Origin of the sequence: Thermus albus, assembly GCF_022760855.1 — a bacterium.
In the GTDB taxonomy this organism is placed as follows: Bacteria; Deinococcota; Deinococci; order Deinococcales; family Thermaceae; genus Thermus; species Thermus albus.
The window spans coordinates 108,463-217,925 of the sequence record NZ_JAKTNR010000004.1 but is presented as its reverse complement, the minus strand read 5'-3'; the positions used below and the strand labels follow the sequence as shown (position 1 = coordinate 217,925).

108 protein-coding genes, 4 tRNA genes, 1 other RNA gene and 1 pseudogene (2 of these 114 only partly in view) are annotated in these 109,463 nt (G+C 65.0%); 53 read left to right on the top strand and 61 right to left on the bottom strand.

Features of this window, described 5'->3' with window-relative positions; translation table 11 throughout:
* Nucleotides 1-420: the final stretch of a phosphonate ABC transporter, permease protein PhnE gene (gene phnE / locus L0D18_RS06425; protein WP_243028046.1), read on the top strand. The gene continues 1,206 nt to the left of window position 1, outside the view; only the last 420 of its 1,626 coding nucleotides appear in the window; its start codon lies beyond the left edge, outside the window; its stop codon occupies nt 418-420.
* Between the two features lie 43 nt (nt 421-463).
* Here phnE and L0D18_RS11900 read toward each other — a convergent pair whose 3' ends face one another.
* Together L0D18_RS11900 and L0D18_RS06420 are read right to left on the bottom strand one after the other, a co-directional pair.
* Nucleotides 464-589, bottom strand: coding sequence for a hypothetical protein (locus L0D18_RS11900; RefSeq protein ID WP_279232236.1), 126 nt, complete (start codon nt 587-589; stop codon nt 464-466).
* Nucleotides 590-648: 59 nt separating this feature from the next.
* Nucleotides 649-1,332, bottom strand: coding sequence for a nucleotidyl cyclase domain-containing protein (locus L0D18_RS06420; RefSeq protein WP_243028045.1), 684 nt, complete (start codon nt 1,330-1,332; stop codon nt 649-651).
* 44 nt (nt 1,333-1,376) lie between these two features.
* Here L0D18_RS06420 and L0D18_RS06415 point away from each other — a divergent pair, with 44 nt between their 5' ends.
* A complete protein-coding gene (locus L0D18_RS06415; RefSeq protein ID WP_243028044.1) occupies nt 1,377-2,627 on the top strand; it encodes a replication-associated recombination protein A in 1,251 nt (416 codons plus the stop codon).
* Between the two features lie 40 nt (nt 2,628-2,667).
* Here L0D18_RS06415 and L0D18_RS06410 read toward each other — a convergent pair whose 3' ends face one another.
* Nucleotides 2,668-3,384, bottom strand: a complete 717-nt coding sequence (locus L0D18_RS06410) for a carbohydrate ABC transporter permease (protein WP_243028094.1) — start codon at nt 3,382-3,384, stop codon at nt 2,668-2,670.
* 161 nt (nt 3,385-3,545) lie between these two features.
* Between L0D18_RS06410 and L0D18_RS06405 the strand changes: the two genes are divergently transcribed.
* Entirely contained in the window at nt 3,546-4,748 is a 1,203-nt protein-coding gene (locus L0D18_RS06405) for a CaiB/BaiF CoA transferase family protein (protein WP_243028043.1), read from the top strand.
* Between the two features lie 85 nt (nt 4,749-4,833).
* Here the strand turns inward: L0D18_RS06405 and ffs are convergent.
* Nucleotides 4,834-4,934: signal recognition particle sRNA small type (ffs, locus tag L0D18_RS06400), an RNA gene on the bottom strand.
* A 19-nt stretch (nt 4,935-4,953) separates the two neighbouring features.
* Between ffs and L0D18_RS06395 the strand changes: the two genes are divergently transcribed.
* Together L0D18_RS06395 and L0D18_RS06390 are read left to right on the top strand one after the other, a co-directional pair.
* Nucleotides 4,954-5,832 carry an ABC transporter ATP-binding protein gene (locus tag L0D18_RS06395; protein ID WP_243028042.1) on the top strand — a complete coding sequence of 293 codons (879 nt, stop codon included), beginning with the start codon at nt 4,954-4,956 and terminating at the stop codon, nt 5,830-5,832.
* Nucleotides 5,825-6,595, top strand: a complete 771-nt coding sequence (locus tag L0D18_RS06390; protein WP_243028041.1) for an ABC transporter permease — start codon at nt 5,825-5,827, stop codon at nt 6,593-6,595. Before L0D18_RS06395 ends, L0D18_RS06390 begins: the two co-directional genes overlap by 8 nt.
* Here L0D18_RS06390 and L0D18_RS06385 read toward each other — a convergent pair.
* Nucleotides 6,592-7,686 carry an aminopeptidase gene (locus L0D18_RS06385; RefSeq protein ID WP_243028040.1) on the bottom strand — a complete coding sequence of 365 codons (1,095 nt, stop codon included), beginning with the start codon at nt 7,684-7,686 and terminating at the stop codon, nt 6,592-6,594. The genes L0D18_RS06390 and L0D18_RS06385 overlap by 4 nt on opposite strands.
* A gap of 20 nt (nt 7,687-7,706) precedes the next feature.
* Between L0D18_RS06385 and L0D18_RS06380 the strand changes: the two genes are divergently transcribed.
* Nucleotides 7,707-8,855, top strand: coding sequence for an E3 binding domain-containing protein (locus L0D18_RS06380; RefSeq protein ID WP_243028039.1), 1,149 nt, complete (start codon nt 7,707-7,709; stop codon nt 8,853-8,855).
* Here L0D18_RS06380 and uvrB read toward each other — a convergent pair.
* Complete coding sequence (gene uvrB / locus L0D18_RS06375) at nt 8,852-10,849, bottom strand: excinuclease ABC subunit UvrB (RefSeq protein WP_243028038.1); 1,998 nt, start codon at nt 10,847-10,849, stop codon at nt 8,852-8,854. The two genes, L0D18_RS06380 and uvrB, sit on opposite strands and share 4 nt — an antisense overlap.
* 58 nt (nt 10,850-10,907) lie before the next feature.
* The gene (locus L0D18_RS06370) at nt 10,908-13,607 is read right to left on the bottom strand and encodes an S-layer homology domain-containing protein (RefSeq protein ID WP_243028037.1); all 2,700 of its coding nucleotides are present in this window, start codon (nt 13,605-13,607) and stop codon (nt 10,908-10,910) included.
* Between the two features lie 464 nt (nt 13,608-14,071).
* On the opposite strand from L0D18_RS06370, the gene glmS reads away from it, so the two are divergent.
* Entirely contained in the window at nt 14,072-15,886 is a 1,815-nt protein-coding gene (glmS, locus tag L0D18_RS06365) for a glutamine--fructose-6-phosphate transaminase (isomerizing) (protein ID WP_243028036.1), read from the top strand.
* A 2-nt stretch (nt 15,887-15,888) separates the two neighbouring features.
* On the opposite strand, the gene L0D18_RS06360 is transcribed toward glmS, so the two are convergent.
* From L0D18_RS06360 to L0D18_RS06335, 6 genes are all read right to left on the bottom strand, one after another.
* Nucleotides 15,889-17,490, bottom strand: coding sequence for an HD domain-containing phosphohydrolase (locus L0D18_RS06360; RefSeq protein ID WP_243028035.1), 1,602 nt, complete (start codon nt 17,488-17,490; stop codon nt 15,889-15,891).
* Nucleotides 17,491-17,498: 8 nt separating this feature from the next.
* Nucleotides 17,499-18,728, bottom strand: coding sequence for a DUF4127 family protein (locus L0D18_RS06355; RefSeq protein WP_243028034.1), 1,230 nt, complete (start codon nt 18,726-18,728; stop codon nt 17,499-17,501).
* Between the two features lie 8 nt (nt 18,729-18,736).
* Nucleotides 18,737-19,714, bottom strand: a complete 978-nt coding sequence (gene trxB, locus L0D18_RS06350) for a thioredoxin-disulfide reductase (protein ID WP_243028093.1) — start codon at nt 19,712-19,714, stop codon at nt 18,737-18,739.
* Nucleotides 19,715-19,845: 131 nt separating this feature from the next.
* Nucleotides 19,846-19,921: transfer RNA gene (locus tag L0D18_RS06345), tRNA-Glu, on the bottom strand.
* A gap of 21 nt (nt 19,922-19,942) precedes the next feature.
* Nucleotides 19,943-20,017: transfer RNA gene (locus L0D18_RS06340), tRNA-Glu, on the bottom strand.
* 6 nt (nt 20,018-20,023) lie between these two features.
* Nucleotides 20,024-20,097, bottom strand: a tRNA-Gln gene (locus L0D18_RS06335).
* Between the two features lie 77 nt (nt 20,098-20,174).
* On the opposite strand from L0D18_RS06335, the gene L0D18_RS06330 reads away from it, so the two are divergent.
* Both L0D18_RS06330 and L0D18_RS06325 read left to right on the top strand, forming a co-directional pair.
* The gene (locus tag L0D18_RS06330) at nt 20,175-20,771 is read left to right on the top strand and encodes a hypothetical protein (RefSeq protein WP_243028092.1); all 597 of its coding nucleotides are present in this window, start codon (nt 20,175-20,177) and stop codon (nt 20,769-20,771) included.
* Nucleotides 20,768-22,480 carry a hypothetical protein gene (locus L0D18_RS06325; protein ID WP_243028033.1) on the top strand — a complete coding sequence of 571 codons (1,713 nt, stop codon included), beginning with the start codon at nt 20,768-20,770 and terminating at the stop codon, nt 22,478-22,480. The genes L0D18_RS06330 and L0D18_RS06325 overlap by 4 nt, the downstream gene beginning before the upstream one ends.
* A gap of 96 nt (nt 22,481-22,576) precedes the next feature.
* On the opposite strand, the gene fmt is transcribed toward L0D18_RS06325, so the two are convergent.
* The 7 genes from fmt to zapE are packed head-to-tail and all read right to left on the bottom strand — an operon-like array spanning nt 22,577 to nt 27,974.
* Nucleotides 22,577-23,491, bottom strand: a complete 915-nt coding sequence (gene fmt / locus L0D18_RS06320) for a methionyl-tRNA formyltransferase (RefSeq protein WP_243028032.1) — start codon at nt 23,489-23,491, stop codon at nt 22,577-22,579.
* On the bottom strand, nt 23,488-24,063 hold the full coding sequence (gene def, locus L0D18_RS06315) for a peptide deformylase (RefSeq protein WP_243028031.1): 576 nt from the start codon (nt 24,061-24,063) through the stop codon (nt 23,488-23,490). The genes fmt and def overlap by 4 nt, the downstream gene beginning before the upstream one ends.
* A 5-nt stretch (nt 24,064-24,068) precedes the next feature.
* Nucleotides 24,069-24,887, bottom strand: coding sequence for a CdaR family protein (locus L0D18_RS06310; RefSeq protein WP_243028030.1), 819 nt, complete (start codon nt 24,885-24,887; stop codon nt 24,069-24,071).
* Nucleotides 24,880-25,593 (bottom strand): diadenylate cyclase CdaA, encoded by a 714-nt coding sequence (cdaA, locus tag L0D18_RS06305; protein ID WP_243028029.1) that lies wholly within the window; start codon nt 25,591-25,593, stop codon nt 24,880-24,882. Before cdaA ends, L0D18_RS06310 begins: the two co-directional genes overlap by 8 nt.
* A gap of 3 nt (nt 25,594-25,596) precedes the next feature.
* Nucleotides 25,597-26,739: a phosphopentomutase gene (locus tag L0D18_RS06300; protein ID WP_243028028.1), complete on the bottom strand. Its 1,143-nt coding sequence runs from the start codon at nt 26,737-26,739 to the stop codon at nt 25,597-25,599.
* Nucleotides 26,739-26,993 (bottom strand): hypothetical protein, encoded by a 255-nt coding sequence (locus L0D18_RS06295; protein ID WP_243028027.1) that lies wholly within the window; start codon nt 26,991-26,993, stop codon nt 26,739-26,741. Before L0D18_RS06295 ends, L0D18_RS06300 begins: the two co-directional genes overlap by 1 nt.
* 9 nt (nt 26,994-27,002) lie before the next feature.
* A complete protein-coding gene (gene zapE, locus L0D18_RS06290; RefSeq protein ID WP_243028026.1) occupies nt 27,003-27,974 on the bottom strand; it encodes a cell division protein ZapE in 972 nt (323 codons plus the stop codon).
* Nucleotides 27,975-28,099: 125 nt separating this feature from the next.
* Between zapE and L0D18_RS06285 the strand changes: the two genes are divergently transcribed.
* From L0D18_RS06285 to L0D18_RS06275, 3 genes are all read left to right on the top strand, one after another.
* Nucleotides 28,100-28,366 (top strand): glutaredoxin family protein, encoded by a 267-nt coding sequence (locus tag L0D18_RS06285; RefSeq protein WP_243028025.1) that lies wholly within the window; start codon nt 28,100-28,102, stop codon nt 28,364-28,366.
* A gap of 196 nt (nt 28,367-28,562) precedes the next feature.
* Nucleotides 28,563-29,342, top strand: coding sequence for an enoyl-ACP reductase FabI (locus L0D18_RS06280; protein WP_243028024.1), 780 nt, complete (start codon nt 28,563-28,565; stop codon nt 29,340-29,342).
* A gap of 27 nt (nt 29,343-29,369) precedes the next feature.
* A complete protein-coding gene (locus L0D18_RS06275; RefSeq protein WP_243028023.1) occupies nt 29,370-30,695 on the top strand; it encodes an S-layer homology domain-containing protein in 1,326 nt (441 codons plus the stop codon).
* Here the strand turns inward: L0D18_RS06275 and L0D18_RS06270 are convergent.
* The 6 genes from L0D18_RS06270 to L0D18_RS06245 form a co-directional block, all read right to left on the bottom strand.
* Nucleotides 30,692-31,567, bottom strand: a complete 876-nt coding sequence (locus L0D18_RS06270; RefSeq protein WP_243028022.1) for a hypothetical protein — start codon at nt 31,565-31,567, stop codon at nt 30,692-30,694. The genes L0D18_RS06275 and L0D18_RS06270 overlap by 4 nt on opposite strands.
* A complete protein-coding gene (locus L0D18_RS06265; RefSeq protein ID WP_243028021.1) occupies nt 31,533-32,171 on the bottom strand; it encodes a hypothetical protein in 639 nt (212 codons plus the stop codon). Before L0D18_RS06265 ends, L0D18_RS06270 begins: the two co-directional genes overlap by 35 nt.
* Nucleotides 32,172-32,190: 19 nt before the next feature.
* Nucleotides 32,191-32,637, bottom strand: coding sequence for a hypothetical protein (locus tag L0D18_RS06260; RefSeq protein WP_243028020.1), 447 nt, complete (start codon nt 32,635-32,637; stop codon nt 32,191-32,193).
* A gap of 871 nt (nt 32,638-33,508) precedes the next feature.
* Nucleotides 33,509-33,892, bottom strand: a complete 384-nt coding sequence (locus L0D18_RS06255) for an ExbD/TolR family protein (protein WP_243028019.1) — start codon at nt 33,890-33,892, stop codon at nt 33,509-33,511.
* Complete coding sequence (locus L0D18_RS06250) at nt 33,889-34,239, bottom strand: MotA/TolQ/ExbB proton channel family protein (protein ID WP_243028018.1); 351 nt, start codon at nt 34,237-34,239, stop codon at nt 33,889-33,891. Before L0D18_RS06250 ends, L0D18_RS06255 begins: the two co-directional genes overlap by 4 nt.
* 60 nt (nt 34,240-34,299) lie before the next feature.
* Nucleotides 34,300-37,281: a carboxypeptidase regulatory-like domain-containing protein gene (locus tag L0D18_RS06245; protein WP_243028017.1), complete on the bottom strand. Its 2,982-nt coding sequence runs from the start codon at nt 37,279-37,281 to the stop codon at nt 34,300-34,302.
* 326 nt (nt 37,282-37,607) lie between these two features.
* Between L0D18_RS06245 and ispG the strand changes: the two genes are divergently transcribed.
* Together ispG and tgt are read left to right on the top strand one after the other, a co-directional pair.
* Nucleotides 37,608-38,816 carry a flavodoxin-dependent (E)-4-hydroxy-3-methylbut-2-enyl-diphosphate synthase gene (gene ispG / locus L0D18_RS06240; protein WP_243028016.1) on the top strand — a complete coding sequence of 403 codons (1,209 nt, stop codon included), beginning with the start codon at nt 37,608-37,610 and terminating at the stop codon, nt 38,814-38,816.
* A complete protein-coding gene (gene tgt, locus L0D18_RS06235) occupies nt 38,816-39,973 on the top strand; it encodes a tRNA guanosine(34) transglycosylase Tgt (RefSeq protein ID WP_243028015.1) in 1,158 nt (385 codons plus the stop codon). The genes ispG and tgt overlap by 1 nt, the downstream gene beginning before the upstream one ends.
* A gap of 58 nt (nt 39,974-40,031) precedes the next feature.
* Here the strand turns inward: tgt and L0D18_RS06230 are convergent, their stop codons facing one another.
* From L0D18_RS06230 to rpmB, 3 genes are read right to left on the bottom strand one after another with little or no spacing between them, the layout of a single operon-like run.
* Entirely contained in the window at nt 40,032-41,129 is a 1,098-nt protein-coding gene (locus L0D18_RS06230) for an AI-2E family transporter (protein WP_243028014.1), read from the bottom strand.
* Between the two features lie 4 nt (nt 41,130-41,133).
* Nucleotides 41,134-41,829, bottom strand: coding sequence for a M23 family metallopeptidase (locus L0D18_RS06225; protein WP_243028013.1), 696 nt, complete (start codon nt 41,827-41,829; stop codon nt 41,134-41,136).
* A gap of 56 nt (nt 41,830-41,885) precedes the next feature.
* Nucleotides 41,886-42,182 carry a 50S ribosomal protein L28 gene (gene rpmB, locus L0D18_RS06220; protein WP_243028012.1) on the bottom strand — a complete coding sequence of 99 codons (297 nt, stop codon included), beginning with the start codon at nt 42,180-42,182 and terminating at the stop codon, nt 41,886-41,888.
* 73 nt (nt 42,183-42,255) lie between these two features.
* On the opposite strand from rpmB, the gene lspA reads away from it, so the two are divergent.
* Complete coding sequence (gene lspA / locus L0D18_RS06215) at nt 42,256-42,705, top strand: signal peptidase II (protein ID WP_243028011.1); 450 nt, start codon at nt 42,256-42,258, stop codon at nt 42,703-42,705.
* Here lspA and aspC read toward each other — a convergent pair.
* The 3 genes from aspC to L0D18_RS06200 are packed head-to-tail and all read right to left on the bottom strand — an operon-like array spanning nt 42,702 to nt 45,087.
* On the bottom strand, nt 42,702-43,859 hold the full coding sequence (gene aspC / locus L0D18_RS06210; protein ID WP_243028010.1) for an aspartate/prephenate aminotransferase: 1,158 nt from the start codon (nt 43,857-43,859) through the stop codon (nt 42,702-42,704). The two genes, lspA and aspC, sit on opposite strands and share 4 nt — an antisense overlap.
* Nucleotides 43,826-44,122, bottom strand: coding sequence for a hypothetical protein (locus L0D18_RS06205; RefSeq protein ID WP_243028009.1), 297 nt, complete (start codon nt 44,120-44,122; stop codon nt 43,826-43,828). Before L0D18_RS06205 ends, aspC begins: the two co-directional genes overlap by 34 nt.
* A gap of 44 nt (nt 44,123-44,166) precedes the next feature.
* Complete coding sequence (locus L0D18_RS06200) at nt 44,167-45,087, bottom strand: diacylglycerol/lipid kinase family protein (protein ID WP_243028008.1); 921 nt, start codon at nt 45,085-45,087, stop codon at nt 44,167-44,169.
* Between the two features lie 17 nt (nt 45,088-45,104).
* Between L0D18_RS06200 and L0D18_RS06195 the strand changes: the two genes are divergently transcribed.
* Together L0D18_RS06195 and L0D18_RS06190 are read left to right on the top strand one after the other, a co-directional pair.
* Entirely contained in the window at nt 45,105-45,743 is a 639-nt protein-coding gene (locus tag L0D18_RS06195; protein WP_243028007.1) for a histidine phosphatase family protein, read from the top strand.
* Between the two features lie 34 nt (nt 45,744-45,777).
* A complete protein-coding gene (locus L0D18_RS06190) occupies nt 45,778-46,632 on the top strand; it encodes a GNAT family N-acetyltransferase (protein ID WP_243028006.1) in 855 nt (284 codons plus the stop codon).
* Here L0D18_RS06190 and L0D18_RS06185 read toward each other — a convergent pair.
* The 3 genes and pseudogenes from L0D18_RS06185 to L0D18_RS06175 form a co-directional block, all read right to left on the bottom strand.
* Nucleotides 46,602-47,483 carry a histone deacetylase family protein gene (locus L0D18_RS06185; protein ID WP_243028005.1) on the bottom strand — a complete coding sequence of 294 codons (882 nt, stop codon included), beginning with the start codon at nt 47,481-47,483 and terminating at the stop codon, nt 46,602-46,604. The two genes, L0D18_RS06190 and L0D18_RS06185, sit on opposite strands and share 31 nt — an antisense overlap.
* A 7-nt stretch (nt 47,484-47,490) precedes the next feature.
* Nucleotides 47,491-47,937 (bottom strand): tRNA (cytidine(34)-2'-O)-methyltransferase, encoded by a 447-nt coding sequence (locus L0D18_RS06180; RefSeq protein WP_243028004.1) that lies wholly within the window; start codon nt 47,935-47,937, stop codon nt 47,491-47,493.
* A 2-nt stretch (nt 47,938-47,939) separates the two neighbouring features.
* Nucleotides 47,940-49,476: pseudogene (locus tag L0D18_RS06175) on the bottom strand (ATP-binding protein).
* Between the two features lie 207 nt (nt 49,477-49,683).
* Between L0D18_RS06175 and L0D18_RS06170 the strand changes: the two are divergent.
* From L0D18_RS06170 to rlmN, 7 genes are read left to right on the top strand one after another with little or no spacing between them, the layout of a single operon-like run.
* Nucleotides 49,684-51,012 (top strand): ammonium transporter, encoded by a 1,329-nt coding sequence (locus tag L0D18_RS06170; RefSeq protein WP_243028003.1) that lies wholly within the window; start codon nt 49,684-49,686, stop codon nt 51,010-51,012.
* Nucleotides 51,009-51,359, top strand: coding sequence for a P-II family nitrogen regulator (locus L0D18_RS06165; protein WP_243028002.1), 351 nt, complete (start codon nt 51,009-51,011; stop codon nt 51,357-51,359). Before L0D18_RS06170 ends, L0D18_RS06165 begins: the two co-directional genes overlap by 4 nt.
* A gap of 4 nt (nt 51,360-51,363) precedes the next feature.
* Entirely contained in the window at nt 51,364-52,269 is a 906-nt protein-coding gene (locus L0D18_RS06160; RefSeq protein WP_243028001.1) for an HrcA family transcriptional regulator, read from the top strand.
* A complete protein-coding gene (moaD, locus tag L0D18_RS06155) occupies nt 52,259-52,930 on the top strand; it encodes a molybdopterin converting factor subunit 1 (RefSeq protein ID WP_243028000.1) in 672 nt (223 codons plus the stop codon). Before L0D18_RS06160 ends, moaD begins: the two co-directional genes overlap by 11 nt.
* 50 nt (nt 52,931-52,980) lie before the next feature.
* Nucleotides 52,981-53,205, top strand: a complete 225-nt coding sequence (locus L0D18_RS06150) for a hypothetical protein (RefSeq protein WP_243027999.1) — start codon at nt 52,981-52,983, stop codon at nt 53,203-53,205.
* A 42-nt stretch (nt 53,206-53,247) separates the two neighbouring features.
* Nucleotides 53,248-53,391, top strand: coding sequence for a hypothetical protein (locus tag L0D18_RS06145; RefSeq protein WP_243027998.1), 144 nt, complete (start codon nt 53,248-53,250; stop codon nt 53,389-53,391).
* Nucleotides 53,388-54,437, top strand: coding sequence for a dual-specificity RNA methyltransferase RlmN (gene rlmN / locus L0D18_RS06140; protein ID WP_243027997.1), 1,050 nt, complete (start codon nt 53,388-53,390; stop codon nt 54,435-54,437). Before L0D18_RS06145 ends, rlmN begins: the two co-directional genes overlap by 4 nt.
* Here the strand turns inward: rlmN and L0D18_RS06135 are convergent.
* Nucleotides 54,406-55,569 carry an acyl-CoA dehydrogenase family protein gene (locus L0D18_RS06135; protein ID WP_243027996.1) on the bottom strand — a complete coding sequence of 388 codons (1,164 nt, stop codon included), beginning with the start codon at nt 55,567-55,569 and terminating at the stop codon, nt 54,406-54,408. The genes rlmN and L0D18_RS06135 overlap by 32 nt on opposite strands.
* A 99-nt stretch (nt 55,570-55,668) precedes the next feature.
* On the opposite strand from L0D18_RS06135, the gene L0D18_RS06130 reads away from it, so the two are divergent.
* Nucleotides 55,669-56,373, top strand: coding sequence for a Clp1/GlmU family protein (locus tag L0D18_RS06130; RefSeq protein WP_243027995.1), 705 nt, complete (start codon nt 55,669-55,671; stop codon nt 56,371-56,373).
* Here L0D18_RS06130 and leuS read toward each other — a convergent pair.
* The 4 genes from leuS to proB form a co-directional block, all read right to left on the bottom strand.
* Nucleotides 56,351-58,984 (bottom strand): leucine--tRNA ligase, encoded by a 2,634-nt coding sequence (gene leuS / locus L0D18_RS06125; protein WP_243027994.1) that lies wholly within the window; start codon nt 58,982-58,984, stop codon nt 56,351-56,353. The genes L0D18_RS06130 and leuS overlap by 23 nt on opposite strands.
* Nucleotides 58,985-59,115: 131 nt before the next feature.
* On the bottom strand, nt 59,116-59,898 hold the full coding sequence (locus L0D18_RS06120) for a YhjD/YihY/BrkB family envelope integrity protein (RefSeq protein WP_243027993.1): 783 nt from the start codon (nt 59,896-59,898) through the stop codon (nt 59,116-59,118).
* A 206-nt stretch (nt 59,899-60,104) separates the two neighbouring features.
* Nucleotides 60,105-61,355 carry a glutamate-5-semialdehyde dehydrogenase gene (locus L0D18_RS06115; RefSeq protein WP_243027992.1) on the bottom strand — a complete coding sequence of 417 codons (1,251 nt, stop codon included), beginning with the start codon at nt 61,353-61,355 and terminating at the stop codon, nt 60,105-60,107.
* Complete coding sequence (gene proB, locus L0D18_RS06110; protein ID WP_243027991.1) at nt 61,352-62,464, bottom strand: glutamate 5-kinase; 1,113 nt, start codon at nt 62,462-62,464, stop codon at nt 61,352-61,354. Before proB ends, L0D18_RS06115 begins: the two co-directional genes overlap by 4 nt.
* A 53-nt stretch (nt 62,465-62,517) precedes the next feature.
* On the opposite strand from proB, the gene L0D18_RS06105 reads away from it, so the two are divergent.
* Nucleotides 62,518-65,994 carry a hypothetical protein gene (locus L0D18_RS06105; protein WP_243027990.1) on the top strand — a complete coding sequence of 1,159 codons (3,477 nt, stop codon included), beginning with the start codon at nt 62,518-62,520 and terminating at the stop codon, nt 65,992-65,994.
* A gap of 9 nt (nt 65,995-66,003) precedes the next feature.
* Here L0D18_RS06105 and L0D18_RS06100 read toward each other — a convergent pair whose 3' ends face one another.
* Nucleotides 66,004-66,195, bottom strand: coding sequence for a hypothetical protein (locus tag L0D18_RS06100; RefSeq protein ID WP_423247898.1), 192 nt, complete (start codon nt 66,193-66,195; stop codon nt 66,004-66,006).
* Between the two features lie 52 nt (nt 66,196-66,247).
* On the opposite strand from L0D18_RS06100, the gene L0D18_RS06095 reads away from it, so the two are divergent.
* Nucleotides 66,248-66,324: transfer RNA gene (locus L0D18_RS06095), tRNA-Arg, on the top strand.
* A gap of 50 nt (nt 66,325-66,374) precedes the next feature.
* The gene (locus tag L0D18_RS06090) at nt 66,375-66,938 is read left to right on the top strand and encodes a cob(I)yrinic acid a,c-diamide adenosyltransferase (protein WP_243027988.1); all 564 of its coding nucleotides are present in this window, start codon (nt 66,375-66,377) and stop codon (nt 66,936-66,938) included.
* On the opposite strand, the gene L0D18_RS06085 is transcribed toward L0D18_RS06090, so the two are convergent.
* Nucleotides 66,935-67,219 (bottom strand): hypothetical protein, encoded by a 285-nt coding sequence (locus tag L0D18_RS06085; protein WP_243027987.1) that lies wholly within the window; start codon nt 67,217-67,219, stop codon nt 66,935-66,937. The genes L0D18_RS06090 and L0D18_RS06085 overlap by 4 nt on opposite strands.
* Nucleotides 67,220-67,315: 96 nt before the next feature.
* Here L0D18_RS06085 and L0D18_RS06080 point away from each other — a divergent pair, with 96 nt between their 5' ends.
* The 4 genes from L0D18_RS06080 to L0D18_RS06065 are packed head-to-tail and all read left to right on the top strand — an operon-like array spanning nt 67,316 to nt 70,878.
* Nucleotides 67,316-68,110, top strand: coding sequence for a CPBP family intramembrane glutamic endopeptidase (locus L0D18_RS06080; protein ID WP_243028091.1), 795 nt, complete (start codon nt 67,316-67,318; stop codon nt 68,108-68,110).
* Between the two features lie 8 nt (nt 68,111-68,118).
* Nucleotides 68,119-68,940 (top strand): RNase adapter RapZ, encoded by an 822-nt coding sequence (rapZ, locus tag L0D18_RS06075; protein ID WP_243027986.1) that lies wholly within the window; start codon nt 68,119-68,121, stop codon nt 68,938-68,940.
* Nucleotides 68,921-70,174 (top strand): gluconeogenesis factor YvcK family protein, encoded by a 1,254-nt coding sequence (locus L0D18_RS06070; protein ID WP_423247897.1) that lies wholly within the window; start codon nt 68,921-68,923, stop codon nt 70,172-70,174. Before rapZ ends, L0D18_RS06070 begins: the two co-directional genes overlap by 20 nt.
* A gap of 8 nt (nt 70,175-70,182) precedes the next feature.
* On the top strand, nt 70,183-70,878 hold the full coding sequence (locus L0D18_RS06065; RefSeq protein ID WP_243027985.1) for a glucodextranase DOMON-like domain-containing protein: 696 nt from the start codon (nt 70,183-70,185) through the stop codon (nt 70,876-70,878).
* Here L0D18_RS06065 and L0D18_RS06060 read toward each other — a convergent pair.
* Genes L0D18_RS06060 through L0D18_RS06050 form a run of 3 tightly spaced genes read right to left on the bottom strand, consistent with a single transcriptional unit; the run spans nt 70,875 to nt 74,399 of the window.
* Entirely contained in the window at nt 70,875-71,195 is a 321-nt protein-coding gene (locus L0D18_RS06060) for a DUF3208 domain-containing protein (protein ID WP_243027984.1), read from the bottom strand. The genes L0D18_RS06065 and L0D18_RS06060 overlap by 4 nt on opposite strands.
* A 4-nt stretch (nt 71,196-71,199) precedes the next feature.
* A complete protein-coding gene (gene alr / locus L0D18_RS06055) occupies nt 71,200-72,279 on the bottom strand; it encodes an alanine racemase (protein WP_243027983.1) in 1,080 nt (359 codons plus the stop codon).
* A gap of 2 nt (nt 72,280-72,281) precedes the next feature.
* A complete protein-coding gene (locus L0D18_RS06050; protein ID WP_243027982.1) occupies nt 72,282-74,399 on the bottom strand; it encodes a primosomal protein N' family DNA-binding protein in 2,118 nt (705 codons plus the stop codon).
* A 21-nt stretch (nt 74,400-74,420) separates the two neighbouring features.
* On the opposite strand from L0D18_RS06050, the gene L0D18_RS06045 reads away from it, so the two are divergent.
* From L0D18_RS06045 to L0D18_RS06025, 5 genes are all read left to right on the top strand, one after another.
* Nucleotides 74,421-75,470, top strand: coding sequence for an MFS transporter (locus L0D18_RS06045; protein ID WP_243027981.1), 1,050 nt, complete (start codon nt 74,421-74,423; stop codon nt 75,468-75,470).
* Nucleotides 75,471-75,489: 19 nt separating this feature from the next.
* A complete protein-coding gene (locus tag L0D18_RS06040; protein ID WP_243027980.1) occupies nt 75,490-76,149 on the top strand; it encodes a DUF5639 domain-containing protein in 660 nt (219 codons plus the stop codon).
* Nucleotides 76,150-76,231: 82 nt separating this feature from the next.
* The gene (pheS, locus tag L0D18_RS06035) at nt 76,232-77,293 is read left to right on the top strand and encodes a phenylalanine--tRNA ligase subunit alpha (RefSeq protein ID WP_243027979.1); all 1,062 of its coding nucleotides are present in this window, start codon (nt 76,232-76,234) and stop codon (nt 77,291-77,293) included.
* Nucleotides 77,290-79,638 (top strand): phenylalanine--tRNA ligase subunit beta, encoded by a 2,349-nt coding sequence (pheT, locus tag L0D18_RS06030; RefSeq protein ID WP_243027978.1) that lies wholly within the window; start codon nt 77,290-77,292, stop codon nt 79,636-79,638. Before pheS ends, pheT begins: the two co-directional genes overlap by 4 nt.
* 16 nt (nt 79,639-79,654) lie before the next feature.
* Nucleotides 79,655-80,119 (top strand): hypothetical protein, encoded by a 465-nt coding sequence (locus L0D18_RS06025; protein ID WP_243027977.1) that lies wholly within the window; start codon nt 79,655-79,657, stop codon nt 80,117-80,119.
* 120 nt (nt 80,120-80,239) lie between these two features.
* On the opposite strand, the gene pfkA is transcribed toward L0D18_RS06025, so the two are convergent.
* The 5 genes from pfkA to L0D18_RS06000 form a co-directional block, all read right to left on the bottom strand.
* Nucleotides 80,240-81,208 carry a 6-phosphofructokinase gene (pfkA, locus tag L0D18_RS06020; RefSeq protein ID WP_243027976.1) on the bottom strand — a complete coding sequence of 323 codons (969 nt, stop codon included), beginning with the start codon at nt 81,206-81,208 and terminating at the stop codon, nt 80,240-80,242.
* Entirely contained in the window at nt 81,205-82,017 is an 813-nt protein-coding gene (gene rsmI / locus L0D18_RS06015; RefSeq protein WP_243027975.1) for a 16S rRNA (cytidine(1402)-2'-O)-methyltransferase, read from the bottom strand. The genes pfkA and rsmI overlap by 4 nt, the downstream gene beginning before the upstream one ends.
* Before the next feature lies 1 nt (nt 82,018).
* Nucleotides 82,019-82,516, bottom strand: coding sequence for a TFIIB-type zinc ribbon-containing protein (locus L0D18_RS06010; protein ID WP_243027974.1), 498 nt, complete (start codon nt 82,514-82,516; stop codon nt 82,019-82,021).
* Between the two features lie 86 nt (nt 82,517-82,602).
* Nucleotides 82,603-83,133, bottom strand: coding sequence for an inorganic diphosphatase (locus L0D18_RS06005; protein WP_243027973.1), 531 nt, complete (start codon nt 83,131-83,133; stop codon nt 82,603-82,605).
* A 10-nt stretch (nt 83,134-83,143) separates the two neighbouring features.
* Nucleotides 83,144-83,773, bottom strand: coding sequence for a glycerophosphodiester phosphodiesterase (locus L0D18_RS06000; RefSeq protein ID WP_243027972.1), 630 nt, complete (start codon nt 83,771-83,773; stop codon nt 83,144-83,146).
* Nucleotides 83,774-83,796: 23 nt separating this feature from the next.
* On the opposite strand from L0D18_RS06000, the gene L0D18_RS05995 reads away from it, so the two are divergent.
* The 3 genes from L0D18_RS05995 to L0D18_RS05985 are packed head-to-tail and all read left to right on the top strand — an operon-like array spanning nt 83,797 to nt 86,781.
* Nucleotides 83,797-84,447, top strand: coding sequence for a YcxB family protein (locus L0D18_RS05995; RefSeq protein ID WP_243027971.1), 651 nt, complete (start codon nt 83,797-83,799; stop codon nt 84,445-84,447).
* Complete coding sequence (locus L0D18_RS05990; protein ID WP_243027970.1) at nt 84,420-84,728, top strand: ComEA family DNA-binding protein; 309 nt, start codon at nt 84,420-84,422, stop codon at nt 84,726-84,728. The genes L0D18_RS05995 and L0D18_RS05990 overlap by 28 nt, the downstream gene beginning before the upstream one ends.
* Nucleotides 84,729-84,744: 16 nt before the next feature.
* Nucleotides 84,745-86,781, top strand: a complete 2,037-nt coding sequence (locus tag L0D18_RS05985) for a DNA internalization-related competence protein ComEC/Rec2 (protein WP_243027969.1) — start codon at nt 84,745-84,747, stop codon at nt 86,779-86,781.
* Here the strand turns inward: L0D18_RS05985 and L0D18_RS05980 are convergent.
* The 4 genes from L0D18_RS05980 to mnmG are packed head-to-tail and all read right to left on the bottom strand — an operon-like array spanning nt 86,769 to nt 90,890.
* Nucleotides 86,769-87,581, bottom strand: coding sequence for a ParB/RepB/Spo0J family partition protein (locus L0D18_RS05980; protein WP_243027968.1), 813 nt, complete (start codon nt 87,579-87,581; stop codon nt 86,769-86,771). The two genes, L0D18_RS05985 and L0D18_RS05980, sit on opposite strands and share 13 nt — an antisense overlap.
* Nucleotides 87,565-88,317 carry a chromosome-partitioning ATPase Soj gene (soj, locus tag L0D18_RS05975; RefSeq protein ID WP_279232234.1) on the bottom strand — a complete coding sequence of 251 codons (753 nt, stop codon included), beginning with the start codon at nt 88,315-88,317 and terminating at the stop codon, nt 87,565-87,567. The genes L0D18_RS05980 and soj overlap by 17 nt, the downstream gene beginning before the upstream one ends.
* Complete coding sequence (rsmG, locus tag L0D18_RS05970; protein ID WP_243027966.1) at nt 88,311-89,039, bottom strand: 16S rRNA (guanine(527)-N(7))-methyltransferase RsmG; 729 nt, start codon at nt 89,037-89,039, stop codon at nt 88,311-88,313. Before rsmG ends, soj begins: the two co-directional genes overlap by 7 nt.
* A gap of 36 nt (nt 89,040-89,075) precedes the next feature.
* Nucleotides 89,076-90,890 carry a tRNA uridine-5-carboxymethylaminomethyl(34) synthesis enzyme MnmG gene (gene mnmG / locus L0D18_RS05965; RefSeq protein ID WP_279232233.1) on the bottom strand — a complete coding sequence of 605 codons (1,815 nt, stop codon included), beginning with the start codon at nt 90,888-90,890 and terminating at the stop codon, nt 89,076-89,078.
* A gap of 44 nt (nt 90,891-90,934) precedes the next feature.
* Here mnmG and dnaA point away from each other — a divergent pair, with 44 nt between their 5' ends.
* From dnaA to pyk, 5 genes are read left to right on the top strand one after another with little or no spacing between them, the layout of a single operon-like run.
* Nucleotides 90,935-92,248 carry a chromosomal replication initiator protein DnaA gene (gene dnaA / locus L0D18_RS05960; protein ID WP_243028089.1) on the top strand — a complete coding sequence of 438 codons (1,314 nt, stop codon included), beginning with the start codon at nt 90,935-90,937 and terminating at the stop codon, nt 92,246-92,248.
* Entirely contained in the window at nt 92,245-92,550 is a 306-nt protein-coding gene (locus L0D18_RS05955) for a hypothetical protein (RefSeq protein WP_243027964.1), read from the top strand. Before dnaA ends, L0D18_RS05955 begins: the two co-directional genes overlap by 4 nt.
* Nucleotides 92,547-93,695 (top strand): DNA polymerase III subunit beta, encoded by a 1,149-nt coding sequence (dnaN, locus tag L0D18_RS05950; protein WP_243027963.1) that lies wholly within the window; start codon nt 92,547-92,549, stop codon nt 93,693-93,695. The genes L0D18_RS05955 and dnaN overlap by 4 nt, the downstream gene beginning before the upstream one ends.
* A gap of 52 nt (nt 93,696-93,747) precedes the next feature.
* A complete protein-coding gene (gene eno / locus L0D18_RS05945; protein ID WP_243027962.1) occupies nt 93,748-95,016 on the top strand; it encodes a phosphopyruvate hydratase in 1,269 nt (422 codons plus the stop codon).
* The gene (pyk, locus tag L0D18_RS05940; protein WP_243028088.1) at nt 95,003-96,427 is read left to right on the top strand and encodes a pyruvate kinase; all 1,425 of its coding nucleotides are present in this window, start codon (nt 95,003-95,005) and stop codon (nt 96,425-96,427) included. The genes eno and pyk overlap by 14 nt, the downstream gene beginning before the upstream one ends.
* 96 nt (nt 96,428-96,523) lie before the next feature.
* Here the strand turns inward: pyk and L0D18_RS05935 are convergent, their stop codons facing one another.
* From L0D18_RS05935 to L0D18_RS05925, 3 genes are all read right to left on the bottom strand, one after another.
* Entirely contained in the window at nt 96,524-98,011 is a 1,488-nt protein-coding gene (locus L0D18_RS05935) for a phosphodiester glycosidase family protein (protein ID WP_243027961.1), read from the bottom strand.
* 386 nt (nt 98,012-98,397) lie between these two features.
* On the bottom strand, nt 98,398-99,828 hold the full coding sequence (gene rtcB / locus L0D18_RS05930; protein WP_243027960.1) for an RNA ligase RtcB: 1,431 nt from the start codon (nt 99,826-99,828) through the stop codon (nt 98,398-98,400).
* 119 nt (nt 99,829-99,947) lie between these two features.
* Entirely contained in the window at nt 99,948-100,739 is a 792-nt protein-coding gene (locus L0D18_RS05925) for a hypothetical protein (protein WP_243027959.1), read from the bottom strand.
* 81 nt (nt 100,740-100,820) lie between these two features.
* Between L0D18_RS05925 and L0D18_RS05920 the strand changes: the two genes are divergently transcribed.
* The gene (locus tag L0D18_RS05920) at nt 100,821-101,753 is read left to right on the top strand and encodes a PP2C family protein-serine/threonine phosphatase (protein ID WP_243027958.1); all 933 of its coding nucleotides are present in this window, start codon (nt 100,821-100,823) and stop codon (nt 101,751-101,753) included.
* Nucleotides 101,754-101,774: 21 nt separating this feature from the next.
* Nucleotides 101,775-102,188 (top strand): nucleoside-diphosphate kinase, encoded by a 414-nt coding sequence (gene ndk, locus L0D18_RS05915; protein WP_243027957.1) that lies wholly within the window; start codon nt 101,775-101,777, stop codon nt 102,186-102,188.
* Between the two features lie 107 nt (nt 102,189-102,295).
* Here the strand turns inward: ndk and L0D18_RS05910 are convergent, their stop codons facing one another.
* The 3 genes from L0D18_RS05910 to folP form a co-directional block, all read right to left on the bottom strand.
* Nucleotides 102,296-102,841 (bottom strand): LabA-like NYN domain-containing protein, encoded by a 546-nt coding sequence (locus L0D18_RS05910; protein ID WP_243027956.1) that lies wholly within the window; start codon nt 102,839-102,841, stop codon nt 102,296-102,298.
* A gap of 176 nt (nt 102,842-103,017) precedes the next feature.
* Nucleotides 103,018-103,374 carry a dihydroneopterin aldolase gene (folB, locus tag L0D18_RS05905; protein ID WP_243027955.1) on the bottom strand — a complete coding sequence of 119 codons (357 nt, stop codon included), beginning with the start codon at nt 103,372-103,374 and terminating at the stop codon, nt 103,018-103,020.
* A gap of 2 nt (nt 103,375-103,376) precedes the next feature.
* A complete protein-coding gene (folP, locus tag L0D18_RS05900; protein WP_243027954.1) occupies nt 103,377-104,195 on the bottom strand; it encodes a dihydropteroate synthase in 819 nt (272 codons plus the stop codon).
* Between the two features lie 32 nt (nt 104,196-104,227).
* Between folP and L0D18_RS05895 the strand changes: the two genes are divergently transcribed.
* From L0D18_RS05895 to L0D18_RS05870, 6 genes are all read left to right on the top strand, one after another.
* Nucleotides 104,228-105,061, top strand: a complete 834-nt coding sequence (locus L0D18_RS05895) for a universal stress protein (protein ID WP_243027953.1) — start codon at nt 104,228-104,230, stop codon at nt 105,059-105,061.
* A 10-nt stretch (nt 105,062-105,071) separates the two neighbouring features.
* Nucleotides 105,072-106,280, top strand: coding sequence for an MFS transporter (locus L0D18_RS05890; protein ID WP_243028087.1), 1,209 nt, complete (start codon nt 105,072-105,074; stop codon nt 106,278-106,280).
* Nucleotides 106,281-106,347: 67 nt separating this feature from the next.
* Nucleotides 106,348-106,887 carry a TRAP transporter small permease subunit gene (locus L0D18_RS05885; protein WP_243027952.1) on the top strand — a complete coding sequence of 180 codons (540 nt, stop codon included), beginning with the start codon at nt 106,348-106,350 and terminating at the stop codon, nt 106,885-106,887.
* Nucleotides 106,884-108,383, top strand: a complete 1,500-nt coding sequence (locus tag L0D18_RS05880) for a TRAP transporter large permease (RefSeq protein ID WP_243027951.1) — start codon at nt 106,884-106,886, stop codon at nt 108,381-108,383. Before L0D18_RS05885 ends, L0D18_RS05880 begins: the two co-directional genes overlap by 4 nt.
* A gap of 16 nt (nt 108,384-108,399) precedes the next feature.
* Nucleotides 108,400-108,879 (top strand): cyclic pyranopterin monophosphate synthase MoaC, encoded by a 480-nt coding sequence (gene moaC, locus L0D18_RS05875; RefSeq protein ID WP_243027950.1) that lies wholly within the window; start codon nt 108,400-108,402, stop codon nt 108,877-108,879.
* Between the two features lie 25 nt (nt 108,880-108,904).
* Nucleotides 108,905-109,225 carry a NifB/NifX family molybdenum-iron cluster-binding protein gene (locus L0D18_RS05870; protein WP_243027949.1) on the top strand — a complete coding sequence of 107 codons (321 nt, stop codon included), beginning with the start codon at nt 108,905-108,907 and terminating at the stop codon, nt 109,223-109,225.
* Here the strand turns inward: L0D18_RS05870 and L0D18_RS05865 are convergent.
* Nucleotides 109,212-109,463 carry the 3' end of a hypothetical protein gene (locus L0D18_RS05865; RefSeq protein ID WP_243027948.1) on the bottom strand. The gene runs 705 nt beyond the window's last position, so only the last 252 of its 957 coding nucleotides appear in the window; its start codon lies off the right edge, out of view — the gene reads right to left on this strand; the stop codon is at nt 109,212-109,214. The genes L0D18_RS05870 and L0D18_RS05865 overlap by 14 nt on opposite strands.

Here is a 109,463-nt window from a genome sequence, read left to right as displayed (position 1 = left end):
ATCTTGGCCCTGATCCTGGTAGCGGCGGTGGGCCTGGGTCCTTTTGCCGGAGTGCTGGCCATGGCCATTCACTCCATCGCCGACCTGGGCAAGCTCTACTCCGAGGCCATAGAAAACGTGGACAAAGGGCCTATCGAAGCCTTAGAGAGTGTAGGAGCAAGCGGGAGCAATGTACTGCGCTGGGCCATCCTACCCCAGGTGCTCCCCCTTCTTGTGTCCTATACTTTGTACCGCTTTGAGATCAACTTCCGGGTATCCATCGTCTTGGGATTGGTGGGGGCTGGGGGCATCGGCTTTTTCATCAAAGGCGCCATGGACGCCGGCCACTACGACCAAATGGTGATCGGCATCATCGCCATCGTGTTGGTGGTTAACCTGATAGATTTCGCCTCCAGTTGGCTACGAAGCCGCCTGGTGTAACAAAAAGGCCGGGCTAGACGCCCGGCTCTTGGCTCTTTACGCTTTACTCCTCTTCCCGTTCCCCGTAGGTTTCCAGGGCTTCCTGCCACGCCTGGCTGATCTCCTTGGCCTGTTCCATCTTGACCTCCCTGAGCCTAAGGGTAAGGGGCGGGAGGCCAAAGCGGGCCAAGGTAAAGGGAAAACCGGTACACCTTGCGAGCGGTGTAGCCTGCGCTTCTTACACCGAGGTCAGGACTGGAGGAGGGCTTCCGCCTCGAGGCGGGCCAGCACGCTTCCCAAGCTTCCCCCTTGCCAGCGCTCCACCGCATAGGCGGAGAGGGGAAACCGCTCCTTAAGCCTCCGCATAAGCCCGGCAGCATCCTCGGGCCGGCTTCCTTGCAGCACCAAGAGGTACCCCCCCTCCAGGCGGAAGGCCAGATCCCCCCGGCGAAGCTCCGCCTGCAGCCTTTCAGGGGAAGCGGAGGTGGAGAGGTAAACCAGCACCAAGGGGCGCCTTAGGGCTAGGCCTTCCAGGGCCCCGGCCAGGCGGCGCAGGTCTTCCTGGGAACCGATGCCCTCCAGGGCGGGCAAAAGGGGTGCCTCCCGCCCCGTGCCCAGGAAGAAGGCCATGGCTAGGGCCAAGGCCCCCAGGGCACCGCCCAAAGCGGTGTACCCTTGGGCCTCGAGGGCCGTGACCGCCAAGGCGCTTTCCAAGGCTAGTTGAAAGGAAAGAAGCCCCAGACCCAAGACCAGGAAGAACTGCACGAAAAAGGCCACGGGGAAGCGGGAAAACAAGCTTCCGGCAGCTGCCAGGAGAAGACCGGAAAGCAGAAGCCCAAGCCCCCGCTCCACCTGGCCCAGGGGCTCGGCCAGGGCCAGGGGAAGAAGCCCCAAAAGGAAAAGGCCCCACGGCAGGAGGAAAAGCCAGCGCATGCTCCTTCCAAGACTACCATGCCTCCCCTTACGCCCGCCTTAGCATGAAGGGGATGGAACCCCTGGCCGAGCGCCTTAGACCCCGCTCCTTGGACGAGGTCCTGGGCCAGCCCCACCTCACCGGGCCAAAGGGTCTTTTAAGGCGCATGCTGGAGGGAAGGAAGCTTTCCTCCATGGTTCTCTTCGGTCCCCCGGGCACGGGCAAGACCACCCTGGCCCGGATCCTGGCCGAGGGGGTGGGAAAGCCTTTTTTGGCCCTTTCCGCAGTGGAGGCCGGGCTTAAGGAGGTAAGGGGAGCGGTGGAAAGGGCCAGGAAGGAGGGGGGTCTGGTCCTTTTCCTGGACGAGGTTCACCGCTTCAATCGGGCCCAGCAGGATGCCCTTCTCCCCCACCTGGAGTCGGGGCTCCTCATCCTAATCGGGGCTACCGCGGAAAACCCCGCCTTTGAGCTCACCCCAGCCCTCCGCTCCCGCCTGCGCTTCTTCCCCTTAAGGCCCCTCTCCCCGGAGGATCTCCTAGCCCTCCTCAAAAAGGCCCTCAACGACCCTAGGGGCCTCCCGGGAACCCCCTTTGAGGAGGAAGCCCTCCACCTCCTGGCCCAGGCGGCCGCAGGCGACGCCCGCTTCGCCCTCAACACCCTGGAGCTGGCCGCCTCCTTGGGAGAGGTAAGCGTAAGGACCGTACGGGAAGCCCTGGGCGCCGAGCGTTTCGCCATGGACAAGGGCGGGGACTGGTTTTACGACCTGGTCTCCGCCCTGCACAAAAGCCTCCGGGGAAGCCACGTGGATGCCGCCCTTTACTACCTGGCCAGGCTCCTTAAGGCCGGGGCCGACCCCCTTTACCTGGCCCGCCGCCTCATCCGGGTGGCGGTGGAGGATGTGGGTCTTGCCGACCCCTTGGCCCTGCGCCTGGCGGTGGCGGCCAAGGAGGCCTACGAGGCCATGGGAAGCCCGGAAGGGGAGCTGGCCTTGGTGGAGGCCGCCGTCTACCTGGCCCTGGCCCCCAAGTCCAATAGCCTCTATGTGGCTTGGGAAAGGGCTCAGGAAGCCGCCCAGGCCCACCCCGAAGCCCCGGTCCCCCTCCACCTGCGAAACGCCCCCACCTCCCTGGCCCGCTCCTTGGGCCATGGCCAAGGATATGCCTATTACCACGAGGACAAGGAGGGAAGCTTCGCCCAAAGCTACCTGCCCGAGGGCCTCGAGGACCTCCTCCTCTTTGAAGCCCAGGGGGAAGGCTGGGAAGAACGCATCCACCAGCGGCTTAGGGTCCTCAGGGAAAGATTCCGCAAAGCCTAACCAAAGCCTCCACCTTTGCGCATGCCCGAGTGGAATGCCACTAACCCTTCAACCCCTCCTCAAAGGTGGCCACCACCCGCCGCTCAAAAAGTAGATAGAGAAGGGCGATGGGCAACACCGAGAAGAGGGCGGCCGCGGAGAGAAGGCCCCAGTCCGTGGGGTATTTGCGCTGCAGGTCCGTAAGCCAGGTCTGGAGGGTCCAAAGCCGGGGGTCGGAGACCATCACCCTAGGGTAAAGGACCAGGTTCCAGTGGGCGGCAAAAGCCAAGACCCCGGCCGCCACCAGGGTGGGCCGCACCAAGGGGAAAAGGATCTGGAAAAGAAGCACCCGGTGCCCCGCCCCATCCAGCCTGGCCGCCTCCAAAAGCTCCTCCGGCACCCCCCGCATGGCCTGGTAGACCAGGTAGATGACGAAGGGGCTAGCGGCAAAGGGTAGGGCCAGGGCAAGGGCGGTATCCAAAAGGGAAAGCCCTCTGAGAATGCCATAGAGGGGTACCAAAAGGAGCTCGGCGGGTACGGCCATAAGCACCAGGTAAAAGGGCAAAAGCCCAAGCCCAGCCCTCAAAGCGTAAGCGGCCAAAAGGCCCGTGAGGAGCTGAAGGAGGACCACCCCTCCAGAAAGCATCATGGAAAAGAAAAGCCGGCTCCAAAACCCTTCTTTCGCCAAGCCCCGCACGTTCTCCAGGCTAAAACCCACCTTTGAGAACAGTTCCCCCGAGTACACGGCTTCCTTGGGCATGAAAGCAGCGTAGGCCATCCAGAGGAAGGGAAGGAGGACGAAAAACAAAACCGAAAAGACCCAAAGGTGCCCCAAAGCCCGGACCACGCGCCCACTATATCGCAAGGGATTTGCCCCTGAATGACCCTAACCCTGGCGGAAAGCCAGGCGAGAGCCCGGGCAAACGGTAAGATGCCCTCATGCCACCCCTTTCCGGCATCAAGGTGTTGGACCTTTCCCGGGTGCTGGCAGGCCCCCTTTGCACCATGATCCTGGCCGACTTAGGGGCCGAGGTCATCAAGGTGGAACCCCCCTGGGGGGACGAAACCCGGGGCTGGGGACCTCCTTTTGTCCAGGGGGAAAGTGCCTACTTCCTCTCCGTGAACCGAGGAAAGCGGAGTTTGGCCTTGGACTTGAAAACCCCAGAGGGCCAGGAGGTGGTGCGGAGGCTAGCCCAAGGCGCCGATGTCTTGGTGGAGAACTTCAAAACCGGGGACCTGAAGCGCTACCGTCTGGATTACGAAAGCCTTAAAGAGCTAAACCCCCGCCTGGTCTACCTTTCCATCACCGGTTTCGGCCACACGGGACCCCGGGCCCAAGAACCCGGGTACGACGCCGCCTTGCAGGGCTATACCGGCATCATGTCCGTCACCGGGGAGCCAGCGGGCCCCCCCATGAAGGTGGGGGTGGCCTGGATTGACGTGATGACGGGCATGATGGGAGCGGTGGCCGTGCTTGCCGCCCTTTTGGAGCGGGAAAGAAGCGGCCTCGGCCAGCACATAGACCTTTCCCTCTTTGACGTGGGCCTCTTCGCCCTGGCCAACCTGGGGGAAAGCTACCTGCTTACGGGGAAACCCCCAAGGCGCCTGGGCAACGCCCACGCCCAGATCGTGCCCTATGGGGCCTTTCCCGCCGCAGACGGCTGGCTGGTTTTAGCGGTGGGGAACGACGAGCAGTTTGCCAAACTGTGCCAGGTCCTGGGGCTACCCGACCTCTTAAGGCGCTTCCCCACAAACCGGGAGCGGGTGGAGGCCCGGGAGGAGGTGGTGGAGGCCATCTCCGCCGTCCTTAAGGCCCAACCCCGAGCCCACTGGCTGGAAAAGCTTAGGGCCGCCGGGGTTCCTGCCGCTCCGGTGAACGACCTGGCGGAAGCCTTCCAAGACCCCCAGGCCCAGGCCCGGGAAGCCATCTGGACCCTATCCCATCCCCTCCTGGGACCCCTGCCCACCCTGGCCAACCCCTTGCGCTTTCTCTCCCGCACCCCCGCAAAACCTTCCCTACCCCCGCCCCTTTTGGGAGGGCACACGGAAGAGGTGTTGAGGAAAGCCGGGTACGCCCCCGAAGAAGTGGCCCGGCTTGTGGAAAAGGGGGTGGTCCGTACGGCGCCTCAGAGAAAGGGGTGAGTAAAACACCCGTTCCCAAGGGGCTTGACGCGTTTAAACCCGGCGCCCAGCAACTCCGAGACCTTGTGGATAACCCTGTGGATAACTGCCCCCGGCTACCCAGCGGCACCCGACCCGTGGCGCTTAGGGCTGCTTCCTTCCGGACCTGACCCGGTTCACGCCCGGACCGTCGCGCTGGACCGGGGGCCTGGGTAGTATAGCACCCATGGAGGCCTTAAGGCTAGAGGGGCTGAGCAAGCGCTACGGGAGAAAGCCCATCCTAGAAGGGGTAAACCTCTCCATCCGCCCCGGGGAGGTGTACGCCTTGGCGGGGCCTAACGGCTCGGGAAAGACCACCCTGATCCGCCTGGTCACGGGCCTGGCTTTTCCCACGGCAGGCCGGGCCCTCCTTTTGGGGGAGGATGTGCACCAGAATCCCCAAGCCCGGCGCCACCTAGGGGCGGTGGTGGAGGCCCCCGCCGCCTTCTACCCCTACCTCACGGGCCGGGAGAACCTGAGGATGCAGGCGTACTTGGCAGGGATTAAGGACGAAGGCCGCATCAGCGAGGTGCTGGCCCGGCTTAGGCTGCTTGCCGTGGCCGACCAGAAGGTGGGTAGCTACTCCCTAGGCCAAAGGCAGCGCTTGGGCCTGGCGGCGGCCATCCTGCACCGGCCCAAGATCCTGGTCCTAGACGAGCCCACCAGCGGCCTGGACCCCGAAGGGGTGGAGCTGGTCCATGGCCTGCTGCAGGAGATGGCCCGAGAAGGGGTGGCGGTCCTCCTTTCCACCCACCACCTGGAGGAGGTAAGCCGCTACGCCCACAAGGTGGGCATCCTGGGCGGGGGCAGGCTTTTGGACGAGGTGCGCCTCGAGGGGCGCGAGGTCTTTCGCCTCGAGGCTGAGCCCCTGGAAGGAGCCCTCGCCCTCCTTAAGGCCTTGCCCCAGGTGGCCTCGGCGCGAATCCAGGGGCAAGCCATCCTCTTTGAGGGGAGCAGTGAGGCCGCCCTCCAGGCCCTCCTCCGGGAGGGGTACCGGGTGAGGGCCCTCCACCCCCAAGGCTTTGACCTGAGGGTGTACTACCAGGAGAGGGTGAAGCATGCTTAGGCTTTTTCTCTTTGAACTCTACAAGCTTTTTCGCCTGCGCTCGGTGGGGCTGGGGCTTATGGCCGCCTTCCTCCTCCCCTTCCTCTGGGCCTTGGCCCCAGGGCTTAAGGAGGTGTACGGCCTGGTCCTGGCCTCGGGCTGGCAGGTGGCCTCCTTGAGCCTCATGGCGGGGATGGAGTTCCTCTTCCCCTTCCTGGTGGTCATGGCCGCCAGCGAGTCCTTGGGCAGCGAGGTAAGCCAGGGCACCCTAAAAAGCCTCCTCCTCCACCCCTTGCCCCGGGCCCGCTTTGTTTTGGCCAAGCTCTTCGCCGCCCTCCTTTACCCTTTCGTCCTCCTTTCGGCAAGCTTCCTGGGAAGCCTCTTGGCGGGCCTGCCCCATGGGCTTGGAGGATTTTACGGGGGCACGGGGCTTGGAGCCGGGGGGTTTGCTGGGGTGGGGTATGTAAGCGGCTGGGAAGCCCTTGGGGAGGTCATCCGCGCCCACCTGCTAGCGGGATGCGTGCTTTTGCCCCTGGCTGCCCTGGCCCTCCTTTACGCCACCCTCTTCCTCTCTACCACGGCAAGCGCCTTGGCGGCGGTAGCCACCCTTCTTCTCATGCGCCTTCTGGTGGCCTTCCCCGCCCTCACCCCTTTCCTCCTCACCACCTATTTGGACCTGCACCTTAGGCCAAGCGCAGCTGGGCTTGGTCTTCCCCTGCTTTTCGTCTACGCCTTGGGCTTTGCCCTCCTGGCGGCTTTGGTCTTTGACCGCAAGGACCTCTAGGGGGTGAAGGGATGAGGTTCGGAGATGCCTATAAAGCGGCCCTTCTCCACCAGGGGCTCCCCGTCTAAAAGAAGGCTCCCTTCTCCCAAGGAAAGCACCAGGTCCCAGTGGAAGGCACTTTGGTTCTTCCCACCCGTTTCCGGATAGCTCCGTCCCAGGGCCAGGTGCACCGTACCCCCCATCTTCTCGTCCAAGAGGATGAGCCCGGTGGGGCGGGTGAGGCCAAAGTTGGTGCCGATGCCCACCTCGCCAAGCCGCCTGGCCCCTTCGTCGGTGGCAAGGGCCGCAAGAAGGTACTCTTCTCCCCTTTCTGCCCGGGCTTCCACCACCTCACCCCCCTTAAAGCGCAAGTACACCCCCTCCACCCGCCTTCCCCCCACAAAGGCGGGCAGGTTAAAGCGCACCTCGCCCTCGGCGGAGTCCTCGAGGGGACCCGTAAACACCTCCCCCGAGGGCATGTTGCGGCGGCCATCGGAGTTGATCCACCTCCTTCCCACCACGGATAGCCTTAGGTCCGTACCCGGGGCCAAGATGCGAAGCTCCTTCCCCTGGGAAAGTTTTTGGATCAAGGCCTCTTGGAAACGGGAAAGGGCCTGCCAGGCCCCCACGGGGTCTTCCCGGTCCAGGAATAAGGCTCCCTTAAGGTACTCCCGAAACTCTTCCGTGCCCATCCCCGCCCCCACAGCGTAGCCCACCGTGGGGTAGAGGGTGAGGGCCCAGGGCTTTCCAAGGCGAAGCTCCGCTAAAGCCCGCCAGGCCCGTTGGTGCCTGAGGGAAAGCCCTGGGTCCAGGGAGGCTACCTCCAGGGGGTTTTCCGCGGAAAGAATGCGCAGGAACTTGTCCGCCTTCTCATAAAGAGCGCGCTCCACCTCCGGTATCCTCTCCAGCCAAGCCCCCCCGTGGAGGAGGAAATCCCGCCCTTCCCCCGGGTAGCCGATGCGGAAAAGAGGATAGGCCCCCCGCTTGAGGAAGGCCCGCTTGAGATAGGGCAAAAGGGGCAGGGCTGGGGTCTCGGCTTCCACCAACACCGTCTCCCCTTCTTGGGCCTCGAGGCAGTAGGCCGCCAAGAGTTCCGCGAACCTGGCTTCCACCCTGTTATCATAGGGCCAAGATGGCCGAACCCAAGATCACGCCCTTAGCCCGGCGCCTGGCCGAGGAAAACGGCATTGACTGGCGCAGGCTCCAGGGCACCGGTCCCGAGGGCACCATCGTGGAGCGGGACATCCTAGCCTTTTTGGCCAGGGTGATGGCGGGGGAGGTGGATCTTCCCCCCGCGCCCGAAGAACCCCCACCCCCCCTCCCGGAGGAAGAGTTGAAACGCGTACAGGAAGTTCTGAATCGGGAAGGGGTGGACCTGGAAGACGTCCTCCCGGAAACGCCCAGGACCCCCACCCTGGCGGTGGAGGAGGTAGCCGAGGAGGAATTGGACCTGGAGCCTGCCCTGGAGGACCTGGAGCTGGATCTGGAAGAGGATCTCCTTCTGGCCGAGGAATCCAGCCCTACCCCCGTGGAGGAGGAGGCCCTTTTTCTCCCCGAAGACCAAGGGGAGGAAGCCCTCCTGGAGCTCCTCGAGGAGGCGGAAGAGGAGCTGGAAGACCTGCTTCTCGGCGGCAAGGAGGAAGCCCCTCCCCTAGAGCCCCTGGAGGCCCTGGAAGAGCTGGAGGAAGCGTTCTCCGAGGAGCCCACCCTCGCCCAGGCCCCAGAGGAGGACCTTCTTCCCCCCCAGCCTCCCCCAGCCCCAGGGAAGGAGGCCAAGCCCCCAGAACCCACCTTGGCCGCGGCCATCCCCCCACCTATCCCAGCTCCAGGCCTCCCCACCCCCCCCACGCCTTCCCTTTTAAAGGTGTACCGGCTGCGCTTTAATCCCGATGGGCTTAGGAATGCCCTTCAGGCCTTCCGTAGGGTCCACGGGGTTCCCGAAAACCCCCTGCCCTTCCTCCTCAAGGCGGCGGAAAGGGCTCTGGCGGAACTGGAGCTCCCCTTTAGGCCCCTTATCGGCCTGGTGGTGGGGGATGGGGTGCGGGGCGTGAGGCCTGCCCATGGCTTTCTCGCCCTCTTCCGCCAGGAGCCCGTGGCGGGGGAGGAAGCCGAAGGGCTTCTTTGCTTTGCCACGGAGGAGGAGGTCCACACGGGCCAGCCGAGCCTTTTCCTCTCCCAAGAGGGCGTCCTGGCCGCCTCGGGCCTCGAGGCGCCCCTGGCCCGGAAGCTCCTGGAACGGGTGGCCCTTTACCTGGAAAACCCCGTGCTCCTACTGGCCTAGCGGCGCCTCCGCCGCCTGCGCCCCCCCGTAGGCTCAGGGGTCGGGAGGCCTTGCAGGCGGGCCTCGAGGGCCCGAATCTCATCCCGGATCCGGGCCGCCCGCTCAAAGTCCAAGGCCTCTGCCGCCTGCCACATGAGAAGCTCCAGCTCGGCGATGCGCTCCCTTAGGTCCTCCCCCTCAAAGGCCCCCAGGGGTACCCCTTCCCCGTACTCCTCGGGCCGGATGATGGCCCTGACCTCCTTCCGCACCGTCATGGGGGTGATGCCGTGCTCCCGGTTGTAGGCCTCCTGCAGGGCCCTCCTCCGGTTGGTCTCCCGGATGGCCTTCTCCATGGCCTCGGAAACCGTGTCCGCATAGAGCCAGACCTCCCCCCGGGCGTTCCGGGCGGCCCGGCCTATGGTCTGGATGAGGCTCCGCTCACTCCTCAAGAAACCCGTCTTGTCGGCGTCCAGGATGGCCACGAGGGAGACCTCGGGGATGTCCAGGCCCTCCCTTAAGAGGTTGATCCCCACCAGGGCGTCAAAATGCCCAAGCCTAAGGTCCCGGATCAGGGCCTGGCGCTCAAAGGCGTCCAGCTCGTGGTGCAGGTACCGGGCCCTTATGCCGTGCTCCTGCAAGAAGGCGGTGAGCTCCTCCGCCATGCGCATCGTGAGGACGGTGACCAAGGTCCTTTCCCCCCTCTCGGCCCTCTCCCGGATCCCCTCCATGAGGTCCAGGATCTGGTCCGCCGTGGGCTTCACCACCACCAGGGGGTCCAAAAGGCCCGTGGGGCGGATGATCTGCTCCACCACCCGGCTGGAATGCTCCAGCTCAAAGGGCCCCGGGGTGGCGGAGACGAAGACCACCTGGGGCACCCGCTCCAAGAACTCCTCAAAGCGCAAGGGTCTGTTGTCCAGGGCGCTGGGGAGGCGAAAGCCGTAGTCCACCAGGGTCTTCTTGCGAGCATAGTCCCCCCGGTACATGCCCATGAGCTGGGGCACGGTCACGTGGGACTCGTCCAGGAAGACCAGGAAGTCCTCAGGGAAATAGTCCAAAAGGGTGTAGGGGGGCTCCCCCGGGGCCTTGCCGGTGAAGTAGCGGGCGTAGTTCTCCACCCCCGGGCAGGTGCCCATGACCCTCAGCATCTCCAGGTCGTAAAGGGTGCGCTCCTTGAGGCGCTGGGCGTAGAGGACCTCCCCCCTTTCCTCAAAGTAGCGGACCCGTTCCCATAGCTCCTTCTCTATCTCCTTTAGGATCCCCTCCAGCCCCTCGGGGGAAAGGTAGTGGGTGGCGGGAAAGAGGACAAAGCCGGGAAGCTCCCTTAGCCTCTCCCCCGTGATGGGGTGCACCTGGAGGATGCGCTCCACCTCATCCCCAAAGAGCTCCACCCGGAGGGGCTCCGTCTCGTAGGCGGGAAAGATCTCCAGGACCTCCCCCCTGGCCCGGAACCGGCCCGGGGCGAGGTCTATATCGTTCCGGGTATACCCCAGCTCCAGAAGCCTCTCCAAAAGGGCCTCCCGGGGGTAGAGGGCCCCCCGTTCCACCACCAGGTTCCTTTGCCGGTACTCCCGGGGGTCCCCCAGGCCGTAGATGGCCGACACCGAGGCCACCACCACCACATCCCTGCGGGTGAGGAGGCTACGGGTGGTGGAGTGGCGGAGGCGCTCAATCTCGGGGTTGATGCTGGCGTCCTTCTCAATGTAGAGGTCCTTCCCCGGCACGTAGGCCTCGGGCTGGTAGTAGTCGTAGTAGCTGATGAAGTACTCCACGGCGTTTTCCGGGAAAAGCTCCCTAAACTCCGCCGCCAGCTGGGCCGCCAGGATCTTGTTGGGGGCCAGGACCAGGGCCGGCCGCCCCAGGGCCTCCACCACCTTGGCCATGGTCACCGTCTTCCCTGTCCCCGTGGCCCCCAGGAGGGTGACGAAGCGCTCCCCGTCCCTCAGGGCTTCCACCAGTTCCCCGATGGCCTTGGGCTGGTCCCCCTTGGGGCTTGGGCCATGGTAGCGGAAGGGCATACCTCCACCATAGCAAAGCCCCCCGCCCAGGGGGCGGGGGGCCTTAGGAGCCACAGCCCTAGAACTTGACGGTGTAGCTGATCTTGAAACCGCGGCCGTGCTCAGGGTTCCCGTTATTGTCCACCACGAAGTCCGCGTAGGAGAGGACCAGATCCCAGTAGCTCCAGCTCAGGTAGAAGCCAGTAACGCTGCCATTAACACCAGCAACGTTCACATTGGAGTCATAGAGGTGGTCCACGCTGGGATCCCAGGCCTTTTCCGCGTTACCCACGAGGATGGCGTTCACGTTCGTGGCGGCATAGGAACCGTACTTGGCCTCAAAGCTGGAGTTGGGGAAGAGGAACTCGTTGAGCCTGAGGCCCACGGCGTACTTGGTCTCGGCATTGTTGGCGCTGCCGCCATTCGTAGTGCGGGCCACGTACTCCCCTAAGAGGCTGGGCTTCAGGGGAAGGGCCAGGGCCTCGGTTTCGGCTTTCACCCCGTACTTGAAGGTGGTGTAGCTCTGCGCTGCGGAGCCGCTCACAACCTGGCTGTGGTAACGCCCAAGAAGGCTGGCCTTCAGGATGCCCAAGGGAAGGGAGAGATCCCCGTAGACAGCGATGTCCGTTTTAGCCCCCGAAACAAAAAGGGGCCGTACGTCGTAAGTAGCCGTCAGGTTGAGGCCCCGGATCAGGGCATCCTGGGCTTTGCCATCGTGGCTCAGCATGGCACCGTAGTGGGTATAGTTGCTGCCAGAAGACGTGTAACCGCTGGAGGCAGCGGTTTCCTTGTCGGCGCTATCGTCCGGGGTACCATTGTTCCCCGCATCGGCCACCCGGTAGTAGCCGCTCAGGCTAAAGCCGGCAAACTTCAATCCTGCCTCGGCTCCGTAAGCGGTCCGGGCCCCCGTGCCGGTGTAAGTATCGTAGAAGCCACCCAGGCTAATGGCGCCAAAGGACAGGGTAGCCTTGGCCCCGTAGCCCTGCTGGTCCGCATGGAAAGGAGCCGCGTTGGCCGTGTTGGGCGGATCCGCATCGTAGGAGAGCATGTTGGCCGGGGTGACGCCGGCCCCGATGTTCCGGTAGTTCCCCTCCACCGAAACCGGTCCTAGCTCAGCCTTGGCCTTCACGTAGTAGCCGTTGGCGGTGGGCGCAGCATCCGAGGAGAAGTACTCGCCGGACAAGGCCACAGGACCCAAAGCCAGATCGCCCCCTGCCCCGTACACGGTGGTGGAACCCGTGCCTCCCCCCAGGATATCGGAGCCTTGCTGTACCACGGCCCCCTTAAGGGAGAAGCCCTGGATGGGGGAAAGGGTCAGGCCTACACCCCTCGCATAAAGGTTGTCGCCGTCGGCACCACCCTTAGAGGCGTACACACCTGTAAGGGTTGCACCGAGGACCCCCGGCTTGTAGGTGGCCACCAGGCCGTGGCCATAGCTCACGCCGTCGTTGTCAAACACGTACTCGCTGAACTTGGTCTTGACCGAACGGCCAAAGGTGAAGGACAAGGACTGGTCTTTGGCGACAGCAAGGGTGGTGGAAACCTCATCTACGGTAACGTCAAGAGGGAAATAGGTAGTCCCCTTTACTGGGTTAGTAATGGAGCCCGTCAAGCTGAAGCCCACCAGCCCAGGATAGACGTTGTACCCACCGGGGCTGGACTTGGCGTCTAGGGCGTTGGTCTTGAGGGTTAGGCTAAGTCTAGCCGTGGTTTCACCCTCGGCGTTCTGTCCAAGGTCCCCTTCATCCACCACGAGCCCATTCCCATTACCATCGCCCGTGGAGAAGTTGGAAGAGAAGACCCGGTCAATATCAAACTGGGTTCCAGAGCCAGCAAAGGCCCCATAGCTCAGGCTCAGGCTACCGCTGATGGTGAAGGCGTTCCGCTCCAGCTTGGACACCTTGCCGGAGAGGTCGCCCACGGTGCCCTCCAGCTTGGAGACCTTCTCGGAGAGGCCCACCAGGTCGGAGCGCAGGGCAGCGGCGAACTCCTGCACCGCGGCCACGTCCTCCTTGGTGGCAAACTGCTCCAGGTCAGGAAGCTCTGGCCCTTCGCCAACCAGCTTCTCCAAGGCGGTTACCCGGTCCTGCAGAGCCAGGACATCTTGGTTGAGGAGGACGGCCAGCTCATTCAGGGCCTGGATGGCCTGGGCGTTGGCCTCCACCTGGGTGCCGAGGGCAGCCAGGTCGCCCTTCACCCCTTCCACGTCCTGGGCCAGGGCGTCCAGCTGCTCGGCCAGCTGCTGGGCCTGGGCCAAGGCGGTGTCGGCGGCGATGGAGGCGGCCTCCACCCGGTCGGCCAGGTCTTGGAGGGCAGCCTGGTCCATCCCGGGCTCGGGCATGGGCATGGCCTTAAGCTCCTCAATCATGGCCTCGAGGCGGGCGATGTCCTCCTTGGTGGCGGCGCTATCCTCCAGGGCCGAGACCCGCACCCCAAGGGCAGCCAGCTCCGCGGCTAGCTCCTGCACCGCGTTCTTCAGGGCCTCGAGGTCCTCAGGGGCCATGGCCTCCATGGTAGGGGACTCGCCCTTGGCCTTCAGCTCCTCCTCAATCTGCTGCAGGAGGCGGTAGATGAGGAGGGCCGCCTGATAGCGGGTGAGGGTCTCGTTGCCCCGGTAGGTGCCATCGGGGAAGCCCACGATGATCCCCTTGGCCGCCAGGGCCTCCACCGCCTCCTTGGCCCAGTGGCCGGCGGGCACGTCGGAGAACTGGGCCAGACCGAACCCCATGGAGAGTACGGTCAAAAGCCCTGCCAGTAGCATCACTAGCCTTTTCTTCATACTTCCTTACACCCCCTTTAGGGTTTCGGGAAGCCCCGTTTGGGCGAGTTGCCGCGTTTCCTCCCCAAAGGGCGCTTTCCGGGACGCAAGACCAACGGCGAAACTTTTTCTGCCTTGCGTCCGCCGCTATCATAAAAGCCTCACCCGGGCCTTGTCAAGCACCTAGGCCTTAAGGTTTGCTATACTCCCCCGGAGGGGAGGTGGGAAGGCAGGAAAAATCCTAGCCAGATGTAGGAAGGCGGGAAGCGCAGGGGGCCAAGATAGGCCTGACGAGGTGGCGGACCCCTAAAGGGGATAACCGGGAAACCGGGAAAGGTCGAGGAATCCGCGGATGCCGCCCGGGGTGTGCCCGCCCCGCCCGCCTGAGAAAAGCCCCAAGGGAAAGCCCCACTGGGGACAACCGAGGGGCAGGGCGCAAAAGGGAAGTCAGCGGGTAGGCCTTGCGCCACCCGAATGGGAGCTTTATGTGCGGCATTGTAGGGTATATCGGCTTTCGCAACGCCACGGACGTGCTGATAGAGGGGCTTAGGCGGCTTGAGTACCGGGGGTACGACTCGGCTGGGGTGGCGGTCAGGACCCCCGAAGGCCTTAGGGTGGTGAAGCGCTCGGGGAAGCTTTCCACCCTGGAGAGCGCCCTCAAAGGGGAGCGTCTGGAGGGCCCTTTGGGCATCGGCCACACCCGCTGGGCCACCCACGGGGCCCCCACCGACCCCAACGCCCACCCCCACACCACGGAAGACGGCAGGATCGCCGTGATCCATAACGGGATCATTGAGAACTACCTAGAGCTCAAGGAGGCCCTTAGGGCCCGGGGCCACCGCTTCCGTTCGGAAACCGATAGTGAGGTCCTGGCCCATCTCCTAGAGGAAAAGTACCAAGGGGACCTCTTCCAAGCCCTGCGGGAAGCCCTAAAGGAGGTGCGGGGGGCCTATGCGGTGGTGGCGGTCCACCAGGACCACGAGGAGCTGGTGGCCGCCCGCACGGTGAGCCCCCTGGTGATCGGCCTAGGGGAGGGGGAGAACTTTTTGGCCTCGGACGTGCCCGCCCTCCTTCCCTACACCCGCCGGGTCATCTTCCTCCACGATGGGGACCTGGCCCGCATCACCCGCGAAGGGGTGGAGATCAGGGATCTAGGGGGGAAGCCCCTGGCCCGGGAGGTGGTGGAGGTGGACTGGACCCTCGAGGCCGCCGAAAAAGGAGGCTTCCCCCACTACATGCTGAAGGAGATCTACGAACAACCTTGGGTCTTGGAAAACACCCTGGGGGGGCGCCTGAGGGAGGAGGAAGGGGATGTGGACCTAGGCCTGAACCTGGACCCCAAGGCCATAGACCGCATCCACATGATCGCCTGCGGCACCGCGGGCTACGCCGGCTGGTACGGAAAATACCTCCTGGAGGCCTTGGCCCGGATCCCCACGGAGTGGGATGTGGCCAGCGAATACCGCTACCGCGACCCCATAGTGGACGAAAGAACGTTGGCCGTGGCCATCAGCCAGTCGGGAGAAACCATAGACACCCTGGAGGGCCTAAGAGAGGCCAAGGCCAAGGGGGCAAGGACCCTGGGGGTCATCAACGCCAAGGGTTCCAGCCTCACCCGGGAAGTGGAGGACGTCCTCTACATCCACGCCGGGCCTGAGATCGGGGTGGCCTCCACCAAGGCCTACACCGCCATGCTGGCCGCCATGGCCATGCTGGCGGTCCACCTGGGCCGAAGCCGGGGCGTCCTTTCCCGGGAAAGGGCCAGGGAGCTCATCCAGGAGATGCGCAAACTCCCCCGGTTGGTGGAGGAAGTTTTGGAAAAGCGGCCCCTCATCGCTCATTTGGCGGAGAAGTACCACCAGGCCCAGGACTTCCTCTTCCTGGGCCGGCATGTCCAGGCCCCCACCGCCTACGAGGGGGCCTTGAAGCTTAAGGAAATCAGCTACATCCACGCGGAGGCCTACCCCGCCGGGGAGATGAAGCATGGGCCCATCGCCCTCATAGACGAGCACCTGCCCGTGGTGGTCCTGGCCACCCAAGGGCCCCTCTACGAGAAGACGCTATCCAACATCCAGGAGGTGCGGGCCCGGGGAGGGAAGGTGATCGCCGTCGCCACCGAGGGGGATACCGAGATAACCAAGCTGGCCCAGGATGTGTTCTACGTGCCCGGGATCCACCCCCTTTTGGCCCCCATCGTGAGCGTGGTGCCCCTCCAGCTTCTGGCCTACGAGATCGCCGTCCTCCTGGGGCGGGATGTGGACCAACCCCGGAACCTGGCCAAGAGCGTGACGGTGGAGTAGATCTAGATAATATCCAGAAAGGCCGCCACCAACCTGGGGTCCAGGCCCTTACCCGCCTGGGCCCCAAGCTCTTTCTTGGCCTCTTTCACCATCCAGGCCCGCTTGTAAGGGCGCTGGGAAAGCAAGGCATCGTACACGTCCGCCACGGCAAAGATCCGTGCCTCCAAAGGGATCTCTTCCCTCTTCAGCCCCCGGGGGTAACCCGAACCATCCCAGCGCTCGTGGTGGTAGAGGACCACGTTCAAGGCAGTCTGGGGAAGAAAGGGTAAGTTTTTGAGGATTTCCAGGCCCACCTGGGGATGGGTCTTCACCACCCGCCACTCGTCGGGATGCAGAACCGTGGGTTTGCGAAGGATCTCGTCGGGCAGAGCCAGCTTCCCCAGGTCGTGGAAGTAAGCCCCCAGGCGGAGGCCCTCCAGGTCGGGAAACCCCACCGCCCGACCCAAGCGCAAAGAGAGCTCCACCACCCGCTCCGTATGCCCCTTGGTCTCCAGGTCCCGGTATTCCAGGACCCGAGCCAAGGCCATAAGGGCCGCCTCCCGGGTATGGCTTAAGGCCTTAATGTGGGATAGGCGCTCCAAGGCCTCCTCGAGCCTCTTGGCCACAAGCCGCAAAACCTTCTCATCCTTCGGGTTATAGGGCACCCTTTCCTCAAAGGAACCCAGGGCCAAAACCCCGTACCGCCTTCCCTCAGGCCTTAAGGGTACCAGGAGGGCAGAGCGAAGACCGTTTTCTACATAGGGCCTTAAAGCTCTAGGGAACTGGGCGTAATCTTCCACATACACCGGCCCTTCCCAGAGCCTGGGGTGGCCCAAAAGACCTTCTCCAAAATGGATGGGATATTCCTCGTAAAGCTGGGTAAAGCCCAGAGGGTAACGGCCTGCTGTGACGGCAGGGCGTACCGTCCCTTCCTGAAAAAGGTAAAGGGCCCCGGCATGGTAAGGAGTGAGGCGGAGGAGGGTTTCCAAGGCCTCTTTGGCCATGACAAGAGGGTCGCGGGCAGCTTCCAGGGCCAGGGATAGCTCAAGAAGGGCCTGGGCCCGGGCAGCCTCGGCCTTGGCCAGCTCCAGAGCTTCAATGCGAGCTAACACCAAACCCGCCGCCTCCGCCAGGGCCTGGATCCAAAACTCCTCTTCGGGGAGGATCTCCCCCACACCCCCGGCGGTGTCCATGGAAAGCACGCCAAAAGTCTTTCCCTCCGCATTCCGCAAGGGTACGCCCAAATAGACCCCAGGCTGGGGCTTGCCGGAAAGAAAGATAACCCTAGGCTCCTGGGTCACATCCGCCAGATACAAAGGCTCCCCCTTCTCCAACACCACCCAGGAAATGCCCTCGCTGCGGGAAAGCTTAAGGCCCACCTTTTCCTGGCTTAACCCCTGGGCCGCCACCAGCTCCAGCACATCCTCCTGGGGACGGTGGAGAAAGAGGAGAACTGAGACGGCCCGCGTGGCCCTTTTGGCGGTTTCCACCACGGCCCGGTACACCTCCTCCGGCCGCTCCAAGGGGGCCAGGAGGCGCCAGGCCTCGGCTAGGGCCTGGAGGCGCCATAGCTCCCGCTCCTTAAGACCCACGCCCTGGGGCTCTTCCGGCTGACCGGGGGTCATAACGCCCCTCACTCTACCAGCTGGCGGGACCTAAACGCCGAAGCGGGGACGAGGTCTAAGATGGCCTCCGCCTCAAAAGCCCTAGCCCAAGGAAAGCGCAAGCCCCTTAGCTCCACCCGATACCCATCCAGCTCCGGATAAGCCCAAAGGGCCCCCACCCCTTGGGCCTCCTGGGGCAAGGGCTCAGGGAAACGGGCCCGCACCCAAAGACGGCCCACCTCACCCCACCAGTAGGCGAAGTAGGCCTCGGCCAAGCGCCTAAGCCGGCCTTCTTGGTCCCCCAGGAAAAGCCCCCCTTGGGCCAAGGCGCTCCCCAGGTTGTTGGCCGGGGTACCCCATGAGGCGTAGGCGGCCAGGCGGGCATAAAGCCCCAGGCCCTGTAGGTAGGCCATAAGGCCAGGATCCCCCCGGTTCACCCGGGAGAGGTCCGCCAGGGCCACGGGGAAGCGGGGCATGAGGCGAAGAAGGTCCTGGATGGCCTTCCTGGGGTTTTGCCCTCCATAGATGTACAGGACCAGGTCCGGGCCATCCGTGAGGGAAACCCTTTGGGCAAGGGCGCTTTGCAACACCCCCGCCACCGTATCCCGCAAGGGGATGCCCTCGTAGGGGGTGATGCGCCCCGCCAAGGCCCCATCCTCGTAGGCCACGGCCACCCTTAGGCCGGGCCTTAAGGCCCTTAAGAGGAGGACTTGTCCCGCCTCGTCCGCTCCCGGGCGGCTAGGGTAAGGGAGGGTTTGTGCCTCCCTTGGGGCTGGGGAGTTCCTTAGGGCATCGTCCCAAACGGCCTCCAGGTAGACCCCGGGAAGCCTGGGCCAGGAGGCCAAGGCCCGCAAAACCGCCAGGTTTCTTTCCCTCTCTCTAGCGTCCCAGCGGGGCACTACCCCAAAGAGGAAAAGGTCTCCTCCGTAGCGAACTTTCCAGGAGAGCAAAGGGCCAAGCCGGGCTAGGGCGTCCTCAGCAGACAAGACCAGATGGCGGCTTTGCAGGAGGCCTCCATAGGCTAGGACATCCAAGCTGGCCACCAGCCCTTTTCCCGGGGTAGCGAGAAGCCAAGCCCGCAGGGCTTCCAAGTTGGCCCCCATGGACCCCCGGTAGGCCCCCTTGGGAGGACAGACCACCAAGCCCCAGGTGCAAGGGGCCCAGTTGGGGGGACGGTCGTCCAGGGGAAGATACAAGGTGGGCGCTTGGGCTAGGCCCAAGCCCCAAAGGAAAAGCCCCACCAGGCCAAGGCCCCGCACCCTAAGCCCTAGGGTTTCACCTTCTCGTGGGCCTCCGCCAGGTAACGCTCCGCCATCATAGCCGCCCGGGTGCCCGCCCCCACACTGGTGGTGAGCTGGCGGTAGATGGGGTCGGCCACGTCCCCGGCGGCGAAGATGCCCGGCACCGAGGTGAAGACCTCGTCCCGCACCGCCACGTAGCCGTCGGGCCTTAGCTCCACCACCCCCTTGAGGAAGGAGGTGTTGGGCTCGTGGCCGATGAAGACAAAGACCCCGTCCGTGGGGTAGACGTACTCTTCCCCGGTCTTCAGGTTCTTGAGCCTAACCCCCGTGACCTGCTCCTCCCCCAGCACCTCGGTGACGATGTGGGAGAAGAGGAAGTGCATCTTGGGGTTCTGGAAGGCCCGGGCCTGGGCCACCTTGTTGGCCCTTAGCTCGTCCCGGCGGTGGACCAGGGTCACCTTGCGGGCGAACTTGGTGAGGAAAAGCCCCTCCTCCACCGCGGCATCCCCGCCGCCCACCACCACCACCTCCTTTTCGCGGTAGAAGAAGCCGTCGCAGGTGGCGCAGGTGGAAACCCCCCGGCCATAGAACTTCTCCTCTCCGGGCACCCCGAGCTTCCTGGGATTGGCGCCGGTGGCGATGATGACCACGCGCCCGAAGTAGGCGCGCTCAAAGCCCCGCACCAGAAAGCCCCCGTCCTGGGCCTCGAGGCCCAGGACCTCATCCATGACGATCCGGGCCCCAAACTTCTCCGCCTGCTGCACCATGCGGCTGGCCAACTCCGGCCCGGAGATGCCCTCGGGAAAACCCGGGTAGTTCTCCACCTCGTCAGTCTGGGCAATCTGCCCTCCAGGGAGGCCTTTTTCCAGGATGACGGTCTTGAGCTGGGCCCGCCCGGCGTAAATCCCCGCGGTAAGGCCCGCAGGCCCCCCCCCAATGATGACCACGTCGTACCGCTCCTCCTTTTCACCGCTTCCCGCAAGCCCAGTGAGGGTGAACTCCATGGATTCCTCCTTCTTCACCTAGGGTACACCCCCACATACCCAGTGGGGGTATAGCCCACCCAGTTTCCCCCAACCCCGGGGCGCAAGTCAAGGGAAATCCGGCCCGGGGAAAAAGCAATCCGAGCCGCATCTGGTGACCCCAGGGGGATTCGAACCCCCGTCTCGGCCTTGAGAGGGCCGTGTCCTAGGCCTCTAGACGATGGGGCCATGCGCGGCTCGGACTGCATCTGGTGACCCCAGGGGGACTCGAACCCCCGCCGCCGCCTTGAAAGGGCGGTGACCTAACCACTAGTCGATGGGGCCAAGTTTTGGCTGGGGTGCGTGGACTCGAACCACGACCGGCGGATCCAGAGTCCGCTGTCCTGCCGTTAGACGACACCCCAGCGGCGCTTGCCCGATCCCTCGGGCAGAGGTTATGGTACACTCTGAAGGGCAGATTGGCAAGCCCCAAGGTACCCTTATGGAGGAACGCCTTTTGCAAATCCTGAGCCAGTATATCTCCCTCAGGGCTGCAGAGAACCTCTTGCAACGGGTCTTGGCCCAAGGAAGGCCCGCCTCCCCGGTAGCCTGGGCCCAATGGATAGAAGCCACCCTGGGGCCTGAGCTCCTGCGCCTCCTCCCCTTCCGGGAGTTGCCCCCGGAGCTCAAGGCCCTGGTGCGTGAGCTGGGAGACCTGGCTCCGCCCCACGCCGTAGAGGAAGAAGGGGAAGAGGAAGAGGAGGCTTTAGAGGAGGTGGTGGACCTCGAGGATCCCCAGGCTCGCCAGGATCTGGCCCGAAGGCTGGCCCGCCTGGAGGGAGTGGTGGGGGTGATGGTGGCCGGAAAAAGCGGTAAGGAGGAGCTCTTTTCCGGGGAACCCGTGCCCTTGGACCTGGCCTACCCCCTCCTCCGGCGCCAGGGCTATGGGGTCTTCTACGCTATCCTGGAGGGGGAAATCGTGGCCCTTAGACCCCTAGCCCAGGGATACATCGGTCTTCTGGCCAGGAAAGAAGCCAACATCGGCCGCTTGCTCCACGCCTTGCGGCGGCTCATATCCCTAGCGGAGGTCAGCGGATGAAAAAATGGTTGGCCCTAGCCCTGTTCCTCGGCCTTGTGGCCTTGGCCGCCCCCCTGCCCCAGGTCTATGACCGCCTGGAGGAAACCCTCGGGCAGGTGCGCCTGGATAACCCCACCCAGGCCCTTTCCGCCCTGGACCGGGCACAAAGCCTCCTGCGCCAGGAGGAAGGAGGCCTCCCCCCTGTCTTGCGGGATGCCGTCCTCTTGCATCTACAGGATGCCCGACAAGCGGTGCTTAAGAAAAGCGCCGTGGACCTCGAGGCCCGCCTCCTCCTGGTGCGCCACCTCCTGGGCAAGGCCCTTTATGACGGGTTCTTCCAGGCTCCGGCCGCCGAAAAGCCCCAGTACCTGAGCCGGCTCATCCAGGCCACTGGCTTACCCCAGACCCAGGCCCAAGGAGTGGAAAACCTTTCACCCAAGGAGGCCCGCCTCCGCCTGGAAACCGCTTACCTGCAGCTCATAACGGAAAGCCTCAATCAGGCCCTTTCCGCCACCTCCCGCCCTCAGGCCTACTTGGCTTTGGCCCAGGCCTACGCCCGCTTTTTGGTGGTTCAGGATAGCCCTCAAAGCACTCTCAGAGCCCAGGGCTTCATCCAGGTCCTAAGCAAGGTTTCCGAAGGGCAAGGCTTCCGCCCACTGACCGAGGATCTGCTGCAGAAAGTTGGAGTCTGGCGGAAGCAGCTCCAAACTCTAAATCCCGTTTCTCCAACTCCCCCCCCAGCTTCTCCTCCTTCGGCCCAGTCCCCCCTTAGCTCCCCCGTGGGGAAACCATCAACTACACCTCCGGCCAGTTCCCCACCTTCCCCTCCTCCCCCTTCACCGGGCCCAGTCCCTCTAGCAGCGAACCTTCCCCAGGAACTCCGGGAGGAAACCAGTCTTCTACGCCTGGACCCTCAAGCCGCTGTCCGCGTAGGCGAGACTTTGCAACGCCTTGCCATCCCCAGCCTGATCAACTGGCTGGACCTCTTAGATGAGGTGCGAAGTAGCCTAGCACAAGCCCAGCTCTATACGGAAGCTGGACAGTACAACCAAGCCAGAGCGCAGCTGAACTACGCCCACAGTCGTTTCCGCTTGAAGATCTATCCCGTGGTGGGAGCCTACGCTCCCGAGTTAGCCGAACGCACCGACCGCCTCTTCCTGGCCATGCAAAATGCCGTAGGTTTACGTACCGTGGACTTTGCCATCCTCCTGGGTGAGATCCAAGAGATTGAGGAGCGTCTCCTGGGAAGCTCCTTGGGCCCGTGGCATGCTTTGCAGGTACAGCTCCAGCTCTTCCTCCTGGGGATTCCCCGGGCCATTCTCTTCCTCCTGGCATCGGTCCTGGCTTTCTTCCCGCTCTATTTGGGTTGGATCACCTTTAGCGGAAGGAACGTGTACTGGACACTTCTAGGGCTTTCCTTCCTTTTCCTGGTCCTCCCTATCGTGGGGGAGGGGCTTTCCTACATGGGATCCATCTTAGCCGAGTACGGGGGGTTACCGGCCTTGGGTCTTCTAGCTAACCTGTCCATTGCCCAGGGGTTGGTCCCCTACCTGGCCTGGGGAATATCCGCCTTCCTCGTTGTAGCCTTTGCCGGAGCGGGCCTAAGGGGAATTGCTTCCCAGTTTGGCCTCCTTAAGGAGCGGGGCAAGGAGGCCACCGCCGCGATGGAACCCCAACAGCCCACCGCGCTCACCAGCGAAACCATCGTGGAGTGGGATGAGGAGTTCTAACCCCAACCCAGCTTCCCCGTAAGCCCTTGGCCACCTTGGGGTTGAGGGCCCTGGGAACCCTTTCTTGGGCGCGGCAAGGGCGATGCTGAAGGCCCCTCATTCCAACCGGGTACCCGGAACCACCCCATACCCCCGGGCCCAGTCCGCAGCGGGCATGGGGCGCTTCCCCTCCGGCTGGACCTCCAAAAGCCGGATCAACCCCTCCCCCGTGCCCACCAAAACCCCTCCCCGGTCCACCCCCTTAACCACCCCCGGTTCCCCTTGACCGGCTTCGGGGCGCATACGGAGAACCTTAACCCGCCTGCCTTGGTGGAAGAAATAGCTCCCGGGCCAAGGCTGCACCCCTCGATGGCGGTCATAGATGGCCTTGGCACCTTGGGAAAAGCGAATCCGCCCTTCCTCCTTGGTGAGCAAAGGGGCATAGGAGGGCTCCCCCTCCTGGGGGGTGGGGGTGAGGTGGGGGAGGTTTTCCAAAACCCAAAGGAGAAGCTCAATCCCCTTATCCCTAAGCCGCTCGGAAAGGGCCACCGCATCCTCATCGGGGCCTATCTCCGTGCGCCAAAGGGCGTAGAGGGGGCCGGTGTCCAGGCCCTCTTCGGTCTTCATAATGGCCACCCCGGTTTCCTTCTCTCCCTGGATCAAGGCCCAGGGCACCGGGGCCGGGCCTCGGTATTTGGGCAGAAGGGAAGGGTGCAGGTTCAAAAAGCCATAGGGGGGCACCTCGAGGACCTCCTTGGGCAGGATCTTCCCATAGGCCGCCGTCACCGCCACCTCCGGCGCCGCTTGGCGGAAGGCCTGCAAGAACTCCAGATTCCCCTTGAGGCGATGGGGCTTGAGAAGGGGGAGGCCATGGGCCGCGGCATACTCCGCCACCGGGCTTTGTGTGGGCTTAAGCCCCCGGCCTTTGGGCTTATCCGGCTGGGTGACCACCAGCACCACCCGGTGGTGGCGGTTTAAGGCGTCCAGCACCGGCACCGCCCAGGCGGGCGTCCCAAAAAAGGCCACCCTCATCCCTGGGAAAGCTCCTTTAGGAGGGCTCTGGCTTCCTTCTGCAGCCGGGCCAGCTCCATGCGGTTCTCTTCCAAAAAGGCTTCCCGTTTAGGCTTGGGAAGCCTTTCAAAAAAAAGCACCCCATCCAGGTGGTCTATCTCGTGCTGGAAGACCCGGGCCATGTATCCTTCCAGCTCCAGGGTGCGCCCTTGTCCCTCCTCGTCCTGGTAGGCCACCCGGATCCGCTCCGCCCGGGGCACCTCCTCAGAGTAGAGGCCAGGGAGGGAGAGGCACCCTTCCAAGCCCTCCACCTCTCCTTCCCGGTGGAGGATCACCGGGTTCGCCACCACGAAAACCCGGCGCACCAGATCCCGCAAGGGCCTTTCCTCCCCTTCCGGCTCGTCGGCGTATTCCACCGCTACAAAAAACCTCTGCGAAAGCCCGATCTGGGGCGCCGCCAGGCCCACGCCCCGGGCCTCAAACATGGTTTCCAACATGTCCTGAGCAAGCCTCTTGAGGCCGCCAAACTCTTGGACGGGCTGCGCCCGCTTGCGGAGCACCGGGTCCCCGTATAGGCGGATGGGGTAGATCATCCTACCTATTCTAGCGCAAGCCGCACCCTGCCCAAAACCTCCCCAAGGACCTGGACCCCCGGCGGCAAGGCGAGGAGCAAGGGCCCGGAAACCTCCCCGGGCCGGAAGCCCCCTTGGGGACGGGCTTCCACCTCCTTCAGGTCCTCGAGGGCCTCCTTGGGCCCTACTACCTCCACGGCTTTCGGGGAAAAGTCCACCACCCGTAGGCCTGCGGGAGGCTTCAGAACCAAGGGCACTTCCTTGCGAAACAGAGGAACAGAGCGGGCCACCACCTGCACCTGGGACGGGGAAAGCCCCACTCCAAGGAGGGGCCCTTGAGGACCAAAGGCGGTAAGGGCCACCGTATCCCCACCAAGATCCAGGCCCAGGGCCACCACCGCCTCCTCCACCCGGCTTTTGGGCCCCTTGGCCTCCACGAAGGCGGGCTTGGTTTCCACCCAGGCCCCTTGGGAGAGCACCTCCACGGGCAAGGTACGGGTAAGGATAGCCTCCACCCGGCCCTCCACCCGGGCAGGGCGAATCTCCAACACCTCTACCCCCTGGGGCACGGCCACCCGCACCTCCCGGGTAAAGGCCCCCTCGGCCCCGGAAAGGTCCAGGTAGGCGGAGACGGGAACCCTGGCCCCCTCCACCAAGGGGGCAGGCCCCCTAAGGCGTAAGAGCACCTCCTTGGGTACCCCTTCCGCGGTGCGCTCCCCTCCCAGGCCCACCACCTGCAGGGGCACGCTTACCGCCCGCTCCACCACCGGAGCCCTCTCCCTTAGGGAGTACCAGACGGCGAAGGCCGCCAAAAGGGCGAGGAGGAAGCTTCCCCAGTCACGCACGGAGCACCTCCTTGAGCTTTTCCCTCAGAGCCTCGAGGCTCATGGGCGGGGAAAGGCTTCCCCCCTCGGCAAGCCTTATAGCCCCCGTTTCCTCGCTCACCACGATCACCAGGGCATCCGAGACCTCGGAAAGCCCCAAAGCCGCCCGGTGCCGGGTGCCGAGGCCCATCCTTACCTCGGAAAGGGGGAAAACGCACCCCGCGGCAAAAAGCCGATCCCCCCTCAGGATGGCCCCCCCGTCGTGCAGGGGGGTGCCGGGGTAAAACACCGTTTGCAACAACCGGGCGGAAAGCCGGGCCTCCAGCACCTCCCCGGTGGCCGCATACTCCCCCAGGGGGGTGCGCCTTTCCAGGGCCAGGATGGCCCCGTAGCGCCTTTCCGAAAGCCGGGCCAGGCCCAGAAGGAGCTCCTCCAAGGCCAAGGAAGGGGCCCTGGGCCCCTGGGCCCGACCGATGCGCTCCAAAAGCCCCCTGAGTTCCGGCTGAAAGACCACGATGAGGGCGAAGGCCCCCAGGGTGGCGGCGTTCCCCAAAAGCCACGAAAGGGTGGAAAGCCCAAGAAGGCTGGCCAGAAACCAAACCGCCAGGTAAACCAAGACCCCCCGCACCAGGTTCAGGGCCCGGGTTCCCGCCATAAGGCGCCAAAGGTAATAGAAGAGGATGGCTACCAGGAGGATATCCAGGGCATCGCGCCAGGTGAGGGGCATGGCCTATACCAAACTCTTTCCCGGGCCCTCCCAGGTAAGGCCAAAAAGCGCAGCCCAGGTGGCCCCCAGATCCGCGAAGCTCTCCCGGGTACCCAGCTCTCCCTTCACCCCGGGACCCACCCAGAGGAGCATCCCATACTCCCGGGTGTGGTCGGTGCCGAAGAAGGTAGGGTCGTTGCCGTGGTCGGAAACCAAAAAGAGGTGGTCCTCGGGGCCTAGGGCTTCCAGGAGGCGGGGAAGGAAATCGTCCACCTCCTTTAGGGCCCGGGCGTACCCTTCCGGGTTCCTCCGGTGCCCGTACTTGGCATCAAAGTCCACCAGGTTGGTGAAGACCAGGCCGGAAAAGGGCTCCTCCATCAGGCTTAGGGTCTTCTCCAGACCGTCGGCGTTATCCCGGGTTTTCACCTCCCGGGTGAAGCCCCGATGGGCGTAGATATCGGGGATCTTCCCCACCCCCACCACCTCGAGGCCCCCCTCCTTAAGAAGGTCCAGGACATTCCGGGGTGGCTCCAGGGCAAAGTCCTTCCGCAAATCCTCCCGCCGATAGAAGTTCCCCGGCTCCCCGGCAAAAGGCCGGGCGATGACCCGGGCCACCTGGTGCTCCCCCTTTAGCATCTCCCGGGCCACCTGGCACCAGCGGTAAAGCTCCTCCAGGGGCACCACCTCCAGGTGGGCCGCCACCTGGAAGACGCTATCCGCCGAGGTGTAGACGATGGGAAAGCCGGTCCTTAGGTGGGCCTCGCCGTAGTCCCGGATGGCCTCGGTGCCGGAGTACGGGCGGTTCAGAAGCCACCCCCCCACCCCGATCCCCTTGGCCCAGGCCCTAAGGAGCTCCTCGGGAAAACCCTCGGGATAGGTGCGGAAAGGCTTTTCCAGGTACACCCCCACGAACTCCCAGTGCCCGGTGGTGGTGTCCTTGCCGGGGTTCACCTCCCGCATGCGGCCAAAGGCCCCTTGGGGCTCAGGCCGGGGCAGGGTGTGGACCCCCGGTACCCATCCCAGGCCCAAGGCGGCCAGGTGGGGAAGCTCCACCCCGGTTTTCAGCACCGTGTGGTCCAGGGTATCCGCCCCCTCGTCCCCAAAAAGGGGGGCGTCCGGCAGATAGCCCAGGCCCACCGAGTCCAGGACGATGGCCGTCACCTTCATTAAGACCTCAAGCCCCCTTCTTCCTCCTCTTCCTCCGCCAGGGCCATGAGCTCCTCCGGGGTCATCTCGGAAAGGGCCCGGACCGCCTGGAACTCCTCCACCAGGCCCTGGATCTCCTCCATGGCCTCCTCCAGGGAAAGCTCCCCATCCTGGTAATCGTCCAACACCTCCTCTATGGCCTCGAGGATCCCCACCGCGGCGCTGGCCTGGGATAGGGCCTGGGCCATCTCAGAAAGCCTTTCTGCCAGGTCCATGCCCCCATGCTACCCCAAAAGCTCCGCCAACCGGGAAAGGGCCCGGCCGTACTTTTTGGCGAAGGCCCCGTAGCGGTAAACTTCGGGGAAAAGCTCCTGTAGAGGAGCACCGGAGGCCCGCAAGGCCACCTTAAGGTTGTACACCTGGTCCACGAAGTGCACGAAGCGTAGGGCGTCGTTCTGGTCGGGGATGGCCTCGAGGCCCCTGAGGTAGATGACCTCCACCCCCTCCAGGAGATAGCGGTAGCGGATGGGATGGAGGGTAGAGAGGTGGGCGAGAAGGCTGGGAAAGTCGTCCAGGGTCTTGCGGCGAGGGTCTTCCCGGTAGAGGGCCAGGAGCTCGGCTTCGGAAAGGAGGGCGGGCAACCGCTCCGGATGGCGGTGGCGGAAGTCCTCCCCCCCTATGCGTTCCACGGCGAAGCGCCGGGCCAGGCCTTGGATCTGGTGCCGGAACTGGTGGGCGTTGAAGCGCCCCTCCCCTAAGGCGCCGGGCGGGGTATTGGAGGTGGTGGCCACCCTTAGGCCCTTGTCCATGGTAAGGGCCAGGAAGTGGGTGATCATCTGGGCGTTGCCGGGGTCATCCAACTCAAACTCGTCCAGGAAAAGGTAGCGCATGGCGGCAAACCGCTTGGCCCCTTCCCGTAGCCCCAATAGCCCCAGGGTGTAGGTGAGCTCCTCAAAGGTGAGGAAGGCCTTAGGAGGAGGGGCCTCCCAGTAGGCAGCCACCAGGAGGTGGGTCTTCCCCACGCCGAAGCCCCCGTCCAGGTATAGCCCTTGCGGCCCGGGAAGCTTGGGCCGAAAGAAACCCTGGGGCCGGTCCTTAACCCATCGTCGCAGGCGCTCCTTGGCCAAGGTCTGGGAAGGGTAGCGGGGATCGGGACAGTATGAAAGAAAGGTGGCGGAGCGAAAACGAGGCGGGGGCAGAAAGCTTTCCAGAAGCCTCTCCAACTCCACCTGGGGATAACGGTCCACCAAGCGCATGAGGCCCATTGTAGGAGATCGGAGCACCCCTCTAGCTGCTGGGGAGGTGTCTTCCAAAACCTTTTCCACCCGCCGCGGCCCACCTAGGACACCCTCCGGGGAGAACCTTGGTACCATGGAAGGGTATGGTGCGCCTTTACGGGATTTCCGGTTGCGGTCCTTGCGAGATTGTGAAGATGTTCTTGGCCCAAAAAGGCGTCCCCTTTGAGTTTGTCAACGCCCGCCAGGACCCGGAGGCCGCGCGGAAGATCGCCCAACTGGTGGGAAGCCCTACCGCGGGGGTGGTCCTGGAGTGGAATGGAAGGGTGGAGGCCATCCGCGGGGTATCCCCGGCCTCCCTGAACGCCTGGTGGGCCAGGTACCAGGCCGAGCCTGCCTCGCCCTCCAACTGATGGGGTTATCCCTTTAAGAGAGGGAAGGAAAGGGAAGCCTCTTTCCCCTATACCCGCTTATGGGGCGTAAAGTCCGGGGGGTGGGGGTGTCCTCCCTGAAAGAGGCTTGGTTTGCGCTCTTAGAAAAGGCGGAAGGGCAAGGGCTCCCTTCGTGGGCCTAGTCCCCTGGCCTTGTCCCCTTGGGTATAATCCCCCCATGCTCACTGTGGACCTTTCCGGCAAAAAGGCCCTGGTCATGGGGGTCACCAATGCCCGCAGCCTGGGCTACGCCATCGCGGAAAAACTCCATCAGGCGGGAGCCCATCTGGCCTTCAGCTACCAAGGGGAAAGGCTTAAGGAAGAGGTGGAGCGGCTTGCCGCCCCCTTGGGGGCCCTCACCTTCCAGGCGGACGTCACCCAGGACGAGGAGCTGGACCGGCTTTTCGCTGGGCTCAAGGAGGCCTGGGGCGGGCTGGACTACCTGGTCCACGCCATCGCCTTCGCCCCCAGGGAGGCCATGGAGGGGCGGTACATAGATACCACGCGCCAGGACTGGCTCTTGGCCCTCGAGGTCTCCGCCTACTCCCTGGTGGCCGTGGCCCAGCGGGCCGAACCCCTCCTCCGGGAAGGTGGTGGCCTGGTCACCCTCACCTACTACGCCAGCGAGAAGGTGGTGCCCAGGTACAACGTGATGGCCATCGCCAAGGCGGCCCTGGAGGCCAGCGTCCGCTACCTGGCCTACGAGCTCGGCCCCAAGGGGGTGCGGGTGAACGCCATCTCCGCCGGGCCCGTGCGCACCGTGGCCGCAAGGAGCATTCCGGGCTTCATGAGGATGTACGACCGGGTGGCCCAGGTGGCCCCCCTAGGGCGCAACATCACCCAGGAGGAGGTGGGAAACCTGGGGCTATTCCTCCTCTCCCCCCTCGCCAGCGGCATCACCGGGGAGGTGGTCTACGTGGATGCGGGGTACCACATCATGGGGATGGAGCTGGAATAGCAACCTGGATGGGGTTATACTACAAACATGTACCGCTTTCTCGTATTCCTTGTTGTATCCGCAGGCGTAGCCCTATCCCAAGGAGTCCAGGACCCTCCGGCCTCACCTTGGGCGCGGGAGGCGGTGGAGCTTCTGGTAGCCAAGGGGGTTTTCATCGGCTACCCCGACGGCACCTTCCGTTGGCGCGAGCCCCTCACCCGGCAGGAGGCCGCCTTGGCCCTTTACCGCCTCTTGGCCGCTTACGGCTTGGACCGCCTGTCCCCCGAGGAGGTGGAGAAACTCCTTTCAGCAGTGAAGGACCTTCAGAAGGAACTGAAGGACCAGGAGGGGTTGGTCTCTGCCCTGAAGGAAGAACAGCAGGCCCTTAAGGAGCGGCTTAAGGATCTAGAGGGCCGGCCCCAGGCGGACACCCGCCCCCTGGTGGAGGCCTTGAAGGGGGTGGAAGAGCGCCTCAAGGCCCTTGAGGAGGCCCAAAAGGGCTTGGAGGTCGCCCAGAAGGCTCTGGAAGCCCGGGCCTTGGAGGAGGAGCTCAGGAAAGCCCAGGAAGGCCTTAAGGAGCTGGAGAACCGCCTTAAGGCCCTGGAAGAAAAGCCCCGGGCCGAGCCTAAGGACCTGGAATCCCTCAGACAGGAGCAAGAGGCGCTGAGGTCAGCCCAGAAGGCTTTGGAAGACCGACTGTCCAAACTAGAGGGTGCCCGCGCCGCTCAAGAGGAGGCCCTTAAAGGCCTGGCAGAGGGCCTAAAGGATCTCCCACAGGCCCGGAAGCTGGCGGAGGAGGCCCAGGCCCGCCTGCAAAGCCTAGAACCGCGCCTAAAGGCCGTGGAGGAAGGGCTTAAGGAGCAAGGGAACCGCCAAAGAGCCTTGGAGGAACGGCTAAAGAGTCTGGAGGAGCGCCAATCCCAAGCCGAGGACCGGCTAAAGGCCTTGGAGGAGGAGGTAGCCTCCCTTAAGCGCACCCTTACCCCCTTCCGCCTTCCCCTCTTCCTTGGCCTGGCCGCCTACCGGGGCGACGTCACCGGGGAGTGGTACGGCCGCCTCCTCCTGGGCCACGATGCCCTCCTGGGTCCCCTGGGCCTTCGCCTGGCCTACGAGGCCCCTTTCGCCAACCCCAGCCAAGGCCTCGCCAGCCTGGACCTCACCTTCCGCACCTCCTTTGGGGACCTGGACGGCTACTTCGGGGTGGGCGGGGGTCTTTACCTGGATGGGGTGCCCTTTGGCCAGCTCCTCATTGGGGCCGGGGTGCGGCTGGTGCCCAACCTGGGTGTTTTCCTGGAGGGCCACCAACGCTACCTCTTTGACGGCCAGATGAGCCAGCGCTCCACTCTTGGCGTAGGTATGGCCCTCCGATACTAGGGAAAATGGGGGCAGCCCCCACCATGCCTCCAGGACAACACCACATCGGGCATACCCCGCGTGCCGTCCTCGGCAAAGGCCCAGTTGCCGTAGGATACCCTCAGGGCCACCCCCAGGGAATAAGGGCCCGCGTCCCGCAAGGGCCCCAGAAAACCCAGCACCTCTAGGCCCAGGGGACCCTCCCAAGGCCGAAGGCGAACCAAACCCATCCAGGCGGGGCCGTAGGGAAAAGGCTCCAGGCCCGGCTGCGGTCCCAGTGGCCACACTGCTCCCAACCGAGCCTCACCGCCTGACCACCCCCAAGCCACCCCTGTGAGAACCCGATAGCCTCCAGACCCCATGAACTGGGCCACCCCCCCTAGGGGGAGAGCTAAGGCCGCATAAAGGCCCCCTCCCCCCAAGCTTAGGTCCATGCGGATGTGAGCGTCCCGGGGACCAAAGACAGGGCCCTCCCACCGCCTCTCTGTATCTCCCCTTCGGGCAAACAGAAGAACCTGCCCTTGGACCTCGTTCTTGGGTAGGCCCAAGGCCTGGTGCAAGGGGTCCAGAAGATAGTCCAACACGCCCCCGTAGTAGAGGCTAAAGGGCCAGTAAAAGCCCAGCGACCAGGGGCCTTGGTTCCAGCTGAGCCCAGGGGTGACCCGGATCTCCTCCAGGTCAAACCCCATCTCCCCCCAAGGCCCGTGGGCGTAGCTGAGCTGGTTGGCCAGGGAAACCCCCAGGTGCCAGGCACAGCCCTTTAGACCCGGGGAAGCAGGCCTCCCCAGGGGGAGGAGATAGGTGTCCGCTATGGGGCTGGTAACGTCCTGGCCCACCCCCATCCCCCCCAGGAGGAGGCTAACGAAAACGGCCCAAAGGTACCGTGAAGGCATACAGGCAGTCCTCCGGGGCTTCGGTCATAAAGATGACGGTGAGCTCTCCTTGAGGGTCCACCCCCTTTCCCGAGAGGTCCAGGTAGAAGACCAGGGTCCCCGTGTACCCCCCCTTCTCCTCCCTCCAGTCGTCCAGGTAGGTGACCCGGTAGGCCCTCACGGGCTTACCCCCCACCAAGGCCCCCAGGGTGTAGGCCTCCCGGAGCTCGGGCCGGGGGAGGCCCTCCACCTCCAGGTATACCCGGAGGTGCCCGTCGGGGAGGAAGCCCTTGGCCTGGGCCAAGACCTCAGCCCCCCGAACCCTCCGGAATTCGTTCCTGGCCCTCTCCGCCAGGATCTCCACCACCTCCAGCTGTCCCCCTACCCTAGCCGCCACGGGCCTGCTGCCCTTTGGGGGCAAGCAGCTTTCCCCCCGCTCCACCCTGAATTCCAGGGGCTTCCCTTCCCAGGCGGTGGGCGTACGGGGTAGGCGGGAGTAGACCCCCTCCACCACCGCCTCCGCTTCCTCGAGGGTGGGGGAGGGGGACCAGGCGAGGCCCGGGGGGTAAAGGGCCATCAGGAGCAAAAGCCCATAGATTCTCTTAGCTGCCACTGACCTGACCATACCTCACCTCCATTTCCCACTAGCGCAGGAAGACCAGTTGGCACTCCGGCGGAGCCCCCTTTAGTCTCCTGGCCGCCTCCTCCGAGACCACCACCAGTTCGGGGAAGGGGTTCTGGGGTCCCCTGGGCCTGGTGGCCAGGGCCCGGACCCGCCACAGGGTCTTGTAGGCCTCCTCCCGGAACTCCCCCGGGCGGAAGAAGAGGGCGATGCCGCTTCGGTCCACCACCTCCGTGGGCACCCCCTGCACCCGGTGCGGGTCCGGCCACACCTGCCGCCCCTCCGGATCCAAGATGGCGGGGGAGGGCCCTTGGGCGTAGGGAAGGCCGTGGAGCTCCACCACCACCGCGCACCGTCCCGCCTCCTTCCCCCCTTCGCCTCCCCTCCCGGGAAAGAGGCCCTCCTGCCCCAAGCCCCTTCCAGGGGCTCCTTGGGCCGAGGTCTGTCCGGAAGGGATGGGCTTTGCCATTCCCTCCGGTTCCTGGCCGATGCGGGAACTCCCCTCTCCACCTGGACCCCCTCTCCTCCCCAGAAGGGGCTCACCCCCATTCCCAGAAGGGACCTGTCCCGTGGAACCTCGCGCCACGGGCTCCCTTGCCGTCTCACCCTCCTGGGAGGGAGGGAGGACCCCCGCCCTCTTTGGGGAAAGGGTTTCGCCCACGGGCCTTTGGGGAGGTAAGGGGGAGGACTCCCTTTGCACCTCTTCCCCCCTTCCCAGTGAAAGGCGCTCCTCCCCACCCAAGGGCTCCCGCGCAGGAGGGGGAAGGTCGCTCTCCTTCTGGAAAGCGGGTTCGGCCACCGGCCCGGAGGGGGCGGGCCCCGTCTTCATCTCCCTTTCCCCCAAAGTTTCCTGAGCGAAGGAGGGAGCCCTGTCGTTCCGCTGAAATGCGGATCCGTCCGCCCTCTCCTCCCTCCCCTTCTGGGAGAGCCTAACCGCTTCAAGGGGTCCTTGGGCTAGGGGGGATTCCCGCCCCAAAGAGCCTGCCCCTCTCCCCTGGGCCTCCTTCCTCGGGGAAGGGGACACCCCCTCCCGGCCGAGGCCTCCCTCTATCGTTGGGGTAGGCGTACCCACCGGGTCTTCCCGCCCTCCCCTGGCTTCCCCATGGGCCCTGGAAGAGGGCAATATGGGTCTCCTTTCGGTCTGCCTCAGAGGGGGGCGTGCCTCCTTTTGCGCCGTAGGAGCCTCCTCCCGCTTTTGGAGTTCAGGAGGCGGGGTTTCCCCCGGAAGCTCCACCGTGTAGCGCACCGTGGGACCGGAGGCTTGAGGGATAGGGGGCAGGGCCAAGAGGCCCCACAACCCCCCCAGGTGGAGGAGCAGGGAAAGGAGGAGGGCCCGCCTCCTATCTCTTGACCGCCACCTCCAGCCTTGTCCCTCCAGCACGGCGCACCGCCTCCATCACCGCCACCACCCGCCCGTGGGCCACCTGGGCGTCCGCCTCCAGGCGCACGGGGGTGCGGTCCAAGGGGAGCGACTTTAGGGCCCCCTCCAGCTCCGCCAGGGAGGCCATCCTCCTGCCCCCCAGGGCCAGCCTTCCCTCCTTGTCCAGCTGGACCACCACGGGGGCCACCCCCCGCTCCCCTTCCCCTTTGGGAAGCTCCACCCTAAGGGCCCGCTCCTCCTTAAGGCCCCCCGGGAGGGCCTCGGGGAAGCGGGCCAGCATGAGGCCGAAAAGGCTAAGGAGAAGGAAAAGGTCTATGAGGGGGATGAGGTTTAAGGGCCTCACCTCCTACCCCCCAGGAATACCCGCCCCCCGTAGGCCACCACGGCCACCAGAAGCCCCATGCCCGTATTCACCAGGGCCTCGGCGATGCCCTTGGCCAACCCCTGGGGGTCGCCCTGGCCGGAGAGGGCCAGGAAGGCCCGGATCATGCCCAGGGTCGTGCCCAAAAGACCCACCAGGGGGGCCAGCTGGGCCAGGCCTTCCAGCCGCTCCAAAAGGGCCGCCTCCACCTGCCCCTCCCGCCGGAGCAGGAAGGAGGCGTAGAGGAGCAGGTATACCGTGTATAGGGAGAGGAGGAGCAGAAGCCAAAGGATTGGACCCCCTGAGACCAAGAGTTCCCCAAACCCCATAGCCCTAGCATAAGGGAAACCACCCCCCGAAGGGGGTGGCTTCCCCAGGAACCCTAAACCTCAAGGATTTTGCACGTTGGTGGTGTCCTGGACGAACCGGGTCACCAGGTTGAGGGGATCCGTGGTCTCGGCGTAGGCCTCAAAGGTGCTGATGCCCTGGGCGATGGCCTTGGCCCGGACCACGATGACCAGGCTATCGCCAGGGGCAAGCGGCAGGAAGGTGGCGGTGCTCTGGATGCGGGCTGCCGTGGGCGAGGTGGCCGTCAAGGTAAAGTTCGTATCCAGGTTGTAGGCACCCGCCCCAGTGCCCCGGTACACCGCAAACCCGCCACCGGCCGCATCCAGCTCCACGCTGGTCCCCGCCGTGCGGTAGATGCGGAAGTCCACGTCATTCAGGTTGACGCTACCCTGGTTGGTCAGGGTGTAGATGTAGTAGAAGGTGTCCCCCACCCGCACGGGGGTCCCAATGGTATCCACCTGCGTGAAGGGCCCAACACCTCCGTCACCGTAAACCGTTACAGAAGACGGCAGCGGGCCCTGCAGGGCGAACTCACCCAGGTTGGTGATGGTCAGGTCGGCATCCCGGATGAAGTCGCAGGCCTGCAGGTAGTTGCCCACGCTGTCGGGGTTGCCCGTTTCGCGGGTGTAGGGAGGTACGGGACGCGGGTCACGCCCTACGGGAGGCTCAGATTGCCCGTTCTTGACGGGACCCCATTCGTACTGGTACTGGTTGAGGTTCCAGGCGTAGAGCCGGGCGCAGTTGGTGAGCCAGTCGAGATTGTCCTCGTCCTGGTTCAGGCCGCCGGAGACCCGGAAGTCCAGGATGGCCCGCCAGGTGGCGCCCAAGGCCAGGTTGCCCACGTCAAAGGTCAGGGTCTTGGCATTGGCATCCAAGGTGCCAGGACCGGTGTCGGAGGAGGAGTTCACGTGGTCCAGGAAGCGGCCAAAGAGGTCCCGCACCTTGACGTTGTAGGCGGTGAGGGCGGCCTGGTAGTCAGCGGGGAACTGGGCCTTGAGGGTGGCGTAAGCGGGGTCAGAGGTAGCCCGGTCCACGTTTTGTGCGGTGACCACGAAACGGGCCGTGTCACCGACGGCGTAGACGGGATTCACCGCCCGCTTGTCCAGGGTCAAGAAGGGACGGACCACCCAGATGTCCAAGCTGGCCTCCTGGCGGGCGAAGTTCCCAGGCCCTTCAGGCGCCTCGCTGACCACCTCCACGATGTTGACCACCCGGTAGGGGTCGCTGTAGAGGGTGTTGGGCGGGTTGATGGGCGGACGGTTACCAAAACCACCCGTGGGATGGTTGGGGTCGTAGGCACCATCCACAAGACCATCGGAAATGCCGTCAGGGTTACCGCCTGGACGAACAGTCCCCTCACCGTTATCGTTCCAAGCATACCCGGGCTTGTGGCGGGCATACAGGCGGACCTTCACGGAAACGCTGCCGCCCGGCGGGATGCTCCCCAAGGCCGGGGTGGTGGTCCACCGCCAGGTCACCTGGTGGAGGATGGGGTCGTAGGTGGCGTTATCGGTGGCCGAAGCAAACCCCAGCTCCGCGGGCAACCTGTCCGTGATGACCGCATTCTGGGCGGGAACGTTGCCGGTGTTGGTAACGGTGATGGTGTACTCGTAAACCGCCCCCGCGGGCACACTGGCCCCTTGCCTAGGCAAGGTAACGTCGGTGGGCCCGAGGTTGAGCCCAGACCAGCCGATCACCCGAGGACCGGACTTGGTGATCCGGACACCCGTACCGCCCCAAGTCTTCGTAAACCTGTAGGACTTGAGGGGGAACTGGTATTGAACATCACCGTAGCTGGCCGTAGCTACCCACGTGGCGGTAACATCTACGCTGAAGGGGAGATCGTCGGGGGTAATACCCTCTTGCGGGGACCTGGGCCTGAGGGTAACCCCGGAGCCATCTAGGTCTACACAGGTCTTGCCATCGGCAGAGATCTGTTCGCAGCTGTTAACCCCAATAGAGGGATCGCTGGGCACCCAGCTTACCTTGCTGGTGTCGTTGATCGTGTAGACCATGTACCCAATGCCCTGAGAAGAGGGCGTGAAGGTGCCGAGATCGTCGGGCTGCTTGCGCCGCAGGAGGCTGTTGAAAGTGTGATCGTTCAGCCTTGGGCGATCAAAGCTGTAGTTGTTGACAATATTGCCCAGGTTACTCCCGGAACGGCTGCCCGTCCGGCGCACATCATTACCTGCCTGGTAGATGAGGTGGCTAACGTTGTAGAAGAAGAACTTGGCCTCCGCCAGTTGCCCGTTGGAGGAAACCACCAACTTGACGGGATTCTCCACATTGTACAGCGCACCCCACTCGCGGCCCAAGAGCTCAGCGAAAACCGAGGTGGCGACGATGGTGAAGCATGCTTCCCCATTGGCCCCGGTGACCCCAACAGGGCGGGAGCTCTGCGTGGTTACGCCACAGCCTGAGAAAACGTTCACCCCGTTCAGCAAACCCAGATCCAGGCCCGCCTCCACCACCGCTCCCGGCACCGGGTTACCCTGGCTATCCAGGGCGCGGACCGTGACCCGCACCGCCTCCTCCGTCTGGGCGGCGTAGAGGTCCACCACCTTGTTGGTGTTCCGCTCCCGCGCGGAGGGCAGCGCACCGGAGGCATCCTGCACGGATACGATCTGGATACGGGCTACCCTGGAGGTACTGTCGCCCGTTCCGCCACCGCCGCCGGACGGGTTAAGCCTGAGCGTCACCCTGGCGGTCTGGCCCGCCTGGACCGTAGCCGGGCTGGTGGCGGGTTGGTAGCCGCTGCTGCTGGCAGCTACGGTATAGTTACCCGCCGGCAGATTGGGGAACGTCGCCTTGCCCTGGTTATCCGTCACGCCCGAAGCGGTTTGGGGTCCGCTTACGCCCACCACCGCCCCGGGAATGGGGTTGTTGTTGGAGGCGTCCAGGACGGTAACCTCCAGGCTACCCTGCTGGGGAGAAGGCGGCGGCTGCTGGCCGCAGCTGGCCAGAAAAAGGGCCAGCGCCCCCAAGAGGGACACACCAAAAGCCTTGATCCTGTTTCCCTTCATATCCTCACACCTCCTGTGGCCTTTAGCTCTTTCCCGAGGGTTTCCGCTGTTTCCCCTCCGGGTCCGGCGCCAAGCGGGGTCCCTCTCTTTGGAAAACCCACTGCCTGGCATCCGAGGCTAATCTTACGCATAACCTCCTCTCATGTCAAGCCGGCTTTGCCTTACCTTAAGCCCCTGTCAGAACCCGGTTAACCCCACTCAAGAGGTTTTTCCACCCTCCCACCCCCTGGGGGCTAGGCTAGGCCCAGGGGGCTTAACGCGGGGTGAAGAGGGACTTAACGCCTTAGCCCCCTTTTACCCGCAGGGGCTTCCCGTAGCATAAGGGTATGCGACGCCCTACCCCCACGGTCTGGGTGGGCCGCCTGCCCCTGGGGGGCGCCCACCCCGTGGCCGTGCAGTCCATGACCAACACCCCCACCCGGGAGGTGGAGGCCACCACGGAGCAGGTCCTGGCCCTATACCGGGCGGGAAGCGAGCTGGTGCGCCTCACGGTGAACGACGAGGAGGCCGCCCAGGCGGTACCCGAGATCAAAAGGCGGCTTTTGGAAGAGGGGGCAGAGGTGCCCCTAGTGGGGGATTTCCACTTCAACGGCCACCTCCTCCTGCGGAGATACCCCAAGATGGCCGAGGCCTTGGACAAGTTCCGCATCAACCCGGGCACCCTGGGCCGCGGCCGGCACAAGGACGAAAACTTCCAGGAGATGATCCGGATCGCCTTGGACCTGGGGAAGCCGGTACGCATCGGGGCCAACTGGGGAAGCCTAGACCCCGCCCTCCTCACCGAGCTCATGGAGGCCAACGCCCGCCGCCCCCATCCCAAAAGCGCCCACGAGGTCCTCCTGGAAGCCCTGGTGGAAAGCGCGGTGCGCGCCTATGAGGCCGCCCGGGAGCTGGGCCTAGGGGAGGACAGGATCGTCCTCTCGGCCAAGGTGTCCAAAGCCCCCGACCTGGTCTGGGTCTACCGGGAGCTGGCCCGCCGCACCCCGGCTCCCCTCCACCTGGGCCTTACCGAGGCGGGGATGGGCACCAAGGGGATTGTGGCCAGCACCGCCGCCCTAGCCCCCCTCCTCTTGGAGGGCATCGGGGATACCATCCGCATCTCCCTCACCCCCGCCCCCGGGGAACCCCGCACCAAGGAGGTGGAGGTGGCCCAGGAGATCCTCCAGGCCCTGGGCCTCCGTAGCTTTGCCCCCGAGGTCACCAGCTGCCCGGGGTGTGGCCGCACCAAGAGCACCTTCTTCCAGGAGTTGGCCGGGACCGTGGGGGCCTACCTTAAGGCCAAGCTGCCCGAGTGGCGGGAAAGGTACCCGGGGGTGGAGGAGCTAAGGGTGGCGGTGATGGGGTGCGTGGTGAACGGCCCTGGGGAAAGCCGCCACGCCCACATCGGCATCTCCTTGCCGGGAAGCGGGGAGGAGCCCAAGGCCCCGGTCTACGCGGACGGGAAGCTCCTCACCATCCTCAAGGGGGAGAACCTAGCCCAAGAGTTTCTGGACATCCTGGAAGACTACGTGAAAGGGCGGTTTTCCAAGGCCTGATGGAACCCTTTCGCTTCTCCATCCAAGCCCGCTCGGGCCGGGCCCGGGTGGGGCTTCTCGCCACGCCCCACGGGACCGTGGAAACCCCCCTCTTCGTGCCCGTGGGCACCCAGGGCTCGGTGAAGGGGCTTTTGCCCAAGGACCTAAAGGCCATGGGCAGCCAGGTGCTCCTGGCCAACACCTACCACCTCCTCCTTAGGCCAGGCCCCGAGCGGGTCAGGGCCTTAGGGGGGCTCCACCGCTTTGCCGGCTGGCCGGGGCCCTGGCTCACGGACTCCGGGGGCTTCCAGGTGATGAGCCTGGGCCACTTAAGGCGCATAGACGAGGAAGGGGTCATCTTCCAAAGCCACCTGGATGGGAGCCTCATCCGGCTTACCCCGGAAAGGAGCATTGCGGTGCAGGAGGCCTTGGGAGCTGACCTCATCATGGCCTTTGACGAGTGCCCCCCCTACCCCTCGCCCCGGGAGTACCTTAAGGCCTCCATGGAGCGTACCCTGCGCTGGCTGGAGCGGAGCCTAAAGGCCAAAACCCGGCCCGACCAGGCCCTTTTCGGCATCGCCCAAGGGGGCACGGACCCCGAGCTTAGGGCCCTTTCCACCCGGGAGACGGTGGGCTTTGACCTGCCCGGTTACGCCATCGGGGGTTTGGCCGTGGGGGAGAGCAAGGAGGAGATGTTCTCCATGGTGGCCCTTTCCACAGAAATCCTCCCCGAGGGCAAACCCCGCTACCTCATGGGGGTAGGCCACCCGGAGGACCTGGTGGCGGCCATGGGCCTGGGGGTAGACCTCTTCGACAGCGTCTACCCCACCCGCACGGGCCGCTTCGGTTCCGCCCTGACCCCAACGGGGCGAATCCATTTGAAAAACGCCCAGTACTTAGAGGACCCTAAGCCCTTGGAAGAGGGATGCGACTGCTACGCCTGCCAAAACTTCAGCCGAGCCTACATCGCCCACCTGGTGCGATCCAAAGAGATGCTTGGGGGCATCCTCCTCTCCCTGCACAACCTGAGGTTTCTTCATCGCCTCACGGAAAGAGCCCGGGAGGCCATCCGGCAAGGAAGCTACGGGGCCTTTGCCCGGGAGTTTGCGGAAAGACGCTTTGGCAGGGAAGTGCCCCCGTGGTTCCGGGAGGCCATGGCGGCGGGGGGACACTGGTGAGGCCACCCCGCCCGGGCCACGGTGGGGGCCCCAAAAGCGTCCCCCTAGCCCAAAACGCCTAACCCTCCCGGTAGAACCGGCTTTTCTTGTAGTACTCCTCCAAAAGCACCTTCAGGAAAGCGGCGGTGGGCACCCCCAAAAGGGCCCCCCAAAGGCCAAAAAGGGTGGCGCCCACCAGGATGGCGGCGATGGCGGTCACGGGATGGAGCCGGGTGGCCCGGCCCACGATGAGGGGCCCGAGAAGGTTCCCCTCCACCTGGTTGGCCAGCCAAAGGACCAAAAGGGTAAGAAGCACCTTGCCCCACCCTCCCGTGGCCGCCAGGAGGAGGGCGGGAACCCCGGAGACGATCACCCCCACGAAGGGGATGAGGTTGAAGACCCCCGCCAGGAATCCCAGGCTGGCGGCCAGGGGCACCCCCACCAGGCTTAGCCCTACCCCCACCATGAGGCCCACCAAAAGGGCCACCAGAAGCTGCCCCCGCACATACCCCCCCACGCTCCGGTCCAGCTTGTGGGCAAGCTCCGCCACCAAGGGCTGGTAGGGGTCGGGGAAGACCCTTAGGGCCGCCTGGGCCAGGCGGGGAAGGTCATAGAGGAAGTAGACGGAAAGGGTAAGGGCGGTAAGGAACTGGAAGATGCCGCCCAGCAGGGAGATAAAGAAGCCTAGAAGGTTTCCCCCCTGACCCATGAGCCCCTGAAGCCAGCGCACCAGGGTGTCCAAGAACCCCTGGATGAGGCCTTGCAGGCTCTGGCCCGCCTCGGCCAAAACCGGCTTCAAGGTTTCGGGAAGGGGAATGGCCCGGATGCGGCCTGGCAGGTCTAAAAGCCAGGCAAGAAACGGTTCTAAAAGCCGGGGAAGCTCCTGGGCCAGGCGGGAAAGCTCCAAAACCGTCTGGGCGGTGAGGAAGGAGGCGAGGGCCAAAAAGAGACCTAGGCCCAGATACACCAAAACCACCCCCAAAAGCCGGGGAAGCCTTTTGCCCTCAAAGAAGCGGACCACGGGATGGGTCAGATAGGCGATGGAAAAGGCGGTGAGCAGGACAGAAAGGGCGGGCCAGGCCCGGAGGAGGAAGCGGTAGGCCAGATACAAAAGGAGCAGGTAGACCAGGACCCGGACATAGGGATTCTCCCACACCCGGGCAAAGGCCTCGCGCATGGGGCTATTCTAAATGGAAAAAGGCCTTGGCCTGCTTCAGGAGAGCTTCCCCCTCCAGCCCTTGAAAGAGGAACTTCCCCCGGTCGGGCTCCCCCTCCCAGACCTCAAAGAGGAGCCTAGGCGCCCCACCCAAAAGCCCCGTGTTCCCCACGTAGCCGATGGGGTCGCCCCGATGGACCCTCTGCCCCACCTTTAGCTTCCGGTAGGGCGCCTCGAGGTGGGCGTAGACGCTGATGCGGCCATCGGGGTGGCGGATCCAAACCTCGAGGCCCCTCAGGAGGTCCATCTGCTCTGGGGAGGCCCCGTTTCGCACCTCCTCCAAAAGCTTTTGGTACGCCTCCGGGGAGGGTTCCCTATAGTCCCCTTCCACCTTCACCACCTCCCCGCTGGCGGCGGCCACCACCCCCATCCCCCGCACCACGGGCACGCAGGCATCCCCCTGGATGAAGACGAAGCCCGGGCTCACCCCCTTGCGGTAGGGGCGGGGAGCCCCCGGCAGGTTCTCGGGACGGGTGGGCAGGCAGGCCCCGGGCAGGGGAAGCAGGTACCCCCCAGAACCCCAGGCGGCCTGCTGACGTAAAACCCCCACCTCCTGGCGCAAGGCGGCAAGCTGGCGTCCCCTAAGGGAAAACCCCAGGCTGACCACCAAGGCATACAGCGCCAGGGCCAAAAGGAGGTAGTGCCCCGGCTTCCACACCATGGGCCTATGCTACAAAAAAGACCCCCTCAGGGGTCACGCCCAAGGGGCAACCAGGGTTAAAGGAGCTTGAGAAGCCGTTCCTTGATCTCCTTGGCGGAAAGGCCCTCCAGCTTAAGCCCCTTGGCCCTGTCCAGAAGCTCGTAAACCTTGGGAATATGGCTCGTGGCCACCCGGAAGGTGATCTCCTGGCCCGCTACCCGCACCCGGATCTTTTGCAGGTTGGGGTACTGGCGGCGCTTGGAGATCCCGGTGGTCTTCCGGCCCACGCCCCCCTCCCGCTTGGCCTTACCCCGCCTCTCTATGCTGTTGGCCACGATAGGCCTCTTTCCGCTGATCTCGCACACCTTGGACATATGGCCCTCCCGTGCCCGAAGGCAAACCCTATGGAGTATAGCACAAAGGGGAGCATTGGGTAGACTCAAGGGGATGCCCACGGTTCTTGTGCCCCTCCTCCTAGCCTTGGACCAGATCCTTAAGCTATGGGCCCTGGAAAACCTCTCCCCGGTGCCCAGGCCCCTTCTGGGGGACCTCCTCTACCTCACCCTGGTGAGGAACACGGGGGCCGGTTTTGGATTGCTGGAAGGCCGGGCCTTCCTTCTGGGCTGGCTTAGCCTGGGGGTGGGGACCCTACTCCTCTATTTGCTAGCCCAAAAACGCTACCCCTTTTGGCCAACCCTGGCCCTTTCCCTCATCGCCGTGGGGGCCTTGGGCAACGGCATTGACCGCCTGGGCCGGGGCTGGGTGGTGGACTATCTGGACCTGGGAACCCCTATCCCCCTCATCGCCCACTTCCCCGTTTTCAACCTGGCAGATGTGTGCGTGACCCTGGGAGCGGCCCTCCTCCTCCTAGCCCCCAGGCGCAAGCGTCGCTTTTAGACCCTTTCCAACATCTGCGCGAACCGCTCCAGAGCTTTCCTGAGGTTCTCCTCGCTGGTGGCATAGGAGAGGCGCACGTGCCCATAGGCGGCAAAGTCGGTGCCCGGCACCACCGCCACCCCCGCCTGCAAAAGCCTTTCCGCCGCCTGCACCTCGTCCTCGGCGAAGGGGGAGGTGTCCAGGAGGACATAGAAGGCCCCGCTGGGACGCACCGCCTTTAGGCCCAGCGCCGAAAGGCCCTCCAAGAGAAGGTCCCGCCGCCTCCTATAGGCCTCCCGGGCCATTTCTATGAAGGCCCTGGAGGCCTCCTGGTTCGTGAGGGCCTCGAGGGTGGCCCACTGGGCGATGGTATCGGGGCTGGTGGTGGACTGGCTGGAGATGTCGGCCATGGCCTTGATGACCTCCTTGGGGCCACACGCGTAGCCGATGCGCCAGCCGGTCATGGCAAAGGCCTTGGCCGCCCCGTTCACGGTGATGGTGTGCTCGGGAGCCACCTGAGCCGGGGAGAAGTGGGCCCCCTCGTAGATGAGGTGCTCGTAGATCTCATCGGAAACCAGGTAGAAGTCGTGTTCCACCGCCAGCTCCGCCAGGGCCTTTAGGACCTCCTCAGGGTAGACCGCCCCCGTGGGGTTGTTGGGGGAGTTCACCACCAAGGCCTTGGTGCGAGGGGTTACGGCCCTCCTTACCCGTTCGGGGTCGGGCACGAAACCCTCCTGGGGAAGGGTCTCCACCTCCACGGGCACCCCTCCCGCCAGGCGCACCATCTCCGGGTAGCTCACCCAGTAAGGGGCCAGGACGATGACCTCGTCCCCGGGGTCCAGGATGGCCTGGAAGAGGTTGTAAAGGGCCTGCTTACCCCCCACGGTGACGATGGTCTCTTCCGGGGTAACCTGAAGGCCGTTCTCCTTGCGGAACTTCTCCGCCAAGGCCTCGCGCAGCTCAGGGATGCCCACCGGGGGAGCGTACTTGGTCTTCCCCTGGGCTAAGGCCCGCCGGGCCGCCTCCTTCACGTGCTCCGGGGTGTCAAAGTCCGGCTCCCCCGCCGTCAGGGCCACCAGATCCACCCCCTGGCGCCTAAGTTCCAAGGCCTTGGCGTTCACCGCCACCGTGGCCGAAGGCTTCATGCCCTTAACCCGCTGGGAAAGGCCGCGCATGGCCTAAGTATACGGGCCAGAAGGGGAAGACGGCAGGGGGCCGAGGAGGGGATGAGGCCTGGACGCCACGCCTGCCCCGCGGGTTCCAGGGGGTCTTGGTAAGGCATCAGGGTCCCTGCAAGGCTATCCAGGTCATCCTCCTCCCGGTAAGCCTGGACCGCCCAGAGGAGCCGCCCCCAGTCCGTAAGGCCCAAAGCCTCCCCCGTGGCCCCCACCTGGCGGAGGAGCTCCAGGGCCTTAACCTGGCCCTTGGACACCTCCATGACCGGGCCACCAACCCCCCTGCAAGCCCCAGCACCAACCGGTTTTATCCCGCACCCACCGGGCTTAAGAGGGGCGCCTCCCCTCTAGCCATAGCCCTTCCCCCCACCACCCTAAGGCCAAGGGCCTCCACCCGGGCCCGGTAAAGGCTGGTCTCAGGTAGAAGCTCCCCATCGGCATGGGCCGGCACGGGATGGGAAAACTCCACCGTCACCTCCCGGCCCGCAAAGGCCACCACCTGGGGATGGGAAAGGTGCCGACCAAACAGGAGCCGGGGCAGGATGAGGACCACCCCGGGCCGGGTGAAGGAGCGGGCCAGGATCACCGAGAGCTGGCCATCCCGGGGATCGGCCATGGGGGCTATGGGAATCCCACCCCCGTAGGCGGGCCCGTTCATGGCCGCCACCAGGAGCAGGGGTCCCCGGTGCACCTCCTCCCCCTCCACCATCACCCGCCCTTCGGGAAGGCGGAGCTCCTTAAGCACCCCAAAGAGGGCGTAGAGGTAGCGGGGCATGCCCCGGAGGAAGGGCGGGGCGGAAAGGGCCCTCTTGGCCACCAAGGCGTCAAAGCCGATGCCCAGGGAGGCCCCAAAGGGTTCGCCGTTTACCCAACAGAGGTCTATGGCCTCCTCTTGGGCGAAGAGGGCCAGGTCCAAGGCCTCTTTCCAGGGAAGTCCCTTCAGGCCCAGCATGCGGGCGAAGTCGTTGCCGCTACCGATGGGCACCACCCCTAAAACCTTTTCCGCACCCGCAAGGCCCCGTAAAACCTCATGCACCGTGCCGTCCCCCCCCACGGCCACCACCCGCGCCCCCGGGGGAGCCGCCCGGGCCAGTTCCGTGGCGTGGCCCGGCCCCTCGGTGAGGAAGGCCTTGGCCCCCTTGGCCCGCGCGGAACTCAGGATGGCCCCGGAAAGCCTCCCCACCTTGCCCCGCCCCGCCGCCGGGTTCACGATGACCCACCTTTCCACCCCCGTATTCTAGACCCATGGGGCTCCTGGCCCATTTCCTCCAAGGTCCCCACCCCAAGACCACCCTGCTCCTCACCCGGGCCGGGCCGGTGGAGAACCCAGAACACGTCCTCCACAGCCATCCGGGCCTTCCCCTTGCGGAACCGGGCAGGCAGGCCCTCCGCGCCCTGGCCAGGCTGGCCCAGGGCTACCCCGTGGCCTGGGTCTACGCCCCCGACAGCTTGGCGGAGGCCGAGGCAGCCGGGCTTCTGGCGGAAGCCCTAGGGGTGCCCTTCACCCTCCTTCCGGAACTCAGGGAGCGAAGCTGGGGAGAATGGGAAGAGCTTAGCTTCGCCGAGGTAAGGGAGCGGTATCCCCAGGAGGTGGCCGCCTGGCTGGAGGACGAGGCCGGCTTTGCCCCTCCGGGCGGGGAAAGCCTGAGGCAGGCCTGGGAAAGAGGGCAAAGAGCGGTAAGGGCCCTTCTTGGGCACCACCCAGGCCAAGCCCTCCTGGTGGTGGGGAACTGCACCTTAAACCGCGCCGCCCTAAGCCTGGCCTTGCCCCTTCCCCCGGAAGAGGGCCTCCGGGTGGAACAGGACTACGCCCGGCTTTCCGTGGTGGAGTTCTACGGGGAAGAGGGCGTGGTGAAGGCCTTGAACCTGGACGCTTGTCCCTAGCCCTAACCAGGGGCCAGGGGAGTAGACTAAGGGCATGATCCGGCCCGTGGCCCGCCAGGACCTTCCTGGGCTCCTTAAACTCCTCCGCTGGATGGACGAAAGCCCCAAGCGGGGGGTTCTGGCCCCGGAGGCCCGGGACCTCGAGGGCCTGGCGGAGGAGCTGGAGGACGGCCTGGTCCTCCTTAGGGAAGGGGAGGTGGCCGGGTACGTGGGCCTTTACCCTTTCTGGGATGGGGGGGCCCTCGAGGGGCCCCTGGCTTACCGGGAGGAGGACCTCTTACCCCTATTGCAGGCGGCGGAGAGGCGGGCGGAGGAGCTTGGGCTAGAGCGCCTCTACGCCTTCCCCCGGGAGGAGAACCGCACGGTGCGGGAAGCCCTGGAGCAGGCGGACTTCGGCCTTTTGCACCTCACCTACTTTTTCGTCAAGAACCCTGAGGGCCTGGACTACCCACCCCCCGAAGGGGTGGTCATCCGCCCAGGTTTTCCCGGCCCTGCCGTCTATCGGGAGCTCTACCGGGAAAGCGAGGAGGGCTGGGCCCTGCGCCTGAAGTGGACGGACGAGGAGCTTTGGGAACACTTCCAGGACCCCCATGTCCACCTCCTGGTGGCCTACCAAGGGGAGAACCCCGTGGGCCTGGCCGAGGTGGAGCTGGAGGACCATGAGGCCAGCGTGGCCTATATCGGCGTGGTGCCCAAGGCCCGGGGCCAGGGCATCGGGCGGGCCCTCCTGGCCGAGGCGGCCCGACTGGCCAAGAGGAAGGGGGCCAACCTCCTACGGGTCCGGGCCCACGACCACGAGACCGGGGCCTTGGAGCTCTACCGCAACCTGGGGTTCAGCCTGGAAGAGGCCGTGGCCACCTACGCCAGGGAGCTTAGGGCCAGGCGGTAGGTCTCCGCATGGGCCTCCACGGTAAGCCGGGGGTCGCGGTTATACCCCCCGCCCATCACCACCACCAAGGGCACCCCCAAGGCCCTCACCATGCGGAAAACCCGCTCGTCCCGCTTCCTTACCCCTTCCGGACTCAAGGCCAAGCGGCCAAACCGGTCCCCTATCAACACGTCTACTCCAGCGTTATAGAAGACCAGCTCGGGGCGAAAGGCCTGGGCCCTTTCCAGGGCCTCCTCGAGGGCCCGAAGGTAGGCCCCATCCCCCACCCCATCGGGAAGCCCCACGTCCAGGTCGCTTTTCTCCTTCCTCAAGGGGTAGTTCCGCTCCCCGTGCAGGGAAAGGGTGAAGACGGTGGGGTCCTCCTGGAAAAACACCGCGGTGCCGTTCCCCTGATGGGCGTCCAGGTCCACCACCAAAACCCGGCCCCCAAAACCCGCCCGCCTCAGCCAGGCCACGGCCACCGCCACGTCGTTGAAGAGGCTATACCCCTCGGCCCGGTCGGGGTAGGCGTGGTGGGTGCCCCCGGAGAGGTTGAGGCCCAAGCCCCCTTCCAGGGCATCCAAGGCCGCAGCCAGGGTTCCCCCCGCCGCATGCAGGGCCCGCTTTAGGAGGCTTGGGCTAAAGGGAAGGCCCAGGCGCAAGGACTCCTCCCGGGAAAGCCCCACGGTGAAAAGCCTTTCCAGGTATCCCGGATGGTGGGCCAAAAGGAGGGCCTCCCGGGGCACCTCCGGGGCCGGCAGGATGGGAAGAAGGCCCCTCAGGACCTCCGCCACCCCCCGGTACTTGTAGAGGGGAAAGGGGTGGCCTTGGGGAAGGTCCACCCTTAGGTGAGCCGTGCTATAGGCCCGCACCCTTCCATCATGCCCCAAGCTGGCGATAGGCTTCGTAGGCCGCCACCCCCACGGCCACCGCCAGGTTCAAGGAGCGCACCGGCCCCGGCATGGGGATGTGGACGCCGGGAAACCTCCCCAGCACCTCGGGGGGAAGCCCCCGGGTCTCAGGGCCAAAGAGGAGGTAGTCCTCCGGTTGGAAACGCACCTGGTAAAGGCTGGTCTTTCCCCTGACACTGAAGGCCCAAACCCGCACCCCTTGGGGCAGGCTTTCCAAAAAGGCCTCCCAGGAATCGTGGAGGCGGAGGTCCACATGGGGCCAGTAGTCCAGGCCCGCCCGCTTGAGCCGGGGGTCGCTTAGGCGAAATCCCAGGGGCCGGATCAGGTGCAAGGGCCAGCCCAAGGCGGCGGCGGTGCGGGCGATGTTCCCCGCATTCTGGGGGATTTCCGGCTGGTAGAGGACCAGGTGGGGCATGGCTAGAGGCGCCGGTAGCGGGTGGCCGCCCCCCGGCCCACCCGCTCCACCTTACCTTCCCGGATGAGGCGGTTCAAAAGGGCCAAGGCCGCCTTAGGGGAAAGCCCCAGCTCTCCCTCCAACTCCCGCCTTGAACAGGACCTTTCCAAAAGACGAAGCACCCGTTCCCCCAAGGGGTCCCGCCTTAGGAGGTGGTACCGCCCCCCTTCCTTGCGCAAAAGGCCCATGCGCTCCATGCGGGAAAGGACCTTCCGGGCCGCTTCGGGAGGAAGCTGCAAGGCCCGGGAAAGCTCCTCCAAGGTGGCCTCCCCCACCCGGCGCAGGTGGCCCACGGCGATGAGGTGGTCCAGGCTGAAGCCGCCCAGGCGCTCCTGGGCCTCGGCCAGCTCCCGCACGAAGGCCTCGTCCAGCTCCGGGTTGTAGAGGACCAGGGTGAGGGCCTCGGGGAAAAGGCGGTACTCCGGGGGCTCCTTCCCGTACTTGAGGAGGAGGCGGTACATCTTGTCCACCCCGCTTCCCGCCCGCTCCACGTAGCCCAGGCGGTAAAGGGCCTCGGCCAGGCGGGGGTTCCGCCTTTTTGGGGGGGTGGCGGAGGATGTTCTCTGGGGTTATCCCTGGGGGAAAACCCCCGGGGTTGGAAACCTCCAGGCGGTCCGGGTAGTGGTGCACCTGGATGGCATCCGGGCTCTGCCAGTCCCGGTGCACCAGGGCGTTGAGGAGGGCCTCCCGGTAGACCTCCTGGTCAAAGTCCCAGACCTCGAGGCGGAATAACCCCACCATCAGGTAACGCACCCGGTTCCGGGCCTGGATCAGGTCCCTAAGCCGCTCCAAAAGGGCGGGGATGGGGCGAAGCATATCCTCCCGGAAGGTGTACCCCTCCTCGCCCTCGTGGAAGTAGTAGCTCACCTCCGCCTGGGGAAGAAGCCGCCTTAAGGCCAAGGGGGTGCCCGCAAGAAGAAGCCCGGCCACCGTGGGCCTTTCCTCCCCCTCCACCCGCTCCAAAAGCCCCAGGGCATAAAGGAGTTCCAAATCCGGCAAGGCCGCCAGGTTGCTCCCCCGCTCCTCCAGGATGCGCCTTAGGCGCAAGACCTCCACCGGGTCCAGGTCGGAAAGGCTGGCCGCCGGCAGGACCTGGGCGGTGAAGTCGGGCTCCGGCAAGGCTTGGCCCATCCTCAGCTCCGTGAGCCTCCTGCCGTCCCAAAAGGGCACCCTCCCCGCCCCCACGGCGATGGCCGCCGGGCTTTGGGGCACGTGCAGGGCCAAAACCCGGCCCAAGGGCCCCTCCACCACCTCCACGTAGGGCAGCAGAAGCCCCTGGGTGAGCTGGAACAGGGCGTGGGTGATCTGCAAGGGGTGGATCTCCGAGGCCCCCACCACCCGTCCTTCCCGATCCACCCCCAGGAAAAGGGTTCCCCCCCGGTGGTTGGCCAGGCCTGCCGCGTAACGGGCCAGCTCCTCCGGGGAAAGGTCAGGGGGCAGGAAGACCGTGCGCTCATCCTGGCCCAGGGAAAGCCGCTTAAGGAGCTCCTCCCATGTCACGGGCATCAGTCTACGGCTTGAAAAGGGGAGATCATGGTGCATGACTGTTTAGCTAACTGTTGACATTTGTCCATTTATTGCATAACGATATGCACTAAGTATGCCCTTTTAGCTATGCATGTACCGATAGTATTCGCATATTGTCACACTTAAGCTTGACATGATGCACTGCCCGTGCTACCCTCACCCCTAAGGGGGTGATGGGCGATGCGCAAAACCCTAGCGGCAGCGTTAAGCGGGTTCTCGGGACTGGCCTTGGCGGCGGGGGTAGACGGGGCTGCCACGGCCTGGATGCTGGTCTCCACAGCCCTGGTACTCCTCATGACCCCAGCTTTGGCCTTCTTCTACGGGGGCTTGGTGCGGAGCAAAAACGCCTTGAACACCATGATGATGAGCTTCGCCGCCTTGGGGTTCGTGGGCGTGGGCTGGGCCTTGCTGGGATACAGCCTAGCCTTTGCCGAGGGGGGGGCCTGGATTGGAAGCCTGAGGCACCTCTTCCTGCAGGGGGTGGGCCTCGAGGCCAAGGGGGAGATCCCCCACCTCCTCTTCATGGCCTTCCAGGGCACCTTCGCCATCATCACCGCCGCCCTCCTCACCGGCGGCCTGGTGGAACGGCTGCGCTTCCCCGCTTTGCTCCTCTTTTTAAGCCTTTGGGGGCTTCTGGTCTACGCTCCTTTGGCCCACTGGGTCTGGGGCGGGGGGTTTTTGGGAGCCTTAGGGGCCTTGGACTTCGCCGGGGGTACGGTGGTGCACATCAACGCCGGCGTGGCCGCTTTGGTGGGGGCCTTGGTCCTGGGAGCCCGGAAGGACTATGGCCGCCAGGCCATCCTGCCCCACAACGTTCCCTTCGTGCTCCTGGGGGCCGCCTTGCTCTGGTTCGGTTGGTTCGGGTTTAACGGGGGGAGTGCCCTGGGTTCCGGGGCCTTGGCCGCTTTGGCCTTCGTGAACACCCTTCTGGCCCCCGCTGCCACCCTGGCGGTCTGGGTCCTTTTGGACCTCTTGCGCACGGGTAAGGCCACGGCGGTGGGCGTGGCCACGGCCATCGTGGTGGGGCTGGTGGCCATCACCCCGGCGGCGGGGTTCGTCTCCCCCTTGTCGGCCCTGGTGCTGGGAGCGGTGAGCGCCCTACCCAGCTATTTCTTCTTGCTCTGGCGGCCCCGGACGCGGCTGGATGACTCCTTGGACGTCTTCGGAGCCCACGGGATCGCCGGCACCACCGGCGCCCTCCTAACCGGTCTTCTGGCGGAGAAGGCCTGGAACGGGGTGGCCGATGGCCTTCTTTTCGGCAATCCCCACCAGTTCTTCCTGCAGGCCCTGGCGGTGGGGGTGGCGGTGGCCTACTCCGCGGTGGGTACCTTCCTTCTCCTTAAACTCACCGGCCTGCTCACCCCCTTGCGGGCCAGCTTCCAGGAAGAGGGGACGGGCCTGGACGTGACCCAGCACGGCGAGGAGGCTTATGCGGAGGGCGAGGGGGCCATTTTGGTGCTTTCCGAATCCGGCCCCAAAGCCCTCAAACCCCTAGGGGGTAGGGCATGAAGCTCATCGTGGCCATCATCCGTCCGGAAAAGCTCCGGGACGTCCTGGAAGCCCTATTCCAGGCCGAGGTGCGGGGGCTTTCCCTAAGCCGCATCCAGGGGCACGGAGGGGAGACGGAAAAGGTGGAAACCTACCGGGGGACCACGGTGAAGATGGCCCTGCACGAGAAGGTGCGCCTGGAGATCGGGGTGTCCGAGCCCTTTGTAAGGCCCACGGTGGAGGCCATCCTCAAAGCCGCCCGCACCGGGGAGGTTGGGGACGGGAAGATCTTCGTCCTGCCGGTGGAGAAGGTCTACCGCATCCGCACCGGGGAGGAGGACCAGGCCGCCGTGACCCCGGTACAATAAAGGTGTGACGGCCAGGCAGCGGGCCCTTCTCCACCTCCTGGTGGAGGAATACATCAAGACCAAAGCCCCGGTGCCCTCGGCAAGGCTGGCCGAGGGCCTGGGGCTCTCCCCCACCCTGGCCCGCTACGAGCTCATCGCCCTCGAGGAGATGGGCTACCTTTCCAAGCCCCACCCCTCTGCCGGGAGGGTACCCACCCGGCTGGCCTTCCGCCAGTACTCCCTTTCCCTCCTCCCCCCCAAGCCCCTTCCCGAAGCCATCCAGGAGAGGATCCGACGGGCTCTGGAAGGGGCCAGGGAACCCGAGGCCTTCCTGGTGAAGCTGGCCGTGGGGCTATCCGGCTACCCCGCCCTTTTGCGCCTGAGGCTTCGGAAGGCCCCTCATGTGCTCCAGGTCCACCTCTCCCCCCTGCCGGAGGGCACCTTGGCGGTGTTCATCCTGGAGGGAGGGAGGGTAAAGGAAACCCGGCTTCCCCTCTCCCTCCCCCCAGACCGCCTCAAGCAGGCGGAAGAGGCCCTCTCCAGGCCCTTTCTTGCCCTGTCCCAGGCCCCCAAGGGCCTGGAGGAGCTCTTCGCCCACCTCTCCCGGGCCCTCTCCGTAGGCCTCTCCCTGGTCTACCGGGAGGGCCTGGCCGAGGCCTTAAAGGAACCGGAGGCCAAGGACCCGGGATTTCTGGAGCGGCTGGTGGCCCTTTACGAGGCAGGGGGGGATGAGGCGGTCCTGACCCCTCCCGGCCGGGTGGACGTGCGGGTGGGGGAGGTGGAGGGCCTGGCCCAGGTGCAGGCGGGCTTCGCCCGGGGGGAGTGGTTGGGGGAGATCGTGCTTTTAGGGCCCATGCGCATGCGCTACCTCGAGGCCCTTTCTGTGGCCTCGAGCCTCAGCCAGGTCTATACTGGACAGCATGCGGGTTGAAGTGCGGCTTTTTGCCCTTTACCGGGAACAGGCGGGCACCGACCGCCTATTCCTGGACTTGCCCGAAGGCGCCCAGGTGCGGCACGCCAAGGAAGCTTTGGAGGAGCGCTTCCCCAGCCTAAGGTTGGATGGCGGCATGGCGGCAGTGAACCAGACCCTGGCCCAAGGGGAGACCCCCCTAAAGGAAGGGGACGAGGTGGCCTTTTTGCCCCCGGTTTCCGGAGGGCAGGACTCCTTTGGCCTCACCCACGACCCCTTGGACCTAAAGGCCCTGGTGGACTGGGCCACGGCTCCCGAGTACGGGGCGGTGGTGAGCTTCCTCGGCACCACCCGGAGCCCCAACCGGGGGGAGGAGGTGGCCTTTTTGGAGTACGAGGCCTACCCCGGGATGGCGGAGAAGGTCATGGCGGAGATCATCGGGGAGATGCGGGCCCGCTTTCCCTTGGGCCGGGTGGCCCTTTGGCACCGCCTAGGCCGGGTGGACCCCGGGGAGGCCTCCATCGCCATCGTGGTCTCGGCCCGGCACCGCAAGGAGGCCTTCGCCGCCTGCCAGTACGCCATAGACCGGGTGAAGCAGGTCCTTCCCGTCTGGAAAAAGGAACACCGCCCCGACGGGAGCTTCTGGGTGGAGGGCTTCTCCATAGAGGAACACCGGCTATAGCACCCCCTGGCCTTGCCGTCAGGGGTTCCCCTGGTAAAATCCCCCCACCCATGGCTTCCTTTTCCTTCATCCTGGGCCTCCTCCTTCTGGCGCTTTGGGCCCTGCCCCTCCTTTTGGGGTTCCTTTCGGGCCGGGCCTACCGGCAAGGGCGCAAGAAGGTGGGGCTTGGGCTTCTCCTTTTCGGTGCCTTTCTTGGCATCCTCGCCCGACCTCGGCCCTTGGGGGTGCTCCTTCTCCTCCTGGGCTTGGGGCTAGGGTATGGACGGTTACGGTGAGACCCCTGGGCACAACCCTTTCCCAGCCCCTACAATGGAAAGGTGACCGAGCGGCCCTGGCCCTACGAAACCGCCCCTTACCCGGTGGGGGAGGCACCCGCACCCGGCACCGGGGCCCTGAACCGGCGAGACCACCTCAGCCTGGCCCACCCCAGGCTTTGGGAGAACCACGAGGGGGTAGCATGAGGCCCATTTTGGAGCTCTTTCCCGAGGAGCTCCCCGGTGAGGGTTACCGCAAGGCCCAGATCGCCCACTGGCTCTATGCCCGGGGGGCTTTGGACTTCTCCGAGATGACCGACCTGCCCAAGGCCCTCCGGGAGGCCTTGGCCCAGGAGTGGCGCATCTCCGAGTTCGCCTTGGTGGAGGCCTACCCAAGCCAGGACAGAAGCGTAAAGTACCTCTTCACCCTGCTGGACGGGAAGAAAACCGAGGCGGTCTACATGCCCTACGAGAACCGCAAGACCGTCTGCCTCTCCAGCATGGTGGGCTGCCCGGCCGGGTGCACCTTCTGCGCCACCGGGGCCTTGGGCTTTGGCCGCAACCTCACGGCAGGGGAAATCCTCTCCCAGCTCCTGGCCATCGCCCACCACCAGGGCATCCCTCCCCGGGATATCCGCAACGTGGTCCTCATGGGCATGGGGGAGCCCCTTTTGAACCTGGAGAACGTGCTAAAGGCGGTGCGTACCATGCTCCACCCCAAGGGCCTGGCCATGAGCCCAAGGCGCATCACCCTTTCCACCGTGGGCATCCCCAAGGGCATTTACCGCCTGGCGGAGGAGGACTTAGGGGTGCGGCTTGCCCTTTCCCTCCACGCCCCCGACGACGAAACCAGAAGAAGGATCATCCCCACCGCCCATCGCTACTCCGTGGCGGAGATCCTTAAGGCGGTGCGCCACTACTACGCCAAGACCAAAAGGCGCGTTACCTTTGAATACACCCTCCTCAAGGGCCTAAATGACCACCCTTGGCAGGCCCGGCTTCTCGCCAAGCTCCTTAAGGGCATCAGCGCCCACGTGAACCTGATCCCCTTTAACCCATGGGAAGGGGCCCCGGTGGAGGGCACCCCCAGGCCCGGCATCCTGGCCTTCGCCGAGGAGCTGAGGCGCCAGGGGATTCCCACCTCCATCCGCTTTAGCCGGGGGCAGGACGTGGGGGCGGCCTGCGGCCAGCTGGCCCTGAAGGCCCCCAAGACCCTAACCTTCACACCGACGCTAGAAGGCGCCGGGCAATGATGAGCTTCAGGATCTCGCTGGTCCCCTCCCCGATGCGGGTTAGGCGGGCATCCCGCCAGTAGCGCTCCACGGGGTAGTCCTTGATGTAGCCGTACCCCCCAAGGACCTGGATGGCCTCGTCGCAGGCCCTTACCGCCACCTCGCTGGCGAAGAACTTGGCCTGGGCGGCCTCGAGGGTAAAGGGCCTCCCCGCATCCTTAAGCTCCGCCGCCTTTAGGTAAAGAAGCCTTGCCGCCTCCAGCTCCGTGGCCGCCTCCGCCAGCTTGAAGGAAACCCCCTGGTACTCGGCGATGGGCCTGCCGAAGGCCTCCCGCTCCTTGGCGTAGCGCAGGGCATAGTCCAAGGCCGCCCTCCCCAGGCCCACCGCCATGGCGGCGATCCCAATCCTTCCCCCATCCAACACCTGAAGCACGTGGTAAAACCCCTTGCCCCGCTCCCCCAAAAGGCCTTCCTCCTGGACAAAGAGGTCCTCCAGGAGGAGCTGGGCGGTGTCGGAGGCCGCAAGGCCCAGCTTCTCCTCCTTGCGGCCGATGCGCAGGCCCCTCTCGGGGCGGAAGAAGGCGAAGGCGGAGATGCCCAGGTGCTTCTTCTCCGGGCTTGGCGGGGGGTCGGTGCGGGCCACGATCACGTAGACCCCGGCCACGCTCCCCTGGGTGATGAACTGCTTGGTTCCGTTCAGAACATACCCTCCGGCCACCGCCTCCGCCCGGGTCCTTAGGGCGGCGGCATCCGACCCCGCCCCCGGCTCCGTGAGCCCCCAGGCCCCCAGGGCCTCCCCCGAGGCCAGCTTGGGTAGGAAGGTCCTCTTCTGCTCCTCGTTCCCCGCCAGGAGGATGTGCCCCGTGGCCAAGGAGTTGTGGCTGGCCACGGTGAGGGCCAAGGCCCCATCGTAGTAGGCGATCTCCTCCACCATGCGGGCGAAAAGCCGGCTCGTTAGCCCTGCCCCCCCATAGGCCTCGGGCACCGTGGCCCCGAAGACGCCAAACTGGGCCAGCTTCCCCACCAGCTCAAAGGGAAAGGCCCCCGTCCGGTCCCTCTCCGCGGCCCCCGGGGCCACCTCCGCCCGCAAGAACTCGCGAAAGGGGCCCAAGACCGCCCGCTCCTCCCGGCTTTCCTCAAACCATAGCTCCATGGTAGGGCCAGTATATCACTTTCTTGCGAAAAGGCAAAAATACGTTACATCACAGAAGGCCCCTGGCGCCCTAAGCCCTCCCGGGATACCTTCAAGGGGATGCTCCTCCTCACGGGCCCCACGGACGCAGGGAAGACCACCCTGGCCTTCAGGCTTTTGGCGAAGCTGGGGGAGGCCTACCTCCTGGACCTGGACCCGGGGCAAGGGGCCTTACCTGGGGCTTTTACCCTCTTTCACCACCGGGAAGGAGCCCTCACCCCCTTGCGCCGCTACCTCCTGGGGGCCCTCTCCCCTAGGGGCGTGGAGGCCCGGGCGGTGGTGGGGGCCTTGCGCCTGGCCCGGCTCATCCCCCCAGGAAGCCCCACGGTGGCCGACACCGATGGCTATCTGGACCCTGAGTTTCGCCTCTTGCAGGTGGAAGCCCTCCGGCCGGCGGAGGTTCTGGTGCTGGGGTGGGAGGCCTTTTACGAGGCCCTTTCTTGGCGCAAGGACCTAAGGGTGCGCCTGGTCCCGCCCTTGCCTGAGGCCCGCAGAAAGACCGCGGCCCAGAGGCGAAAGAACAGGCAGGAACGGCTCCTTGCCCACTTCCAGGGGGCCCAAGCCCGCCTCCTGCCCCTGGAGGTGGACCCCGAGGAGCGGGACCGGCTCTATGGTTTTCTGGACGGGGAAGGGTTCTTCCTGGGCTATGGCCGGCTTTTGGCCTGGACCCGGGGAGAGGGGTTCTTCCTCACCCCCGTCCAGGGGGAGGTGGCCCAGGTGGTCCCCACCCGGCTCCTCCTCCCTATCCCCGCACTACCAGGTTGAGAATCCTGCCAGGGACATAGATTTCCTTCAGGATCTCCTTCCCCTCCAGGTGGGCTTGGATGTTCCTCACCTTGAGGGCCTCGGCCTTGGCCACCTCCAGGGGAGCGTCCTTGGGAATCAGGATGGTTCCCCGCACCCTGCCGTTCACCTGCACCGCCACCTCCACCACATCCTTTTCCAGGGCCTTCTCGTCCAGCTCGGGCCAGCCCGCCTCAAAGAGGCTATCCGGCCAGAACCAGTGCCATAGCTCCTCGGCGATGTGGGGGGCGAAGGGGAAGAGCATCTGCAGGTAGTAGCGGATGGCGGTGCGGTAGAGGGGGGTTACGGGCCGCAGTTTGCGGTAGTCGTAAAGGGCGTTCAGAAGCTCCATGAGGGCGGCGATGGCGGTGTTGAAGCGCAAGGCCTCGAGGTCCTCCGTGACCTTCTTGAGGGTCTGGTGAAGCTTCCCGTAAAGCTCCTTGTCGGGGCCCTCGAGGGCCTCGGCGGCAAACCGGCCCGAGGTGGCCAAAAGGGCCTCCCGGTCCTCCGCCACCCGGCGCCAGACGCGGTTTAGGAAGCGCCAGGCCCCCTGGACCCCTTCTTCCGTCCAGACCATCTCGTTCTCCGGAGGGGCGGCAAAAAGGATGGTGATGCGGGCGATATCCGCCCCCTCCTCCTTCACGAAGGGCCCCACCATGACCCCGTTGCCCTTGGATTTGCTCATGACCGCAGGCTTCCAGAAGTGCAAAGTGCCGTCCTCGTGGGGCCTGAGCTCGGCCCCCATCTTCCGCACCTCCTCCAGGGAAAGCTCCTTTTCGGGGATCTCCAGGCGGATGCGGGTGGCCTCGGGCAGGCGCACCTTTTCCCCTTCCACCTCCACGGGGCCGAAATCCGTCCAGGCCAGGACCATGCCCTGGGTGAAAAGCCCCTGGAAGGGCTCCTCCACCTTCACCATCCCCAGGTCGTGGAGGAACTTGGTGAAGAAGCGGCTATAGAGGAGGTGGAGCACCGCGTGCTCCACCCCGCCGATGTACTGGTCCACGGGCATCCAGAAGTTGGCCTTTTCGGGGTCAAAGGGAAGCCGGTCGTTTTTGGGGTCGGTGTAGCGCAGGTAGTACCAGCTGGAGTCAAAGAAGGTGTCCATGGTGTCCGTGTCCCGCTTGGCGGGGCCACCGCACTTGGGGCAGGTGGTCTCGTAGAACTCGGGGTGGGCCTCGAGGGGGCTTTTCCCCTTGGGGCGGATGTCCTCTATGTCCTTGAGGTCGGGGAGGAGGACGGGAAGCTCCTCCTCGGGGACCGGTACCACCCCGCAGGCCCCGCAGTGGACCATGGGGATGGGGGTGCCCCAGTAGCGCTGGCGGCTTATCAGCCAGTCCCGAAGGCGGTAGGTGATCCTGGCCTTCCCCAGGCCCTTCTCCTCCAGCCAGGCGATGACCTTCTTCTTGCCTTCCTCGCTCATCAGCCCATCAAAGGGCCCGGAGTTCACCATGATGCCGGGCTCCTCGTAGGCGGCCTCCAAGGGCTCGGGCAAGGGCTTTTCCGGGCGCTCGATCACCTTGCGGATGGGAAGGCCGAACTTCTTGGCGAACTCAAAGTCCCTCTGGTCGTGCCCCGGCACGGCCATGATGGCCCCGGTGCCGTAGCCATAGAGGACATAGTCCGCGGTGTAGATGGGAATCCGCTCCCCGGTGGCCGGGTTCAGGGCGTAGGCCCCCAGAAAGACCCCGGTCTTCTCCCGGCCCTCCGCCTGGCGCTCGATCTCCGTCTTGCGCTTGGCGGCCTCCACATAGGCCTCCACCTCGGCCCTCCTTTCCGGAGAGGCCAACTGAAGGGTAAGGGGGTGCTCCGGGGCCAGGACCATGAAGGTGGCCCCGAAGAGGGTATCGGGCCGGGTGGTGAAGACGGTGATGGCCTCCCCACCCTCCACGGGGAACCGTATCTCCGCCCCCTCGGAGCGGCCGATCCAGGCCCGCTGCATGGCCTTCACCTTCTCCGGCCAGTCCAGGCCCTCCAGGTCCTGAAGGAGCCTTTCCGCATAGGCGGTGATGCGCAGATACCACTGCTCCAGCTCCCGCTTCTCCACCGGGGTGTCCTCGTGCCGCCAGCATCGGCCCTCCACCACCTGCTCGTTGGCCAAGACCGTCTGGCACTTGGGGCACCAGTTGACGAGGCCCTTAGCCCGGTAGGCCAGGCCCTTTTCCCACATCTTGAGGAAGATCCACTGGTTGAAGCGGTAGTAGTCGGGCTCGCAGGTGGTCACCTCCCGGTCCCAGTCGTAGAGGATGCCCATGAGCTCGAGGCTCTCCTTGGCCTGGCGGATGTTCTCGTAGGTCCAGTCCCGGGGGTGGAGGCCGAACTTAAGGGCGGCGTTCTCCGCCGGCAGGCCAAAGGCGTCCCAGCCCATGGGGTGCAGGACCTCGTAGCCCTGCACCTTGCGGAAGCGGGCCAGGACATCCCCCATGGTGTAGTTCTTCAGGTGGCCCATGTGGAGGTCGCCGGAGGGGTAGGGGAACATGACCAAAACGTACTGCTTTCCCCTTTTCCCCGGGGCCTCCCTAGCCTTCATGAAGCCCTTTTCCTTCCAGAAGCGTTGCCATTTGGGCTCTATGGCGTGCGGGTTGTACCTCTCCATGCTGGGTCTCCTCCCAAAAAAACCCTTCCCCAAGGGGAAGGGGACGGCCAGGCCCCTTCCCTTTAGGGGGCTAGCCTAGCCGGAGCCATGGCAACATGATACCGCAACCCAGCAAAAAAACGTGGGGTGCTCTAGTCCTCCACCACCCTCGCCACCACCGCCCCCAGGAGGAAGACCCAAAGCACCAGGTAGAGGCCTAAGAGCGCCAGGACAAACCCCGCCAAAGGTCCATAGAAGAGCTCGTATTGGGAGCGAGGAAGAAGCCTGGGTAAACCAAGCCGCACCCCCTCAAAGAGGAGGGCCGCCACCCCCGCCCCCACGCTGAGGGGAAGAAGGCCACGAAACCCCTTTAGGCCGCGGAAAAAGGCGTAGGCAAAAAGGAAGAGCAAAAAGGCCAGGAAAAGGGGCAGGAAGACCTCAAAAGGCCCCAGGAAACCCCGCCACTCAGGGGGCAGGAAGCGGAGGACAAACCCCAAGGCCAAGCCCAAAAGGGAAAGGAGGATGAGGCCAAGGCCCAAAAGAACCGGCATGAGGAGGCCCAAAAGGCGGTGGCGAAGGCCAGGGGGCCGGCCGAAGATGAGCCCCAGGGCATAGCCCAAGGCGGCAAAGAAGTTGCTCCCCGACCAAAGGAGAAAAAGGGCGCTCAAAAGGGTTAAGGGAAAGGCCCCCCGGGTGAGGAAGCGCAAGAGATCCTGGGCCAGCTCGGGCCGGGCCGGGAAAAGGCCTTCCGCCAAGGCCTCCACACCTCCCAAAAATCCTTCCCTTAGGGCCTCGCTCCCTGAGAGAAAAAGACCGAAGACCCCCACCAGAAGAAAAAGAAGGGGCATGAGGGAGAGGAGGGCGTAGTAGGCCAAGGCGGCGGCGAAAAAGGGCACGTGGGCTTGAGCGTAAAGTTGGAAAGCCTTCCTCAGCATAGCCCGCCCTTCAGGAACCACCCCTTTCCCCGGTGCCAAAGCTCCACCAGGATGCCGCCCATTAGGCCTTTCCCAGGACCCCCCTTTGCCAGGAGGGTGGGCTCATACCACCCACCCAGGCCCCTGCCAGGGTGGGAACCCCGGAAAGGGCCGCCGATAGGTGTCATCTCGGCGGAGCTTGGAGAACGAAACGGGAGGAAAGGGCATCATTCCCGCTCTTGTCCCTCCCCCAAGGCCACCCACTTGGTGGTGGTGAGCTCCATGGGCCCCATGGGGCCGTAGGCGTGGAGCTTGGAGGTGCTGATGCCGATCTCCGCCCCCAGGCCCAGCTGGAAGCCGTCGTTGAAACGGGTGGAGGCGTTCCAAAGGACCAGGCTGGCGTCCACCTCCTCCAGGAAGCGCCAGGCCGCATGAGGGTCCTGGGTGCAGATGGCCTCCGTGTGGCGGGAGCCGTACCGGGCGATGTGGGCCAGGGCTTCATCCAAGCCCGAGACCACCTTCACCCTAAGGATGAGGTCCAGATACTCTTGGTCCCATTCCTCCTCCCGAGCGGGCACCGCCCCCCGGAGGAGGGAAAGGGCCCTGGGGCAGGCCCGAAGCTCCACCCCCTTTTCCCCCATGGCCTTTTCCAGCATGGGCAGGAAGGCTTCCGCCACGGCCTCGTGGACCAGGACGGCCTCGAGGGCGTTGCACACCGCCGGGCGCTGCGTCTTGCCGTTCAGGGCCAGGCGCAGGGCCATGGAAAGGTCCGCCTTTTGGTCCACGTAAAGGTGGTTTACCCCCTTGGCGTGGGCCAAGACCGGCACCCGGGCCTCCCTTTGCACCAGGCGGATGAGCTCCTCCCCACCCCGGGGGATGAGGAGGTCCAATAGCTCCAGGCGGCACATGGCCAAGATGGCCTCCCGGTCCGTGGTGGGCACCAGGCTCACCGCCTCCCGGGGCAACCCCACCTCAAACAAGGCCCGGTGCCAGAGGGAAACCAGGGCCTGGTTGGAGCGGAAGGCCTCCTTCCCCCCCCTAAGGAGCATGGCATTTCCCGCCTTCAAGGCCACGGAAACCGCCTCCACCGTGGCCCCCGGGCGGGCCTCGTAGATGAAGCCGATGAGGCCCAAGGGAACCCGCATCCTCCCCACCCTTAGGCCGTTGGGCCGTTTGCTAAGCCCCTCAATCCGCCCCAGCGGGTCGGGAAGGGCAGCGATTTGGCGAAGGCCCTCGGTAAGGGTCCGTAGGTCCTTATCCTTAAGGGCCAGCCGGTCCAGCTTGGCCCGGGATAGCCCTGACCTTTCGGCCTCCTCGAGGTCCTCCCGGTTAGCCCTTAGCACCTCCGGCCAGGCCTCTTCCAGAAGCCGAGCCATGGCCAGAAGGGCCCCATCCCGGTTTCCCTTGGCGATTTCCGGAAGCCGGGCCCGGGCCCCCTCCGCCAGGTCCTTAAGGGACGCCCATACCTCCTCCCTCATACCTCCTCCTTAGCCTCCTTTAGGACCAGGTGGTCCCGGTGGACCACCTCCTCGGTGTAGCGGTAGCCCAAGAGGCCCTCTATCTCTCCGCTCCTATGCCCCTTGATGCGCTCCACCTCCTCGGCGGCATAGTTGGCCAGGCCCACCCCCACCTCCTCCCCCTCCTCAGTGAGGAGGCGCACCGCCTCCCCCCGGCCAAACCGCCCCCGCACCGCCTTGATGCCGGCAGGTAAAAGGCTTGCCCCCCTTTCCCTAAGGGCCCGCACCGCCCCAGCATCCAAGACCAGCTCCCCCTTGGGCTTTAAGAGGCCATAGAGCCAGGCCCTCTGCCCCCGGTAGCGCCTTTTGGCGTGGAAGTAGGTGCCCAAAGGAATCCCCTGAAGGGCTTCCAGCACCACCCCAGGCCTCCTTCCGGGCAGGAGCAGGGTGGGAATGCCCACCCGGCCCGCGATGCGGGCGGCGAGGAGCTTGGAGCGCATCCCCCCACTCCCCAGGGGGTTTCCCTCCCCGGCGTGGTCCAGGACCAGCTCCACCCGTTCCACCTCCGGGATGGGCCGGGCCTTGGGGTTTTTCTTGGGATCGTCCTCATAAAGGGCGTCCACATCGGAAAGGAGCACCAATAGCCCCGCCTCCACCAAGGCCGCCACCCGGGCGGAAAGCTGGTCGTTATCCCCGAAGCGGATCTCCTGGAAGGCCACGGTGTCGTTCTCGTTGATGATGGGCACCACCCTAAGGCGCAAAAGGGCCTGGAGCGTGGCCTTGGCGTTCAGGTAGCGCTCGCGGCTCGCCAGATCCTCGGCGGTGAGGAGGACCTGGGCCACCGGGGTAGGGGCGAAAGCCTCCCGCCAATGGGCCATGAGAAGGGGCTGGCCGGTGGCGGCCAAGGCCTGCTTGGTGGGCATGTCCTGGGGGCGGGGTAGGCCCAAAGCGGCCATCCCCGCCGCCACCGCCCCCGAGGAGACCAGGACCACCTCCCGCCCCTCCTGGCGGAGGGCCAGGACTTGGCGGGCGATCTCCGCCATCACCCCCCTATCCAGACCCCCGGGCCCCGCTAGGACCGCGCTCCCCACCTTGATGACCAGCCGCTTGGCCTCGAGTCCCGGCCGCATTAAGGGTCAGGATAGCACTTCTCATCCCCAGGGCCCGTGTATCGGCTAGGGTTATGAGAATGGGCAAAGGGCTTTCCCTCCCCGTGGTCCTGGTACTCCTCCTGGCGGCTTGCACCGGCCTATTTCCCAACCGCTCTACTGGCGATCTTCAGCTTGAACTAAAGCCCCCCTCCTTTTCCGTTGCCCAAGGGCAAAGCCAAACCATCACCCTCACCCTCACTCCCCAGAACGGGTTTACGGGAACAGTAACCCTCACCCTGGAGAGGCAGGACGGCTCCCCGGCCCCCCAGGGCCTCACCCTGAGCCCCACCAGCCTGAACGTAGCGGACCCTAACCCCGTGGCCCAGGACCTAACGGTGGCGGTGGCCCAGAACGTCCAGCCTGGCACCTACGCCCTGCGGGTAAAGGCCACCTCGGGTAACCTCACCCGGACGGCGAACCTGAGCCTCACCGTACAGGCACCACCCCCTGCTCCGGACTTCACCATTTCCCTGGACCCCCCCAGCCTCACGGTGCAGCAAGGGGCTAGCGGAAGCGCCACCCTAACCCTAACACCCCAAAACGGGTTTTCCGGAAACGTAAGCCTGACCTTGGTGAACGCTCCTTCGGGCTTGACCCTCTCTCCTGGAAGCGTAAACGTGCCCGGCCTAGGGACTGTAACCCAAACCCTTACCCTAGCAGCCAGCACCTTCTCTCCCATTGGCAACCACACGGTGAAAATCCGGGCCACAGGAAACGGTATTAGTCACGAAGCCAACCTTAGCCTGACTGTCACCCAGGCTCCGGCGGGGGATTTCACCCTGACCTTGGAAAGCCCCTCTCTTACCGTGACCCAAGGCGGCCGGGCTTACGTGCGCCTGGCCGTGAATGGCTCCTATGCTGGCTCCATCAGCCTGAGCCTGGTAGATGGGAACAAAAACCCCTTCCCTGGCGTGGCCTTAAGTCCCACCAGTACCCCGGTGCCCTCTGCTCCCATGTTGGAGCTGGCGGCCTCCCCTTCTCTGGCCCCCGGCACCTATAACCTTTTCGTCCAGGGAACGGGGGGCAACTTGACGCGGGAAGCACCCTTAACCCTCACGGTAGCTTCCGCCACACCCCCGCCGGACTTCACCCTGTCCGTGAATCCCAGCGACCTCACCCTCCAGCAAGGGAAAAGTGGGACGGCGATCCTCACCCTTTACTCGCAAAACTTTGTGGGGAACGTTAACTTGAGCCACAACGCTCCCAGCGGCATCGCCCTCGCCTTCCAAAGCCCCTGGAGCATCCCCGGTTCTGGAACCCACAGCCAACAGGTGACGGTGAGCATAGCGGGCTCCGTTACCCCTGGCACCTACCCCATCACCGTCACCGCCACCTCGGGAAGCCTTAGCAAGACCGTCAACCTGACCCTAACGGTAACGGCTTCCCCTCCGCCTGGGGACTTCAGCATCTCCTTGAACCCCACAAGCCTATCAATCCCCCAAGGAGGTAGCAGCACCGCCACCCTGACCCTGACCCCCCAAGGGGGCTTCACGGGACAGGTGGACCTCGCCCTGGAGCAGCAGAACGGCTCCCCAGCCCCGAACGGCATCACGTTGAGTCCTAGCAGTTTTAACGTTACGGGCACCAACCCCATGACCCAAACCCTCACGATAGGGGTGGCCCAGGGAATGGCCACGGGGAGCTACAGCCTGAGGGTTAAGGCCACTAGCGGGGGCCTAACCAAGACGACCAACCTAACCCTGACAGTGACGGTACCACCGGATTTCAGCCTTTCCCTGAACCCTGCAAGCCTAACGGTCCAACAGGGGGGTATCGCCACCACGCAACTCACCCTCACACCCCAAAACGGGTTTACGGGGACGGTAAACCTGAGCGTGAGTGGGGCCCCATCAGGGGTTCAGGTCAGCTTCCAGCAGAATCCCTGGAACATCAACGGTACCCAGACCCAGACGGTTACGGTGAGCACCAGTTCCGCCACCCCCCCAGGGAACTATGTCCTAACCATGACTGCCACGGGGGGTAATCTCAGCAAAACGGCCAGCCTGAACTTGGCCGTTTCTTCGTCCTCCTCGCCCAACCTGCGCATCGCCAAGGCGGAATGGGGCCAGACGGTCTTGAAGGAAGGGCTACGCCTGGTGGCGGGCAAGCCCGCCTTGCTCCGGGTGCACCTCCTGGCCAGCCCTTCCCCCATCTCCTTGAGCAATGCCCTGGTGGGGGCTGTGTACCAGGGAAGCACCTTCCAGGGCAACCTAACCTTTACCTGTCCCAACCCCATCCCCACCGCCACCGACCCCGGAAACCTGGCCACCACCTGCACCGCCACCCTGCCCCCAGGGTGGGTGGCCCCGGGGCTTCGGGTGGAGCTCAAGGCCGACCCCCAGGACCAGGTGGCGGAAAGCGACGAGGCCGACAACCTCCTCAGCCTCGCCCCCAGCGTGGGTACAGGCACGGTGCTCCACTTGACCGTGGTCCCGGTAATCCATCAAGGGCAACAAGCCCAAATACCTGGTTTCAGCCAAACTCTTTGGCGCATCTGGCCCCTTAAGGAGATCTCCCCCTCCACCCGCGCCCCCTACACCTTTAACAGCAACCTGAGCCCCGGCGACGGGAACGCCTGGGCCCAGCTTCTGGATGAGCTCCGCATCCTTCGCCAAACCGACGGAAGCGGGCGCTACTACTATGGCTTTGTCAAGGTTTCCTACACCTCAGGTATCGCCGGAATCGGGTATGTAGGCTACCCAGTGGCGGTAGGCTGGGACTATGCCCAAAGTGGTCCTGCGGTCATGGCCCACGAGCTGGGGCATAACTTCAACCGGGAACATGCTCCCTGCGGCACCTCGGGGGATGCCAACTATCCCTACCCTGGCGGCAAGATCGGCACCTGGGGTTACGATCTGGCCAACGGATCCCTAAAGGACCCCAGCCAGCACTATGACCTCATGAGCTACTGCGGCCCCCAGTGGATCTCCGACTACACCTACGAAGGAGCGCAAAGCTTCCTGGAAACCTCTCCCCCAAAACCCCTGTCCTTACCTGAGGAAGGTCTTCTTTTTTCCGGACGCATAGGGAACGGGGGCGTGGTGCTCAACCCACCCCTTCGGGTCGCCGCCTGGCCGGAAGGGGAGGCCTCCCCCCACCGCCTTCAGGCCAAAACGGCCTCTGGGGAAGTTCGGGAAGCCCCGGTATTAGTCCTTAAGGACTCCGAGGGCATTCTGCACTTCCAGGCTCGTCTACCCCTAGAGGCGTACTCCTGGGTGGGGCTCTACTTGGGGAACCAGCTCCTAAAGGAAACCTCGCCCCCCTTGCTTCCCCAGGCCGAGCCCCAGGTGGAGTTAAGGGAAGAAGGAGGCTTCCTCTGGGCTAGGGTCCAGGGTTATCCCTATTTCTCCCTTTTCCACCTGACTCCTGATGGCACCCGTACCGCCTTGGGCCTTTGGCACCAGGCGGGGGAGGTACGGTTCGCCTTGGCAAGCCTTCCCCCTGGGGGGGAGTTTGAGGTCCAGCTCTCCGATGGGCTAAACGTCCGCATCCTCCGCTTCCCTCGCTGAGGTCAGCCCCTAAGGGGCTATCTTGAAGCGCCCCTGGTGAAAGACCACCCTCCCTTCCCGCCCAAGCCGGACCAGAAGGGCGAAGAGGGTGGCCTTCCTAAGCCCAGGGTGAAGGGGTTGGAGCTGAAGGTGGAGGTCCTCGAGGGTCCTAGCCTCCCTCAGAAGGGCAAGAAGATGGGCTTCCAAACGCCTATCTCGCATCAAGGCCATTATTGACAAAAAGGCTTCCCCATGCTACCTTAGAGGTCGGCTTGGGCCCGTAGCTCAGTTGGATAGAGCGGCTGACTACGGATCAGCAGGTCAGGGGTTCGAATCCTCTCGGGCCCGCCAAAACCCCCCGGGAAAGCCCGGGGGCAGTTTTTTGGCCCTACAATGGGGCCATGAAGATCTACACCAAAACCGGGGACGCAGGGGAGACCGGCCTTTATGGGGCGGAGCGGGTGGTGAAGGCCCATCCCCGGGTGGAGGCCTACGGCACCGTGGACGAGGCCAACTCCGCCTTGGGCCTAGCCCGAAGCCTCCTTCCCCGGGAGCATCTGGATCTCCACGACCTCCTGGAGCGCATCCAAAACGCCCTCTTTGACCTAGGGGCCGATCTGGCCACCCGAATGGGAAGCCCATACGAGAAAAACATCGCCCGCATGGATACCCAGGATGTGGAGGGGTTGGAGCAGGCCATTGACCGCTACATGGAGGAAAGCCCCCCCTTCCGGGGCTTCGTCCTTCCGGGAGGGCACCCGGCTGCGGCCGCCTTGCACCTGGCCCGCACCGTGGTCCGCCGAGCGGAGCGCAAGGTGGTGGCCCTAAGCCGGGAGGAGCCGGTGAACCCGGAGGTTATCCGCTACCTAAACCGCCTTTCCGACCTCCTCTTCGTCCTAGCCCGGGTGGTGAACGCCCGGGAGGGGGTGCGGGAGGAGGAGTGGCTCGTTAAGAAGAGGCGTTAGGGCCAGGGCTTGCCGTAGACCCTCACCTCGGCTCCGGGGAAGGCGGTTTGCAACAAGTCCTTTAGGAAAAGGGCCGCTGAGGGCAGTAGCCCCCCACAAGGCCCCTCCATGTAGAGGAAGAGGTAGCGGGGCCTCCTCGGGGACTGGGAAAAACCCAGGCACCCTTCATACTCGGGGAAGTACTCGTAAAAGAGCTCCAAGAGGTCCTGCACCAGGTCTTTGGCCTCGGGCAGGGCCTCAATGGAGCTTTGCGGCTTGACCCAGAAGGTCATGGCCTTCATGCAACACCATTATGGCCCAATGGAGTGGGCCCCTTTGGCCCGGAGCCTGGGCCAAGGGCCCTCGAGGGCTCCTCGAGGGATAAAATGGAAAAGCTTATGCAAGCCCTCTTCTGGACCCTGGGCCTTTCCTGGGGGGCCTTCTTAGCCTTTTACCTGGGGGGCGGAAGGGTGGATACCCCTGCCTACCTGGCCTTCAGCCTCCTTTACATGTGGATTCCCGGCCTGGTGGCCCTCTACCTGGCCCGTAAGGAGGGGCTGCGCCTGCCCCTGGCCTTAAGGCCCAACCCCTACTGGCTTTTCGCCTGGCTCTTTCCCGTGGCCCTCACCCTCCTTTCCATCCCCTTGAGCCTCCCCTTTGGCGCCTGGCAGGGCTTGGATGCCCTCCGGTCCACCATCCCCCCGGAAGCCGCCCCAGGGATCCCCGAAGCCTTCTGGAGGCTCCTGCCCCTGGCCTTGATCCTCTCCGCCCTGGTGGCGGGGGCCACGGTGAACCTCCTGGCCGCCTTGGGGGAGGAGCTCATGTGGCGGGGGTACCTTTGGGAAAGGCTCCGGGAAAGGGGTTTCTGGCCCGCCAGCCTGGAGATCGGCTTCTGGTGGGGCCTGTGGCACGCTCCCCTCATCCTGGCCGGCCACAACTACCCCAGGGAGCCCCTTCTAGGGGTTCCCATGATGATCCTCTTCACCCTGGCCTTAACCCCCGTCCTCCTTTGGGTGCGGGAAAAGGGAGGCTCGGTATTGGCCGCAGCCCTCCTCCACGGCACCTTAAACGCCATCGCGGGCCTATCCCTCCTTTTGGTGGAGCGCACCCACGACCTCCTCATCGGGGTGGTGGGGCTTCCCGGGCTTTTCCTCCTTTCCCTCCTCAACCTCTGGCTGAGAAGGCGGGTATAGTCAAGGGGATGCGGTTTCTGGTGCTTACGGGGCTATCCGGGGCGGGCAAGACCACGGCCAAAGGCTTTTTGGAGGACCTGGGCTACTTCATGGTGGATAACCTCCCCCCAGGCCTATGGCCGGCCCTTTTGGCGGAGCTTGGGGGAAGGGGGGTAGAGCGGGCCGGGGTGGTGCTGGACGCCCGGGCCCTGGCCTTTTTCGGGGATTTGGAAACGGCCTTGGACGGGCTCAAGCCCACGGTGGTCTACCTCGAGGCCCGCCCGGAGATCCTCCTTCGCCGCTATAACCTGACCCGGAGGGTCCACCCCTTGGGGGCGGGCAACCTCATGCGGGAGATCGGGGAGGAGCGCCGCATCCTGGGCCCTTTACGGGCCCGGGCCCATTTGGTCCTGGATACCTCGGAGCTTTCCCCAAGGGGCCTTAAGGAAGCCTTGGTGCGCTTTCTGGGGGAGGAGGCGGGCTTCCTTTTGCGCCTCATCTCCTTCGGCTTCAAGTGGGGTTCGCCCCAGGAGGCGGATCTGGTCCTGGACGTGCGCCCCCTGCCCAACCCTCATTACGACCCCGCCCTGAAGCCCAAAACGGGGCTGGCCCCCGAGGTCCAGGCCTACGTGTTCCAGGAGGAGCACGAACCCTACTACCGGGCCCTTCTGGCGGTGGTGGGGTTGGCGGCGGAAGGTGCCAAGGCGGAGGGAAGGGCCTTTTACACCGTGGCCGTGGGGTGCACCGGGGGAAGGCACCGGAGCGTGGCGGTGGCGGAACGGCTCGCCGAAGAGCTCTCAAGCCGCTTCCGGGTGGAGGTGAACCACCGGGATGTGGACAAGGAGGAGTAAGCCCCTGGGATTTTACCGGGGGGCCAAAGGGCTCGCCCGGCGCTTTCCCCCCTTTCGCTGGCTTTACCCGGGGATGCGGGTGAAGCGCTACGCAGCCTTGGCGGGCCTTGGGGTCCTTCTTACGGCCTACGGCCTCGCCCGCCTCCTCCCTCCCCCACCCCCGGAGCCTTGGGCCTGGGTCTTGATCCTCCTGGGCCTCCTCCTCCTGGTGGGGGGGATAAGGAGCATGAACCGCAGCATGCTTTCCGCCTTCACCGAACCCGAGGAGGTGCCGGAACGGGTCTATGTGCGAAGAAGGCTGGAGCAAGGGCCCAAGGTGGTGGCCTTTGGCGGCGGCACCGGGCTTTCCCGGGTGCTTAAGGGCCTAAAGGGGCACACGGCCAACACCACCGCCATCGTGGCGGTGACCGATGACGGGGGCTCCACGGGCCGGCTCCGCCAAGCCTTTGGCCTGCCGGCGGTGGGGGACCTGGCGGACTGCCTGGCGGCCCTTTCCGACCATCCCGCTTTGCCTAAGCTCCTCCACCACCGTTTCCAGGAGGGGGAGCTCAAGGGCCACACCTTCGGCAACCTGTTCCTCTTGACCCTGAACCAGGAAGCCAAGGACTTCGCCCAGGCCATCCTCGAGGCCAACGCCATCCTGCAGCTGAGGGGCCAGGTCCTCCCCGCCGCCCCCGAGGCGGTGCGGCTTAAGGCCCGCTTTCGGGACGGAACGGAGGTGGTGGGGGAGGTGGCCATCCGGGAGAAAAGGGGGCAAATCCGGGAGGTCTTCCTGGAACCCGAACCTCTAAGGGTTATGGAGGAGGCCCTCCAGGCCATCCACCAGGCGGACCTCCTGGTCCTGGGACCGGGAAGCCTGTACACCAGCGTGATTCCCGCCTTCCTGCCAAGGCCCCTTAGGGAGGCCCTCGCCAAGGCCAAGGCACCTTTGGTATATGTGGTGAACCTCATGACCGAGCCTGGGGAAACGGACGGCTACACCGCCTACGACCACTACAAGGCCATCGCCTACCATCTGGGCCGAAGACCCCAGGCGGTCCTGGTGCACACCGCCCCCATTCCCGAGGAGGTCCTTGGCCGCTACGCCCAGGAAGGGCGCTTCCCCGTGGCCTTTGATCCCAGGCCCTTCGCCGTGGACGGGGTGCGGGTGATCACCGGGGACTTCCGAGAGGATGGCCCCTTGGCCCAGCACGACCCGGAAAAGGTGGTAAGGGCCCTTTTGGCTTTGGTATAAAGCTAAGCGTGCTTTTCCTCTTCCAAGACCCCTTGGGCGACGATCAAGGCCTGGCCTACCTCTACCCCCGGGCCGCCCTCTTCCAGGAGGCGGGGGAGGGTTTTGCCGACCTTCTGGCCCTGGCGGGGGAGGAACGGGAAGGGAGGCTCATCCTTAAGGTGCGCCTGAGCCGCTACCCGAATCCCCTCCAGGGGCCCTTGGGCTTCAGCCTGGCCACGGTGGTCCTGTGGCTGGACACGGAGGAAGGGGGCGAAGAACACCTGCTTCCTGGGCTTTCCACGCCTCCTGGCCAAGGCTTTGAGGTGGCCTATGTGCTCACGGGCTTCGGGGGGGAGAAGCGAAGCCCCCCTGGGGAGCGAGAACCGGTCAGGGTGTGGCGGGAAGGGGAGTGGGTGGTGGTGGACACGGGGCTTCCCCCAAAGCCTTATGGCTACTACGGGGCCGTGGGCCTCTTTGACCCCTTCGCCCCCTGGTACCTGCGGCCCACGAGTCCTGAAGGCGGCCTCTGGACCCTGGGGGCCAAGGCGGGAAGCCCCCCGGTGGTGGATCTGCTAGCGGAAGACTCCAGGGAGCAGGTGCGGGCCTACGAGACCGGTATCCTGAAGCCCCTAAGGCCCAAGGGGTTCGCCCTTAACAGGGAAAGCCTTCTCGCCTTCGCCCTGGGTGGGGTCTCCCTCCTCCTGGCCTTCCTCCTCCGGCGCTAAAGGGGGCGGAGATCCTCTAAGAGGAGCCAGCCCACCCCTTCCGGAAGGCCCTCCAGCCTCTCTTGGAGAAGGGGTGCCAGGCGTTGTGCCACGGGTGTTAAGGCCTCCGGGGGTTCCTCGGTCAGGACCAGAAGGGTGAGCTGGTAGAAGCGCTGGGTATGGGTGGGGGTACCGTCCTGGAAAAAGGGCGTGGGAGGAGGAACCTCGTCCAGCAAGAGCCTAACCCCCTCCAGCTCCTGGGGAAGGAGAGCCTTTAGGTCCAAAGCCTCCCCCCTGGGGTGCCAAAGGTAGCCTTGGAAAAGGCGCACCGCCTGCATAGGCCTAGCCTAAAACTTCCAGGATCTCTTGGCCGTAGCGGTAAACCCTAGGAAGCCTACGGGAAAGGTGCACCGCCACCTCATAGGGGATGGTGCCCCGGGCCTCGGCCCAGGCGCAAAGCCCCGTGGGGCCAAAGTCCGGGGAAACCACCTCCAAAACCGCATCCAAGGCCAAGGGCCCAGGGGCTAAGACCGTGGTCTGGTCCATGGAGATGCGGCCCGCCACCGGATAAAGACCCCCCTCAGGCCCCCTCACAAAGCGCACCGCCCCCCGGGGAAGGCCATCGGCATAACCCACGGGGAGGGTAAGAAGCCACTCCCCTCCTCGGGCCACATACTCCCCCCCATACCCCACCCGGTCGCCCTCCTTTAGCCTTTTCACCAGGGTGGGCCGGGCCAGGAGGCGGAGGATGGGCCTTAGCCCAAAACCGGGGATGAGGCCGTAAAGGGCCAGGCCCACCCGGACGTTTTCCCCCCCGTGGAGGAGAAGGCCATAGGAGTTTTCCAAGTGGTAAAAGTACCCTTCCCCTAGGGCCTCCCGCACCCTTTGGAAGCGGCCCTTTTGCACCTCCACGAAGGCCTGGTCCTCCCCGGCGGTGGCCAGGTGGCTGTAGATGCCCTCCACCCTCACCCCCAAGGCTTCCACCGCCCGTAGGGCCTCCCTGGCCTCCTCCCAGGGAAAGCCCACCCGGTTCATCCCCGTGTCCACCTTGAGGTGGGCCCTGGGTGTTAGGCCCAAGGCCGAAGCCCTCTGCGAAAGAGCCCTGGCCGCCTCGAGGGTGGAAAGGCTGGGCACCAGGCCCAGGCGCAAGGCCTCCTCCGCCTCCAAGGGATGGAGGCTTCCGAGAAGCAGGACCTCCCCTTCCACCCCCCCTTGCCTCAAGGCCCTTCCCTCCCCCACCGTGGCCACCGCCACCCGCCTGGCCCCCCTCTTCAGGAGAAAACGGGCCAGGGGCAGGGCCCCATGCCCGTAGGCCTCCGCCTTGAGGACCGGGATCACCTCCCCCCTGGCCCTAGCCCTAAGGAGGAGCCAGTTGGCCTCGAGGGCCTTCAGGTCCACCTCTATCCAGGCCCGAACCTCCATACCTAGTCCTCCAAAAGCCCCACAAAGCGGTAGGGGTCGGGGTCCAGCTTGAACCTCCGGGGGTCCAGATGGGCAAGAAGTTCCCTAAGCCGGTCCGTGCTTCCCCTTAGGAGGAGGTGAAAGACATACATCCCCTTCACCCGGGGAACTGGGGCCGGGGCCGGCCCCAGCACCTCCCCCTCCTGGGCCACGCCCCCTAGGGCGGCAAGAAGGGCGTGGGCCTCCTCCAGGGCCCGCTCCTCCTTGCGGTGGGCCACCTCCAGCTTCACCATGCGCACCTTCGGAGGGTAGTCCAAGGCCTCCCGCAAGGCCTTCTCCATCCAAGGGAAGGCTTCCACACTCCCCTCCAGAAGCCCCTGGTGGGCCGGGTGGTCAGGGGTGTAGGTCTGGAGGACCAGAAGGGGCCTTCTTCCCGGCCTCAGCTCCGTGAGGGACCAAAGCAGGCGGTGGTAGCGCTCCGCGGAACGAAAGTCGGAATCAAAAAGGAAACCGTCGGCATAGGGCAACAGCACCAAGGCCAGCTCCGGAAGCATCGGCCCCCGCAGGAAGGCGGTGGTCCCCACCACCAGCCCAGGCTCTTTCCGCAGCAAGGGGGAGAGGTCATCCTTGGCGTCTTTGCTGTAGCGGTACACGGGCAGGGAAAGGTGCCTCTTTACCTCCTCCCAAAGCCACTCTAGCCCCGGTCCCTTGGGCTTTAGGAGGGGGGAGCCGCACCTGGGGCATAAGGCGGGAGGCGCCTCTTGGTGGCCGCACTGGTGGCAACGTAGCATCCCCTTGCCCCCCTTGTGGTAGCGCAAGGGGAGAGCACAGTTAGGGCACATGGGCTTATAGCCGCAATCGGTACAAAGGAGGAGGGCGCTATACCCCAGACGGGAGGAAAGGACCAGGGCCTGCCGCCCCTTCTCCTCCACCTGCCTTAGGAGGGCCCAGGCCCTGCCCGTGAGGGGATACCCTTCCTCCCTTTTCAGGTCCAAGAGGAGCACCCGGGGCTTGGGTACGGGAAAAGTTAGGCCCTGCCGTTCCAGCACCTCCACCGCGGGCACCAGGGAAAGGTAGGTAAGGGGCACCCCTAGAAGCCTCGCCCTAAGCTCCGCCAGGGGGGGCACGAAGGCCCTCGTTCCTGAGGGGAGCTTGTAGCTTTCGCTTCCCTCCTCCACCACCACGATGGAATCCGGGGTAAAGGGGAGGAGAAGCCCCCCATAGGTGGCGAAGACCAAGCCCCCGGGGTTTCGGAAAAGGGCCTCCCGCGCTTCCCGAGAAAGCCCACCGTGGTAGGGCGTGGCCTGGGGAAAGCGGTGAAGGAAGCGCTCCAAAAGGCTCACCTCCGGGAAGAGGACCAGGTGGCTTCCCTCTGCCACCAACCCCGCAAGGAAGCGCACCCTCTCCTCAAACCTCCCCCCGTTAAGCCTTTCCGGCCTCTCGGGGAGAAGGAGGGGCTTTGAGGGCTCGCCCATGGGGGAAAGGTCCCTTGGGGCCCCGTAGCCAATAAACCCCTCGGCAAGAAGCCTTTTCACCCGCCCCACCCCTACCCCCGCGGCCCGGGCCAAGGCGGCCAGGCTTTCCGCCTGGCCCAAGGAACGAAGAACCTGCAAGACCCCATCCAACTCGGGGTCGGGATGGCCTTCCCTCAAGGGAAGCAAGACCCTTTTCCCCTCTTTGAAGGCCACCTCCTCCTCCAAAACCCCGCCTTCCCGCAGGTGGTCCAAAAGCCTGGGGTCAAACCCCTTGGCCTCCTGCCAGGTGGTGAGGCTTTCCAAACCCTGAGGCAAAAGGCGAGGGTCCGCCCCGGGGTAAAGGCGCACCCGGTGCCTAAGCTCAGGGAAAGGGGGCAGGAAGTCGGCCAGCACCTGGCCCAAGGGGGCGAAAAGGTAGCGGGCGGCCTCTTCCAGAAAGAGAATCTCTTCAGGGCGCAGATAGGGCTTTTCATCCAGGTAGGCGATGGCGTGGCGCAAGGCGTGGCTCGCCCTTCCCCCCTCCCCCACCACCACCCCCACCCGCACCTCCCCCCGCCAGGGCACCGCCACCCGCTTGCCCAAGGCCTCCTCTTCCCCCCGGTCCAAGGGGGGTAGGTAGGTCATGGGGGGAAGGGGCAGGGGCAAGGCCACCTGAAGAAGGCGCATGCTGCCCATAGGATAAGGGGGATGCGGTGGGCGGTGGTGCTCTCCGGGGTGGTCCTCTATAGCGCCCTCTATGCGGTGGTGCCCCTGCTTCCCCTTCTGGAAAGGCTCTTCGCGGCTCCTCCCGGAGCCGCGGGGCCAGGCATGGGCCTGCCCCTTCTGCTTTTGGTCCTCCTCTCCCCCTGGGTGCCCCGGCTGGGCCTCCCCGCAGGCGCCCTGCTAGGGGGAGGGCTTCTCCTGGTGGGGTTGGGCGGAGCCGTGGGGGCCCTAAGCCCAAGCCTTTTCCTCTGGACCCTAGGCCGCCTCCTCCAGGGGGTGGGGGCCGCCTTGGTACCCGCCTTGGCCATCGCCCTTGTCCCCCTTCTCTTTCCCCAAAGGGCTTGGGAGATGGCCGGGGTGTACATGGCGGGGAACGTTCTGGGCGGGGGTATGGGCCGGGTGCTGGCGGGGCTCCTGGCCGAGGCCGTGGGAGTGAGGGGAAGCCTCTTACTCCTCTCCTTGCCTGCGCTTTTTCTCGGCCTCCTTCTGCTCCGCACCCCAGGAGGGCTTCCCACCTTGGGACGGCCACAATACGACCTCAAGGCCTTTCCCCTTTACCTGGTGGGGGCCATCCTCCTTTTCCTAAACCTCTTCCTGGCCAACCTCCTTCCCTACCACCTTTTGGAGTTGGGCTTCCGCCCGGGAGAGGTGGGCCTTGTGTACCTGGCCTATCTCTTTGGCATCCCAGGAAGCGCCCTCTCGGGGCTTCTGGCCCGCCGGCTTGGGGCGGTGGCCACCTTCCGCCTGGCCTTTCTGGGGGTCCTGCTGGGCCTTGGTCTTATGCTCCTTCCCCCGCCTTGCTTGGTCCTGGGCTTTGTGCTGCTGATGGCCGCCCTCTTCACCGCCCAAAGCCTGGCCTCGGGGGCGGCGGGAAGAAAAGGGGTGGGGATAAGCGGCACCTACGTGGCCGCCTTCTACCTGGGGGGTACCCTGGCGGGGCTTCTTTACCCCCTTTTCCTCTACAGTTTCCCCCTTGCGGTGGCCCTAGGCCTAGGGCTAGCCCTTCTGGCCTTACTCCTGGCCCCGGTTCGCTGAGGTCCCGTAGCATGAACCCATGGAGGTCCACGCCGCTGACCAGTACCTGGTGGCCCCCGCAGAGGCTGGTCTCCTCGAGGTCCACGAGAAGCTATCCGGCACCGGGCTTTACCCGCCTTTTCCCCCGGTGGAACTCCCCGGGGGGTTGGGGGGGCTTGTGGAACGGGGAGGATTCGGCCAGACCTTTTTCTTCCCCGCGGAGGTCCTTGGCCTCACCTTCCAAACCCCAAAGGGCAGGGTGGTGCGGGCTGGGGGTGTGGTGGTGAAAAACGTGCAGGGCTACGACCTGGTACGGCCCTTCGTGGGGAGCTTTGGCCTTTTGGGAAAGGCTTTGGAAGCGGTGTTCCGCCTGAGGCCGGGCCGGGCGGCCGTCTTCCTGCGAAGGCCCTTTTTGGGCGGGTTCCCCACCCTCTTCCCTACCCCCAGGTTCCTCTTCGCCTTGGAGGAAGAAGGGGGTTGGTGGCTTTACGCCTTCCACTATGGCCACGAGAAGGAGGTGGCCCGCCTCCAAGAGGCCTTTGGCGGTGAGGAGGCTAGTCCCATAGATCTAAGGCCCCTCTTCCCCCAGGGGATGGGGGTTGGGCAGGGCCCCCTTAGGGACCTCCGCTTTTCCTGGATGGACGGGGAAACCTATCCCGAGCCGCCCGGGCCCTTTCGCAAGCTGGTCGAGGCCCTTTAGCCACCCTTAGGCTAAGGCCTTACCCCAAAAGGGGTCCCGTTCCTCCCTCCCCCTTGCGGCAAGTCAAGGTATCCTCTAAGGGATGCGGGAGCTCGAGCAAGAAGCCTTAGCCGCCATCCGAGAAGCCCAGGACCTCGAGGCCCTAAAGGCCCTAAAGGCCCGCTATCTGGGCAAAAAAGGCCTCATCACCCAGGAGATGAAGGCCCTATCCCACCTTCCCCTGGAGGAAAGGAGGCGGAAGGGCCAGGCCCTAAACGCCCTCAAGGAGGCCATAGAAAAGGCCTTGGAGGAGCGGGAAAGGGCCCTGGTGGAGGCGGAGGTAAGGAGGGCCTTGGAAGGGGAGCGCCAGGACGTCTCCCTGCCCGGGGTAGAGGTCTTCGTGGGGGGCCTCCACCCCATCACCCTCATGGAGGGGGAACTGGTGGGGATCTTCCGCTCCCTGGGCTACCAGGCGGTGGAGGGTCCCGAGGTGGAAAGCGAGTTTTTCAACTTTGACGCCCTGAACATCCCCGAACACCACCCCGCCCGGGACATGTGGGATACCTTCTGGCTGGAAGGGGAAGGCCACGGGCTTTTGGGGCCCTTAGGGGAAGAGGTGCGGGGTAGGCTTCTTCTCCGCACCCACACCTCCCCCATGCAGGTGCGCTACATGGTGGCCCACACCCCTCCCTTCCGCATCGTGGTGCCGGGGCGGGTCTTTCGCTTTGAGCAGACGGACGCCACCCACGAGGCGGTATTCCACCAGCTGGAGGGGCTGGTGGTGGGGGAAGGGATCACCATGGCCCACCTGAAAGGGGCCATCTACGAGCTGGCCCAGGCCCTCTACGGCCCCGAGTCCCGGGTGCGTTTTCAACCCATCTACTTCCCCTTCGTGGAACCCGGGGCCCAGTTCGCCATCTGGTGGCCCGAGGGGGGAAAATGGCTGGAGCTGGGTGGGGCGGGGATGGTGCACCCCAAGGTTTTCCAGGCGGTGGACGCCTACCGCCAGGCCCTGGGCCTTCCCCCCGCCTACCAGGGGGCCACGGGCTTCGCCTTTGGGCTTGGGGTGGAACGGCTGGCCATGCTGCGCTACGGTATCCCAGACATCCGCTACTTCTTCGGGGGACGGCTTAAGTTCTTAGAGCAGTTCCGGGGGATCTTATGAGGGTGCCCTTCTCCTGGCTTAAAACCTACGTGCCCGAGCTGGAAAGCCCAGAGGTATTGGAGGAGCGGCTGGCCGGCTTAGGCTTTGAAACGGAGCGCATAGAAAAGGCTTTCCAGATACCCAGCGGTGTGGTCTTTGCCCGGGTCCTCGAGGCCCACCCCATCCCCGGCACCGGCCTCAAGCGCCTGGTTTTAGATGCGGGCAAGGTGGTGGAGGTGGTCTCGGGAGCGGGAAACGCGCGCCCTGGAGTCGGGGTGGCCCTAGCCCTTCCCGGCACGGAGGTGAACGGGCTTAGGATCGGGGAAAGGACCATCCAGGGGGTGGTCTCCCACGGCATGGCCCTCTCCCCCAAGGAACTGGGGGTGGGGGAGTATGGGGGGGGGCTTTTGGAGCTCCCCGGGGATGCCCTCCCCCCCGGCACCCCCTTGGCCGAGGCCTGGCCGGAGGAGGTGGTGTTGGAAATAGAGGTCACCCCCAACCGGCCGGACGCCTTGGGGATTCTGGGCTTGGCCTACGACCTCCACGCCTTGGGCTATGGCCTGGTCCTGCCCGAGGTGCGGCTGGAAACGGAAAAGGTGCCCTTGCCCTTTGGCCTAAGGGTGGAGGACCTGGAAGGCGCCCCCCATTTCACCCTTTCCTACGCCTTCGGCCTCCGGGTGGGGCCAAGCCCCATCTGGCTCCAGCGGATCCTTTTCGCCTGCGGCATGCGGCCCATCAGCAACGTGGTGGACATCACCAACCACGTGATGCTGGAAATGGCCCAGCCCATGCACGCCTTTGACCTTCGGTATATCGGGGAGGGGATCCTGGTGCGCAGGGCCCGGCCCGGGGAAAGGCTCACCACCCTGGACGGGGTGGAGCGGGAACTCCACCCCGAGGACCTGGTCATTGCCGGGTACAGGGGTACGGAAAGCTTCCCCCTCGGCCTCGCCGGGGTCATGGGCGGGGCCGAAAGCGAGGTGCGGGAGGACACGGAGGCCATCGCCCTCGAGGTGGCCCAGTTTGACCCCGTTTCCATCCGCAAGACCGCCCGGCGGCAGGCCCTGCGCACCGAGGCCAGCTACCGTTTTGAGCGAGGGGTGGACCCCATGGGCCAGGTGCCCGCAGCCAGGAGGGCCCTAAGCCTCCTCCAGGCCCTGGCGGGGGCCCGGGTGGCGGAGAGCATCCTGGAGGAGGGAACTCCCAGAGAACCCAAGCCCATCCCCTTCCGCCCCCAGTACGCCAACCGGCTCCTCGGCACCCAGTACCCGGAGGAGGTGCAGCTTTCCATCCTAAGGCGCCTGGGCTGCCGGGTGGAAGGGGAAGGTCCTTACCGGGTCACACCCCCTAGCCGCCGCCTGGACCTAAAGCTAGAAGAGGACCTGGTGGAGGAGGTCGCCCGCATCCAGGGCTACGAGAGCATCCCCCTGGACCTTCCCGCCTTCTTCCCCGCCCCCGATAACCGGGGGGTGGAAAGGCCCTACCAAAGGGAACGCCGCCTGCGGGAACTCCTTTCGGGCCTGGGCTTCCAGGAGGTCTACACCTATAGCTTCATGGACCCCGAGGAGGCCCCCCTGTTCCGCCTGCCCCCACCCCCCTGGCGCCTCAAAAACCCCTTGAGCCCGGAGAAGGCCGCCCTGAGGACCCACCTCTTCCCCGGCCTCCTCCGGCTCCTCCAGGAAAACCTGGCCCTGGATCGCCCGCCAAAGGCCCTTCTCTTTGAGGTGGGCAAGGTTTTTGGGAAGGAGGGAGCGTGGGTGAGGGAGGAAACCCACCTGGCAGGCCTCCTCTTCGGAAATGGCCTTGGTCTTCCCCATGGGGAGAGGCTTTCAGGGTACCCCCTCCTCAAGGGGCTTCTGGAGGCCTTGTTGGACCGGCTGGGCCTGGACCTGCGGGTGGAGGCCCATCCCTACCCCTTCCTCCATCCCGGGGTTTCGGGGAAGGTGCGGGTGGCCGGGGAGGAAAAAGGGTTCCTGGGCCAGGTACATCCGGAGATCCTCGCGGCCCTGGAGCTTCCCCCGGTCTTCCTCTTTGAGCTGGTCCTTCCCCTCCCCGAGAAGCCCTTCCGCTTCCAGGACCCCTCCCGCTACCCCCTGGCCCTCAGGGACCTGGCGGTGGTGGTCCCCGAGGCCACGCCCTACGGGGAGGTGGAGGCCCTTCTTCGCCAAGCGGCAGGACCCTACCTGGAAAGCCTTCAACTGTTTGACCTTTACCAGGGCCCACCCCTCAGGGAGGGGGAGAAGAGCCTGGCCTTCCACCTGCGCTTCCGCCACCCCGAGCGCACCCTGAAGGACGAGGAGGTGGAGGAGGCCATGGTCCGTCTCCTGGCCGCCTTAAGGACCCGGGGCTGGGACATCCGGGGCTAGGGGGTAAACTGAAGCCATGCTCACCTGGGTGGACCTCCTGGCCCTCCTCAGCCTGGCCGTGGGCCTGGCCTGGGGTTACCGGAGTGGCCTCCAGGGGGCCTTTGCCGGGCTTGGGGTGGTGCTCTACCTCCTCCTGGCCCAGATGGGGCTTGTCGGCCCCTGGTGGGGTCTGGGCCTAGGGCTTCTCCTGGGACTTCTGGCCAAAAGCCTTCCCTTCCCCCCTCTTTCCCAGGGCCTCGAGGCCCTTCTGGGCTCCTTGGGAGGGTTCCTGTTGGGCCTATTCCTGGCCCTGGCCATCTGGACCGGCTACCCCTGGGAAAAAACCGCCGCCGGAACCCTTCGCTACCCCTCCTTAAGCCTTCCCACCCCGGTATACGACGGGATAAGCCAAAGCCCCTTCGCCCGGGAGGCCTTCCGCCTAGCTTGGAACTCCCCCTGGCTCCGAAGGGTGTTGGCCCTAGATCAACCTGCTAAGCGTTGATGCCGTCCTGCCCCCCTCCTGCCCAACCATGGATTGGAGGGACGGCTTGCCGAGGGGCCTTGCTTTGGAGGGGACCAAAGGAAGATGGCAGATGGCCCCTTCAAAGGTTGCTGCACCCGCTTAAAGGGCCAGGACCCGGGATAAGGCCAAAAGGGCGCGGTTGATGTCCTTTTTCCGCTCCACCGCCTCCTTGAGGGGGGTGAGCTCCACCTCCCCCTCCACCTCCCCCACCATGACCCCGCTGGTCCCGCTGGCCAGGGCCCCCACCGCCGCCGCCCCCAAACGGCTAGCCAGGATGCGGTCCTTGGCCGTGGGGCTCCCTCCCCGCTGGATATGGCCCAGGACCGTGACCCGGGCCTCCACCGGCACGTGCTCCTTTATGGCGGCAAGGAGGCCGGCTGCCCCTCCTGGGTAGGCTCCCTCCGCCACCACCACAATGGAGCTGGATTTTCCTCGGCGCAAGGACTCTAGGAGCCCTTCGGCGATGGCCCTGGGGTCTACGGGTTCCTCAGGGACGGCAATTACCTCAGCCCCTCCCGCGAGGCCCACGTCCAAGGCAATAAAGCCTGAATCTCGCCCCATCACCTCAATGAAGAAGACCCGCTCGTGGCTGGCGGCGGTGTCCCGGATGCGGTCTATGGCCTCGAGGGCCGTGTTCACCGCGGTGTCAAAGCCGATGGTGTAATCGGTGCCGTAGAGGTCGTTGTCAATGGTACCCGGAACCCCCACCACGGGAACCCTGTGCTCCTCCAAAAGGCGCATGGCCCCGCGAAAGGTCCCATCCCCCCCGATGGCCACCAGGCCCTCGATCCCCGCCGTCTTAAGCTTCTCCGCCGCCTTGGCCCTCCCCTCCTCGGTCAGAAACTCCTGGCTTCTTGCGGTGAGGAGGAGGGTCCCCCCCCGCTGGAGGATGTTGGCCACATCCCGCACCCCCAAGGGCACCATCTCCCCCAGGATCATGCCCGCATACCCGCGGCGGATGCCGATCACCTCAATACCCAAGGCATAGGCCTGTCGCACCACGGCCCTTATGGCCGCATTCATTCCCGGGGCATCGCCCCCGGAAGTAAACACCCCTATGCGTTTCATTCCTCCTCCTCCCAAGATTCCTTCGCCTTTTCCAGGGCCAGGCGATAGGCCTCGTTCCTGGGAACCCCCCTCGCCAGGAGAGCCCGGAAAAGCCCCTTGCCCGCAAGGCCTTGGGCTTTCAGCTCCTCCAAGACCCGCTGGGCCCCCACAGGCTGCGTTGCCTTAGGCCCCAGCACCAGAACGAACTCGCCCCGGGGGTTCCGAAAATGCCTCCGAGCCTCCCCCAAGGTCCCTCGGAAGACCTCCTCGTGCACCTTACTGATCTCCCGAGCCACGGCCACGGGATGCTCCGGACCATAGACCTCGGCCAGGTCCTCCAGGGTCTTGTGCAGGCGATGGGGGCTTTCGTAAAGCACCGCGGTCCTCCCTTCCCGGGCTAAGGCCTGGAGGCGTTCCTTGCGTTCCCTGCCACCTTTTGGCAGAAAGCCTTCAAAGGTGAAGCGATGGGTGGGTAGACCCGAGGCCACCAGGGCGGGGATGAGGGCCGTGGGGCCCGGAAGCGCTTCCACCCGCCAGCCCCATTCTAGCGCCAACCGCACTAGCTCGGCCCCGGGATCGGAGATGCCTGGGGTACCGGCGTCGGTGGCGTAGGCCACGTAGGCGTAGGGGGAAAGGAGTTCCTTGGCCTTTCCCACCGTGTGCTGGTCCAAGCGCAGGGTAGGGGTAGCGAGGCCATAGTGGCGGAGGAGAATCCCGGTGCGCCGGGTATCCTCGCAGGCCACCACCTCCACCTCCTTCAGGACCCTTAGGGCCCTTAGGGTGATGTCCTCTAGGTTCCCGATGGGGGTGGGGACCAGGACCAGGCGCACCTTAAAGGAGAACGGGCTTCAAAAGCTCCTGAACCTCCCGGAAGGTGAACTCGTACACCGAGCCCGAGGGCAGGGTGAACTCCAGAAGGTCCGGGCTTCCCGGGAAAAGGATGCGGCGCAGGGCCATGGGGCCCTGGTCGGTTTCCACATGGGCCGTCACGTAGTCGGGCTCCAGGTTGGGCTCGTCCTCCGCTTCCTTGGGGGGCTCCTCCCCTATGCCCTCCTCCAGCCGGCGAAGGGCCTCCAGAAGCTCGGCCTTCAAAACGCGCACCTCCTCCTCCAGGGTGCCGTCGGAAAAGACCAGAACCGCCTCCTCCCCTTCCCCGTAGGCGGAAAGCCCCCACAAGGCCTCCCTTTCCCCCTCGGGGGGGGCCTCCACCAGTTCCAAGGTGCCGTCGGAAAGCAGGCGCAAGACCGCCCCGCAGGCCTCGCAGTCCACGAGGTCCCCCGCCTTGTACCCCTCCAGCTCTAGGGTTTCCCCGCACGCCGGGCAGACCATAGCCATCCTCCTAGCCCCATTGTAAGCCGCATAAAAAGGGCCTGGCCCTTCGGCCCGGCCCCTCCTGGTATCCCTTGGGACTGGCCTCAATGGCCCCCGTAGCGGGCGATGCAGGCCCGGACCTCCTCCAAAGCCGCCTGCCGATCCCGCCAACCCGTTACCTTGACCCATTTGCCCTTCTTGGCCTCGAGGACCTTGTAGGTTTCAAAGAAGTGCTGGATCTCCTGCCTAACCCCCTCAGGCACATCGGCGATGTCCTGGATGTGGTCCAGGCGCTGGTCCTCGGCCACCACCCCGATGACCTTGGCGTCCCCCCCCTTCTCGTCCTCCATGAGGAGGAGGCCCACCACCCGCACCTCCACCACCACACCGGGAAGGAGGGGATAGGTGGAAAGCACCAAGCCATCCAGGGGATCCCCGTCCTCCGCCAAGGTGGAAGGGATAAAGCCATAGTCCCCGGGGTAGAACTGGGCTCCAGGCAGGACCCGGTCCAGCTTGACCACCCCCAGCTCGGGGTCGTACTCGTATTTGTTTCCCGAACCGCGGGGAACCTCAATGACCATGTGCACCACCTCAGGGGCTCCTTTGCCCACCGGAAGGCTCTTCAGGTTCGCCATAGCCCCCCCATTATACGAGGACCCCCGGAAAATCGGTGACCAGGGCATCCACCCCCCAGGCGGCAAGCTCTTGAGCTTGCTGGCGGCGGTTCACCGTCCAAGCCAGCACCCGGTAACGGGCCTTTAGCTCCCTGACCTTGTCCTGGGTGAGCAAAGAGGCCTCGGGGTGTACCCATTCCACCCCAAGGCAGGGGGCCAAGGCCTCCGCCTCCTCGTGCTCATAAAGAAGGCCCAAGGGGCCAACCCCAAGCCGCTTAAGCCGCACCAGGGCCAAGGGATCAAAGGAGCTCACCCAGATCCTATCTGAGGGATGGCGGGCCAGAAGCCGGGCCAAGGCCTCCTCCCGGCCGTCGGTTTCCGGAGGGAGGCTCTTTAGCTCCACGTTGATCCAGACCCCGGGGAAGGCCCAGAGCACCTCCTCGAGGGTGGGCACATAAGCCGGAAGCTCCCTAAAGCTAAGCCCATTTAAAGGGATTCCCCCCAGGGTGAAGTCGTGGTGCACCACCAAGACCCCGTCTTGGGTCAGGTGCACGTCCAGCTCAAACCCATCCAGTCCGGCCTCGAGGGCCTTCCGGAAGGACTCCAGGGTGTTTTCCCGGGCCAGATGGGGGGCGCCGCGGTGGCCTAAGCGCAGGGGCACGAGGGGAAGTATACAATGGGGCCATGGGCAAGTATGAGGCGGCGTTTTCCCGCTTGGGCGAGGAAGCCCTGGCCAAGCTGGAAGGACCGGGTGGCTTTCTGGCCGTCACCGAAGCCCATTTGGTCTTCGTGGACGAGGCCGGTGTAAAGCGCCTGGAGCTGGCCAGGATCCGCCGGGTGGGCAGGGGTGAGGCGGGTACCCTCTTGGTGCAGGCCGAGGAGGACTCCTTGGCCCTACCGGTGAAGGCCTTCCCCTTAGAAGAGCTCAAGGCCTTCCTAGAGGGCTTAAAGCCCCATGTATCCCGGGCGCGTAAGGCCACCTCTACCCCAGCCAGCAGCCCACGGTTTCCCTCAACCCAGGAAGTGCCCCCCCCACCCTCCCCCCCTGAACCCCCCAAGGCGCACGTCTGGGAGGAAGAATCTCCCCCTAAGCGGGATTCCGTTGAGCTGGCCCCTGAGCCAGGGTCTCCCACGTCCGCCCCAGCTCCCAAGACCCAAGGGGGGCGAAACCCTTTGGCCCTTCCCCTCAAACTCCTATCCCTCCTCACCTTGGCCTACACCGTGGGCTTCGTGGCCCTCAACCCCGGGGCCGATCCTTGGGTGTTGGCCGGCGTCCTCCTGGGCGGGCTGGGCCTGGCCTTGACGGAGTGGTCCTTGGCTACCTCTTCGCGGTAGCCCTCCTAGGCCTCGTCAGCCTCTGGCCCAAACTAGCCCCACGGCCCCACCCGGTTCAGGTGGAAACCTGGGTGGAGGTTTCCTTCCAACCTCCCGCCCCAGAACCCGTTAGCCTCAACCAGGCCAGCCTCGAGGAACTCATGGAACTCCCCGGCATCGGCCCCGTGCTGGCCCAGAGGATCGTGGAGGGCCGGCCTTACACCCGGGTGGAAGACCTCCTAAGGGTGAAGGGCATCGGTCCCACAACCCTGGAACGGCTTAGGCCTTATGTACGCCCCTGAACCACCCTCTAGGCCCATGTCCCCTTGGACCTCCCCCGGGGTGGGCCTAGGACTTGGGGGGCTTTTAGGAGCCTGGGGCCTACTCTTCCCCTGGGCCTTCCTGGGCGCGTTGGGGCTTCTGCCCTTCCTCCGCCTCCCCTTGGTCTTAGGAATGGCCCTGGTGGTTCTGAGAGGCCTCCTTTTCCCCATCCCCGAACCTTCCTACGGCTCACGCCTGGAAGGAAGCTTCCGGGTACAGGGTGGGCTCACCACCTGGGAGGGACACCGGCTTTGGGTGCGGCACTTCCCGCCCCTGGGGGACGGCATCTACCACCTAAGGGGCTACCTGGCCCCTCCGGAGGCCAAGCGGAACCCCGGCGGGTTTGACCAAAGGACCTGGCTCCTTGCCCGGGGGGCGAGGGGGGTGTTTCACGTGGAACGGGCCAAGCCCCTGGCTCCCCTTCCCGATGCCCGCATCCCCTTCCGGGCCCGCTTGGCCCAGGGCCTAAGCCCCCTGGCCAAGGAGGTGATGGAGGGGCTCACCCTAGGGGAGAAGGGGGGACTGGAGGAAGCCTATATTTGGTTTCAAAGGGCGGGCCTCGCCCATCTCCTGGCCCTTTCCGGCCTCCACGTGGGCTTCCTGGTGGGTAGCATGGTTCTCCTCCTCACCCCCTTGGGCCGGTCGCGGTACCTCCTGGCCCTCCTGGCGCTACCCATCTATCTGTGGCTGGCTGGACCCACCCCCTCTCTGGTGCGGGCCAGCCTGATGGCTGGGTTCTCCCTCTTGGGCCTCTTCCTGGGCATGGGAGCGGCCGGGGTGCTCCAGGCCATGGGCCTGGCCCTCTTCCTCCAGCTCCTCTGGCTTCCCCAAAGCCTCCTGGGCCTTTCCCTCCAGCTTTCCTATCTGGCGGTGCTGGGCATCGCCCTGGCCCTGCCACCCCTTCGCCTTCCCCCAACGTTCAGGGGCTACCTCTTGGGCACCCTCCTGGCCAGCCTGGGGGCCCAGGCCCTTTTGGCCCCCCTACTCCTTCACCGCTTTGGCTTCCTTCCCCTCCTCTCCCCCCTCAGCAACCTCCTGGCCCTGCCCCTGGTGGCCCTCCTGGTGCCCCTAGGCGTCCTTAAGCTCCTCCTGGGTGGGCTCCTGGCCCCCCTGGTGGAACCCTTGGCCCAGGCCCTCGTCCTTCTCGCCCGCTGGGCCGGCCAAGGCCCCCTGCTTTGGTGGGGGGAGGTCTCCCCCAGAGGTTTCGCCCTCTACTACCTAGGGCTTCTACCCATATTCCTAGCCCTTTACCGCCTCCTGTTGTGGCGGCAAGCCCTTCTTCTCACCAGCCTGCCCATCCTCCTGAGCCTCCTTTCCGCCTGGCCCAAGCCCTTAGACCTTTGGGCCCTGGACGTGGGCCAGGGGGATGCCCTGCTGGCCCGGATGGGCGGAGCCGAGGTTCTGGTGGACGGAGGACGCCCCGAACAGGGGGAGAAGGTGGTGCGGGCCCTGCGGGCCCTGGGGGTAGGGGCCCTCGAGGTCCTGGTGGCCACCCATCCCGATGCCGACCACTATGGGGGCCTCCTAAGGGTGGCGGAGGAGATACCCATCGGCCTTGCCCTCCTCTCCCCGGCCTTTTCGGAAGACCATCCCCTGGTCCAGTCCCTCAAGGCCAAAGGGGTGCCCATACGCTACCCAGGAGCAGGGAGCCGTTTACGGGTGGGAAGGGGTGGCCTCGAGGTCCTCTGGCCCCCCCAGCAGCAGGCCACCGACGACCTGAGCGGCCTGGTCCTCCTCCTGGACTTCGCCGGTCCCAAGGCCCTCCTCCTAGCGGACGTACCCCGGGAGGTGGAAAGGAAGCTCGCCTCACCCAAAGCAGAGGTGGTGAAGGTGAGCCACCACGGCTCCCGCACGGCCACAGACGAAGACCTCCTGGAGCGCATCCAGCCCCAGGTGGCCCTCATCGGCGTGGGCCGGAACCCTCACGGCCATCCCCACCCCGAGGTCCTAAAGCGCCTGGCCCAGCGCGGGATAACGATCTATCGCACCGACCAACACGGGGCGGTGCGGGTCCTCTTTGGCTACGCCTGGTAGCCCAGGCGCTCCAGGAGGGCCTCCAGCTCCTCCAGGGAACGGTAGTGGATGACCACCTTCCCCTTCCTTCCCCCCACCACCTTCACCGGCAGGCCCAGGTGCCGGGAAAGCTCCAGGGAAAGGGGGGACGGTTCCTGGGCTTTGCGCTCCCGTTCGCGCAGCAGACGCTCCCGCAAGGCCTCGGCCTGGCGCACGGAAAGTCCCTTATCCAGGATCTCCTTTAGGCCCCAAAGGCGGTCCTCAGGCTCCAGCATTAAAAGGGCCCGGGCGTGGCCGGCGCTGATGAGCCCTTGGTCTAGGGCCTCCAGCACCTCCTGGGGAAGCTGGAGCAGCCTTAGGGCGTTGGCCACCGTGGAACGGGCCTTACCCACCCGCTTGGCCACCTCCTCCTGGGTCAGGCCCAAACCTAGCAGGGCCTGGTAGCCCCGGGCCTCCTCCAGGGGGGTGAGGTCCTCCCGCTGGAGGTTCTCCACCAGGGCCAGCTCCAAGGCCTCCTGGTCCGTGAGGTCGCGGATAACCACGGGGACCTCGCCCAGGCCTGCCATCTCTGCGGCCCGGTACCGCCTTTCCCCTGCCACCAGTTCGTAACCCTCGCCCTTAGGGCGCACCAAGAGAGGCTGGAGCAGGCCCTTCTCCCGGATGGAAGCGGCCAGTTCCTCCAGTCCCTCCTGGGAGAACCTTCTTCTCGGCTGGTGGGGATTCGGTCGGATGGCGGAAAGGGGAAGGCGCACCACGCTTCCTGTTCCCTTGGGCAGGAGGGCCTCGAGGCCCCTCCCTAAGCCGCTAGCCTTCTTGGACACGGGCGATCACCTCCTCGGCCAGGCGGCGGTAGGCGTGGGCCCCCGGGGAGGTGGGCGCATGCTGGGCGATGGTCCTGCCGAAGCTGGGGGCTTCCGCCAGGCGCACGTTCCGGGGTACCACCGTCCAGAACACCTTCTCCCCGAAGTGGGCCCTAAGCTGGGCCTCCACCTGCTGGGACAAGAGGGTACGGCCGTCGTACATGGTGATGAGGATGCCCAGTAGGCGGAGGCGGGGATTCAGCCGGGTGCGCACCTCATCCAGGGTGGCGAGCAGCCCCGCCACCCCTTCCAGGGCGTAATACTCCGCCTGCACCGGGACCACCACCCCATGGGCTGCCGCAAGGGCACTTAGGGTGAGGGCGGAGAGGCTAGGAGGCACGTCCAAAAGGGTGATATCGTACCCTTCGTCCCGTAAGGCCTCCCCCAGGGCCATGGGCCTTTCCAGGAGCTCCACCGTGGCCCCCACCAGCTCCGGGGTGGCCGGCAAGAGAAAGAAGCCATCCACGGGCTGCACCAAGGCTTCCAAAGGCTCCCCCTGCAAGACCTGGTACACCCCGCGGTCAGGCCGGAGCCCCAGGCCGCTGGTGGCGTTCATCTGGGGATCCAGGTCCACCAAGAGCACCCTCTTCCCCATCCGGGCCAGGTACGCGGCCAGGTTGATGGCGGTGGTGGTCTTACCCACCCCCCCTTTCTGGTTCACCAGGGCGATCCGCCGCAACACCTTGGACCCTAGCATAAAGGATTTTTCTCGGGCACCCCCGGGCGCCGGGGATACCTGGCCGGGGTGGGGGCCTCCTTGGCCATCACCACCAGGTTCCGCTCCTCCTGGACCAAGGGGAGAACCAAGGTATGGACGCTAAGCGGGCCACCCCCCAGGAGGACCAGGGCCTTGGGCAAAGGCGCCACCTCCTCCGTCACCCTCGGCCCCTTTTGCGCCACCATATACCCCCCCAGGGACACAAAGGGCAGGCCCAGTTCCACCAAAACACATAGGGGCGCCACCGCCCGGGCCACCACCCGCCCATAGGCCTCCCGGTGCTCGGGTAGGTGGGCCAGCTCCTCCGCCCGGCCCCATAGGGGGTAGGCCCCTTTTAACCCCAGCGCCTCCACCACCTGGGCCACAAAGGCCACCTTCTTCTTGGTGGCGTCCAAAAGGGTGATCTCCAGCTCAGGCCGTACGATCTTCAAGGGAAGCCCAGGGAACCCCGCCCCTGTGCCCAGGTCTAGAACCCGGATGGCCCCCTCAAAAAGGGGTAGGGTGAGGAGGGTTAGGGAATCCAGGAAGTGCTTGACCACCACCTCCTCCTCCGTGCGCAAGGCGGTGAGGTTGGTGCGCCGGTTGGCCTCCATAAGGAGGTCGTAAAGGCGGGAGAAAGGGGAAAGGTGGGCCTCGAGGTCCAAACCTAAGGCCCGCCCTCCCTCCAGAAGAAGCTGGACGCCCTTAGGGCTCAAGCCCATTCCCACCTCCCATGTTTCACGGGAAACATCCCCCCTCTAGTGGGCCAGCACCCTGAGGTGCACCAAGAGGGCCGTGAGGTCAGAGTCCCGTATCCCGGGAACCCGGGCCGCCTCCGCCACGGTGCGCGGCCTCACCCGGGAAAGCTTCTCCACGGCCTCCCGAGAAAGACCCGGAACCCGGGGAAACTCCAATCCCTCGGGTATGCGGAAGGCCTCCAGGTCCCTCAGCTTCTCCCGTAGCCGCTCCTGCCGCTCTATGTACCCCGCGTACTTGGCCCTGATCTCCACCTGCTGGGCTTCCTCCGGGCTAAGGGGGAGGGGAGGAGGAAACCGCTCTGCCAAAGCTCTATAGGTGTTCTCCGGCCGCCGCAACCACTGAAGGCCACTTACCCCCTCCACCCTTAACGCCTCCAAGCGCCTTAGCTCCGCCTCTATCCGCCGGTACTTCTCCTGTACCCTTGCCAGATCCTCCCTGGGCCTCAGGCCCCACTCCACCGCCAGGGGCACCAGGCGCTCGTCCGCATTGTCCGCCCGACAAAGAAGGCGGAGCTCCACCCGGGAGGTCATCATCCGATAGGGCTCATCCGTTCCCCGGCCCACCAGGTCATCCACCATCACCCCCATATAGCCGCTTTCCCGGGGCAAGTGGACTTCAGGAAGACCCAGGGCAAACCGGGCCGCATTTAGGCCGGCCAGAAGCCCCTGGGCCGCCGCCTCCTCGTACCCCGAGGTACCGTTCACTTGGCCGGCGCTGAAAAGCCCGGGCAGCAATCGGGACTGCAGGCCCCGGGTGAGCTCCATGGGATCCAGGCTGTCGTACTCCACCGCATAGGCGTACCGCTGGATCACCGCCCGCCCAAACCCCGGCAAGCTCCTCACCATCTCCTCCTGAAGCTCAGGCGGCAGGCTGGAGGAAAACCCCTGCAGGTACACCTCGCTGGTGGCAAGCCCGTCGGGCTCCACGAAGAGGAGGTGGCTTTCCTTGTCGGAAAAACGCACCACCTTGTCCTCAATGGAGGGGCAGTAGCGAGGTCCGATGCCCACAATGTCCCCCGCATAAAGAGGGGAGAGGTGCAGGTTCTCCAGGATCAGGTGGTGAGTCCGGGGCGTGGTCCGGGTCTGCCAGGTGGGGAGCCGGGTGGCATAGGGACCCGGGTTTCCGGTGAAGCTTCCCGGGGGCACCTCAGGGGGCACCACCTCCAGCTCGCCAAACTCCACGGAGTCCGCCCGGATCCTGGGTGGGGTACCGGTTTTAAAGCGCCGCAGGGTGTGGCCCACCGCCCTCAGGCTATGGGAGAGGAACCGCGCGGGAGGCTCCCCCTGCCGCCCCGCCGGCCGGGACCGCCGCCCATACCAAACCACCCCGCCCAAGAAGGTACCCCCCGCCACCACCACCGCCTTGGCGGCGATCCCCCGCCCGTCCACGGTGCGCACCCCAAGAAGCCTCCCCGCCTCCACCCAAAGGCCCGCCACTTCCCCCCGGATCACCTCTAATGGCCTCTCCGCCAGGATTTCCTGGGCCTTGAGGGCGTAGAGATCCCTGTCTACCTGGACCCTCAAGCTTTGCACCGCCGGCCCCTTGGACCGGTTCAGCACCCGGGTGTGGATGGCGGTTGCGTCCGCCGCCCGGCCCATAAGGCCCCCGAGGGCGGTGAGCTCCGCCACCAGCTGGCTCTTCCCAGGCCCGCCCACCGCCGGATTGCAGGGCATCATGCCTATTCGCTCGGGGTTGATGGTGACCAGGGCCACCCGCACCCCCAAGGCTGCCGCCGCCCACGCAGCCTCAATGCCGGCATGCCCACCTCCCACCACCACCACGTCGTACCCCATCCCACCCTCCACTTTACCCAAGGCCTTGGCGTAGAATGTTCCTCCGGAAACGCGGGGGGGTAGCCTTGACCCACGAGGCCATCTGGCAACACATCCTGGAGCACATCCGTCGCAACATCACCGAGGTGGAGTTCCACACCTGGTTTGAGCGCATCCGCCCCCTGGGTATCCAGGATGGGGTGCTACAACTGGCGGTGCCCACCTCCTTCGCCCTGGACTGGATCAAACGGCACTACGCCGAGCTGATCCAGGAAGCCCTCAGCCTCCTGGGTGCCCAAGCCCCTCGGTTTGAGCTCAAGGTGGTGCCCAGCGTGGCCGTCCAGGAGGATATCTTCCACAGCCCCCCCACCCCTGAAACCGCCAAACCCAACCTCAATCCCAAATACACCTTCGAGAACTTCGTGGTGGGTCCCAACAACTCCATGGCCCATGCAGCGGCGGTAGCGGTGGCCGAGTCTCCGGGAAGGGCCTACAACCCCCTCTTCATCTACGGGGGCGTGGGCCTGGGTAAAACCCACCTCATGCACGCGGTGGGCCACTCCGTGGCCAAACGGTTCCCCCACCTGAAGATTGAGTACGTGTCCACGGAAACCTTCACCAACGAGCTCATCAACGCCATCCGTGAGGACCGCATGACGGAGTTCCGCGAGCGCTACCGCTCCGTGGACCTCCTTTTGGTGGACGACATCCAGTTCATAGCCGGCAAGGAGCGCACCCAGGAGGAGTTCTTTCACACCTTTAACGCCCTTTACGAGGCCCACAAGCAGATCATCCTCTCCTCCGACCGGCCCCCCAAGGACATCCTGACCCTCGAGGCCCGCCTAAGAAGCCGGTTTGAATGGGGCCTCATCACCGACATCCAGCCCCCCGACCTGGAAACCCGCATCGCCATCCTGAAGATGAACGCCGAACAACGGGGCCTACGCATCAGCGAGGAGGTGCTGGAGTACATCGCCCGCCAAGTGACCTCCAACATCCGCGAGCTGGAGGGGGCCCTGATGCGCACCATCGCCTATGCTTCCCTAAACGGGGTGGAGCTGACCCGGGCTGTAGCCACCAAGGCCCTTTCCGACATCTTCGCCTCCAGGGAGGTGGAGGTTGACCCCCAAGAGATCGTGCGCAAGGTGGCCGAATACTTCTCCCTCCGACCCGAGGAGCTACTGGGCGGGGGGAGGCGTAAGGAGGTGGTCCTGCCCCGCCAGATCGCCATGTTCTTGGTTCGCGAGCTCACCCGCTCCTCCCTACCGGAAATCGGCCAGCTTTTCGGGGGACGGGATCACACCACCGTTCTTTACGCCATCCAAAAGGTTCAGGAACTTTCGGAAAGCGACCGAGAGGTGCAGAGGCTGCTTCACAGCCTGAAAGAGGCCCTATCATGACCCCTGTGGATAACCTGTGGATAACCCTGTGGATAACCCGAGTTTTTCTGTGGATAACCTTGTGGACAACTTGTGGAAAACCTGGCCCCTTCTTTAGCCTGTGGATAACTGGCCAGTTATCCACAGCTTATCCACAGGCTAAGGTAAGTTATCCACAGGAGTTTTCCACATGCGGTTTGCTCTCCCTGACGGGATTTATCCCCCTTTATCCACATATCCACAGCCCCTACTACTACGACTACTATCCTTATAAAGCTTTAAAGAAGATAGTAAAAGCAGTAGAGAGGAGGAAGCCACAATGAAAGTAACCATTCCTAAAAACTTGCTTACCGAACACGTCTCCTTGTTGGAAAGGGTCATACCCACGCGAAGCTCCAACCCCCTTTTCACCTACTTGGGCCTTGCCCTTTCCCCGGGGGTCCTGACCCTGTTTGGAACCAACGGGGAAGTGGATCTGGAGGTACGCCTCCACCTTTCCATCGAGGGGGAGGGCCGGTTTCTGGTTCCGGCCCAGCCCTTTTTCCAACTGGTGCGCAGCCTTCCCGGGGACCAAGTGGAGCTGGCCTTTGGCGCGGAGCTTTTCCTTTCCTCGGGCTCCTTCAGCACCCGGCTGAGTCTGGCGCCCGATGAGGGTTACCCGGAGTTGTTCTTCCCTAGCCATGAGGGACCCTCGGAGCCTTACCCCTTGCAGACCTTGCTCTCCGTGGAGGAGCTTCACCGGGCCCTTTCCCATGTGCGCTACGCCGCCAGCAACGAGGAATACCGCGCCATTTTCCGGGGCGTCCAGCTGGAGTTCTCCGAGAAGGGGTTGCGCTCCGTGGCCTCCGATGGGTACCGGTTGGCCCTTTACGGGCTTGCCAAGCCCCAGCCCTTCACCAAGAAGGCGGTGGTGCCCGCCCGCAGTGTGGATGAGATGGTACGGGTTCTCAAGGCCATGGGGGAAGGCGAGGTGGCCCTGGCCCTAGGCCCAGGTATTCTGGGCTTGGCCACGGGAGGCCTGGCGGATCCCCCCCAGGGGCAGGTGCGGATGGCGGTTCGGCTTATGGAAGGGGAGTTTCCCGATTATGAGCGGGTGATCCCCAAGGAGTTTCCCTTGAAGGCCACCTTTGAGGTGGAAGCTTTCCGCGAGGCCTTGCGCCGGGTTAGCGTTCTTGCTGACCGGCAGAACCATCGGGTAGACCTCATGTTTGAGGAGGGCAGGGCCTTGCTTTCCGCGGAAGGGGATTATGGGAAAGGCCGGGAGGAGATCCCGGTGCGCCTCGAGGGCACACCCCTGGCGGTGGCCTACAATGCCCGTTACCTCCTGGAGGCCCTTTCCCCCCTATCGGGTGAGGCTAGCCTGTTCCTTTCTGGTCCCACCAGCCCAAGCCTCCTCCATCCCCTAGAGGCTTCTGCCAGTTCTCCCGGGGAAGGGTACCAGGCGGTGGTGGTGCCCCTCAGGGTGTAAACTTTAGCCGGGATGACGGGAAGGGCTTCCATAAGCCCTACGGGAGGAATCCATGACCACAATCGTCAGCGTGAAGGCCAGGGAGGTTTTGGACTCCAGGGGCTTTCCCACGGTGGAAGCCGAGGTGGAGCTGGAGGGGGGGGCCAAGGGAAGGGCTATGGTTCCCTCCGGGGCCTCCACGGGTACCCACGAGGCCCTGGAGCTACGGGATGGGGGCAGGCGCTACCTGGGAAAGGGGGTGCGCCGGGCGGTGGAGAGCATCCAGGAGCGGGTAGCGCCTGAGCTCATAGGCCTGGACGCCCTGGACCAGGAGGGGGTGGACCGGGCCATGCTAGAGCTGGACGGCACCCCCAACAAGGCCAACCTGGGGGCCAACGCCATCCTGGCGGTTTCCCTGGCCACGGCCCGGGCGGCGGCGGAGGCCTTGGGCTTGCCTCTATTCCGCTACCTGGGGGGCGTGCAAGGGGCGGTCCTGCCCGTTCCCCTCATGAACGTGATCAACGGGGGAAAGCATGCCGATAACCGGGTGGATTTCCAGGAGTTCATGTTGGTGCCCGCGGGGGTGGAGAGTTTTTCCGAGGCCCTGCGGGTGGGGGCTGAGGTCTTTCACACCCTAAAGGGGGTGCTGAAGGAGAAGGGGTACAGCACCAACGTGGGGGATGAGGGAGGTTTTGCCCCGGACCTCAAGAGCAACGAGGAGGCCGTGGAGCTCCTTCTCTTGGCCATTGAGCGGGCAGGCTATACCCCGGGCCAGGAGGTGTCCTTGGCCCTGGATCCGGCGGCCAGCGAGCTTTACCGGGAAGGCAGGTACCACCTGGAGGGGGAAGGCCGGGTTCTTTCCTCGGAGGAGATGGTGGAGTTCTGGGCCTCCTGGGTGGAGAAGTACCCGATCCGCTCCATAGAGGACGGCCTGGCGGAGGACGACTGGGAAGGCTGGCGGCTTCTTACCGAGCGCCTGGGTAGCCGTATCCAACTGGTGGGGGACGATCTTTTCGTTACCCATCCCCAAAGGCTCCGCCAGGGGATTGAGAGGGGGGTGGCCAACGCCATCTTGGTGAAGGTGAACCAGATCGGCACCCTTTCCGAGACCCTCGAGGCCATCCGCCTGGCCCAGCGCTCCGGCTACCGGGCGGTGATCAGCCACCGCTCCGGGGAAACGGAGGACAGCTTCATCGCCGACCTTGCGGTGGCGGTGAACGCCGGCCAGATCAAGACGGGTTCCCTCTCCCGGTCGGATCGCCTTGCCAAGTACAACCAGCTCCTGCGCATTGAGGAGGAGCTAGGGCGTGCGGCGCGCTTTCTCGGATATGAAGCCTTTTAAGCGCACCAAGATCGTGGCCACCCTGGGGCCCGCCTCGGACTCCAAGGAGGCCATCCGGGCCTTGGCGGAGGCGGGAGCGGACGTTTTTCGCCTGAACTTCAGCCACGGAACCCACGAGGAGCATCGCCAACGGGTGGCCTGGGTACGGGAGGTGGAGAAGGAGGTAGGTAGGACTCTGGCTATCCTTCAAGACCTCCAAGGGCCGAAGATCCGTATCGGCCGCTTCAAAGAGGGCCGGGTGGAACTCAGCCCAGGCCAGGCCTTTACCCTTACCCGGGCCCCCGTGGAGGGGGATGAAACCCGGGTATCCCTCACCTACAAGGGGCTCCCCGAGGACGTGGTACCAGGGCAGCTGCTCCTTCTGGACGATGGCCGCATCCGTCTAAGGGTGGAGGAGGTCCAAGGGGATGAGATCCACACCGTGGTGGAGGTGGGAGGTGTTCTCTCTGACAGCAAGGGCATCAATGTTCCGGGATCGGACCTTTCCATCCCTGCCCTTTCGGAAAAGGATATCCAGGACCTGGCCCTGGGAGCGGAGCTAGGGGTGGACTGGGTGGCGGTGTCCTTCGTGCGCACCCGGGATGACCTCCTTTTGGCCCGGCACTACCTGGCCCGTTATGGCTCCGGGGCTCGGCTCATGGCTAAGATAGAGAAGCCCTCTGCCGTTCATCGGTTTGAGGAGATCCTCGAGGAGGCTGACGGCGTCATGGTGGCCCGGGGGGACCTGGGGGTGGAGATGCCCTTGGAGGAGGTACCCATCGTACAAAAGCGCCTCATCCTCAGGGCCATTGCCGCCGGTAAGCCGGTGGTCACCGCCACCCAGATGCTGGAGTCCATGGTGCATAACCCAAGCCCCACCCGGGCGGAGGCTTCCGATGTGGCCAACGCCATCTTTGACGGGACGGATGCGGTGATGCTTTCCGCGGAAACCGCCGCCGGGGCCTACCCGGTGGAGGCGGTAGCCACCATGACCCGGATCGCTCAGGTGGTGGAATCCTCTCCTGAGTTCTTGCAGAAGCTCAACGTCCTTCGCCCCGCACCCACCCCCACCACCCAGGACGCCATCGCCCAAGCGGCGGACGACATCGTGGAGGCGGTGGAGGCCAAGGCCATCGTGGTGTTTACTGCCACGGGGAGTTCGGCGCGGCGCATCGCCCGTACCCGGCCCAAGGTGCCCATCCTGGCCCTCACTCCCAGCCCCGAGGTGGAGCGGCAGTTAGCCTTGGTCTGGGGTGTCATACCCCACCAGGCCCCTGATCCCAAGGACACCGATGACATGGTGCGGATCGCCCTCGAGAAGGTGAAGGCCTGTGGCCTAGCCCAGGTGGGGGAAAGGGTGGTGATCGCCGCTGGGGTGCCCTTTGGCGTGCGGGGGACCACCAACCTCATCCGGGTGGAGCGGGTGAGCTGATACCATCCCACCCTGGCAGGGCCAGGGTGGGGCCCAGGTAAGGCCTTTTTGCAGGCCCGATCCTGGACTAAGCCCTCCTGGGGGAGAAGGTTCCCTTTAGGGAGCATAAAGGGCCAAGGCGCTCACCACCGGCCTGGGAGAGCCTTGGTAGGGACTTCTCAGCCTACCTTTGACCCAAAGCTGGGCTGAGCCCCCTCCGTCCATCCGGAGGGCGTTCCACGCCCCCAGGGAGAGGAGGGCGCGGGCCAGGACCCCAGGGGTGGTGGGCTCGGAAACCAAGAGCCAAAGCCTTCCCTCCCGGGCCCAGGCCACCGCCGCCTGAGGGGCCACCGCCTGAAGCGGCCTGGGATCGCGGAAGTTTTCCTGGCTCGGGTCAAGGGCGTACTGGCCTTCCCTGACCAGGAGGGGGCCACCCTCGAGGGCGTAGCGGAAGGGTGGATCTAGGCGGCCAAAGAGGCTTAAGGAGTCCCCTGGCCTAAGGGGGAAGGGGGGAGCCCCCTTGGGGAAGGCCAAGGCCCAGGCCCCAGGGGGAAGCTCCTGGGGGGCCTGGAGGATGGCTTGCACCCGGTCCCCCATCACCAAGGCCACCCCTTCCCCTTCCCGCCCCACGGGGCCGGGGACGGTGTAGGCGGTGTAGCGGGCGCGAGAGGTGTTAATCCCCACCCGCACCTGCTCCCCATTGGGGCCTCTTACCACCGCCTCAAACTTGGGAAATCCTATAAAGAAACTGAAGCTATCCCACAGGAGGGCCACCCGGCCATAAGGGTAGGAGACCGTCACCCCATCCTGCACCCAAAGGCCTATAGGGGTGCCGCTTTTGGGGTCAAAGTAGCCCCCGTTGAGGACCGCTAAGGCGTCCTTGGCCAAGTCCTTGGGCAGGGCCCTTGCCCCAGGCCGACCCACGGGGATGAGCCTTCCACGTTCCGCCTCCACCAGGTAGAGCCTTAAGGGTTCGGGGGCAAAGGCCCAGACCTCCCGGTAGCGGATTCCGGGGGCCAGGGGTTCGGCCACCTCCGGCTCCAGGAGGTACAGGTCCAGGACGAGCCGAGGGGGGTTTTCCAAGGGGAAAAGCCGGTAAGCCAGGAGCTTGCCCTTGGCCAAGAAGCCAAGCTCTGTGCCCGTGGGCAGAAGCCGAACGTTTGCCTCCACCCCTTTGGGCCAGGGGATGCGGAGCGCCCCCAAGGCAAGGTAGGGGAGAAGGAGGGTGAGGCGTTCGCGTTCTTGGGAAGCTTGGGGTGGGCCAGGGTGGGGTTGGGTTAAGTCCAGGACCAGGCGGAATCCTCGCCCTTGAAGAGCAAACCGCACCCCCGCTTCCGGCGTGCGGAAGTATCCCAAGGACTTCAGGGCCTCGAGGGGCACCCTTTCCCCCTCGGGTGGGGGGAGGCTGGCCTCCCAGGGTTCGGCCCAGCCCACCCCCGGCACATACACGAGCCGCACCCCTCCCCCCTCGTAGACCCAGGCCCCGTTCTCCTCCCGGAAGGAAAGGCCAAAGGTGGCGGCGGAAAGCAGGGTCTGGGCCAGGGAACAGGAGAAGAATAGGAGAAGGGCCAGTCCCTTCCTCCAGGGAATGCCGCTAAGCCTCATCCCTCCATGGGAGCAGATGGCGGTGAGAAAGCGCTTAGAGAAAAGGGGGGTGTGGGGGGCTATAATCCCCCGGTCTAAGACCGGGGATACATGGACCCCCCACGTGCCCCGCAGGAGCACATGGCATGGTGGGGGGCAGATGTGTGGTACAATCTCCTTGGGGACAGCGTTCCCCGTGGACCTTGAAACTTGGAGTAGGGGGTTCCATCGGGTAGTCCGATGGGTAAAACTCCAAACGAACACCCGTGGCAGTGCTTGAGCATTGCGCTCGCCTGCCGATACGGAGTCAAGGTTTTTCTGGGCTCGGACGGAGCCTTCGGGGATAGGTGCTCCAACCTAGAACCGAGAAGCCCCGTTCTTCAGAACGGGGAGTCGTCACAAAGCGTTTATCCTTTCACCACAATGAGGGGCCTTAAGCGGGCCACCTTCTTGCCGATCCCTGCCCCCTGGACCGCCTCCACCACCACGGAAACATCCTTGTAGGCCTCGGGCATCTCCTCGTCCACGGTGGCCTTGGTGGCCGCCCGCACCAATATGCCTCTTTCTGCAAGCTCCTTCACCAGGTTGCGCTCCCTGGCCACCCTCTTGGCCTGGTGGCGGCTCATCTTGCGCCCGGCCCCGTGGCAGCTGGAGCCGAAGGACACCGCCATGGCCTTTGCCGTCCCCGAAAGCACGTAAGAATAGCGGCCCATATCTCCCGGCACCAACACGGGCTGGCCCACGCGCCGGTACTCCAAGGGGATTTCCGGGTGCCCTGGTCCGAAGGCCCGGGTAGCCCCTTTGCGGTGCACCAGGACCCTTTTTCCCCTGTGCTCCTCAAACTTGGCGTTGTTGTGGGCCAGATCATAGAGGACCCTTAGGCCATGCTCCCTTGGGGGAAAACCCACCACCTCAAAGGCTTCCCGCACGAAGTGGGTGATGAGCTGGCGATTGGCGAAGGCAAAGTTGGCGGCGGCGGCCATGGCCTGGAGGTAGTCCTGGCCCTCTGGGCTCTTGATGGGGGCTGCGGCCAGCTGCTTGTCCACCAGTTCTATGCCGTAGCGGGAGGCAACTTTAAGGAATCTTTCCACATAATCCTGGCAGACCTGGTGGCCCAAGCCCCGGCTTCCCGTGTGGATGAGGACGGTGATCTGGTTAGGGAAAAGACCGAAAGCATCTGCGGCCTCCTCATCATAGATTTGATCCACATACTGCACCTCCAGGAAGTGGTTCCCACTCCCTAGGGTGCCGATCTGGGGGGCTCCCCGCTCAAAGGCCCTATCCGAAACCTTGTCGGGGTTGGCCCAGGGAAGGCGGCCCTCTGACTCAATGAAGCGGAGGTCCTCCGGGTAGCCGAAGCCCCGGCGGATGAGCCAGCCCGCCCCCTCCTTGAGGATTTCCTTGAGCTCTTTCTTGCTGAAGCGCACGTCCTTGCGCTCGCTCCCCACCCCCGAGGGGATGAGGCGGTAGAGGGTATCGGCCAGCTCCCGTTGCCGGGGGAGGAGGTCTTCCAAAGTGAGAGAGGAGGCCAGGAGGCGTACCCCACAGTTAATGTCAAAACCCACCCCTCCAGGGCTCACCACCCCGCCCTCCTCCGGGTCAAAGGCCGCCACCCCGCCGATGGGAAAGCCGTAGCCCCAGTGGATGTCGGGCATGGCTAAGGCGGGCTCCACGATCCCCGGCAGGGTGGCCACGTTCATGAGCTGCTGCAGGGAGGCGTAGTTTTCCCCCTCGAGGTCCTTAAGAATCTCCTCCGAGGCGAAGAAGACCGCATCCACCCGCATCTTCCCCTGACGGGGGATGCGGTAAGTGTAGGGGGCGATTTTCTCAAAGCGCATGGCGCCCTCCGTGTGTTGGCCCTGCGGGCCAAGCAACCCAAAGCAAAAGGCCGGGCTTTTGGGCCCGGGCTTATCTTAAGGTTACCGCATTATGCAGTATGCGTCAAGGCCATACAGGCCTAAGGGGCCTTCGGGGGTTCGGAGAGGGGGGTAACCTCCAAGTTATCCAGGTACAGCACCAGGTCGGGGTCGTGGACCCCAAAGCCCAATCCCCCTTGACGGAAGTCGGGGTCTTGCCAGGAGAGGAGTTCTGTCCCGTCCATGCTGAACCGCACCTCCCCCGTGGCCCGAGCCAGGATGGTAAAACGGTGCCACTGGGTATCCGTAAGAAATCGCCGTCCGGCTTCCCTCAGCTCAGGCCTTTTCGCTACCACCTGTCGCTGTTCCCCGAGAACTTTGGTGAGTTCTAGACCATCCCTGCCAAAGAGGAACTCCAAGGCTCGGGCTCCCGTGGAGTCCACATATACCCAAAGGCGGAAACCAGCAGAGCCCCAGTAGAAATTCCCCAAAGACTTCACTTCTAGGCGAACCTGGTAGTCAGTCCAGTTCCTCGCACCTGTTGTGAGAAAGGCACCACCAAACCATGCCAGACGGACGGCCCGGGTTATGGCGTTCTGGGGATTCAGGGCTTCCGTGATGGTGAAGCGGGCTTCCTTTCCCCCCAGTAGACCATACAGGTTGGGAGCCACCGCCGTCAGGACGGCACCCACCGGGTAGGACTCAAAGTCGTCGGCGAAAGGCAGCGGGTTGCCTGGGAGCACCCATTGGGGAACCGTAACCGGAACTTTTCCCACGTCCACTTGGGGCAAGGGCACGGTGGGTTCAAGGACCAGTCTGGGAGCGCAGGATACCAATAAGGCTAAGCCCCCTAAGAGAAACCAACCTCCTAAGAGAAACCAACCTCGGGCCATACCTACCTCCTTTTTGTCCAGCATAGCATCCCTTTCCCCTCTTTGTCCACGGATGGAAGGCGCCTGCGGTAAAATCCCCCTGTGCCCGGCCTGGCCTTCGCCCTGGAAACCCACCCTGGCCTGAAGCGTCCCAAGAATGAGGACGCCTTGGGCCACGCCCTCACCCCCTGGGGTGGGGTCTTCGTGGTGGCGGACGGGATGGGAGGGCACCGCACGGGGGAGGTGGCGGCCAGGCTGGCGGTGGAGGTCATTTTGAGCCACCTGCAGGGGATGGAGCCCAGCCCCAAAGCCTTACTTCAGGCCTTTGAAAAGGCCAACGAGCGCATTTACCAAGAAGCCCAGCGCCCCGAGAACCGGGGCATGGGCACCACCGCCACCTGCCTCCTTCTGGACCTACCCTATGCCCTGATCGCCCACGTGGGGGACTCGAGGGCCTACCTCCTCCGGAAAGGGGAGCTCACCCTCCTCACCGAGGACCATTCCTGGGTGGCGGAAAGGGTGCGCCAGGGCCTCCTAAGCCCCGAGGAGGCCAAGGCCCACCGCTGGCGCAACGTGATCACCAATGCCCTGGGTTCCTTTCCCCAGGCCCGGGTGGACCTTATGGGCCTTAAGCTGGAACCAGGGGACGTGCTTTTGCTGTGCAGCGATGGCCTTTCCGGGGTCTTGGAGGACCGTACTCTGGGGGAGGTCCTGAAGAACTTCCCCCCTGAGGAGGCGGCCAGGCGGCTTGTGGCCTTGGCCAACGAGTGGGGGGGGCCGGACAACATAAGTGCCATCGTGGTGCGCCTCCCCGAGGAGCTTCCCCAGGGGGCTCGTCCCTATGCCTTGCCCCTCGAGGCGGCGGGGGGTGCGCCGGTGCGCCTCAAGCTGGGGGAGGAGCCCGAGGAACTCCCCACCCAGGTCCTGGAACCGGAGCGCCCCCGGGTGCGCCTGAACTGGCGGGATGCCCTCCTGGTGCTCCTCTGGGTGGTGGTGGTGGCTTACATCCTGCTGGGCTACTTCAAAAGGCCTTAGACCTGCTAAACTCCTAGGGGTATGGAGCGGACCTTTGTCATGGTGAAACCCGATGGCGTGCGCAGGGGTTTGGTGGGGGAGATCCTTGCCCGCTTTGAGCGGAAAGGCTTTCGCATCGTGGGGCTCAAGCTTGTCCAGATCTCCCAGGAGCTGGCGGAAAGGCATTACGCCGAGCACCGGGAGAAACCCTTCTTTCCTGGGTTGGTGAGCTTCATCACCTCGGGCCCTGTGGTAGCCATGGTCCTGGAAGGGCCCAACGTGGTGGCCGAGGTACGGAAGATGATGGGGGCCACCCACCCCAAGGACGCCCTTCCGGGCACCATCCGTGGGGACTTCGCCACCACCATTGACGAGAACGTGATCCACGGCTCGGCGAACCTCGAGGATGCCGAGCGGGAAATCGCCCTTTTCTTTCGTTCGGAGGAGCTTCTTTAGACCCATCCCTACCCGGGCTTTAGGCTGGGCCCTAGGGAAGCGTGATGCCTAATGCCACCCTACCTTGGCTTGCGTCAGGGTGGGGTGGCATAACCTGAGGCCCAGGTTTATTCACCGCTTTCCGGGGCGGAAGGGAGGCTTGGCGCCCTTAGGCGTTCCCAGGGGAAGTCGTCCAGGGGATAAAAACGGTCTGCCTGTTGGGCTAGGCGGTGGGAGGAAAGGGCGTGGAAGGTGGTGTTCTCCACCTGCTTGCCCATATCCTGGACCACCCTGACCACCTCGGCGAAATCCCCGTCTCCGGAGACCAAAACCGCCACGTCGTAGGCGTCGGCATAGGCCAGGCGCAGGATGTCAATGGCGATCTGGATGTCCACCCCTTTTTCCACGAACCCCTCGGCCCGCCTTTCCAGCCGGCCCAGGCGCACGGCCACATAGGGCACCCGCTTCAGGTAGTTGAGAAAGCTCTGGTGGGCCTTGGCGGCGGGGTCTTCCGGGGGTAGGGGGGCGTTGTAGTAGTAGGCGCGGAGGAGCTTGCGTCCGGCGGTCAGAAGGGTAATGAACTCCACAAAGTTTAGCCGATAATCCGATCCTAGGTGTTGCACCAACCCTTTATACAGGTTGGAGCCGTCGATAAATATCGCTACCCTTTCCATAATACTCCCGCCCCTTTACGGGCTCTTTCAGTTTAGCCCAGGCGGGTGAGAAAGTTTATAGCCCACCGCTCCTATGGAGCAGTGGGGGAAGGGATATACACCACACGTAGCCCTTTTGGGCGGGGCTATCCTATCACGGTTTTCCCATGAGCGCAAGATGAGGGACAAAAGAACCCTTAGGGACGTATTTTTTCCGTTTCCGCGTACACGTCGCGGAAGACCCCAGGGATGGGAGCGTGGGGTTTGTGCACCCGGACCCGGACCGCCTCGAGGCGGGGGAAAGCCTTTAAGAGCTCCTCCGCCAGGTGGTCCGCCAGGGCCTCTATGAGGTAAAACCGCCGGTGGCGCACCGCCTCCTCCACCAGGGCATAGACGGCGGCATAGTCTACGGTTTCCTCTAGCCGGTCCCCCTTGCCCTCAAAGGGTACCCTCAGCCAGAGGTCCACCACGAAACGGGCCCCCAAGCGACCTTCCTCGGGCTTTACCCCATGCCGGCCATAGAACTCCAGACCCAAAAGGGCGATCTCTCCCACGTCTACCCCCAAAGGGCATGCCAAACAGCCAGGGCCTCCCGGTGGGCGGCCACGTCGTGGACGCGAAGGATCCTGGCCCCCTTCATGGCGGCAAAGAGGTGGGCGGCCACAGAACCAAAGACCCTTTTTGCGGGCTCCTCCACCCCCGTAAGCTCCCCGATGCTCCGCTTGCGGGAAAGCCCCACCAAAACGGGATGGCCCAGGGCCACGATTTCCTCCAGGCGTTTGAGGAGGGCGAGGTTGTGTTCCAAAAGTTTCCCAAAGCCAAAGCCTGGGTCCAGGACCACCTGGGGAACCCCGGCCCTTAGGGCCTTTTCCGCCTGGGCCTTCAGAAAAGCCTTTACCTCGGCCACCACATCCCCATAACGGGCATAGGCCATCATGGCCTTGGGATCGGGCACGGGCATGTGCATGACCACCGCGGCCACGCCAAACCGGGCGCAAAGGGCCACCATGCGCTCGTCCCGGAGGCCCGTGACGTCGTTGATGAGGTGGGCGCCTAGCCGTAGGGCCTCCGCCGCCACCTCGGGCTTGCGGGTGTCCACGCTCACCGGCACCCCCAGCTCCAGGACCGCTTCCAAAACCGGAAGAAGCCGCCTTTTTTCCTCTTCCAGGGGTACGGGCTCCGCCCCGGGCCGGGTGGACTCGGCCCCCAGGTCCAGGAGATCCGCTCCCTCCGCCACCAGGGTCTTGGCCCTTTCCAGGGCCCTTTCCGGATCCAGGTAGAGGCCGCCATCGGAAAAGGAATCGGGGGTGAGGTTGAGGATGCCCATGACCCGGGGGCGGGAGAGGTCCAGGGTGCGGTCGCGAAGCCAAAGCACGCAAGGATTATATTGGGGCCAGGGGGTGAAGCATGCGCCTGTTGGCTGCGGTGGACCTGGGAGAGGAGTTGGAGGTGGTGGTGGACAGCGCCCGTTTTCTTCAGGAGGGGCTCGGCATCCCCGCGGAGCTGCTCCACGTGGTACCCACCCCTTACTTTGAGGCCCTTGCCCGTCGGCTTCCCCACCTAAAGCCCAGGTTGGAGGAAACCCTAGGCCTGGTGGAGGTGGAGGCGCAAAAGGCCCTGGCTGCCACTGGGCTTAGGGCCCGGGTGCTCCGGGGTTTTCCTGCTCAGGTGGTGGCGGGGGAGGCGTTGAAAAGCCGGTTGGTCATCCTTGGGCAGCGGGGGACGGGGGCCCTCGAGGTCCTGGCCCGGGGGGGGCTTGCCCGCTACCTCTTGCACCGGGGGGAGGTGCCGATGCTGCTTCTGCCCAAGGCCCTAACCCAGGTGCGACGCATTGCCGTGGGCCTGGACGAAAGCCCCGCAAGCCTCAGCGCCTTTAGGGTGGCCGAGGCCTGGGGGAAGGCCTTAGGGGCAGAGGTGTTTGCCCTGCACCTGGTGAGCGGGGAAGGGGGGTGTTGCTTCCCCACCTACCTGGACCCCAGGGGCCTGGCCCTGGCCCAGGTTTTGGAGAGGGCCAAGACCCACCTGGAGGCTCTCCTGCAGGCCTCCGGGGTGGTGGAGGTCAGCAAGGGGGAGGAGGAGCTGGACCTGATGCGGCTGGCCCAGGCCCGGGAGGCCGATCTTCTGGTGCTGGGTTCCAAGGCCAAGAGCACCTGGCGCCACCGGCTTGGGCGCATGGTGGAGGTGCTCTCCAGCCAAAGCTCTATGCCCCTTCTGGTGGTTCCCGAGGCTACCCTCTGGTAAGGTGAGGCCCATGCGCCATGGGCCTGGCTGGCTCCTTTCCCTTTCCGCCTACTGGTTCGCCACCAGCTTCAAGTGGTTCCTGGTCCTCCTGGTGATCCTGCCCGCCAAGGTGGCGGAGCTTTCCCCTCCCGAGGAGAAGGCCTCGAGGCTGGGGTTTCTCTTCGCCCTGGGGGCGGTGATGGCCATATTGGGCCCCCCCGTCATGGGCTACTTCTCGGATCGCCTGGGGCGGAGGAAGCCCTTTCTCCTTTCGGGAAGCCTTCTCACCGCCTTGGCCCTCCTCCTTTTGGTCCATGCGCCCAGCTACCTCTGGCTTCTCCTGGCCTACCTGCTTTTGCAGGTGGCGGATGACCTGGCCACGGGCCCCTATTCCGCCCTCATCCCCGACCTGGTCCCCCGAAGGGAACGGGGTGCCGCCTCGGGGTACATGGGGCTGTTGCAGGTTTCCGGCCAGATCCTCGGGGGTGCGGTGGGCTTCCTTTTCCCCTTGGCCTTTCAGGCGTACCTGGCGGCCCTCCTGAACTTGGCGGGGGCGGGCTTAAGCCTGCGGGTCATCCCCGACCAACCCCTAAAGGCCAACCCCAGGCCCTTTTGGGCCGCCATGGCCAGGCCCTGGACGGATCGGGACTTTCTTTTGGTCTACCTCACCCGCTTCCTGGTGATGCTGGGGTTTTACCTGGCCCAGACCTATCTCCAGTATTACCTGGCGGACGTGGTGCGGACTTTCCACGCCCTAGGGCGGGCCCTCACCCAGGAGCCCTTCCAGGCGGTGGCCCTTTTGGGCCTCCTCATCTCCTTGGGGGCCGCTTTGGCCAGCATCCCTGCGGGCTGGGCTTCGGACCGGCTCGGGCGCAAGCCCCTCATTTACCTTTCGGGGGTTGGCCTGGGCCTATTGATGCCCTTCATCCTCCTTTTTCCCCGCTATGAGGTCATGCTTTTCTTATCCCTCTTCTTTGGCCTTTTCTATGGGGTCTACCTGGCGGTGGACTGGGCCTTGGTGGCGGATGTGCTTCGCGACCCCGAGGCCCACGCCACCGACATGGGCCTGTGGCAGACCTCCATCGTGGTGCCCCAGGTGCTGGCAGGGGCCTTTGGCCGCCCCTTGGACCTCCTGAATGCCCGGGAAGAGGGTCTTGGTTACCTGGTGCTCTTTTCTCTCGCAGGGGCCCTCTTCCTCCTGGGGGCCTTTCTGGTGGCCCCCATTCGGCGGGTGCGGTAAGTGGGCCCGGCGTTGACCAGGCTAGCGTCTCTTTGTAGGATGGGGCGGGTTTCAAGGGGGGTTGGGAATGCGGCTTCTCCTAGGTCTTTCTAGAGCCATAGATGCCCTTACCGAGGTGGTGGGAAAGGTAACCGTGTGGCTGGTGCTTTTGGTGGCCCTCCTTTCCGCGGGTAACGCCATTATGCGCTACGGCTTCAGCTACAGTTCCAACGCCTACCTCGAGGCCCAGTGGTACATGTTCAGCCTCATCTTCCTCCTGGGCGGGGCCTACGCCTTGAAGCACAACGCCCACGTGCGCATTGACCTCGTCTTTGGTCGCTTCTCCAGGCGCACCCAGGCTTGGATTGACGTGGTGGGGACGGTGTTTTTCCTCCTGCCCATGGCCGTGGGGGTGATCTACCTCTCCTGGCCTTGGGCCCAGAGCTCCTTCCTGGGGAGGGAGATGTCCCCCGACGTGGGCGGTCTTCCCCGCTGGCCCATCAAGCTGGCCCTGCCCTTGGGGTTTGCCCTGCTGGCCCTGCAGGGCATTTCTGAGCTCATCAAGCGCCTCGCCTACCTCACGGGGCATCTGCAACTCCAAGAGGAGGAACGGGAGGTGCTGGAATGAACCTGGAAAGCCTCATGCCCCCCCTGATGTTTTTGGCCTTGGTGGTGTTCTTGCTCTCCGGCTACCCTGTGGCCTTCTCCTTGGGGGCGGTGGGCATCGTGTTTGGCTTTTTGGGCATAGCCTTGGATATCTTTCCTGCCCCCCTCCTGAAGGCCATGCCCGACCGGATCTTCGGCATCATGTCCAACCAGCTCCTCCTGGCCGTTCCCTTCTTCACCTTCATGGGGATCATCCTGGAGAAAAGCGGCCTGGCCGAAGACCTTCTGGACACCATGGGGAAGCTCTTCGGGCCCCTTAGGGGGGGCTTGGCCCTAAGCGTGGTCTTTGTGGGGGCCATCCTGGCGGCCACCACGGGTGTGGTGGCCGCCAGCGTCATGGCCATGGGCCTTATCTCCTTGCCCATCATGCTCAAGTACGGATATAACCCCCGGCTAGCTAGCGGGGTTATCCTGGGCTCGGCCACCCTGGCCCAGATCATCCCCCCCAGCGTGGTCCTCATCGTGCTTTCGGACCAGCTTGGGGTTTCCGTGGGGGATATGTACAAGGCGGCCCTGATTCCCGCTGGGCTCACCGTGGGCCTTTACTTTCTTTACGTGATCTACGTGGCCCTTTTCCGTCCCACATGGGCCCCAGCCCTTCCCCTCGAGGCCCGCCCCGATGCCGGCAAGGAAGCCCAGGCGGCCTTTGCCTTGCTCTCCTACCTGCTCGTGGGGGTGGGGGCCTATGCCGTAGGGCGCTTTTTGCCTGCCTGGGCGGAGTGGCTGGAGGTCCTCCTGGCCTTGGGGGTCTGGTCCCTGGTGCTCCTTCCTTGGATCCGGAAAAACCCCCTTCTCAGAAGGGCCCTTCTTTCCATGGTGCCCCCCCTGGTCCTCATCTTCCTGGTCTTGGGCACCGTGCTCATCGGCCTGGCTACCCCCACCGAGGCCGGGGCCATGGGGGTGGTGGGGGCTTTGATCCTGGCGGCTTTGAACAGGAGGCTTTCCTTTAAGGTCCTCTACGGGGCCATGGAGGGCACGGCCAAGCTCACGGCCTTCGTCATCTTCATCCTCATCGGTTCCACCCTCTTCAGCCTGGTCTTCCGGGGGGTGGATGGGGACCTTTGGGTGGAGGGCTTCCTCACGGGCCTCCCGGGGGGCGAGGTGGGGTTCATCCTTTTCGTGATGGTGCTGGTGTTCCTGCTGGGCTTCTTCATAGACTTCTTTGAGATCGCCTTCATCGCCTTGCCCCTTTTGGCCATCGGGGCCGAGGCCTTGAACATAGACAAGCTCTGGTTCGGCCTCCTGGTGGGGGTGAACCTGCAGACCTCCTTCCTCACCCCACCCTTCGGCTTCGCCCTCTTCTACTTGCGGAATGTGGCCCCCAAGGAAGTAAAGACCGCGGATATCTACCTGGGGGGTATTCCCTTCATCGGGCTACAGCTTCTGGTTCTCCTCTTCGTTTACTTCATGCGGGAACCCATCCTGCGCTTTGTGAGCGGTATGGGTTTTGGGGGGTAGGCCCTAGACTGGGGGTATGGACCTGACCCACTTCAAGGACGGGAAGCCCCACATGGTGGACGTGACGGCGAAAGCGGCCACCTTCCGCACCGCCACCGCCGAGGCCTACGTGGAGCTCACGGAGGAGGCCCTGGCCGCCTTGGAAGGGGGCGGGGTGGGGAAGGGGGATCCCCTGATGGTGGCCCAGCTTGCGGGCATCATGGGGGCCAAGAGGACCTCGGAACTCATCCCCCTCTGCCACCCCTTGCCCCTCACCGGGGTGGAGGTGAGGGTGGAGCTGGAAAAGGAGGCCAAAAGGGTACGCATAGAGGCCACGGTGCGCACCAAGGCGGAGACCGGGGTGGAGATGGAGGCCCTCACCGCCTGCGCCGTGGCGGCCCTCACGGTTTACGACATGCTGAAGGCGGCCTCCAAGGGGCTCGTCATCTCCCGGGTGCAGCTTCTCTACAAGGCAGGGGGGAAGAGCGGGGAGTGGCGGCGGTCCGGGACCCCATAATACCCCAGGGGTGTATACTTGGGCCATGCGCGTGGCCATCGCCCTAGCCAAAAACGATGACCAGAAGGTGTACCCGGGCCCCTTTGGGCATGCCCCTCGCTTTGCCATTTACGAGCTTGGGCAGGGAGGGGAGGCGCACCTCCTCGAGGTCCGGGAAAACCCTTACGCCGCCATGGAAGGCGGCAGGAAGCACGAGCTCATGCGGGAGCTTCTTGGGGATGTGGACCTGCGGGTGGGGGCCCGTTTTGGCCACGGGGGGTCCATGGGGGCCTTCCCCATGGCGGAGCGCCTGGAGGTGGGGCCGGTCAGCGTGGCCGAGGCCCTAAACCGGCTTAAGGCCCGCTGAAATAGCGCTTTAGGAGCTCCCGGGCTTCGGGCGGCAGGGGGGTGCGCTCCAGGTACACCTCTACCCCTCGGCGCACCTCCTCGGGCGGACGCCCTTCCCCCCAAGGGGAGGGAAGGTCCTGGCCGCTTCCCTCGCGGCCTGGTCCCAAGAGCCCTTCCCTCTGACCGGTGGCCTCGGGAAAGGGCAAAGGGACGGGAGCCTCCACCTTTGGGGAAGGCCCTGAGGTGCCCGGGGTGGG

Bases quoted from the DNA above. Each gene is read 5' to 3' on its own strand.
- L0D18_RS06420 (WP_243028045.1), bottom strand. From the start codon at position 1,332: ATGCGCTGGCTTTTCCTCCTGCCGTGGGGCCTTTTCCTTTTGGGGCTT.
- L0D18_RS06415 (WP_243028044.1), top strand. From the start codon at position 1,377: ATGAAGGGGATGGAACCCCTGGCCGAGCGCCTTAGACCCCGCTCCTTG.
- L0D18_RS06410 (WP_243028094.1), bottom strand. From the start codon at position 3,384: ATGGCCTACGCTGCTTTCATGCCCAAGGAAGCCGTGTACTCGGGGGAA.
- L0D18_RS06405 (WP_243028043.1), top strand. From the start codon at position 3,546: ATGCCACCCCTTTCCGGCATCAAGGTGTTGGACCTTTCCCGGGTGCTG.
- L0D18_RS06395 (WP_243028042.1), top strand. From the start codon at position 4,954: ATGGAGGCCTTAAGGCTAGAGGGGCTGAGCAAGCGCTACGGGAGAAAG.
- L0D18_RS06390 (WP_243028041.1), top strand. From the start codon at position 5,825: ATGCTTAGGCTTTTTCTCTTTGAACTCTACAAGCTTTTTCGCCTGCGC.
- L0D18_RS06380 (WP_243028039.1), top strand. From the start codon at position 7,707: ATGGCCGAACCCAAGATCACGCCCTTAGCCCGGCGCCTGGCCGAGGAA.
- uvrB (WP_243028038.1), bottom strand. From the start codon at position 10,849: ATGCCCTTCCGCTACCATGGCCCAAGCCCCAAGGGGGACCAGCCCAAG.
- L0D18_RS06370 (WP_243028037.1), bottom strand. From the start codon at position 13,607: ATGAAGAAAAGGCTAGTGATGCTACTGGCAGGGCTTTTGACCGTACTC.
- glmS (WP_243028036.1), top strand. From the start codon at position 14,072: ATGTGCGGCATTGTAGGGTATATCGGCTTTCGCAACGCCACGGACGTG.
- L0D18_RS06360 (WP_243028035.1), bottom strand. From the start codon at position 17,490: ATGACCCCCGGTCAGCCGGAAGAGCCCCAGGGCGTGGGTCTTAAGGAG.
- trxB (WP_243028093.1), bottom strand. From the start codon at position 19,714: ATGGAGTTCACCCTCACTGGGCTTGCGGGAAGCGGTGAAAAGGAGGAG.
- L0D18_RS06330 (WP_243028092.1), top strand. From the start codon at position 20,175: ATGGAGGAACGCCTTTTGCAAATCCTGAGCCAGTATATCTCCCTCAGG.
- L0D18_RS06325 (WP_243028033.1), top strand. From the start codon at position 20,768: ATGAAAAAATGGTTGGCCCTAGCCCTGTTCCTCGGCCTTGTGGCCTTG.
- fmt (WP_243028032.1), bottom strand. From the start codon at position 23,491: ATGAGGGTGGCCTTTTTTGGGACGCCCGCCTGGGCGGTGCCGGTGCTG.
- def (WP_243028031.1), bottom strand. From the start codon at position 24,063: ATGATCTACCCCATCCGCCTATACGGGGACCCGGTGCTCCGCAAGCGG.
- cdaA (WP_243028029.1), bottom strand. From the start codon at position 25,593: ATGCCCCTCACCTGGCGCGATGCCCTGGATATCCTCCTGGTAGCCATC.
- L0D18_RS06300 (WP_243028028.1), bottom strand. From the start codon at position 26,739: ATGAAGGTGACGGCCATCGTCCTGGACTCGGTGGGCCTGGGCTATCTG.
- L0D18_RS06295 (WP_243028027.1), bottom strand. From the start codon at position 26,993: ATGGACCTGGCAGAAAGGCTTTCTGAGATGGCCCAGGCCCTATCCCAG.
- zapE (WP_243028026.1), bottom strand. From the start codon at position 27,974: ATGCGCTTGGTGGACCGTTATCCCCAGGTGGAGTTGGAGAGGCTTCTG.
- L0D18_RS06285 (WP_243028025.1), top strand. From the start codon at position 28,100: ATGGTGCGCCTTTACGGGATTTCCGGTTGCGGTCCTTGCGAGATTGTG.
- L0D18_RS06280 (WP_243028024.1), top strand. From the start codon at position 28,563: ATGCTCACTGTGGACCTTTCCGGCAAAAAGGCCCTGGTCATGGGGGTC.
- L0D18_RS06275 (WP_243028023.1), top strand. From the start codon at position 29,370: ATGTACCGCTTTCTCGTATTCCTTGTTGTATCCGCAGGCGTAGCCCTA.
- L0D18_RS06270 (WP_243028022.1), bottom strand. From the start codon at position 31,567: ATGCCTTCACGGTACCTTTGGGCCGTTTTCGTTAGCCTCCTCCTGGGG.
- L0D18_RS06265 (WP_243028021.1), bottom strand. From the start codon at position 32,171: ATGGTCAGGTCAGTGGCAGCTAAGAGAATCTATGGGCTTTTGCTCCTG.
- L0D18_RS06260 (WP_243028020.1), bottom strand. From the start codon at position 32,637: ATGGCAAAGCCCATCCCTTCCGGACAGACCTCGGCCCAAGGAGCCCCT.
- L0D18_RS06250 (WP_243028018.1), bottom strand. From the start codon at position 34,239: ATGGGGTTTGGGGAACTCTTGGTCTCAGGGGGTCCAATCCTTTGGCTT.
- L0D18_RS06245 (WP_243028017.1), bottom strand. From the start codon at position 37,281: ATGAAGGGAAACAGGATCAAGGCTTTTGGTGTGTCCCTCTTGGGGGCG.
- ispG (WP_243028016.1), top strand. From the start codon at position 37,608: ATGCGACGCCCTACCCCCACGGTCTGGGTGGGCCGCCTGCCCCTGGGG.
- tgt (WP_243028015.1), top strand. From the start codon at position 38,816: ATGGAACCCTTTCGCTTCTCCATCCAAGCCCGCTCGGGCCGGGCCCGG.
- L0D18_RS06230 (WP_243028014.1), bottom strand. From the start codon at position 41,129: ATGCGCGAGGCCTTTGCCCGGGTGTGGGAGAATCCCTATGTCCGGGTC.
- L0D18_RS06225 (WP_243028013.1), bottom strand. From the start codon at position 41,829: ATGGTGTGGAAGCCGGGGCACTACCTCCTTTTGGCCCTGGCGCTGTAT.
- rpmB (WP_243028012.1), bottom strand. From the start codon at position 42,182: ATGTCCAAGGTGTGCGAGATCAGCGGAAAGAGGCCTATCGTGGCCAAC.
- lspA (WP_243028011.1), top strand. From the start codon at position 42,256: ATGCCCACGGTTCTTGTGCCCCTCCTCCTAGCCTTGGACCAGATCCTT.
- aspC (WP_243028010.1), bottom strand. From the start codon at position 43,859: ATGCGCGGCCTTTCCCAGCGGGTTAAGGGCATGAAGCCTTCGGCCACG.
- L0D18_RS06205 (WP_243028009.1), bottom strand. From the start codon at position 44,122: ATGGAGGTGTCCAAGGGCCAGGTTAAGGCCCTGGAGCTCCTCCGCCAG.
- L0D18_RS06195 (WP_243028007.1), top strand. From the start codon at position 45,105: ATGGGGCTCCTGGCCCATTTCCTCCAAGGTCCCCACCCCAAGACCACC.
- L0D18_RS06190 (WP_243028006.1), top strand. From the start codon at position 45,778: ATGATCCGGCCCGTGGCCCGCCAGGACCTTCCTGGGCTCCTTAAACTC.
- L0D18_RS06180 (WP_243028004.1), bottom strand. From the start codon at position 47,937: ATGCCCCACCTGGTCCTCTACCAGCCGGAAATCCCCCAGAATGCGGGG.
- L0D18_RS06170 (WP_243028003.1), top strand. From the start codon at position 49,684: ATGCGCAAAACCCTAGCGGCAGCGTTAAGCGGGTTCTCGGGACTGGCC.
- L0D18_RS06165 (WP_243028002.1), top strand. From the start codon at position 51,009: ATGAAGCTCATCGTGGCCATCATCCGTCCGGAAAAGCTCCGGGACGTC.
- moaD (WP_243028000.1), top strand. From the start codon at position 52,259: ATGCGGGTTGAAGTGCGGCTTTTTGCCCTTTACCGGGAACAGGCGGGC.
- L0D18_RS06150 (WP_243027999.1), top strand. From the start codon at position 52,981: ATGGCTTCCTTTTCCTTCATCCTGGGCCTCCTCCTTCTGGCGCTTTGG.
- rlmN (WP_243027997.1), top strand. From the start codon at position 53,388: ATGAGGCCCATTTTGGAGCTCTTTCCCGAGGAGCTCCCCGGTGAGGGT.
- L0D18_RS06135 (WP_243027996.1), bottom strand. From the start codon at position 55,569: ATGGAGCTATGGTTTGAGGAAAGCCGGGAGGAGCGGGCGGTCTTGGGC.
- L0D18_RS06130 (WP_243027995.1), top strand. From the start codon at position 55,669: ATGCTCCTCCTCACGGGCCCCACGGACGCAGGGAAGACCACCCTGGCC.
- leuS (WP_243027994.1), bottom strand. From the start codon at position 58,984: ATGGAGAGGTACAACCCGCACGCCATAGAGCCCAAATGGCAACGCTTC.
- L0D18_RS06120 (WP_243027993.1), bottom strand. From the start codon at position 59,898: ATGCTGAGGAAGGCTTTCCAACTTTACGCTCAAGCCCACGTGCCCTTT.
- L0D18_RS06115 (WP_243027992.1), bottom strand. From the start codon at position 61,355: ATGAGGGAGGAGGTATGGGCGTCCCTTAAGGACCTGGCGGAGGGGGCC.
- proB (WP_243027991.1), bottom strand. From the start codon at position 62,464: ATGCGGCCGGGACTCGAGGCCAAGCGGCTGGTCATCAAGGTGGGGAGC.
- L0D18_RS06105 (WP_243027990.1), top strand. From the start codon at position 62,518: ATGAGAATGGGCAAAGGGCTTTCCCTCCCCGTGGTCCTGGTACTCCTC.
- L0D18_RS06100 (WP_423247898.1), bottom strand. From the start codon at position 66,195: ATGCGAGATAGGCGTTTGGAAGCCCATCTTCTTGCCCTTCTGAGGGAG.
- L0D18_RS06090 (WP_243027988.1), top strand. From the start codon at position 66,375: ATGAAGATCTACACCAAAACCGGGGACGCAGGGGAGACCGGCCTTTAT.
- L0D18_RS06085 (WP_243027987.1), bottom strand. From the start codon at position 67,219: ATGAAGGCCATGACCTTCTGGGTCAAGCCGCAAAGCTCCATTGAGGCC.
- L0D18_RS06080 (WP_243028091.1), top strand. From the start codon at position 67,316: ATGCAAGCCCTCTTCTGGACCCTGGGCCTTTCCTGGGGGGCCTTCTTA.
- rapZ (WP_243027986.1), top strand. From the start codon at position 68,119: ATGCGGTTTCTGGTGCTTACGGGGCTATCCGGGGCGGGCAAGACCACG.
- L0D18_RS06070 (WP_423247897.1), top strand. From the start codon at position 68,921: ATGTGGACAAGGAGGAGTAAGCCCCTGGGATTTTACCGGGGGGCCAAA.
- L0D18_RS06060 (WP_243027984.1), bottom strand. From the start codon at position 71,195: ATGCAGGCGGTGCGCCTTTTCCAAGGCTACCTTTGGCACCCCAGGGGG.
- alr (WP_243027983.1), bottom strand. From the start codon at position 72,279: ATGGAGGTTCGGGCCTGGATAGAGGTGGACCTGAAGGCCCTCGAGGCC.
- L0D18_RS06050 (WP_243027982.1), bottom strand. From the start codon at position 74,399: ATGCGCCTTCTTCAGGTGGCCTTGCCCCTGCCCCTTCCCCCCATGACC.
- L0D18_RS06045 (WP_243027981.1), top strand. From the start codon at position 74,421: ATGCGGTGGGCGGTGGTGCTCTCCGGGGTGGTCCTCTATAGCGCCCTC.
- L0D18_RS06040 (WP_243027980.1), top strand. From the start codon at position 75,490: ATGGAGGTCCACGCCGCTGACCAGTACCTGGTGGCCCCCGCAGAGGCT.
- pheS (WP_243027979.1), top strand. From the start codon at position 76,232: ATGCGGGAGCTCGAGCAAGAAGCCTTAGCCGCCATCCGAGAAGCCCAG.
- pheT (WP_243027978.1), top strand. From the start codon at position 77,290: ATGAGGGTGCCCTTCTCCTGGCTTAAAACCTACGTGCCCGAGCTGGAA.
- L0D18_RS06025 (WP_243027977.1), top strand. From the start codon at position 79,655: ATGCTCACCTGGGTGGACCTCCTGGCCCTCCTCAGCCTGGCCGTGGGC.
- pfkA (WP_243027976.1), bottom strand. From the start codon at position 81,208: ATGAAACGCATAGGGGTGTTTACTTCCGGGGGCGATGCCCCGGGAATG.
- L0D18_RS06010 (WP_243027974.1), bottom strand. From the start codon at position 82,516: ATGGTCTGCCCGGCGTGCGGGGAAACCCTAGAGCTGGAGGGGTACAAG.
- L0D18_RS06005 (WP_243027973.1), bottom strand. From the start codon at position 83,133: ATGGCGAACCTGAAGAGCCTTCCGGTGGGCAAAGGAGCCCCTGAGGTG.
- L0D18_RS05995 (WP_243027971.1), top strand. From the start codon at position 83,797: ATGGGCAAGTATGAGGCGGCGTTTTCCCGCTTGGGCGAGGAAGCCCTG.
- L0D18_RS05985 (WP_243027969.1), top strand. From the start codon at position 84,745: ATGTCCCCTTGGACCTCCCCCGGGGTGGGCCTAGGACTTGGGGGGCTT.
- soj (WP_279232234.1), bottom strand. From the start codon at position 88,317: ATGCTAGGGTCCAAGGTGTTGCGGCGGATCGCCCTGGTGAACCAGAAA.
- rsmG (WP_243027966.1), bottom strand. From the start codon at position 89,039: ATGGGCTTGAGCCCTAAGGGCGTCCAGCTTCTTCTGGAGGGAGGGCGG.
- L0D18_RS05955 (WP_243027964.1), top strand. From the start codon at position 92,245: ATGACCCCTGTGGATAACCTGTGGATAACCCTGTGGATAACCCGAGTT.
- dnaN (WP_243027963.1), top strand. From the start codon at position 92,547: ATGAAAGTAACCATTCCTAAAAACTTGCTTACCGAACACGTCTCCTTG.
- eno (WP_243027962.1), top strand. From the start codon at position 93,748: ATGACCACAATCGTCAGCGTGAAGGCCAGGGAGGTTTTGGACTCCAGG.
- pyk (WP_243028088.1), top strand. From the start codon at position 95,003: ATGAAGCCTTTTAAGCGCACCAAGATCGTGGCCACCCTGGGGCCCGCC.
- L0D18_RS05935 (WP_243027961.1), bottom strand. From the start codon at position 98,011: ATGAGGCTTAGCGGCATTCCCTGGAGGAAGGGACTGGCCCTTCTCCTA.
- rtcB (WP_243027960.1), bottom strand. From the start codon at position 99,828: ATGCGCTTTGAGAAAATCGCCCCCTACACTTACCGCATCCCCCGTCAG.
- L0D18_RS05925 (WP_243027959.1), bottom strand. From the start codon at position 100,739: ATGGCCCGAGGTTGGTTTCTCTTAGGAGGTTGGTTTCTCTTAGGGGGC.
- ndk (WP_243027957.1), top strand. From the start codon at position 101,775: ATGGAGCGGACCTTTGTCATGGTGAAACCCGATGGCGTGCGCAGGGGT.
- L0D18_RS05910 (WP_243027956.1), bottom strand. From the start codon at position 102,841: ATGGAAAGGGTAGCGATATTTATCGACGGCTCCAACCTGTATAAAGGG.
- L0D18_RS05895 (WP_243027953.1), top strand. From the start codon at position 104,228: ATGCGCCTGTTGGCTGCGGTGGACCTGGGAGAGGAGTTGGAGGTGGTG.
- L0D18_RS05890 (WP_243028087.1), top strand. From the start codon at position 105,072: ATGCGCCATGGGCCTGGCTGGCTCCTTTCCCTTTCCGCCTACTGGTTC.
- L0D18_RS05885 (WP_243027952.1), top strand. From the start codon at position 106,348: ATGCGGCTTCTCCTAGGTCTTTCTAGAGCCATAGATGCCCTTACCGAG.
- L0D18_RS05880 (WP_243027951.1), top strand. From the start codon at position 106,884: ATGAACCTGGAAAGCCTCATGCCCCCCCTGATGTTTTTGGCCTTGGTG.
- moaC (WP_243027950.1), top strand. From the start codon at position 108,400: ATGGACCTGACCCACTTCAAGGACGGGAAGCCCCACATGGTGGACGTG.
- L0D18_RS05870 (WP_243027949.1), top strand. From the start codon at position 108,905: ATGCGCGTGGCCATCGCCCTAGCCAAAAACGATGACCAGAAGGTGTAC.